The organism is Roseibium litorale (assembly GCF_014842915.1).
GTDB lineage: Bacteria > Pseudomonadota > Alphaproteobacteria > Rhizobiales > Stappiaceae > Roseibium > Roseibium litorale.
Window position 1 is genome coordinate 115049 of record NZ_JACYXI010000010.1, and the last position, 101033, is coordinate 216081.

Sequence of the window (101033 nt, forward strand, 5' to 3'; positions counted from 1 at the left end):
TTCAGTCTTTCGCAAAGTTCCTCCGCATCAGAGTGCGGTCCGGAAGCGAGGATAACAAACTCATCTCCGCCCCAGCGGTAAGCGGTTCCAAGGCCGAAGCACCCTGTCTGCAGTCTCTCACCGGTCTCTTCAAGGCAGGCATCGCCGGCGGAATGGCCAAGCGTATCGTTGATCCGTTTGAAGTTATCTATGTCGATGTGAATGATGAATGCCGGCTTTTCGGAATTACCGGGGGCGAAAGCGGCTTTCGCGTCACGCTGGCAGGCTGCCCTGTTGGGCAGCCTGGTAAGGGCGTCGAAATAGGCGAGGCGTTCGGCCTCTTCCCGCGCCAGCTGGGTTTCCTTCTCGCGCTTGATGCGTTCGGAAATGTCATTGCAGATAGCTATGAGTGACGTCTTGCTGCGGGACTTGTGGGCTTGCAACTGGACTTCCACCGGATAGGTGGTGCCGTCCTTGCGTTTGTGCCGGCTTTCAACCTTGACGGAGGTCAAACGACCCTCGACGACGTCGCTGATTGTCTTTAGCAGGCTTTCCCGATTTGCCTCCTGAGAGATATCCCACAGGTACAGATCAAGAATTTCCCGGTCCGAGTAGCCAAGGTTCTCGCGGGCACACCTGTTTGCGTGCTCGCATTTGAACGTCTCACCGTCGAAAATGTAAATTTCGTTCAAAGACGCTTCGAGGATACCAGCAAGCCATTGGCTGCGGTCCAGCGCGTTGTGCTGTTCAGTGATGTCACGCGTCGTGCCGAACAAACGTGCCGCTTTGCCATCATCACCGGCTTCTATGTTACACCGCACATGGACGTGGCGGACTTCACCATCCTTCCGGATCAGCTGGTGCTCGATTTCGAAGGGAGTGCAAGTCTCCATGTGCGCATTCACAGTTTCTGTGAGCCTGCGCAAATCCTCTTCGGGCACCATGTCGTAATAGGTTTTTACTGCTTCGGGCAATGAGGTTGAGTGTGGAATGCCAGTAATTTGGTAGATCTGGTCGGACCATACAATTTCTCCGGTCCGCAAGTTGCGTTCCCAGCTCCCTACGGCGGCGATGCGTTGAGCTTCTTCCAGCCGGTCTTTTTGACGTTCAAGTGCCTTGGTATTGTGCTGCACAGCACGTTCAAGCTTCCTGCGCGTCCGCAAGACAGCTTTTTGCAATCCATGGGACATGCGGCTGAACAAAGCCCAGGTGATAATTGCGATAAGGCTGAGCAGAAGGAGGACCACCGTCAGGCTCTTGAGAAGAGTGAGGGCATCCTCCGTGATGTCATGGGAGATCAGGAGGGAACTATGGTTTTGGCCGTCTGCATAGGGCAACGCCAGGAGACTGGTCATGAGGAGCTGGCCGTCAGTCCAGACAAGTCTGTCAGGCAGCCAGTTGTCATTGGCCGATGCTCCGATGCGTGAAGATATATCTGACGGAATCACGGACTTCCCGATCGGCCTGTACGCCTGGTTACCCGCGAAAAGCCAGCCCTGCTGGCCTGCTCCGGTAGAACCCGGCTCTCGGCTTATCCGCTGAACCGGCTGAAATTCGATAATGCTGACACCCAGTGTCGAGTGGATAAACTGCAGGGTCTGGCGCATCCCGGCACCGATGCGGACATAACCCGCGATTTCACCATTCTTCCGCCAAGGGGCAATTGCCATAACAGCCGGGCTGCCGTCCGTGCCTGGTTCCAGCCCAGATACGAGGTTTCCGGTTCGCGCGCTCTGCTTTAGCAGGCTGCTTGAGAGCGAAAATGAGGCCTCGGGTAGGGCCTTTTGCGCCGGGAGCAACTGCAGGTTCGTGTCATAAAGGGCCAGTTCCGAAATGTGCCCGTTCCCTGACAGCAACGGGATCGTCTGCTCCAAGAGCCTGCGCACATAACTGGTTTCACCAGATTGAAAAGCTTTTTCCATCTGCGGCATGCGGATCAGAGCTTCCAGTGTCTTTTCAACACCTGCGATCGCTTGGGCGTTCTGGTAGTCAAGAAGCCGCCGTGTAACATCTGCCTTCCGGTCGAGTGTCCTATTGACATGCCTCAGTTCATTGGTGGCGTTGAAAGTCAACAAGGACAGGAACAGGGCGACGAAGAAACAGATAAGCGCGATCTTCAACGGCCGGACAAAATGCCGGCCATTTTTACTCCAGTGCAGAAGGATCATGTCCATGCGTGCTGAGAAACCGCGGGTTTCCTGCATTCTGGGATCTACTGGGTTTTCAGTTTCTGCATTGGCCGACACCCTTACCTTCTCCGTGTTCTTGTGGACGCGTCCAAGCTGGACAACTCAGAAATGGAGTATCAACGGTTTCTACTGGGCCTGATTTGCTGCGGATTTGAATGATCGTATCCATGACCCGCTTTAACGCATAGACCCAAGGCGTTAATTTGAATTGAATCGTTAGGTTATGCGTTAAATCTTCAAGAATGATCACGCTGGGGCGCCTGGTTTTTAAGCGGGCGCAAAGCACATTTGTAGAGTATTTCAAACCTTACAGGTTTAGCGTGTAATCTCACTCAAAGATGGCCAGAGTGTGGATCCTGATTTTTTGAAAAATGGAAGCATTTCGGTCAAAAGGCCACCCGGATTTTCTTCTGCAATGAAATGTCCTCCTGCTATGCTTCTGCCGCTTACTACCTCCGCCCAGCGGGCCCAGACGTCCAGGGGTGTTTCGCTGGCTTGAGCAATGCCTGTCTGGCCCCACAAGGCGAGTGTCGGACACTTGATCTTTTTTTCCGCTGCGGCATCCACCGCATCATGCTCAAAATCGCAGCTGGCTCCGGCACGGTAGTCTTCGCAGGTGGCGGCAATCCGGTCCGCTTGCGCGAAGAAGGCGTGATAGTGGGCAAGGGCGCCTTCGGAGAAACAATCGAGCGACTTGGCCGCGGTCCAGCTTGCGAGCGTGTGGTTGAGGAAACTCTCAGCGGAAGCGGCAATCATTTTTTCCGGAAACGGGGCAGGCTGAGCCAGGAAGGCCCAGTGGTAGACCTTCAAGGCAAAGGCCCGGTCCATTCTGGCCCAGTAGGTATGGGTCGGCAGAATGTCGAGAACCGCCAGCCGCTCAAGCGTATCCGGGTGATCGAGCGCCAGGCGGTAGGAAACCCTTGCGCCGCGGTCATGCCCTGCAAGAGAGAAGCGCGAATAGCCGAGCTGCTCCATGAGCGCGACCATCGTCCGGGCTATTTCCCGTTTGGAATAGGCAGTGTGATCGGAGGAAAGCGGGGGGACCGCGCTTTGGCCATAGCCCGGAAGGTCGGGAATGATCAGGGTGAAGTGCCGGGCAAGCTCCGGTGCCACCTTGTGCCACATGGCTCCGGTCTGGGGATAGCCATGCAGCAGCAGCAGGGGTGGGCCATTGCCGCCGAGGCGCAGATAGATTTCTGTGCCTTCGCAAACAAGGTAGCGGGTCTCGAAACCGGGAAAGAGATCCGGCAATTCTTCGCCGGGTAGGGGCTGGATCACTGTGCATCTCCCGAAGCGCGGTTCGGGGTAACGTCGCACAGTCCGCTCTGCAGGTGCAATTCGACCAGAGTATCGGCTCCGGCGGATGAGTTCGGTCTGCCGGAGCGATTGATTTCAGGCGCGCCGGAAATCAGGCGTCTCGGGCAAGGGCGCGCCAGGCAATGTCCGAGCGGCAGAAGCCTTCGGGCCAGTCGATCTTGGCAATGGCCGCATAGGCCCGGTCGCGGGCTTCGCGAACGGTCTTGCCACGGGCCGTGACGTTGAGAACGCGGCCGCCATTGGCGAGGATCTTACCATCGCTGGCCTTCGTACCTGCGTGGAAGATCTGAACGCCTTCTTCGGCGCCTGCGGCTTCAAGGCCACGGATCTCTGTACCTTTCTGATAGGAGCCCGGATAGCCTTCTGCCGCCATGACGACCGTCAGCGCCACTTCGTCGTGCCAGCGCGCACCGACCTTGTCGAGTGTCCCGTCCGTGGAGGCCATCAGCAGGGTCAGAAGGTCGTCCTTGAGGCGCATCATCAGCACCTGGCATTCCGGATCGCCGAAACGGGTGTTGAACTCGATCAGCTTGGGACCTGCTTCCGAGATCATCAGACCCGCAAAGAGAACGCCTTTGAACGGCGTGCCGCGCTTTGCCATTTCGGCAACGGCAGGCTCGATGATTTCCTTCATCGTGCGGGCGGTCAATTCCTCGGTCATGACCGGAGCCGGGGAATAGGCGCCCATGCCGCCCGTGTTGGGGCCTTCGTCGCCATCAAAGGCGCGCTTGTGGTCCTGGGCCGTTGCGAGCGGCAGGCAGTGCGTGCCGTCGACCAGCACGAAGAAGCTGGCTTCTTCGCCGGTCAGGAACTCTTCTATCACCACTTCCGCGCCCGCAGCGCCGAACTGGCCGTTGAAGCAATCCTCGACGGCGTCCAGGGCTTCCTTCTCGGTCATGGCGACAACGACACCCTTGCCCGCGGCCAGGCCATCGGCCTTGATGACGATCGGGGCGCCCTGTTCCTTTACATAGGCGAGGGCTGCGTCGCGCTCTGAGAAGCGGCTATAGGCAGCAGTCGGGATGTTCGCATCATCGCAAACGCCCTTGGTAAAGGCCTTGGAGCCCTCAAGCTGGGCAGCGGCCTTGCTGGGGCCGAAAGCCTTGATCCCTGATGCGCTGAGATCGTCCACGATCCCCTCGACCAGCGGCACTTCCGGTCCGACCACCACATAGTCGATGGACTTTTCCTTGCAGAAAGCGATCACGGCCGCGTGGTCGGAAACGTCCAAATCGGCGAGCGTCGCGACATCCGCAATGCCCGCATTGCCGGGGGCAGCATAGATGGTTGTGACGAGGGAGGAGTTGGCGAGCGCCCAGCCGAGGGCATGTTCGCGGCCTCCGGAGCCGATCAGGAGGATATTCATGAAGCGCAGTCTCTCTTTCGATGGCAGGTGTTGCCGGGGACCGGATGCCTCCCGGACTGACCGGAGGCTGTTTGAGCGGCGGTCTACCATGGCAGGGGGCAGCGGACAATGCGGGCAGGTGGCCGATGCGCGCCAATTTTGAACTGATCCTGGCGGGGCCCGCCCACGGGCGTATTTTGCGTGCGCTTGCCGATGAGGCGTTGGCAGAAGATGCTGCTTCCTTCGCGAAAGAAGAGGCCGACGCCTTTAACCGGCTGCTGGTCGATGCGGGGGCAGGCCGCATTTACTTGCTGACCGTATCCGGGGAACCTGCCGGCTTCGTTATTGTGCTGTACCGGCATTCCGTCCGTCCGGCGGGACGGGTTGCGGTCATCAGCGACTTTTATCTCCGGCGCGGCCATCGCGGCAGGCCGATTGCCCGCAGGGCTCTCAGGGACGTGCTGCTTGATCTGGATGCCTTCGGGATTGCGGGCGTTGACGCGTTGGCGCATCCCGGCAGCGAGCTGGCCCGTCTGCTTGAAATGGAAGGTTTTCAGGTGGAGGGCGGGTGTCTTTACCGCTGTTGCTTGCAGGATTTCGATCCAATGCCCTAACGCTGGGCAAAGTTGGGTGAAACTCACGCAGTTTACCGCCTTGTCAAAACTATCCGGGCTGCTACAGAGAGGCATGCTCTCTTCGAATGTCTTTTTGCTGGTCGTTCAGGCTACGCTTTACTTCACCGTCATGATGACGCTGCTCCGGGCCCGTAAATCGCTCGGAATAGGCGTTTTCATGTGCGCGCTTGGCGTGATGCATTTTCTTGAGACCTATCTCGCGAGTGTCTTCTACATCCAGCTTCCTTTCGGCATCATCTCGCCCGGTTCGACAGTGATGTTCTCCGGCAAGCTGCTGATGATCCTGCTGCTCTACATTCGCGAAGATGCGGCGGTTGTCCGCCAGCCCATCTACGGCCTGTTGATCGGGAACTTCCTGATCGTCGGGCTGGTGATGATCCTGCGCAACCACAACACCGTATCGGTGGTCCCCGGTCATGTGCCTGACATCGGATTCGTCGATGAAATGGGCTGGCTGATGGTGTGGGGCACCATTCTGCTGTTCCTGGATTCGGTTGGCATCATCGTTCTTTACGAGCGGATGGGTAATCTGTTCGGCCGTCATCTCGGATGGCGTTTTCTCTTTTGTGGTGCTGTGATGCTGAGCTTCGATCAGGCGGGTTTCTATCTGGCTCTGCGCTATATTTCGCAGGCGCCGATTGAGGTTTTCCTGGGCGGCTGGATGGCGAAGATGTTTGCAACCGTGGTCTACACGGGCTTCTTCATCACCTACCTGAAATTCTTCGACGACGAGAAGCGCTGGCTTACCCATCGTCCGTTCCGCGACGTGTTCCAGGTGCTCACGTTCCGCGAGCGCTATCAGGATCTTCTGGAGACAACGAGCCTGGATCATCTGACGGGCGCCTTCCTCCGCCGGCGCTATGATGCTCACGCTCCGGAAATTCTGAAGGAGTGTCTAGAGGCGGGAAAACCGCTGTCCATGCTGATTTTCGACATCGATCACTTCAAGGGTGTGAACGACCGTCTCGGCCATCAGGTAGGCGATCAGGTCCTCAAGGCTGTCGGTAAACTTCTGAAGGAGAATGTCCGGCAGCAAGACAGTCTTTACCGGGTGGGCGGCGAAGAGTTCGTCATGCTGGCCTGCCATTTGTCCGCGGACAAGGCCGTGGGGCTAGCTGAACGGATCCGAAAGCAAATCGAGCAAGTCAGCGACGTCACGCTGCCGGAAAAGGTGACAGTCAGCATCGGTGTTGCTTGTGCGCCGGACGATGGCGCCCGTCTCGACGATCTGTTCCGCGTTGCCGATCAGCGGCTTTATGAAGCCAAGCACCGCGGGCGGAATCGGGTCTCCGGCCCTTCACCTCTGGCCTGACCTTTAGAAGATCTGCCGCTTTAGAAAACACTCGCCAAGCATCGCTTCGGCGCGTTAAACCGTGGTCATGATTTTCGGAACAAAAGACACGGGCCCAGTCGCTGACGCGGTCAAGCGCCACTGGGTTGATACACGGCTTCCAGCCTGGGCACGCCCCTATGCGCGCCTGGCCCGGTGGGAGCGCCCCATTGGCTGGTGGCTGCTGCTTTGGCCCTGCTGGTGGTCCGCAGCGCTTGCTGCCATCAAGGCAGGGCATCTTGGCCCCAATCTCTGGCACCTCGCACTGTTTTTAATCGGCGCGGTAGCTATGCGCGGCGCAGGCTGCACCTACAACGATCTTGTCGACGAAGACATTGATGCTCAGGTCGAACGGACCCGCTCCCGGCCCATTCCAGCCGGTCAGGTTTCCCGGACGCAGGCCAAGTTCTTTCTGGTCCTTCAGGCGGTTGTGGGTCTTGTTGTTCTGCTGCAGTTCAACACCTACACGATCCTTCTCGGGATCGCTTCGCTGCTGCCTGTTGCCGTCTATCCGTTCATGAAGCGGGTGACGAACTGGCCGCAGTTCTTCCTCGGGCTCGCCTTTTCCTGGGGTGCTTTAATGGGCTGGGCTGCTGAATTCGGCCATATTGGCTGGGCGCCTGTCGCGCTTTATATCGGCGGGATCTGTTGGACGATCGGCTACGATACGATCTACGCCCATCAGGACAAAGAGGATGATGCGCTCGTAGGCGTGAAGTCGACGGCCCGTCTGTTCGGCATCTTCACCAAGCCCGCGATGCTGCTGCTCTACGCTGCTGCGACCGTTCTCTTCGCACTGGCGGCAACCCTGGCGGATGCCGGTCCTGCGGCCTTTGCTGGCATTGCCATTGGCGCGCTTCACCTGCTTTGGCAGGCGATCATTCTGGACATTGATGATCCCGACCAGTGCCTGAAACTGTTCAGATCCAACACGGCTTATGGCTGGATCCTCTTCATTGGTCTCGTTCTGGATTCTTTGATCGGGAATTTCTAAGGAACTTCAAACCCGGTCCTGCTCAGGACCGGGCAATGATTTCCCGCTCGTCCCGGTGGACCGGGAGAGTTGCCCCTGCTGCCCCGCGCTGACGGCGGACCAGAAAGCGGGGGCGGCGCCCCGTCAGAAGCGCCAGCTTGCGGCGCTGGGCAGGCTGACCTGCGGGGTTGGCACTATAGGCCTCAATCGGCTTGACCCGGCCACCCAAATCACACACCAGCATCGGCAGTTCGAGAGCAGAGGCCCATGCCGGCCATGCGGCTGCAAGCTGCTCGGCTCTTTCCGTATCCGCCAGAAGAACCGAAAGCTGGGGATCCGTGTGCTTGAGGATCAGCCGTGCCCGGATCGCGCCGGGTGTTGCGCCCGGGGTGATCTGCACCATCACTCCGCAGAAGGACTGAACCGGAAGAACAACCGTCGCGTCTTCTGCACCGGCCATATGACGGGTGATCGAAACACTGGTGCGGTCCAGATGAACTTGCACCTGTTCACCGGTAAAAGCGCCGCTGAATGCATCCGGCATCCTGCTTTGGAAGATGTTGGGCAGTAGAGCCGGATCAGGAAGTGGTTGAACTTCCGATCCATGCTCAAAAGCTCTGTCTTGTAATGCTTGACGTCCCAATTTGCCTCTCCGTCGGACCCTGGTTGTTTTTTAGGTCTCGCGAATGAGTTCACACTAGCGCTGGGCGGTGGCGATCCACTTAACGGATACGGTTAAAAAAGTTTGATTTTAAAGAGGGTTACTTAAATCTAACTCGAACGGTAACCTTTGTGAAACCAAGAGGGCTGGGGTTGGCGGTTCGCCTGCGCTTGCTCCCTTTTGGCCATCGTCCTAAACAGGGTTTCCCATCAGGAGAGACATGCACCATGGCAGACATCATCGACCAGAGTGAACTGGAGCGCCGGGCAGGCCAGCTTGTGGAAGCAGCCCGGAAGGCTGGCGCGGATGCCTGCGATGCGGTCGCGGTAACCGGTGTGTCCCTGGCGGTTGATGTGCGCGATGGCAAGGTCGAGGAAACCGACAGGGCGGAAGGGGACGATGTTACCTTGCGGGTGTTCGTCGGCAAGCGGACGGCTTCCGTTTCCGCCAACCGGATCGACGATCCGGCGGCCCTTGCCGAACGCGCCGTCGCCATGGCCAAGGTTACACCGGAAGACCCCTATGCCGGGCTCGCGGACCCGGATCTGCTGCTCAAGCGCCTTCCTGAGCTAGAGCTGCTGGATCCTTCCGAGATGGACGCCGCCCGTCTTGCCGACCGGGCGCGAGAGGCAGAAGCCGCGGGCCTCTCGGTCTCGGGCGTGTCCAAGTCCGGTGGCGCGTCTGCGTCCTGGCGGCTGGCAGGTGTCGTCCTCGTCACCAGCCACGGGTTCTCCGGTTCCTATCTCAGCTCCCGCAACGGCATTTCCATGACGGCGGTCGCGGGCGAGGGCACGGGCATGGAGCGGGATTATGACTTTGATTCCCAGACCTTCTTTGAGGATATGGAAGATCCGGCGCTGATTGGCCGCAGAGCCGGTGAGCGGGCTGTGCGCCGCCTCAATCCGAAGAAGATTTCCACCCGAACAGCCAATGTCCTTTATGAATCGCGCGCTGCCCGCAGCCTTCTGGGTCATTTTGCCGGTGCGGTGAATGGGGCTTCCATCGCCCGAAAGACCAGTTTCCTGAAGGACCGGATGGGCCAGCAGGTATTTGGAGCAGGCATCCGGATTGTCGATGACCCATTCAAGCCGCGCGGTGGGGCAACCCGTCCCTTCGATGGCGAAGGCACGGGCGCGGAAGTGCTGAACATGGTCGAGGACGGTGTTCTGAAGCACTGGTTCCTGGATGGGGCCACAGCACGCGAACTGGGCCTGCAGCCAAATGGCAGAGCCCATCGCGGTGGAGCCGGTACGTCTCCCGGTTCCACCAACCTGACCTTCATGCCGGGCGAAAAGTCTCCCGAAGAGATGATGAAGGAAATGGGCAGCGGGCTTCTGGTCAGTGATCTGATCGGCCACGGCGTCAATGGGGTGACAGGGGATTACTCCCGCGGGGCCGCCGGTTTCTGGTTCGAAAATGGCGAGGTTGTCCAGGCCGTCAGCGAAATTACCATTGCCGGAAACCTGACGGACATGTTTGCCCGGATGGTTCCGGCCAGCGACCTTGATGCGCGTTATTCGACGGCAACCCCGTCGATCATGATCGAGGGGCTTGCCATTGCCGGAGACTGACATGCGCCGGGCTTCTTCCCTGAACGCCGATGATCTGGAGCTTCTGGAGGCTGCCGCCCGGACAGCGGGAGAGCTTGCCATGAGCTTCTTCGGCCAGGACCCCCGCCGCTGGTTCAAGGACAACAATTCCCCGGTGTCCGAAGCCGACATGGCGGTTGATAGGCATCTGGCGGAAGTGCTGCGCAATGCCCGGCCCGGCTACGGCTGGCTTTCTGAAGAGACGGTGGACAGCCCGGAACGGCTTTCCTGCGAACGCACCTTCATCGTTGATCCGATCGATGGCACCCGTGCATTTCTGCTCGGCGGCGATGAATGGACCGTTTCACTGGCGGTGGCCGAAGCAGGGCGCCCAGTTGCGGCAGCTCTTCTTTGCCCTGTCAGGGGAGAGATGTTCCTGGCAACCACGGGCGGCGGCGCAACGCTGAACGGCGAGGTGATGAAGGTCTCTGGCCATGAGAAACTGGCCGGGTCGCGGCTTGCGGCCCCGCATTCGGTCACTGCGAATGCAGGTGTCCGGGCCATGGGGTTTCAGTCCGGGCCCGGCATCCGGTCGCTGGCCTACCGCATCGCCCTGGTCGCGGCAAACCGGCTGGAAGTTGCCGCGGCGCGGGCCTATGCGAATGACTGGGATCTTGCGGCAGCCGATCTTTTGGTGCAGGAAGCAGGCGGCAGATTAACCGACCTTGATGGGCAGGCTGTTTCCTACAACCGGTCCTCCACCCGCCACCCGGCCTTGATCGCTGCACCTTTGCAGCTGGTTCCCGCCGTTTGTGGTGCCCTTAAGGGCGTGGTCAGCTGACCCTATGAACCGTTTAAACGGCAACGAGCAGGATCAAGAGACATGAGCGAAGCCGAAACTCCGAAGCAGCTTCTCCACCTTGTGTTTGGCGGTGAGCTGGACAATCCGGAAGGCCTGACATTCCGCGATCTCGAAGCGCTGGACATTGTCGGCATCTATCCGAACTACGCTGAAGCCTACAAGGCCTGGAAGGCGAAGGCGCAGGCGACGGTGGACAACGCCCATATGCGTTATTTCATCGTGCATATGCACCGTCTTCTCGACCCGGAAATGGCAGCCTGAGTGCGCCTGCGACACGGACGTTCCATTCCATGATCAAACGCTATGGCCGCCACCCCGCCATCTTGAGGGGTGTCGGCTCGCTATTGGCAGGATATTTGAAACTCGTATGGCGGACCAACCGGTTCGTGAGCGAGCCTGCCGGTTTCTATGATCAGTTGCGGCCTGACCTTCCGGTCATTGTTGCCATGTGGCATGGGCAGCATTTCATGACACCGTTCTGTCTACCCAAGGGATGGAGCGCTAAGGTCATGATTTCCCGCTCTGCGGATGGCGAAGTGAATGCTGTTGCGGCAAGCAAGCTCGGGATCGGTCTGATCCGGGCCTCCGGCAGTCAGAAGGCCCATCAAATCAACAAGCGTGGCGGCATGCGCGGCTTCATTGAAGCACTGCGCGCTCTCAAGGAAGGCCACAACGTTGCGCTGACTGCGGATGTGCCGAAGGGGCCTGCACGTGTTGCGGGGCAGGGCATCGTTCAGCTTGCCAAGCATTCGGGCCGTCCAATTTTGCCGCTCGCGGTGGCGACCAGCCGGAGCATCGAGCTGAATTCCTGGGACAAGGCCAGCATCAACCTGCCGTTCGGCAAGGGGGGCATTGCTTTCGGCGAACTGATCCATGTCGCGGCGGACGCGGACGACAATGCACTGGAGCAGGCCCGTCTTGCAGTGGAAGCGGGGCTCAATGCGACAACCCGCCATGCCTATGAGCTGGTAGGCCGTGATGACGGCTGAGCCGCGCCCTCTTGCGCTCTTTGCCTATCTGACCCTGGCGCGCCTTGGCATGCCCGCCTACCGCCTTACCCATTTTCTGCGTTGCCGCTCAGGCAAGGATGATCCCCTGCGCGGTGGCGAGCGGTTTGGTTTCGCCAAGATTGCCCGTCCGGCGGGGTCTCTGGTCTGGATCCATGCGGCTAGCGTCGGTGAAACCAATTCCGTCCTGCCCTTGATCGGAGAGCTGACCGCAAGAGGCGCAACCGTTCTTCTGACCACGGTGACCCTGACCTCTGCCGAGCTGGCTGCACAACGGCTGCCGGATGGGGCGTTGCATCAGTTCATTCCCTATGACAATCCGGTTTTCCTGCGCAGGTTTCTGGATCACTGGTCGCCGGATCTCGCCTTGACCGTTGAGTCCGAGGTCTGGCCAGCTGCCTTTGATGCTTTGAAACAACGTAGAATTCCCTTTGTTCTGATCAATGGCCGGCTTTCTGCGAAATCTGCCCGCAACTGGTCCTTCATCCGTTCCGCCGGAGCTTATGTCTTCGGCTGTCTTGATCTCTGCCTGGCGCAAAGCGAGGCGGATGGCAAACGGCTCAAGGCGCTTGGTTGCCGCAGGGTCGAGGTTCCCGGTAATCTGAAGTTCGATGCGGAACCGCCTTCTGCACCTGCCGGAGAACAGGCAGAGATCAGCCGGCAGATCGGCGGGCGGCCGCGCTGGCTTGCGGCCCTGACCCATCCGGGTGAGGATGAAGTCGTGCTCACCGCCCATTTGACGCTCCTCGAAGAACGCCCGGATTTGCTCCTTCTGCTCGCCCCGCGCCATCCAGCCCGTGCTGACGATGTGGCCGCCATGGTGAGAGCGAAAGGACTGGGTCTGGCCCGGCGCAGTCTTGGTGAGCCCATCCTGCCGCAGACACAGGTCTATCTGGGCGACACGCTCGGCGAGATGGGGCTGCTCTACGGTGTGAGCGGTGTTGCGTTCCTTGGTGGCTCCTTTGCGGACGTGGGCGGCCACAATCCGGTGGAGGCGGCAGCCCTGGATACGGTGATCGTCAGCGGACCCAAGGTTCCCAATGCCCGGCCCGTGTACAGGTCGCTCTGGGAGGCCGGGGCTTCTCTGCGTCTTGAAGAGCCGGAAGAGCTGGCAGGGGCCATCTCCCAATTGCTGGAAGACCGCGTCCGCCGTCAGGCCATGCGGGCGGCTGCAAAAGAAATCATTGATGGTGGTCGCGGCGCATTGCAACGAACGCTTGACGCGCTGGGGCCCTTTCTGGACAGGATAGGGCTTGGCGGCGGAGGGCAGCGTGCGTGACGAAAGCTCCTGATTTCTGGTTCAAGCCCGGCAGCTCCTGGCAATCTGTCCTGTTGGCGCCGGTTGGCTGGATCTACGGGCGTGTGTCCGGAAAGCGGATGAGAGGCAAGCATCTCGGCCGCGCCCGTATTCCCGTCCTTTGCATCGGGAACTATGTTCTGGGCGGTGCGGGCAAGACGCCGTTTTCACTCAGTCTCTACGACCGTCTTTGCGACGAGGGCTACAAGCCCGGCTTTCTGCTGCGTGGTTATGGCGGCCGGGCGGCAGGCCCGCTCGTCGTCGATCTGGAACGCCACAACGCCGGGGCTGTGGGAGACGAGGCGCTGCTTCTGGCAGAGGCCGGGCCGGTTGTGGTCTCTGCCGACCGTGTGGCGGGCGCAGCCCTGGCTGAAGCGCAGGGCATCGACATCCTGATCATGGACGATGGTTTTCAGAACCCGGCGCTGGCCAAGGACCTGGCGATCGTACTGGTCGATGCGGTGACGGGAATTGGCAATGGCCAGTGCTTTCCGGCAGGCCCCTTGCGCGCGCCGATGAAGGACCAGGTGGTCCGCACGGATGTGCTGGCGGTGGTTGGCGATGGTCCGGGCGCGGATGAGACCATTCACATGGCGGCGCGGCGCGGGCTTCCGATCCTGCATGGCCATTTGAGACCGAGCGTTCCGGACAGCCTGCGCAATGGCCCGCTTCTAGCCTTCGCCGGGATTGGGCGCCCCGGCAAGTTCTTCGCCAGCTTGAAGGATGAAGGTCTTGAAGTTGCGGAGACGCGGTCCTTTCCGGACCATCATCCCTTTACCCAGTCAGAGGCCCAGTCGCTGCTCAAGACCGCCGAGGACAAGGGCTTGCAGCTGGTAACCACCGCCAAGGACATGGCCCGCCTTCGCAGCAACGAGCACCAGATCTTCCGCTGGCTGGCCTCACGCACGGAAGTGCTGCCGGTCGAAATGGTGATCAGCGATGAGGACCGGCTGATGACCTTGATCCGCGAACGGATCCGTCAGCGGGCGTTCAAACCGGCGTGACTGTCCAGCGCGTTCAGGCTTCTCAGGCCTTGCCGTCTTCCTTGAAACGCTTCAGCGCAGCCATTGCGTCCACATAGGCTTCCTGACGGGACACAGACCAGTACTTCAGTTCTTCCAGAGGAATGGCAGTGCCGGTGACCGCGCAACGCACGAACGTTCCCGGGGCTTCGATCTGATAGTCGCCGTCCAGATAGCGGATGCGGGCTTCAGTCGGAACGCGGGGATTTTCGTAGCGGTTCATCATTGGTCTTTTGGTCCGGTGAAATGAGCTGCCCCGCCAGCGCCGGGCAATGAGTGACGCAATCCTACGCATGGCGGCAGGTTCCGGCAAGCCAGACCCGGTTTCTTCCAAGTCTGTGAAAGTGTGTCCTCTCTTTGCGCCTGGGCGCGCATCTGTCAATCGTCCGCGGCCGGGAAACTGCGCGAAAGGCCCGGATATCTGGCGGGAAACGGCCAGATGACCTGCGCACCAGAGGTGGAGAACCCGGTTTAAAGGGTGCAATCGCCTCAGCATCACTTATGTTAGGCATCTACAAACTGGCAGTTTCTGAACGGGACATCCCATGACCGACCACACCACAGACCTCATTGAATCTTTGGGCCTTGGCCTGGAGGCTGCCCGCCGGATTACGGCGGAAGCGCTTGCGGGCGCAGATGATGGCGAGTTGTTTGTGGAGTACCGCCAGAGCGAAGGTCTGGTGTTCGACAATGGCCGCTTGAAGGGCGCAAACTATGACACGGCGCAGGGTTTTGGCCTTAGAGCCGTGGCGGGTGAGGCGGCAGGCTATGCCCATTCCGGTGAAATCTCGGAAGGCGCCTTGAGGCGCGCGGCTGACGCCGTCGCCTCGGTCAAGAGCGGCCATGCGGGCAGCTATGCCGCCGCTCCCTCGCGTACCAATGTGAAACTTTATACGGACGCGAACCCTCTCGGCGCGCCGAGCTTTGAGGACAAGGTCAAGCTTCTGCAGGAAATCGACGCCTATGCCCGCGATCTCGATCCGCGGGTACGGCAGGTGACAGCCTCTCTGGCCGGATCCTGGCAAGTGGTGGAGATCCTGAGAGCAGACGGCCATCTGGTGCGCGACGTGCGGCCCATGGTGCGCCTCAGCATCAGCGTGATTGCGGGGACCGATGCCCGTCAGGAATCGGGCTCCTTCGGCTGCGGCGGCCGCGAGGGGTTCGGGCGGTTCATAACGCCTGAATGCTGGCAAGACGGGGTCCAAGAGGCTTTGCGCCAGGCGCTGGTCAACCTGGAGGCGGTTCCAGCTCCCGCCGGCACCTTTGATGTGGTCATGGGACCGGGCTGGCCCGGTATCCTGCTGCATGAAGCTGTCGGTCACGGCCTTGAGGGTGATTTCAACCGCAAGAAGACTTCCGCCTTCTCCGGTCTCATGGGCCAGCGGGTGGCCGCTCCCGGCGTTACGATTGTCGATGACGGCACGATCCCCGACCGTCGCGGGTCGATCACCGTGGATGATGAGGGCACGCCTGCCAGCCGGACGGTGCTGATCGAGGACGGGATCCTGAAGGGCTACATGCAGGACCGGCAGAATGCCCGGCTGATGGGCATGGACCCCACCGGCAATGGCCGCCGCCAATCCTATGCCCATATCCCCATGCCACGGATGACCAACACCATCATGCTCGGCGGAGACAAGGAGCCGGAAGAAATTCTGGCTTCGGTCAAGGACGGCATCTTCGCCGTCAATTTCGGCGGCGGGCAGGTGGATATCACCTCCGGCAAGTTCGTCTTCTCCTGCACCGAGGCCTACCGCATTCGCGATGGCAAGGTCGGTGAGCCGGTCAAGGGCGCGATGCTGATCGGCAACGGTCCGGATGCCCTGACCCGCGTTGCCATGATCGGCAATGACATGCAGCTGGATCCTGGCATGGGCACCTGCGGCAAGCAGGGCCAGGGTGTTCCGGTCGGCGTCGGCCAGCCCTCCATGCGCATCAACGCCCTGACGGTTGGCGGCACTGCAGTATGACCAGTTTCACCTTTGCCGTCTTCGACATGGACGAGGTGCTCTATGATTATGAACATCCCGTCCGGCTTCAGCTTCTGGAAGATCTGACGGGCCGGACGCAGGCTGAAATCCACGAAGCCGTCTGGGGCGGGCCGCATGAAAACCTGGCGGAAATGGGTCAGCCGGACAGTGCTGAGGGGTGTTTGGCTCAGTTCGCGGACCTGCTTGGGTATCCGATCGATTTCGACACCTGGGCGGACATCCGCCGCCAGATGATGCGGCCGCGCCTGGATGTTCTGGACATGGTGCGCCGGCTGGCGGAGCAGACGGACGTAGCGCTTCTGACCAATAACGGCATGCTGCTTAAGGAAGCGCTGCCGGTCTGCGCGCCAGAGGTTCTGGAGATCTTCGGCGGGAAAAGCCATGTCTCCGCGGAGTTCCAGGCCCGTAAACCTGATCCCGGTGTCTTTCTGCGGATCTGTGCCCGTTATGGCCACGACCCGATGAGAACTCTGTTTGTCGACGACCGGGAGGAAAACATCGAGGGCGCACAAACGGCGGGGCTGACAGCGCATCTCTATAGATCCCCCACCGGACTCGAAACCTTCCTGCGCGAGTGCGGGTTCAGCCCGAAGTAATGCCGGATTGTTCTTGCCGCCCGACGCGTGCTAGGCCGTGACCGTTCCGCCCTCCAAGCTTAAGCATTTGCAGGGAAAACCCAGATAGACTGTTCTTTGTAGCCGATCCCGGACCGTCAGGAGACATCATGGCCGCCGCAGGCGCTCCGCCCTTCATGACAGAAGCCATCCTGCTGATGGCGGCAACCGTGGTTGCCGTTCCGGTCAGCAAACGTCTCGGTCTGGGCTCCGTCATCGGCTACCTGGCAGCCGGGATCGCCGTGGGGCCTTCTGCACTCGGACTGTTCACGTCCGGAGAGCGCGTTCTGGGATTTGCTGAAATCGGAGTTGTCCTGCTGCTGTTCGTGATCGGACTGGAACTTGATCCGAAGAAGCTTTGGCGCATGCGGCGGGACATCTTTCTGCTTGGGCTTGCCCAGGTTGTCCTGACGGGCATAGCCTTGCATCTTTTCGGGCTGGCCATTGGCATCGACCCGAAGGTGTCGCTTGTGGCCGGTCTGGGGCTTGCCCTGTCTTCCACCGCCTTTGCCGTTCAGATCCTGCAGGAGCGTGGCCAGCTGTCAGCACCCTACGGACAGCGTGCCTTTGGCATTCTGCTCTTCCAGGACATTGCGATTGTTCCGCTGCTGGCAATGGTCGCGGTTCTTGCGCCTGATGACGGAACGGGATCCGGTCACGATTTCCTTTATCAGGCAGGGCTGACCGTTGGGGCCGTCGCAACTGTGGTGGTGGCGGGACGGTATTTGGCTTCGCCACTTTTCTCGCTGCTTGCGGCCAGCCGGGCAAGGGAAGTCATGCTGGCTGCAGCACTGCTTGTCGCGCTGGGCAGCGCCGCCTTGATGCATCTTGTAGGCCTGTCCATGGCGCTCGGCGCCTTTCTCGCAGGCGTCCTGCTGGCCGAGTCGAGTTTCCGGCACACTCTGGAAGCAGACATCGAACCCTTCCGGTCTCTTTTGATGGGGCTGTTCTTTGTCGCGGTCGGCATGACTTTCGATCTAGGGGTCCTTGTGAACAACCTCTGGATCGTTGCAGGCGGCGTGGTGCTGGTGATGTGTGTGAAGGGCTTATTCCTTTGGGGGCTGGCCCGGGTGACGGGGTCCTCCAATCAGGATGCCTTGCGCATTGCGGTCACGCTGCCGCAGGGCGGCGAGTTTGCCTTTGTTCTCTTCACGGCGGCGGCCGGCAGCCAGGTTCTGCCTTACGAGATGGCAAATGTCCTCAGTTCCATCGTCATGCTGACCATGGTGATGACGCCGATTGCGTGCCTGACGCTGGACCGGATTGCAGAACGGCTGAAGGCGAGCGGGGTGGAAAATCCGGTCATTGAAACATTCGATGAGGCAACGCCAACCGTTCTGGTGATCGGCTTTGGCCGTTTTGGCATGATGGTCGCCCAGATCCTGACGTCGGAGGGGCTGGAGGTGCGTGCCCTCGATAATCGCCCCGACCGCATCGCCTATGCCCGCAAGCTTGGCTACAAGGTGTACTATGGCGATGCGACCCGCCCTGATGTTCTGGCTGCAGCTGGCGCCGGACAGGCTGCTTTGATTGCGCTCTGCATCGAAAATGACCGCGTCATGCTTCAGTCGATTGACCTGATCCGGGAAGGGTTTCCAGGCGTTCTCCTGTTCTGCCGCGCCACTGACAGGGCGCATGCTCTGGAGCTTACGCGCAAGGGCGTTGACTATCAGATCCGCGAGACTTTCGAGTCGAGCCTCGCCTTTGGCCGGGCGGCGCTTGAGCAGTTGGGCATCCCTCAGGACCGGATCAGCCAGATCGAGGAGGATGTCCGCCGGCGCGACAAGGAGCGGCTGGATATCCAGATGCAGGAAGGGCTCTATGCGGGAACGGACCGTCTCCACGGCATAACCCCCCGCCGCAATGCTGCGGACAAGCCTTAAGGGCCCGCAGCCGTTTGACACCCTGAAAACAAGACAGCCCGGCAAGATCCTCGCCGGGCTGTCTTGTTTTTGAAGTTTGGGCCTTGATCAGGGCAGGGCGTCGAAACCTGCCGAAAAGCCCTTCAGGGAAATCGGAATGCCGATGCCTTCTTCCGGGGTCTGGAAGATGATGAAGGTGGCTTGCGAGCCTGATTTCATCTTGTTGATCAGCTGATCTTCCAGGATGACTTCCGCGATACAGCCGTTGGGCAGGCAGCGGACAAAACCAGCGCGGCCGATATCCGCGTTATCCACACGCAGACCAAGGCCGGAGGGCAGAAGCACGCCAAGCGGCGCCAGAACGCGCAGGATACGGGCCTGCTTGTCTGCGGTTTTCAGAATGATCACGGAGAGCCCGACGTTCTCGCGGTCTTCAGCGGTCACATTCTGGATCAGCGCGCATTGTTCGCTGGCAGCTCCCGGAGGCGTGTCGCAGCGCATCTGCCAGTCGCCATGTGTGGCTTTCACTTCACCCTGTGCCATCGCGGGCAGTGGGGCGATCGGAACCAGAGTGATTCCAGCAATAAGGGCAAGGGCTGTTCCCAGCGATGACAAACGGCTCAGCAAGGGGTCCTCCTGTCACGTCCTGTTCCGGCTGCAGCCTTGCGGCGCGATAACCAGTCCACAGGCGCGAATCGGCTTCAAATCTCAGGGTTAACATTGCCGCAAGCTCTGGCTTCTGACCAGCCCGGCCGTGGAAATGCATATGGGATCTTGGATTTTTCGACTAAAAATCCTTTGTCTTTGATCCTGATCAAGCGGATGAAGCCGGTCTCGTCAGGCGAAAAAATGGCAAGACCATTGCAGGCGCGCGTTTCTTGTGGTTTTTGTGCCCGTTAAGGGCCTCCGGAGTCGGCTGCGTCAGATCGTCGCTAAGACCATGGGCTCCGTCGCGTGGACCACGTGAATGTGAGTATCATACGTCAAAACCGGTCTGCTCTGTGGCAGAACGGGGGCATGGCCTTGTCGGGAAAATCTCCCTACGAGGCTTGAATGGTTCTGGGGCGGCCACGCTCCAAGGATTTGCATGCGTGCGCCGCCAATGTGTGGCGGTTGAGGGAAGGGAGCGCGGACGTGAAGGGCATCTTCAAGCGTCTCATCAATCTGGTCGCGATGGCGGCCGTTATGGCCGGGGTATCCACCGCGGCTCTTGCCGAGGAAGCTGGGATCAAGCCATGGCAGCTTGGTTTCCAGAAGTCTGTTACGGAAGTGATGGACGATATCACCTGGTTCAACCACTTTACCTTCTGGATTATCGCAGTCATCACGCTCTTCGTGCTGGCGCTGCTGATCATCGTGATGGTCAAGTTCAATGAAAAGTCCAATCCGGTTCCGTCGCGCACGTCCCACAACACGATGATCGAAGTTGTCTGGACCATCGCGCCGATCCTCATCCTGGTTGTGATTGCGGTTCCGTCCTTCCGCCTCCTGTTCAAGGAGCTGGACATTCCGAAATACGAGATGACCGTGAAGGCAACCGGGTTCCAGTGGTACTGGGGTTACGAATACACCGACGAGAACATGGGCGGTATCTCCTTTGATTCTCTCATGGTTGCCGATGCGGACCGTGAAACGGTCGCTGCGGATCGCGGTGTGACCTTGAACGAAGTGCCCCGTCTCCTTTCCGTGGACAATGACCTGGTCATTCCGGTCGACACCACCGTCCGCGTACAGGTCACTTCCGAAGACGTGATCCATTCCTTCGCGATGCCGTCCTTCGGCGTGAAGGTCGACGCGATCCCGGGGCGCCTGAATGAAACCTGGTTCCATGCACGTGAGCCGGGCGTCTACTACGGCCAGTGCTCGGAGCTTTGCGGCAAGAACCATGCCTTCATGCCGATCGCCATCCGCGTCGTCTCCAAGGATCAGTTCGAGCAGTGGGCAACTGCTGCCAAGGACGACCTCGATGGCGCGAACAAGCAGCTTATGGCTTCCATTGCAGCGTCCAAGAAGACCGCTGCCCGTGGCATCGAAGAAATCACCGTCGCCGCCAAGTAACGGCGCCGGTTCATGAGATTAGGGGCGCGCGCCGGGGCTGATAACGCCCGGGCGCTGCGCCAGTCGGACGTAACGAGGGAGCACAAAATGGCTGCGACCGATGCACATGCGGGACACGGTCATCCGACAGGATGGCGCCGCTGGGTCTACTCGACCAACCATAAAGACATTGGAATTCTGTACCTGTTCTTTGCGATTTTCGCAGGGATCGTCGGCGGCGCGCTCAGCGTGGGTATCCGTATGGAGCTCATGGAGCCGGGCCTGCAGTATTTCACCAACCCGACCATGTTCAACGTCTTCACGACGTCCCATGGTCTGATCATGATCTTCTTCATGGTCATGCCGGCCATGATCGGCGGTTATGCCAACTACTTCGTGCCGATCATGATCGGTGCGCCGGATATGGCATTCCCGCGTATGAACAACATTTCCTTCTGGCTTCTGCCGCCGGCCTTTATCCTGTTGGTCCTCTCGCTCTTCGTTGAAGGTGAAGCAGGCGGCCACGGTGTTGCAGGCGGCTGGACCATCTACCCGCCGCTGTCCACGTCCGGCCAGCCTGGCCCGGCAATGGATCTGGCGATCCTGTCCCTGCACGTGGCTGGTGCCTCGTCGATCCTGGGCGCGATCAACTTCATCACGACCATCTTCAACATGCGTGCGCCGGGCATGACCCTGCACAAGATGCCTCTGTTCGCCTGGTCCGTGCTGATCACCGCGTTCCTGCTGCTGCTGTCGCTGCCAGTTCTGGCAGGCGCCATCACCATGCTGCTGACCGACCGTAACTTCGGCACCACCTTCTTCAATCCGGCAGGTGGCGGTGACCCGATCCTGTTCCAGCATCTGTTCTGGTTCTTCGGCCACCCGGAAGTGTACATCCTGATCCTCCCAGGCTTCGGGATCATCAGCCACATCATTTCCACCTTCTCCCGCAAGCCGATCTTCGGTTACCTGGGCATGGCTTACGCCATGGTCGCCATTGGTGTTGTCGGCTTCATCGTGTGGGCCCACCACATGTACACTGTCGGCATGTCCTCCGAGACCCAGGCCTACTTCGTGGCCGCCACCATGGTGATTGCGGTTCCGACGGGCGTGAAGATCTTCTCGTGGATCGCAACGATGTGGGGCGGTTCCCTCCAGTTCCGCACTCCGATGGTCTGGGCAATCGGCTTCATCTTCCTGTTCACCGTTGGTGGTGTGACGGGGGTGCAGCTGGCAAACGCTGGTCTCGACCGCGCCTTGCACGACACCTACTATGTGGTTGCCCACTTCCACTACGTGCTGTCTCTGGGTGCTGTGTTCGCGATCTTCGCGGCTTGGTACTACTGGTTCCCGAAAATGTTCGGCTACATGTACAATGAGGCGATCGGCAAGGCGCACTTCTGGATCACCTTCATTGGTGTGAACCTGGTGTTCTTCCCGCAGCACTTCCTTGGCCTGAACGGTATGCCGCGCCGCTATGCGGATTACCCGGATGCCTTTGCTGGCTGGAACTTTGTCTCCTCCATCGGGTCCTATATCTCGGCCTTTGCGGTTCTCGTGTTCCTCTTCGGTATTGTCGAAGCGTTCATGAAGAAGCGGGTCGCAGGAAACAACCCGTGGGGCGAAGGCGCGACGACGCTGGAATGGACCCTGTCCTCCCCGCCGCCGTTCCACCAGTTCGAAACCCTGCCGCGCATCAAGTAAGGCAGGGCAGGCAAGACGCCTGCTGAACAGAAAAGAAAAACGACACCGCGCCATCCCCGGCGCGGTGTCTTCCAGAACGAAGCGGATTGCCGAGCGGCGGATCTGCGCTTCGATAACAAGAACAAGTTTCAAAGGACGCGCCCATGTCGCTCGTCGAGCGCCAGGATTTGATTGATACGGAGAGCCTCGCCTGGTCAGGTGGAATGGGCTCGGTCGGCGACTACATCGCCCTCCTGAAACCGCGTGTCATGTCACTGGTGATCTTTACGGCCTTCGTCGGCATGATGCTGGCTCCGGGAAGCATTCATCCCGTGCTGGGCCTTGTCGCGCTCCTCTGCATTGCCATTGGTGCCGGCGCGTCCGGTGCCCTGAACATGTGGTACGATTCCGATATCGACCGCATCATGTCGCGCACCCAGAAGCGGCCGATCCCGGCCGGCAAGGTGTCGCGCGAGGAAGCCTTTGCCTTCGGCATGACCCTGTCGATCGGATCGGTCGTCACGCTCGGTCTTCTGGTCAACTGGTTCGCCGGTGCCTTTCTGGCCTTCACGATCTTCTTCTATGTGGTCGTCTACACGATGTGGCTGAAGCGCTCGACGCCTCAGAATATCGTGATCGGCGGAGCGGCAGGTGCTTTTCCTCCGATGATTGGCTGGGCAGCTGTCACCGGGAATGTCAGCATCGAAAGCACCGTGCTGTTCCTGATCATTTTTATCTGGACACCGCCGCATTTCTGGGCGCTGGCTCTGTTCAAGTGCGGTGACTACAAGGCTGCGGGAATTCCGATGATGCCGGTCGTGGCAGGCGAAACCTCCACCCGAAATCAGATCCTCGGCTATTCCATTTTGCTGGCACCGCTCGGTGCAGCACCTTGGATGCTCGGCTTTGCCGGAAGCTTCTATGGTGTTGCCTCTGCGGTGCTCGGCCTGGTGTTCCTTGGGCTGGCGTTCCAAGTCTGGCGTTTGCGTGAGGGCGACGCTGCCCGCAAGGCGACGATCCGCCTCTTTGCGTATTCCATCTTTTATCTTTTCATGCTTTTCGCGCTCTTGCTGGCCGAAAACATTGTAATGGGTCTGTGAGTTCCATGACGAGCGAAGAAAAGGGCATCAAGCTGACCGAGGAGCAGGCGAAGCGCCGGCGGGCCCGGTCTGTTGCCATCGCCCTGACGCTTGGTGCGCTTGTGCTGTTGTTCTACGTGGTCACCATCGTGAAGATGGGGCCGCAGATCATGAGCCGGTCACTATAAGGCAGACGAAGAGATGAACGACCTGAACGATCAGACCAGCAGGGCGCAGAGCGGCAAAAGCAACAAGAAGGTTGCGATCGCCTGCACGTGTCTTTTCGTGTCCATGATCGGTGCGGCTTACGCGGCTGTGCCGCTGTATAACCTGTTTTGCCGGGCGACCGGTTTTGGGGGCACGACCCAGGTTGCCGATCAGGCGAGCGACCGGGTGATCGACCGGGTTGTTACCATTCGCTTCGACGGAAACGTCAATCACACGCTTCCCTGGTCCTTCAAGCCGGAACATCGCGAGATCAAGATAAAAATGGGCGAGACGGCTCAGATGAATTATCTGGCTGTCAACAAAGGCTCGAGGAAGACGGTGGGCACGTCCGTTTTCAACGTCACTCCTCTCGAAGCTGGCGCCTATTTCAACAAGCTGCAGTGCTTCTGCTTTACCGAGCAGGCCCTGGAACCCGGACAGACTGTCGAGATGCCCGTCATCTTCTTCGTTGACCCGGAAATGGACAATGATCCAGAGCTGAAAAACGTTCGCGAGATCACGCTGTCCTATACCTTCTTCCCGGTGGATGAGCCGGAAAAACCTGTCGCGGCGCGGGCTGAAGAACCCGCAGCCGAAACGAAACTATGACCCCGATGCCGGTTGCGGCAGAGGATATTCTTGTGTTTGGGGAGCATGCCGATGGCTGAGGCACATACCAAAAATCACGACTACCACCTGGTCGATCCCAGTCCGTGGCCTTTCCTGGCGTCCGTCGGCGCCCTGGTTATGGCGATTGGGGCGGTCGGCTTCATGCGCCTTCATGGCGGCAACGAGTTCACGCTGTTCGGCGCAAACCTTGCCGGTAAGGGCCTGTTCTTCCTCGGCCTCGCCATCGTTCTCTTCGTAATGTTCTCCTGGTGGCGCGATACCATCAAGGAAGCACATGCTGGACACCACACGCGCGTTGTGTCTCTGCACCTTCGCTACGGCATGCTGCTGTTCATCGCGTCGGAAGTGATGTTCTTCGTGGCCTGGTTCTGGGCTTATTTCGACGCTTCGCTCTTCTCTGGTGAAGCCATTCAGTTTGCCCGCGCCGAAGTGACCGGCGGACACTGGCCGCCGGCAGGTATCGAGACGTTTGACCCGTGGCATCTGCCGCTGCTCAACACCCTGATCCTGCTGTGCTCCGGCACCACGGTCACTTGGGCACACCACGCCCTCCTGCATGACGACCGCGACGGTCTCAAGTGGGGCCTCACGCTGACCGTTGTCCTGGGTGTGATCTTCACCATCTGCCAGGGCTATGAATACAGCCATGCTGCCTTCAGCTTTGACGGCAACATCTACGGCGCGACTTTCTTCATGGCGACCGGTTTCCATGGCTTCCACGTGATCGTCGGCACCATTTTCCTGGCCGTCTGCCTGTTCCGTGCCCTTGCTGGCCACTTCACCAAGGAACAGCATTTCGGCTTCGAGGCTGCTGCCTGGTACTGGCACTTCGTGGACGTTGTCTGGCTGTTCCTCTTCGTGTCGATCTACATCTGGGGCGCTGGCACACCGGCCGCTCACTGATCCAGATGCGAGGGTAAAACCTCCTTTGGAACGCCCGATCCGATCACCGGGTCGGGCGTTTCGCTTTCTGGAGCACAGTATTGCTCCTCCCGCATATCCAGGCGCGAGGCGCCGGAAAGGCCCGCATGTCCGACAAGGCTCACTTCGCTCCGGTCAATCCTGTTTCTTCCGGCCTCTCGGGCCATTGTCCGCGCTGCGGGGAGGGACGGCTGTTCAAGGGCTACCTCACCGTCCGTCCGGGTTGTTCCAACTGTGGACTGGACTTCAGCTTCGCGGACAGCGGTGATGGTCCAGCTGCCTTTATCATCATGCTGGTCGGCTTCGTGGTGGTCGGACTGGCGCTTGCCGTCGAGCTGGCCTATCAGCCGCCGATCTGGGTGCATATGGTGCTGTGGCTGCCGCTGACGGTGATCCTGGGCGCAGGCATCATGCGGCCCCTTAAGGGCCTGCTGATCGCGCTTCAGTACCGCCACAGTGCCGAGGAAGGCAAACTGGATACGGACGACACCGGCGCGGATCAGTAAGCGGCTATGCTTGCCTTTTCGTGGCCCGACGAACAATACAGGTATTAAGACGTGACAAAGTCCCAGCCGCGGCAGCAAGGCCTCCTGCGCCAGCTTCTTTTTCCGACGATTGCTGCGGGCACCGGCCTGGTCATTCTGCTCAATCTGGGCATGTGGCAGGTCCACAGGCTGGCCTGGAAGGAGGCGCTGATCGCCCATGTCGCAGCGGATGTGACCAAGCCCGCCGTTGCAGCTCCGGGACCAGATCAGTGGGACAATGCTGCAGGGCTGGATGACGCCGACTACCGCCACGTGGAAGTCACGGGGCACTATATTGGCGGCAGCGCCTATTACTATACGTCCCTGGCAGACGCGAAAGGGCGGCTCGACGGTCCTGGCTATCTTCTCTACAGCCCTTTTGAGACCCGCGAAGGCTGGAGAGTTATGATCAACAGGGGCTTTGTGCCTCAAGGGTTAGCGGCAGCTGACATAGAGCGGCTCGAGACGGTTCCTGAAGGGGACGTGACGCTGACCGGTCTGCTGCGCAAGTCTGAAAAACCCAACTGGACGACACCGGCAGTGGACAAGAGCAAACGCATCTGGTTCGCCCGGGATACGGACGACATGGCCGACGTAATCGGGATCGGGCCGGGGGATCTGGCTCCCTACAGCATAGATCTGGATGCCCAATTCACGGGAGAGGACGGCCTGCCCCAGGCAGGAGAGACGATCGTTCAGTTCAAAAACGACCACCTTGGCTATGCTCTGACCTGGTTCGGTCTGGCGGCAACGCTTGCAGGTGTCTATCTCGCTTATGCCGTCAGTCTCTGGCGAAAGCCGCAGGATTGAAAACGGGGGCCAATGCCCCCGTTCGAATGTCGCTGATGATAGGCCAGCTGCTCAGGCGAGCGCTTCCAGGATGGCAGCAGCGCCGGTGGCGGTTGCCGTGCCCGGGGTCTCTTCCACGCTGACAAAGCTCACGACACCGTCCTTGGCGATCAGCGCGAAACGCTGGGAGCGGGTGTGGCCGAAAATCGGAGCGTCGAGCGCCAGTCCAAGTGCCTTGATGAAATCGGCTGCCGGATCGGACAGGAACTCGATGCCTTTGGCGTTGGTGGACTTTGCCCAGGCGTCCATGACGAACAGGTCGTTGGCAGCAATCACGGCGATGGTGTCGACACCTTTGGACTTGATCGTGTCGCCATGCTCGATGAAACCCGGCAGATGGTTCATGTGGCAGGTCGGGGTGAAGGCTCCGGGGACGCCAAACAGCACGACAGTCTTACCTTTGAAGACATCGTCCGTGCTCAGTTCCGCAGGCCCGTCAGCCGTTTTGATCTTGAAAGTCGCCTCGGGAAGACGATCACCAACCTTGATGGTCATGCCATTGCTCCAAACTACCCGTCACCTGGAAAATCGTGAGGGGTTTCACTTAGGACATAGGATCAAACGGAGCTGCCGTCGAGGGTATTCTAAGAGCCGGGACGGGTAGAGACGCTTAAGAGACGGGAGATCCCGGTTCAGCCACCGTTGTCCAGAAGGGGCCGCGCTATCGGGTGCCAGCTCTCCTCCGTCTTTGATCCGTCTTTCAGAACCAGCATGAGCTGTGATCCATCTTCCTTGCCCTTGAGGCCCCTCAGGCTGAGCGTCCAAGTGGCTATACCGTTTTCCAGGTTCTGAAAGACGGGAACGCCGACATAGGAGCCCTCAGGGCCGTCGGCGAAAAGGTCGAGCCCTGCCGGATCAACTGAGGAGACCTTCGCTGAGACCTCCAGCGTGGCCGGTGTTTCCGTGCCCATGCGCTCCAACGAGACTATACTGGAGCTGCCAGCATCGACGACTTGCGGAACCAAGTTCTTGTCCCGCTCAATCAGGAGCCGGGATGTCCGGTCCGGCGGGCTGCCCGGCTCAAGCGACAGGGATAGGGCAGCTTCGCCCGGCACGCAGATGTCGTTGCAAATGCCGAAGGCAACCTGCAGGTTGAGCTGGACGGGCTGGTCGGTTTGACCCGCCGCCACGTCCAGAGGGAGAACGATTTGATCGTGATAAATGAGCGTGGTGCTGAAGCCGTCGTCATGGCGTTCGGGTATGGGAAAACCCACCTTGAACACAGCAAGGTTCCTGGAGCCATCGGCCGTCATCACCGGAGGAATTCCAGCTTCGCCCGGATTGCGCCAATAGGTGTGCCATCCCGGCTCCATGGAGAATTCGAGCCCGACTGAATAGAGGCCGTTCTGAGTGCCGCCTTCCGAAATCAGGCGTACCGCTCCGCCATGGACTTTGACCCACTCGGTTGATGCTGCATAGGCATTCAGCGAAGAGGTGGCGAGAGGCCAGATCAGGGAGGCGGCGAGCAGGCCACCAAGGGTCAGACAGCGGGTCACAATCTTTTTCATGCCATGATACCTAGCGCATGACGTGGGAAAAATCATGTCACGCCGGATCGCATGCCCTCATATCTGCGTGAGTTCCGGCTGCGCTTCACATATGGGAGGCAATTAACATCGGCCTGATCTCGGGGTAGTGTCTGGAAGCCGGGTCCGTTTGCCCTAAAGTGTTTCAGGCGGCAAGATTTTCAGTTTGTCCGTTAGATTTTTTGCTCAAAAAGGAATCGCCGATGATCCCGACGCTTGAAGGTCAGTTTCTGATCGCCATGCCGAACATGGAGGACAACCGCTTTGAGCACTCGGTCATCTATATCTGTTCTCACACGGAGCAGGGCGCTATGGGTCTCGTGCTCAACCAGATTGCCACCCACCTGAACATTGAGGATCTGTTCCATCAGCTCAACATAATCAACGGTGACAGCGCCATCCGCCTGCCTCCTCAGATCCGGCAGATGAACATTCACAAGGGCGGTCCGGTCGAAATGGAGCGGGGGTTCGTTCTACACACTGATGACTATGTCATCGACCGCTCAACACTAGAGATCCAGAACGGGATTTGCCTCACGGCTACACTCGAAATTCTGAAAGCCATGGCGGAGGGGAGAGGGCCGCAGCAGGCGCTTCTGGCGCTGGGATACTCCGGCTGGGCTCCCGGGCAGCTTGAAGCGGAAATACAGGCCAATGGCTGGCTTACAGGTCCTGCGGATCAGAGCATTGTTTTCGATCCGGATGCAGGCGGGCTCTGGCACAAGGCTCTGCTTTCGATGGGAGTGGACCCCGCCATGCTGTTTGGTGACGCAGGGCACGCCTGAGATCCTGGCCCTTCGAGGGGTAAAACGGTGTCCAACTCCGTTACCCAGACAAATTAAAGGCAGGGTTTTGTTTTAAATCCGGAGAAGTTTGAGCTAGGGTGCGGCAAAGACGGCTCCATGAGTATCTGGAGCAAAAGACGCAAAATTGGAGGAAATGGGCGCGGTGAAATACTTCAGTACGCGTGGCGAAGCCCCGGTTCTCGGTTTTTCCGATGTTCTTCTGCAAGGGCTGGCACGCGATGGCGGGCTTTATCTTCCCGAGACCTGGCCCCAGTTCGACGCAGCCAAGATCGCATCCTTTGCCGGAAAACCCTATGAGGACGTCGCCTTTGAGGTGATCCAGCCGTTCGTGGGCGGAGAGATCAGCGACGCTGACCTTCAGGGTATGATTCGCGACGCCTATGCCAGCTTCCGCCATAAGGCGGTGACGCCCCTGGTGCAGATTGCGCCGAACCAGTTTGTGCTTGAGCTTTTCCACGGCCCGACACTGGCTTTCAAGGACGTCGCCATGCAGTTGCTTGGCCGTCTGATGGACCATGTTCTCACCAAACGCGGCCTGCGTGCGACCATCGTTGGCGCAACGTCGGGCGACACGGGCGGCGCAGCCATCGAGGCCTTCCGGGGGCGCGAGCGCACGGACATCTTCATCCTGTTCCCGGATGGCCGTGTATCTCCGGTGCAGCGCCGCCAGATGACCACGCCGTCCGAGGCGAACGTCCACGCGCTGGCGCTGGAAGGCAATTTCGACGATTGCCAGACCATCGTGAAAGGGATGTTCAACAACTTCCCCTTCCGCGACCGGGTTGCCCTGTCCGGCGTCAACTCGATCAACTGGGCGCGTATTCTCGCGCAGATCGTCTATTACTTTGTCTCCGGCGTCGCGCTTGGGGCGCCGAACCGCAAGGTCTCCTTCACGGTGCCGACGGGCAACTTCGGCGATATCTTCGCAGGCTATGCGGCCATGCAGATGGGCCTGCCGGTAGACCAGCTCATCGTTGCGACCAACGTCAACGACATTCTGGCGCGGACCCTGGCGACGGGGCGTTACGAGATGAAGGGCGTCACCGCAACGACGGCCCCCTCGATGGATATTCAGATTTCGTCGAATTTCGAACGCCTGCTCAGCGAAGCAAGCGGCCGCGACGGGGATGCTGTACGCCGCATGATGAGTCAGCTTGGCCAGTCAGGCAGTTTCACTATCGATGATGAAGCCATGGCGAAGATCCGTGCGGCCTTCGCTGCGGGCCGCTGCGGCATTGAGGAAACGGCGGCAACCATTGCCGGAACGCTGGAAGAAAGCGGTTATCTGCTCGATCCGCACACGGCCATCGGCGTGCATGTGGCCAAGGCCCATGACAAGCCCGGCGTGCCGATGATTGTTCTCGGCACGGCCCATCCGGCCAAGTTCCCGGATGCTGTGGAGGCTGCTTGCGGAATCCGTCCGGAGCTGCCGCCGCAGTTGCAGCCCATGATGAGCGCACAGGAGCGGCAGACTGTTCTCGCCGCAGATCAGAAATCGGTGGAGCGTCATATCGAAGACCACGCCCGCGCCGTTCATAACGAGGTCTGAGGCATGCAGGTTCGTACCACCACTCTCGCAAATGGCATGACGGTGGTCACTGACCAGATGCCGCATCTCAAGACAGTAGCTCTCGGGGTTTGGGTCCGGACCGGGTCCCGGGCAGAGACCCCGGAGCAGAATGGCATCACGCACCTGCTCGAACACATGGCGTTCAAGGGAACGCTGTCACGGACGGCGCGTGAGATTGCAGAGCAGATCGAAGCGGTGGGGGGCGAACTGAATGCTTCCACCAGCATAGAGCACACCAACTACTACGCCCGTATCCTTTCTGAAGACCTGCCGCTGGCGGTAGAGCTTCTGGCGGATATTCTTCAGAACTCGACGTTCGACGCTGAAGAGCTGCGGCGGGAGCAGCATGTGATCCTGCAGGAGATCGGCGCGGCGCTGGATTCCCCGGAAGATCAGGCTTTCGATCTCTTCCAGTCAACGGCCTGGCCCGATCAGGCGCTTGGCCGCCCGATCCTGGGCACGCCGGAAACGGTACAGGGCTTCACCCGTGAAGCGCTGGATGCCTATCTGTCAGACCGTTACCGTGGCCCCGACATGGTGCTGGCTGCTGCCGGCGCTGTCGACCATGATGAGCTTGTCCGGCTCGCGGAAGAAAAGTTCACCAGCATTTCCTCCGAGCCCGCAGCGAGCGAGACGCCTGCGTCCTATCGCGGCGGCGAGCAGCGGCTCGTCAAGGACCTGATGGAAGCGCAGATCCTGATGGGCTTCGAGGGGCGACCCTACAAGTCCAAGGACTATTACGCCATCCAGATCCTGGCATCGGTCCTGGGGGGTGGTATGTCGTCCCGTCTGTTCCAGGAGATCCGGGAAAAGCGCGGCCTCTGCTACGCCATCTACTCCTTCCACTGGGCGTTTTCCGACACAGGGCTCTTCGGCCTTCATGCGGCGACCAGCGAGGATGACATCGCTGCCCTGATGCCGGTTATTCTCGATGAGCTGGCTGCTGCCAGCGAGACGATCACCGACGAAGAGGTGGCACGCGCCCGCGCCCAGATCCGTGCCGGTCTGATGATGGCGCTGGAAAGCCCGGCTGCCCGCGCCGGTCAGATTGCCCGTCAGATGCTCATCCACAACCGGGTGATCTCGATCGAGGAGGTGACCAGGAAGATCGAAGCCGTGACGACGGAAGACATCCGCCGCGTTGCGCGCGAGACCTTCGTGGGAACACAGCCGACGCTCACGACCGTTGGCCCGGTGGGGAATGTGATGGGTCTTGCGGAGATGACGGAGCGCCTGGCTGGCCCGGCACTCCAGGCCGCATCCCTGTAACACCGGGGAGGGGCGGGTATGTCGTTCCTGCGTCCGGCCCTATCGCTGGAAGTTGCGATCCGGATCGAGGGGCCGGCGCATTACTTGCGTCCGCCGATCATGTCCGACTTCTCCGAGTGGGCCGCGTTACGGGAGTCAAGCAGGGCGTTTTTGACGCCTTGGGAGCCTTTGTGGCCGGAAGACGATCTGACCCGTGCAGCGTTCCGGCGCCGGCTCCGACGTTATGCCCAGGAACGCAAGGATGGGCGCAGTCAGTCCTTTTTGCTCTTCAGCGCGCAAACAGATGAAATTCTTGGTGGGCTGACGGTCTCCAATATCCGCCGCGGTGTGGCGCAAATGGCGACCATCGGCTACTGGATGGGCGCCCGGCATGCTGGCAAGGGACACATGTCCCGGGCAGTTTCCATGGTCCTGCCCTATTGTTTCAGGGAACTCCGGCTGCACCGGGTCGAGGCTGCCTGCCTGCCGACCAACGCTGCCTCCATCCGCCTTCTTGAAAATGCCGGATTTAACCGGGAAGGGTATGCCCGCAATTATCTCCTGATCAACGGCGCATGGCAGGACCACATTCTGTTTGCCTGTCTGGCGGAAGATCGTGCTTTGGCGACAAGCAGCACCGGGTTTCGGCCGGGGAGCAATTTGAAAGAATTCTTGTGACATGCAACGCAACCCGGTAGTGCTTCGGTCCATGTCGAAAAGAATACCGGAACAGGTCAACTGTGCCGTGAAGTTTATTGCCGCGCTCTTTCTGGTGGCGATTTGCTTGCTTGGCAGTGGACCGGCAAGAGCTCTGGAGCCCATTCCCGTCCCCCTGGACGCGGATGCGCTTGATCTGACGCAGGCGATCGAGATCCGCGCCGGCGCTGGCCCGCGCATGCAGGTGTCCACGGCGCCGGGCGCCGACGGCATCGTCCGCCGTATCGAAGTGTCCTCCCGCGACGGGGTGAATTCGGACTGGGCCGTGTTTGCCCTGGCCAACACCTCGGACGAGCAGGTCGACCGTCTGCTGGTTGCGCCCTATTTCCGTCTGGTCGGATCGCGCATGTTCTGGCCGGACCTCGGCTCCTCGCGCATCGCCTCCATCACGCCGAGCCAGGGCATTGCCCCGGAGCGCCAGAAAAGTCTTGAAGCGGATGTCTATCTGATCACGCTGGACCCGGGCGCTGTGGTGACCTTCGTGGCCGAGATGACGACCCCGGATCTGCCGGAGTTCCGTCTCTGGGAGCCGGATGCCTATGAGGAGGCGATCAACGCCTACACGCTCTATCGCGGCATCATCCTAGGCATTTCAGGCCTTCTCGCCCTGTTCCTGACGATCCTTTTCGTGGTCAAGGGGACGGTCATGTTCCCGGCGACCGCCGCGCTTGCCTGGTCGGTTCTGACTTATCTGTGCATCGACTTCGGCTTCTGGGCGCGGGTGTTCAATCTGGATCTGGGCGAGGATCAGCTGTTCAGGGCCTGCGCGGAGGTGATGCTGGCGGCCAGTCTGATCATCTTCCTCTACGCCTATTTGAACCTCAACCGCTGGAACATTCATTATTCCCATCTGGCACTGACCACACTGGTTCTGCTGCTCGGGCTTTTAGGCGTTGCTGTCTGGGATCCATCCATCGCGGCTGGCATCGCGCGGCTTTCGCTTGGAATCATTGGCGTTCTCGGCTTCGCCACCATTCTCGTTCTGGCCTTCCAGGGCTACGACCGGGCGATCATGCTTATTCCCACCTGGTTCCTCTTGCTCGCCTGGGAAATCGGGGCGGCCATGACCGTGACCGGGATGCTGGCGAATGACATCGTCCAGCCGGCTTTGGGGGGCGGTCTCGTTCTGATCGTTCTGTTGATCGGCTTCACCGTCATGCAGCACGCCTTTGCGGGCGGCGCGATTGCGCAGGGGCTGATTTCTGACGTTGAGCGCCGGGCTCTTGCACTTACGGGTTCAGGGGACATTATCTGGGACTGGGATGTGGACCGCGACCGGATTTACACCGGCAACGAAGTCGAAGACCTTCTTGGCCTGCGGCATGGCGCGCTCGATGGTCCCGCGCGCGACTGGCTGGAGGTTCTGCACCCGCAGGACCGCGACAGGTTCCGCTCCACGCTGGATGCGGTCATCGACCAGCGGCGCGGCAAGATCCAGCAGAATTTCCGTTTGAGATCGGAAGACGGCCATTTCCGCTGGTTCCGTCTTCGGGCCCGTCCGATCGTCGGATCTGACGGAGAAGTGATCCGCTGCGTTGGAACGCTGCTGGATGTCACGGAAGAGCGGACCGCTGAAGAGCGTCTGCTGCATGACGCAGTTCACGACAACCTGACCGGCCTGCCGAACCGCGAATTGTTCATGGACCGGCTGAAAGCGGCTCTTGCCAGGGCGAAAGCCGAGAACAACAACCGCCCGACTGTTCTGGTCATCAATCTGGACCGCTTCAAGCAGGTCAACGACAGCATTGGCTTGTCGGCAGGTGACAGCATTCTGCTGACGGTCGCCCGCCGCCTGAGCCGCTTGGTCGGGCCGCAGGATTCCCTGTCCCGTCTCAGCGCGGATCAGTACGGGCTGGTGCTCCTCTCCGAACTGGAGCCCGACCGGATCGTGACTGTGGCCGACGCGCTGCGCAAGGCCGTGCGCGCGCCCATCACCTTCGGCGACCGGGAGATCTTCCTGACCTGCTCCGTCGGGATCGCGCTGTATGAAGGCGAGAAGCAGTCTATTGAGGATCTGGTCACCAACGCGGAGATTGCGCTGAACCACGCCAAGCGTCTTGGCGGCGACCGCCAGGAAGTGTTCCGCCCGATCCTGCGTCCTCTGGGCAAGAACCTGGTGGATCTGGAGACGGACCTGCGGGAGGCCATCAAGAAGGAAACGCTGGGCGTCTATTTCCAGCCGATTGTCCGTCTGGAAGACAAGTCCATTGCCGGGTTTGAAGTCCTCGCCCGCTGGAACCACCCCAAGCGGGGCCGTGTGGCGCCTTCAGAGTTTATTCCGGTTGCCGAGCAGTCAGGCCTGATCAATGAGCTTGGCACCTACATGCTGGAGAAGGGCGCGCAACAGCTCGCGCAGTGGCAGCGGTCCATCCAGAGCGAGCATCCGCTGTTCGTCAGCATCAATATTTCTTCGCGCCAGCTGCTCAAGCATGACCTGATCAACGAAGTAAAGGCGGTGCTCTCAAGGCAATCGCTTGCGCCGGGAACGCTGAAACTGGAGCTGACCGAGTCCCTCGTGATGGCCAATCCGGAATATTCCGCGAAGGTGCTCGAGCGGCTTCGTGCGCTTGGTGCGGGCCTGTCTCTGGATGATTTCGGAACGGGACATTCCTCGCTGGCCTATCTGCAGCGGTTTCCTTTTGACACAATCAAGATCGACCAGTCTTTCGTGAAAGCAAACGGCCACTCCGCGCGCCCGGTTCTGCTGCGCTCCATCGTGGCCATGGGCCGGGATCTGGGCATGTCTGTCGTGGCTGAAGGCGCTGAGAGCGAAGCCGACGCGCTGGAGCTCTATCAGCTCGGTTGCGAATATGCGCAGGGCTTCTTCTTCGGGCAAGCGGTTACCGCGGAGGAGGCGACACGTCTCTTGCGGGACGCACCGAAGCAGGCCGTCAGCGCCGGATAGGCCTTTCGATCGCCAAGGATTAAAGCGCGAAAACCCCGGTAGTGTCACGCTCCGGGGTTTTTTGATTTGGAAATTAGGTTGCCAGCCCGTCAGGGAACGATGATCGAGAGATTTGCTTCAGAGGCGCAAAGGTCAATCGGTGTGGTGCCGAACGGATCGCCATCGACCTGGGCTGCGACCGGCCGCAACGAGGTGACTGTTGCGCGCTTGAAGGGGCAGACAACAACACCAGCGGCCTTGTAAACCCGGCCCATCAGCAACGCCACGCCAAAGCGGATTGTCGACAGGGGGTCGTCCCGCTTGAGCAGCAAAAGGTAAAGCCCGGGGCGTGTGACAGACGCGTCCGGGTGGACTGTGAAAGGCCCGCCATAGCAGCGGCCATTGGTGGCAACAACCAGTTTGCCCTGCTCCCGCCGTCCATCGAACTCCACCTGAAGATCGGAACTCTTGCGGACAAAACCGAGCCGCAAGGCGGTGATCACATAGGCCAGCTTGCCGAGCCTTCGTTTGAGGGAGAGCGGAACGCCATGAACCACCTCCGCGTCAAATCCCATGGAGGCCATCAGGACGAAGGGGCGTCCATTGGCGAGCCCTGCGTGCAGCGGTGCGCGTTTCCCGTTCAGGATGGCGCGCGCGATCTCCGCAGGCTTCTGAGGCAGCCCGAGCTCATGGGCAAGGACATTCGCGGTGCCGCAAGGAATGACGGCAAGGTCCGGTGGATTGGGATTGGACTGAAACCCGGTGACGGCCTCGTTGACGGAGCCATCACCGCCAGCAACAGCCAGAACGGAAGCCATCAGGTTGGGGCTTGCCGCAATCTCGCCGATCTCACCGGCGCGTGTGGTCAGGTGCAGGGTGACCCTGACACCGTTCGCCTCCAGAATGGAGCGGATTTCTTCAAGAGCTTCTGGCCGGTATCCGCCACTTGTGGGGTTCGCAAGAATGAGAACCCGGCGGGCCTTGTCCTCCCGGGCAGACACATCACCCGGTGTGGAGGCTGTGTCCGTGGTGGTCATAGGCTACTCTCGCCCTTGTTGCTTTTCTTGAAGGGCGCCATGCCTTCGCGGGCGAGGGCATCTGCGCGCTCGTTCTCCGGGTGGCCGGCGTGGCCCTTCACCCAGTGCCAGGAAATGTCATGCCGCTTGCAGGCCGCATCCAGCGCCTGCCACAGTTCGGCATTCTTCACCGGTTTCTTGTCGGCGGTGCGCCAGTCGTTGCGCTTCCAGTTGAACAGCCACTTGGTGATGCCGTCGCGCACATAGACCGAGTCCGTGTAGAGATCGATCGGGCAGGCCCGCTTGAGGCTGTTCAGCGCTTCGATGGCTGCTGTCAGCTCCATGCGGTTGTTCGTGGTCTGAGCTTCACCGCCGTTCAGCTCTTTCTCGTGCTCACCATAGCGCAGGATGGCGCCCCAGCCGCCGGGGCCGGGATTACCGGAACAGGCGCCATCGGTGTAGATCGTCACGCGCTGCGAATCGCTCATAGGCTCAGGCCATAACTGCTGGCGGTTTCGACCCGCTGGTGGAAGCGGAGCTTCTTCAGATACTCCACCGGGTCTTTCGGGGTCACCAGCGCGCCCTCCGGAACAGACAGCCAGTCATAGAGACGGGTCAGCAGGAAACGCAGGGCAGAGCCGCGTGCCAGAACCGGCAGGGCGTCATATTCTGCCTGGGACAGTGGCCGCACCTGACGGTAGCCGTTCATCAACGCCCTGGCCTTGGTAACGTTAAACGAGCCATCGGGCTCGAAACACCAGGCGTTCAGGCAGATGGCTATGTCATAGGCAAAGGCGTCGGTGCAGGCGAAATAGAAGTCGATCAGCCCGGAGAGCTTGTTGGACAAAAAGAAGACGTTGTCCGGAAAGAGGTCTGCATGGATCACGCCTGCCGGAAGGTTTTGAGGCCAATTGTTTTCAAGAAAATCCAGCTCGCGGGTTATCTCTTCTGCGAGGCCCGGAACGACTGAATTTGACCGCTCGCCGCTCTGGTTGAACAGCGGGCGCCAGCCGTCAACGTCAAGGGCATTCCGGCGCACCATGTTGAAGTCGGACCCTGCCAGATGCAGGGCGGCCATGCCACGGCCCAACTCTTCGCAATGCTCTGGCCGTGGACGTTTGACCCACATGCCGTTGAGGAAAGTCACAATGGCTGCAGGGCGGCCCGCGAGAATGCCAAGAAGATCACCGGACCTTGCCGCCACTGGAAGCGGGCACGAAAGCCCCCGTTTGGCCAGGTGCTGCATAAGGTTCAGGAAGAACGGCAGGTCGTTTGGGTCGACGCGCTTTTCATAGAGCGTGAGGATATAATGACCCGTCTCCGTATGGATCAGGAAGTTGCTGTTCTCGACACCTTCTGCGATGCCCTTGTAGGAAAGCAGTTTGCCAATGTCGTATGTGTCAATGAAGGCGGACAGCTCTTCATCGGCCACTTCGGTATAAACGGCCATGATATTTTACTCTGCTGGCGTTGCGGCCGCTGGGGCCGGTTCGCGCAACTCGCGCGGCAGATTGAAGGAAATGGTCTCATCCGCGGTGCGGACGGTTTCCACCGTCACCTCGAACCGCTGGCTGAAGGCATCGATGATTTCCTCGACCAGGGTTTCCGGAGCTGAAGCTCCAGCAGAAAGGCCCAGAGAGGTGACGCCTTCAAAGGCGGCCCAGTCGATTTCGCTCGCCCGCTGAACCAGATGGGAAATCCGGCATCCGGCCCGCTCGGCCACTTCGCGCAGGCGCTGAGAGTTGGAGGAGTTCGGTGCGCCGACGACAATCATCGCTTCCACCAGCGGAGCAACAGCCTTCACGGCCTCCTGCCGGTTGGTGGTCGCGTAGCAGATGTCTTCCTTGTGAGGGGCAACGATTTCCGGGAAACGCTCTTTCAACACGGCCACGATGCCTGCGGTGTCATCGACCGACAGAGTGGTCTGGGTCAGGAAGGCGAGGGGGCGGCCGGTCTTCGGCTCGAAGCTGCGGGCGTCTTCCTCAGTTTCGATCAAGGAAACGGTGCCTTCGGGCAGCTGGCCCATGGTGCCGATCACTTCCGGGTGGCCATTGTGGCCGATCAGGACGATCTCCCGCTCCCGTTTGTGATGGATCTCTGCTTCCTTGTGAACCTTGGACACAAGCGGGCAGGTGGCGTCCAGATAGAACATCTGCCGGGTCTGGGCATCGGCCGGAACAGATTTCGGCACGCCATGGGCAGAAAAGATCACCGGCCTGTCGTGATGATCCGCAGGGATTTCGGACAGTTCTTCCACGAAGACAGCACCCTTGGCCTTAAGTCCATCAACCACATAGCGGTTATGGACGATCTCGTGGCGGACATAGACCGGCCGGCCGAATTTCTCTAGGGCCAGTTCCACGATCTGGATAGCCCGGTCGACGCCTGCGCAGAAACCGCGCGGGGCGCACAGGCGAACCGTAAGAGGTGGCTTGGTTGAGATGGCGGCAGTCATGTCTGTCCCTAGGCTTGGTCTGTCGGCAATAAGGGGGGCAGGGCCTGTCATGTCAAGGTGCAACTGCCTGATACGTCTGGTGTCTCGCCAAGTGTGAATGGACCTGTTATGAAGCTCGACCGTAGGTGATGAGTTAACACGCAGGTGAGTATATGTTGAAGGCCGTCCAAACTGTGGGGCTCCGCTGGATCAAGGCAGCCACTGCAGGGGCGCTATGCGCCGGTCTCCTGGCGGGTTGCATGAGCAGTTCAGACGAAACGGTTTCCGGCGGCAATGCTGCTGGCGGCGCGGGCAGCAGCGGATCAAGCGGCGGCATCGTCAGTTCCATCCTGACCAGCGGCAAAGGGCCGATTGAGGTCAATCCTGATGCTTTTGCCTCAGAGATCTATTGCCCGCCCATCAAGCCGCAATTGAACACTTATCTCATCATGAAATACGAGCGGGGCCACGAGGACGAGCCCAAGCACCTGCTGTATCAGGCTACTCTTGATCAATGGGCGCGTGAATGCAGCCGTGAAGGTGCGGATCAGACCCGGATCAAGCTCGGCCTGTCCGGCAATGTCACGCCAGGCCCAGCATGGAAGGGCGGGGAAATCGTTCTGCCGATCCGTGTTGCCATTCTTCCGTCCGGCGAGAGCAACAAACCGCTGCAGTCCGATCTCGTCTCTGTTCCTGTGACTGTCGGTCAGGGCGCACCAGCCGAAGGCTGGACCATGGTCGAGAACAAGTATGTCGTTCAGCGCAACACGGAAGTGATGGTTGTCTTCGGGTTCGATGAAGGCCCGCAGAAGAAGCGCCGCTAATCACGTTTCGGACGATTCTCTTGTCCGGCTTATTGACAAGCGGAAACGGCCAAGGGAAATATGCCCGCTACCGGCCCGGGTCGTTCCCGAGTCGGGGAAAGTTGTGTGGCGAGGGCTTTGTTGACCACGTTGTACGGCTTTGAACGTCAAGCGGGAGAGGCCGGGTGAAATGATACCGGCGCCGAAGGAGCAACCGCCCCGGAAACTCTCAGGCAAAAGGACCGCTTGCCGATAACGCTCTGGAAAGCAGCTATCCGGACCGCCGAAGGTGGGAAGGGCCGCTCACCGAAGGAGTAACCGCGACGGGCCAGAGTAGGGTCCCGCGGGAAATCTCTCAGGTACTCGGACAGAGGGGGTGCGGACGGATCTTCAGGGATTCGTGATCCGCGCAACCCTGATTCCGAGGACGATTGATGGCCGACGCACCCGGCGCACTTCAAAAGACACCGCTCTACGACCTCCATATCGAGCTTGGCGCCCGCATGGTGCCATTTGCTGGTTACGAAATGCCGGTGCAATATCCGGCCGGCATCATGACCGAACACCTCCAGACCCGCGAAAGCGCCGGTTTGTTTGACGTGTCCCACATGGGGCAGGCCGTTCTGATCGGCCCGGATCACGAAACCACTGCCCGCGCGCTGGAGGCCATGGTGCCATCCAACATGGTTGAACTTGGACGCGGCAAGCAGCGCTATACGGTTCTGCTCAATGCCGAAGGCGGCGTTGTCGATGACCTGATGGTGACGCGCCCGGTTGCTGACGATCAGCAGGGACGCCTGTATCTGGTGGTCAACGCGTCGCGCAAGGACGTGGACTATCCGCTGATCGCAGCCGGTCTGCCGGACACTGTCCGTCTGGAAATCTTCACCGACAAGGCGCTGATCGCCGTTCAGGGGCCCAAGGCCGTTGAAGCTGTTGCAGCTCACGCTCCGGCTGCTGCCGATCTGGCCTTCATGTCCGGCGACTTCATGGAATTCGACGGCATTGCCTGCCACATCTCCCGCGCCGGTTACACAGGCGAAGACGGGGTGGAAATGTCTGTTCCCGCTGGCGCTGCCGAAGCGATTGCACGCGCGCTGCTGGCTGATGAGCGGGTGAAGCCGATTGGCCTCGGCGCGCGTGACAGCCTGCGCTTGGAAGCCGGTCTATGCCTTTACGGCCATGATCTCGACGAGACGATTTCTCCGGTCGAGGGCAACATCACGTTCTGCATGCAGAAGCGCCGCCGCGAGGAAGGCGGCTTTCCGGGGGCTGATCGCATCCAGGCAGAGCTCAAGGATGGCCCTGGCCGTCTGCGCGTTGGCCTGAAGCTTGAAGGCCGCGCACCGGCCCGCGAGGGCGCCGCAATCCATTTGCCGGGCGGCGCTGCCGTCGGCACCGTCACCTCTGGCGGCTTTGCCCCCACCGTTGGTGGCCCCATTGCCATGGGCTATGTGGCCACCGAACATGCCAAGACAGGCATGAAGCTCAGCCTTCTTGTGCGCGGCAAGGAGCTGCCGGCGGAAGTGGTCGATATGCCCTTCGTGCCAAACCGCTATTACCGCAAACCGAAATCCTGACCTGAACCTATTCCTTCCAGAAAACCGGGACGCATCATGACCACCTATTATTCCAAGGACCACGAGTGGATCACCGTCGAAGGCGGCACCGCCACCGTCGGCATCACCTCCTACGCCCAGCAGCAGCTCGGCGACGTCGTCTATGTCGAGACGCCGGAAGCCGGCAAAAGCCTCTCCCAGGGCGACGAAGCCGCGGTGGTTGAATCCGTGAAGGCCGCTTCCGAAGTCTATGCGCCGATCGACGGTGAAGTGACCGAAGGCAACGCAGCGCTCGGCGATGAGCCGGCCAAGGTCAACGAAGATCCGGAAGGCGCTGCCTGGTTCTGGAAGATGACCGTAGCCGATGAAGGCCAGCTCGCCGGTCTGATGGATGAAGCGGCCTACAAGGCCTACGTGGACGCGCTCTGATCATGAGCGGGCACCTCTACACAGCGGAAGTCCTCTGGACATGCGAAGGCGAAAGCTTCCCGAAAGGGCGGTATTCACGCGCGCATGTCTGGCGGTTCGACGGCGGTGTCGAGGTGCCGGCCTCTGCCTCGCCTCTTGTCGTACCGCTGCCGCTTTCCTCCGAAGCCGCCGTGGATCCGGAAGAGGCCTTTGCCGCTGCCGTCTCCTCCTGCCACATGATGACGTTTCTGGATCTCGCCCGCCGGGCCGGTTTCGTCATTTCGGCTTATGAGGGCAAGGCCGAAGCGCTGATGGAGGTGATTTCAGCGCCAGGCGAACCAAAGCGCATGGGCATCACCAGGGTGACGCTCCGTCCGGTCATCACCTTCCGGGCCGACGCCGAACCGGATGCCGACCAGCTGGAGGCGCTTCATCACGAGGCGCATGAGGTCTGCTTCATCGCGAACTCCGTAAAATGCGGGATAATCGTGAAGCCGCAACCGGCGAAGCTGATTTCGCAATAGAGCGAAAGCCTCTCCATCGTCCTCCCGGGCGCAGGCGCAGCCGAAAAACCGGGACCCAATCGCGGTGAGGCTTGCAGATGCGATGCCGATGAGATGAAGACGCGCTTTGCGCGGCTCTGGAAATGATTAGGCCCCGGCTCGGCGCTTCGCTTGGCCGGGGTGAATGGAGGAACGGACCTGTTCTTCCTCGATATGAGTTTAAACCAAACTGGGAGCCGCGAGATGCGCTACCTGCCTTTAAGCGATACCGACCGGGCCGACATGCTGGCCCGCGTGGGCGTCGACAGCATTGACGAGCTGTTCGCGGACATTCCCGCAAAGGCCCGTCTGAACGATCTGGTGGATCTGCCGCGCCGCGCTGGCGAGCTGCAGGTGGAGCGCCAGCTGTCCGCTTTGGCCGCCAAGAACGTTCCGGCTTCGTCCGTGCCGTTCTTCGTAGGGGCGGGTGCCTACAAGCACCATGTCCCCTCCACCGTCGATCATCTGATCCAGCGGTCCGAGTTCCTGACGAGCTACACGCCGTATCAGCCGGAAATCACCCAAGGGACCTTGCAGTATCTGTTTGAGTTCCAGACCCAGGTTGCCCGCTTGACCGCTATGGATGTGGCCAACGCCTCTATGTATGACGGCTCCACCGGCACTGGCGAAGCTGTGCTGATGGCGCACCGGGTCACCAAGCGCAAGAAGGCGGTCCTCTCCGGCGGTCTGCATCCCCAGTACCGTGAAGTGGTCGAGGGCCTCTCCGGTCAGGCCGGTGACGCGGTTGTGGCGCTGCCAGCCGACCCGACCGGCACGGAAGACATCCTGTCGCAGATCGACAAGGAAACCTCCTGCGTCGTCGTTCAGTCGCCGAATTTCTATGGCCAGATCATCGATCTGAAGCCGATTGCCGAAAAGGCTCATGAGTGCGGCGCGCTTCTGGTCGCGGTCTTCACCGAAGTGGTGTCCCTCGGCCTGATCGAGCCGCCGGGAACCCAGGGCGCGGATATCGTTGTTGGCGAGGGCCAGTCTATCGGCAACGGCCTGAACTTTGGCGGCCCCTATGTCGGTCTCTTTGCAACGCGCCAGAAATACGTCCGTCAGATGCCGGGCCGTCTGTGCGGTGAAACCACTGACGTGGATGGCAAGCGCGGCTTCGTGCTGACGCTGTCGACCCGCGAGCAGCACATCCGCCGCGACAAGGCGACGTCCAACATCTGCACCAACTCGGGCCTCTGCTGCCTGGCCTTCACCATTCACATGTCGCTTCTGGGCGGCACGGGGCTGAAGAAGCTGGCGCGGATCAATCACGCCAATGCGGTGAAGCTGAAGGCGCAGCTCGCAGCTGTTCCGGGCGTCGAGGTTCTGAACACCGCCTATTTCAACGAATTCACCGTCAAGCTGCCGAAGGCCGCTCATAGCGTCGTTGAAGCGCTGGCCGAAAAGGGCATCCTGGCCGGTGTCCCTGTCTCCCGCCTGATTCCGGGCAAGCCGGAGCTTGAAAACCTGCTGGTGGTAGCCTCAACGGAAGTGAACACCGATGAAGACCGCGCAGACTTTGCCGCCGCTCTGAAGGAGGTGCTGGCATGAGCATGAACACTCAGGGACGCCCGACCTCTGCGGGCGACGCGGGCGAGGCTTTCCGTCCGAAGACCTTTACCGGCAACCGTGCGCTCGACATGGAAGAGCCGTTGATCTTCGAATTCGGCCGCCTGGATGTGACCGGCGTCGATCTCGATGAACCGGAAGATTTCGTTCCCGAACTTGGCGGCCATGAGCGCAAGGACGCGCTGGAGCTGCCGGGTCTGGCAGAGCCGGAAGCCATGCGCCATTACGTGCGCCTGTCGCGGAACAACTACGCCATCGACAGCGGCCTCTATCCGCTGGGCTCCTGCACCATGAAGCACAATCCGCGCCTCAACGAGAAGATGGCGCGGCTGCCGGGCTTCGGGGATATCCATCCGCTTCAGCCCCTGTCCACTGTCAAGGGCGCGGTCGAGCTGATTGACCAGCTGAGCCATTGGCTGATGACCCTGACCGGCACGTCTGCGGTTGCCATGAGCCCGAAGGCCGGCGCCCATGGCGAGCTTTGCGGCATGATGGCGATCAAGGCGGCCCATACGGCGGCGGGCCGTGATCCGAAGATCGTTCTGGTTCCCGAAAGTGCCCATGGCACCAACCCGGCAACAGCGGCGCTCCTCGGCTACAAGGTCGTCAACATTGATGCCCGGGATGAAGACGGCACCGTCGATCTGGATGCCCTGAAGCGCACAATTGCCGAGCATCAAGGCAACATTGCCGCGATCATGCTGACCAACCCGAACACCTGCGGCTTGTTCGAGCGGGATATCATCGAGATCGCAGCGGCCATTCATGCAGCCGATGCCTATTTCTACTGCGACGGCGCCAACTTCAATGCCATCGTCGGCAAGGCCCGCCCGGGGGATCTGGGCGTCGATGCCATGCACATCAACCTGCACAAGACCTTCTCCACGCCCCATGGCGGCGGCGGTCCGGGTTCCGGTCCGGTGGTCCTGTCTGACCGTCTCGCGCCTTTCGCGCCGCTGCCCTTCATCCGCAAGGGTGAGAACGGCCCGGTTCTGGTGGAAACCGCGGCTGGTACGGTTGAAGGCGAAAAGCCTTTCGGCCGCATGACCGCCTTCCACGGCCAGATGGGCATGTATGTCCGTGCCCTCAGCTACATGCTGAGCCACGGGTCAGACGGCCTGCGCCAGGCGTCCGAGGATGCGGTGCTGAATGCGAACTATGTCCGCGTCGGCCTGCAGGATCTCATGAGCCTGCCTTTCGGCGAGCGTCCCTGCATGCACGAAGTGCTGTTCGACGACACCTTCCTGAAGGACACGGGCGTGACCACGCTCGACTTCGCCAAGGCGATGATCGACGAGGGCTATCACCCGATGACCATGTATTTCCCGCTGGTCGTCCATGGGGCCATGCTGATCGAGCCGACGGAAAGCGAAAGCCGCGCCGCCCTCGATCTCTTCATCGCCACCATGCGGGATCTGGTCATGAGCGCCAAGCGGGGCGAGACCGCCCGCTTCTCCGGCGCGCCTTACTATTCACCGCGCCGCCGCCTGGATGAAACCAAGGCGGCCCGGAGCCCGATCCTGAAATGGACCGAGCCGGAGCCGGCAGAGGTGACGCCGGTCGCGGCAGAGTAAGAGCGGATCAAGCCAAGAGATGCTGCCCCGGAGGTTTTTCCTCTGGGGCACACGCCTTTCGCTGCATGGCGATGCTTTCCGTCCAAACCAGAGCGTTCTGAGCCAAAAGACGCATGCTGGCATGATTTGAGACCGGAAATTTCCCTATCCAGGACGATTTTGTGTTTTGCTTGGCCGGGACTATCACGGGCGGACAGATCTGGACTGGGGGACGTTATGATTGCCTATCTGTGGAAGAGAGAAGGCGGTTTTGGAGTATTGAAGCGGCAGCTTTGGTCGTTTCAAAAAGCCATGATCGCTGTGCTTGCGGTTTGCAGTGGTGTTCCCATAGCCCATGCCGATCTTCAAAGGACGTCTTTTGGTGACTGGTCTCTGCGCTGCCGCGATAGCAATTATTGCATCGCCGAGGCTCATGGGACGGCATCTAACGGCGAAGCATTCCGCCTGAAAGTGGAACGTGGGGGAAAGCCGGAGGCTGAGGTCTATGTAACGCTTCGGCCCCAAACGCCCCTGAGTGAGGGTGTGATGGCCCGGATTGAAGTGTCCGGAACCGGCGAGAATTACGGCTTTTTCGGCAAGGCCAGACAAATCTACGAGGGCAATGAAATGACTTTCGGGGGCGTCGCTGACCGGCCGCTCATCGAAAACTTGCGCCTTGGTCTCTCAGCCCGTGTTCAGATTGAGTTTGGCGGCAAGGACGGCACGCTCAGCTACGACGTGCCGCTGACCGGACTGACCCACGCCCTCCTGCGTATGGACCAGGAGCAAGGACGGATTGGCAAACAGGACGCGATCGTGGCTTGGGGAGGGGTTCCCGCGGACGCAAGTCTGGAGCTTGACCGTTTGGCATCCTCCACGCAGGGCGCAAAGGAAAAGGCCGCTCCAGCGTCAACCCAAAGTGCCAGTGCGGGCACTGCTCTTGCTGCCCCGCAGGCCCCCGCCAATGACCTTCCTCCGCCGGTGATGCCCTCACAAGACGCCGCGAGCGCGATGCTGATTTATGATGTCAATGAGATCCCCGAAAGGGTCCGGTTTCTCGGCTATAGCGGATTGAATTGCCAACTGGACGAAGCGGTGCCAGGGTTCGGCGCTCAGGTCTTTGTCGCTGGAGATGAGGAAACATGGATCGTGCCTTGCGGAATGGCCGATGCCAATGTGCCTTACTACATGGCGCGGTATGTTGCCTCCAATCCGGACGTCACAACCTGGCTTGAGTTTGAAACGCCTCCTGGCCTGAACGAGCCGAACCATGCGCTCGTCAACAACCTGACCTATGACCCGCAAACCCGTCAGGTGACGGGGACGACCTATTCCTCTCCGAACTATGATTGCGGTGTTTTCGAACGCCACGAGGAAATGGCTGAAAGCGGTGAATATGAGTTGATCACGTATCTGGAAAAGACCCAGTGCGACGGCGTGACAGGACCGCCGGAAGGCTGGCCGCTCTCCTGGAGCATTGACGAGATGGGCAACTGACCACCTGGCAGGCGCGATGGCGTGGGTCGGTGGAGACGCGGGCCCCCCGGTCTTGAAACGGATCCCCTGAAACCGGCAGAGTAAGAGCCTGAGACCGAGAAAAGAAAACCCCGGAGCGGAAACGCTTCGGGTTTTTTCCTCTATGCCGCGAGAAACGACAGGCGGTCGTCCACGCGGGAAGGCTGAATTTCGTGGATTTCGGCGATCACGACTTTTTCCACGACGAAGGGATCCTGGGAAACCCGGGCTTCCAACTCTTCCCGGGTGAGGTTATGCGCCAGAACCATGCCGCCCTTGCCAGGAACGAGGCTTCCGGTCACAAGGAACACGCCGTCCTCGAAGCCTTTCCGGATCCAGTCGTTGTGGCCGCTCATATGCGTGGGGGCTTCGCTGCGATTGGGGCCGAAGGTCAAAAACACTGCAAACATCTTCCGGGTCCTTTGCTGAAGTTTAGTGGCTTGGGCGGGGTGAGGCCTTGGACGGGTCAAGCTGGCTTTGAAGCCATCCGGTCATGTCCGCGGCTTCCCTGCGGATGAAGGCTTCGTCCTTGTAGGCGGCGGCCAAGGTCGCGATGCCCTGGCTGCGCATCAATAGATGCATGGCGAGATCGTCGGAGCGCCCGCCGCAGCCAAGCTCTTCAAATTGCAGACGAAGCCAGTCGCGGAACACGCTGAAAATCTGGTTGGCATCCGGCTGGGCCGGGTGTGCGAGCTTGGACAGCTCCGTGGCAAGGGTTCCAACCGGACAGCCGAAGGTCATGATCTTGCTCTGGTTGGTGATCAGGATCTCAATGAAGCGCAAGATCCGATCCCGGGGCGCCAAGGCCTCCCCCCATTTGGCCAGCATCGCCCTGCGGTCCTCGATCCGCTTGGCAATCACCGCGCTAAGGATCTCGTCCTTGGTCTTGAAGTGGTAATAGAAATTGCCGCGCGAAATTTCGACCGCCGCAGCGATATCCGCAAAGGAGGTGGCTTCGAAGCCGCGCTCGTAGAAGAGCGTGTCGGCAGCCGAGACAATCGCCTCACGGGTTTTACGGTTTTTCACGGAGTGAGCTTCCTGATTAGGACATTTGACCTAATTAATAGGTCAAATGTCCTAATGCGTCAACCGGGGAAGACAACGGCAGCTTCCGGACAGTTGAGCCGCCTGCAGCTGGCTGTATTGAACCGGCCCGCTGCAGGCGGCTCAATATCGATCAGGCCCGCCGCAAGCGGCGGCAGGGGGTCAGCTCAGCGGGAAGGTGTAGCTGACATATTGGAACGCCGCCCCGCTCTCGATGCTGGTGATCCAGCCCTGGAAGAACAGCGCCGGAACGCCGTTATCCTCGCCCAGATAGGCCATGGCATAGGCGCCATACTGGCCGCCGAGTGACCAGCCATTGAAGAAGGCTGCCGGGTTGTATCCGGAAACGATCAGCTGAGGTGAGTTGATCGTCGCGGGCGGTCCAGCGGTGAAACCGAAGAGCGAGACGGCATAGTTTCCTTCGGCCAGCTTCGAATAGCTGAAGGTCATGTTGCAGGGCAGGGACTGCTCTGCGGAAGTCTGTACCGGTGCGGATAGAAACGGCTTTGGGTCAGAAGACATGGACACCCCTTTCTCAATTCAATGTGTGCGGAAAGAAGTTTAGCACTCATAAATTGCACTATGGAAATCGGGCAACCGTATGCCTTCAGTTTGGGCAATGCCTTGGGGGCGATGGAGGCGGGCGGAGCGCAGACCTGCGCAGGGCAAGAGGCTCTTGACAGGGCGGCTGGCATGCCGCACAAATTCGCCCATGACCAAGATCGCAGCCACCTCCTTCGCGTATTTTTATTACGTCTCCGACATACCGGCGGCTGCGTAGGATCTTGCTCATAAACTAGAACCCGAAAAAGCCGCCGCGTCAGGCGGCTTTTTGGTTTTCAAAGGCTCTCCTGGCGGCGGAACTCCAGGAAAAGCCGAAATGACACAGCATATGATCGAGGCCGGAAAACCGGCCACAAAACTCAAATCCGAAGCCCTGCAAGTGCTGTTCGAGCGCGGGCTCGTGCATCAATGCACGGACCTGGAAGCGCTTGATGCGCGCCTGGCGAACGGGCCGGTCACTCTCTACTCCGGGTTTGATGCGACGGCTGCGAGCCTCCACGCCGGGCACCTTTTGCCGCTGATGGCGATGCGCTGGCTGCAGAACCTCGGACATTGGCCGATTGTCGTTCTGGGCGGAGGCACCAGCCTTGTTGGCGATCCGAGCTTCAAGAGCGAAGGCCGTCCGCTGCTCGACCAGATGGAGATCGACCGGAATCTGACCGGCATTTTCCGCACGGTTTCCCGTCTGTTCGACCTCTCGCCGGAAGCCGGCGGGCGCATCCTCAACAATGCTGCCTGGTTGACAGAGGTCCGTTTCCTGGAGTTCCTCCGTCTCTATGGCCAGCACTTCACCGTCAACCGCATGGTGACCTTCGACGCGGTGCGCTCGCGGCTTGAAGCGCAGTCGCCGATGACGGTGCTGGAATTCTGCTACATGATGCTGCAAGCCGTCGATTTCCTGGAACTCTCGAAACGTACGGATTGCGAGCTGCAGATTGGCGGCTCCGATCAGTGGGGAAATATCGTCAACGGTGTGGAGCTTGGCCGCAAGGTGGACGGGCGTCAGCTCTTCGGTCTGACAGTGCCGTTGCTGACGACTGCTGCCGGGCACAAGATGGGCAAGACGGCCGCAGGCGCGATCTGGCTAGATCCGGACCGCATGTCCCCCTTCGCCTTCTGGCAGTTCTGGCGCAACACGGCGGACGCTGATTTGCCAAGGTTCCTTCGCCTCTTCACGGAACTGCCGATCCGGGAGGTAGAGCGCCTCTCCGCGCTGGAAGGTGAGGAGCGCAATGAAGCCAAGAAGGTTCTGGCGACCCAGGTAACAACCATTGTGCACGGGGCGGAAGCCGCTCGTCATGCCCTTGAGCAAGGGGATGCCCTGTTCTCGGGCAGCTGGGAGCAGGCAGAGCCGACTCACCGCCTTGAGAGCCGCCGTCTGGCGGACGGGCTCGGTCTTCTGGAGCTGATCTCAGAGCTTGGCTTCGCTGCCTCGAACAGCGAGGCCCGGCGGCTGGTGGAGGGTGGCGGGGTCCGTCTCAACGGCTCTGTCATTCAGGATCCGCGCAGAACTCTGGCCATTGGCGATTTGGCTGCGGGAGAGCGCCTGTCCCTGGCGATCGGCCGCCGCAAGAAGGCGCTTGTTGCCTTTCAATGACCGTGTTCAGGCCGGAAGGACTACTCCCTCCGGCCTTTCAGATGACGTAGAGGCGTGTAATTAAAATTGGAATTAAAATTACATAGTTTCATGAAATATACTCCAAAGTAACGCACTTTTTAAGCTGAAGTTCAGGGATCTTTAGACCTTCGCGGCATAATTGGCTCTTCCAATTGCCGAGGTAAAAATGCCGTCAAAGTTTGGTAGAGGACTCAACAGTATCCGGATCCGTTTCGCGCTGATGTCGTTTTTCTTCGGCAGTGCTGCTGCTTACGCTGGGTTCTGGAGTTCTGGCAGCCTGCAGGGACCGGGCGAGGGATATCTCGTGACAGGTCTTGTCGTGCTTGGAGCTGCTCTCGGCACTTATCTTATGGCCGGTAACCTGACGCGCCCAATCGAGAATCTGAAGGCAAGCACGGAAGCTATCGCCAACGGAGACTATGAAACCCCTGTGAATGTGGAGTGTCAGTGCGAAGTAGGCGGTCTCGCTGACAGCTTTGGTAAGATGGTGAGACGATTGAATGCCAATGTCGCACGCATCCGTACGCTTGCCTATGAGGATGCCATCACAGGTTTGCCAAACCGTGCTGCACTGGAGGAAGCACTGAATGGAGAGACCGGTCTCACAGGTGCTTTGCTATTTATCGATCTCGACCATTTTAAGCAGGTGAACGACGCCTATGGTCACGCAGCAGGAGACATGGTGCTGCGCGAGGCCTCCAAACGGCTTTGGAATCAGGGTTTGCTGATTAAGCGCAAAAACTATGGGAGGAAAACTGACGAACCTCAGATTGCTTGGGAGTCTCGCGAGCGGTGTTTGTTCCGATTTGCCGGTGATGAGTTTGTCGCTGTTCTTCCTGGAGCTGACCGGAGTGAAGCCGCTCTGGTTGCCAATCGCATCGTAGAGGTCATGAGCGAGCCTTTTGTTTTTGGCGGGCAAATAATCCAGATCGGAGCGTCTGTCGGCGCAGCAATTCTGAATGAAGAGGCTTGCACCTTAGAGGATCTTATCAAGTTTGCCGATCTGGCAATGTACGAAGCCAAAACGCAGGGCCGCAGCCGTTTGGTGATTTTCGATCAGACCATGAGGGACAAGGCCGTAAAGCGGGCCAGGATGACCGCCGACCTGGTCGCAGGTCTTGATAGGGGCGAACTTGAGGTTCATTTTCAACCCAAGATCCGTTTGAGTGATGGGAGCATCTCAAGTGTCGAGGCTCTGGTCCGGTGGCGGCATCCGGAACTGGGTTTGCTAACTCCGGGCGAGTTCCTGGAAATAGCGGCGGAGAGCGGCCTTCTGCCGAAGTTGGGTCAAGAGGTGGTTCGTCAATCTGCCGAATGCCTGAAGACGTGGAAAAAGATCGGCTTGCCTCTTGTCGTGGCAATCAACATCTGTCCCGGGCAGTTTGCGAACGAAAAATTTGCGGACAGCTTTATTCTGTTTTGCCTCAGCCAGGAGATCTCACCGGCAGACTTTGAGATCGAGCTGACCGAAACCGTTGCCATGGCCAATTTTGTCAAGGTACGCCGGCAGCTTGAGCGGCTGAAAGCCGCTGGCTTCGGAATCGCAATCGATGACTACGGTATCGGTTACTCCAACCTGTCCCAGCTTTACCACTTGCCGTTTGACCACCTCAAAATCGACAAGTCGATAATTGATTCCATCGGCAATGATCCAAACGCAGAGGTACTTATCAGTTCCGTCATTGATGTTGCTCACCGGCTTGGCCACTTTGTCACGGCGGAGGGCGTCGAAACAGAGCGTCAGCTTGACGTCTTGCGCCGTCTGGGGTGCGACAGTGTTCAGGGATATCTAACCGGACGGCCTGTGCCTGCAGCTGAAATCAGCCGCTTGCTGGAAGCGCAGATGGCGAGTAGAGCGCAACACTCCATGTCTCTCGAAAGGCAGGCCGCCTGCTGAACAAAATGTCTTCTGTTAAGTGGTTCTGTGAAAGCGGTCATGATTTTACAATAAAAAATCCCCGGCCTTCAGATGAAGACCGGGGATTCAAGCGTCGCGGGGAATCGCGAGGTCGTTCCTGCTTATGCCTGCAGGCGGGATCGGATTTGCTGGCGCAACTCGTCAATCGGAGAACGGGAGCGCCCCTTACTCGTGTGCCAGAAGGTCCAGCCGTTACAGGACACGGCGCCTTGAACCAAAGCACCGACCTTGTGGATCGACCCCACGTAGTCGCCGCACTTCAGCGAGCCATCCGCCCGGACCACCGCCAGATGGCGGCCCTTGGCGCAGGAGAGTTCCGTACCCGGTTCAAGCAGTCCGGCCTCCAGCAGGTTGCCGAATGGAATGCGCGGTTCAGCACGCTTGCCCTTTTGCATTTCCAGGGAAACACCAGCGCCCGCCTCAATGGCTTCGATCCGGGCCGTTGCCGCATCGATATAGGATTGTTCCCGCTCGACACCAACGAAGTGGCGGCCCAGCTTCTTGGCAACCGCACCTGTGGTGCCTGTGCCAAAGAAAGGATCCAGAACCACGTCGCCCGGCTTGGAGGAAGCCGTCAGCACCCGGTAGAGCAGGCTTTCGGGCTTCTGGGTCGGATGAACCTTCTGACCGTCATCGTCCTTCAGACGCTCGCCGCCTGTGCAAAGCGGCAGGTGCCAGTCGGAACGCATCTGCAGGTCGTCGTTGAAGGTCTTCAGCGCATCGTAATTGAACGTTGGCTTTGCCGTCTTCGACTTGGTCGCCCAGATCATGGTCTCATGAGCATTGGTGAACCGTTTGCCGCGGAAGTTTGGCATGGGGTTCGACTTCACCCAGATGATGTCGTTCATGATCCAGAAGCCGAGATCCTGAAGGATCGCGCCAACGCGGAAGATGTTGTGATAAGAGCCGATCACATAAATCGAGCCGTCGTCCTTCATCACGCGGCGCACGGCCAGCAGCCAGGCGCGGGTGAAGGCATCATAGGCCTCGAAGCTCTCGAACTGATCCCAGTGGTCGTCGCAAGCGTCGACCTTTGAGTCGTCGGGCCTGTGCAGATCCCCGCCCAATTGAAGATTGTACGGCGGATCGGCAAACACCAGATCGACTGACTTGGACGGCAGCCGGTTGAGGGCGGCTACACAGTCGCCCTTGATGATCGTGTCGAGCCATGCCGCATCAGCGGCGGACCCGGAGGGGGAAAGGGGTGCCACGGTGGACACCCCGGTACGCAGTACACTCATTGCGACGCAAAACCTCACGCAATTTCGAGTGTCATGGTTACCGGTTTTGGTAAATCAGGCGTTAAGTTGCGAAAGAGAAATTTCCTAATGAATCAATGCTTTGTTTACATTGGTAAAAGTCTTAATGGAAGTTAACGGTGCTGGCCTGACAGAAAGGCCGGAAATCTGCAGTTTCCATCGGACAGCCTGTCCCGAACAGGGACGCCAAGGTTAAAATGACCCGGGCGTGCGGCCCCTCATTTTTTATCAAAAAGCCGAAACGGCATGCATTCCGGCTTTCTATTTTTAACCACGTGGGGACGAATGACGGCGGCCCGAAGCCTCAGTGCCCCTTGTATTGCTTGCCTGCTTCGAAGCGGCGCAGCGCAAGGGAAAGCGTCACCGTCATCAGCAGATAGAGCAGGGCCACCACATTGTAGGTCTCGAAGAAGCGGAACGACCCTGCAGCGTACACCTTTCCAAGCTGCGTGATATCCGCGACGCCCAGAACGGAAACGAGGGAACTGTCCTTGATCAGGGCGATGAAGTCATTGCCGAGCGGCGGGAGAATCGTGCGCAGGGCCTGCGGGAAGATGATCAGCCGGAAACGGAGCCACGGCCCCATGCCGAGGGCCTCGGCTGCCTCGATCTGCCCCTTGTCGACCGCCTGGATGCCCGCCCGGAACACTTCCGCGATAAAGGCCGAGTAGCCGATCGAGAGGGCCAGAATAGCCCGCCAGAGGAGAGAAAAGTCCCGCGAACGGATCGAAAAGTCCGTGCCCATGGCCTCAAGGCCCCAGTTGACGGCTGCGACAAGGGCGGGGGAGGCGACAAAGGCCACATAAAGCAGAAGGACCATGACCGGCACGCCGCGCACGATCTCAATGTAGAACCGCGAGAGCTGCCGGAGAACAAGAAAGCGTGAAAGAGAGCCGACCGCCAGGGCCAGACCGCCAAGCGAGGCCAGGGTGAAGGCCGTCAGGGTCACGAATATGGTGACGCCCACGCCCTTTGCCGTGATGATCAGGATTTCTCGATAGACGTCGTCTGCAGCGATCTGGAACAGAAGATAGGCAGCAATCCCGCCAGCTGCGACGAGCCAGTAGGGGAAATCGGCTGTTGATGGGGTGCGGGGTGACTGTGCCATGAACGCGGACGGCTCCGGCAAGCGCCGGAGCCTTGGCCTCACTCGCCCATCTTGTAGTCGACGAACCACTTCTGGTTCAGCTTGTCGAAGGTGCCGTCCGCCTTCATGTCCGCAATGGCCGCGTTGATCGGAGCGACAAGGTCCGAGCCCTTCTTGAAGATGAAGCCGAAGTCTTCAGCTCCGAGCGGCTCGCCAACCAGTTTGTAGGTGTCCGGATAGGCGGCAACATAGCCGTTGCCGCCGGTGCTGTCGGTCAGGACGAGATCCACGTCGCCCGCCCGCAGGGCCTGCACGGCGGCGCCGATGGTCTCGAATAGTTTGATCCGGGGATTGGCTTCATCGCCATCTAGCACGTCATAGACAGACACATAGAAAGGGGTCGTTCCGGGCTGGGCGCCAACCAGCAAGTCATTGTCCGCCGCAAAGGACTTGGCATCGCTGAACCGGTCTTCTTTGGCAGAGACCAGCATGCGCATTTCTGAATGCATGTAAGGGTCGGAGAAATCGACCTTTTCCTTGCGGTCATCGCGGATCGTGATGCCCGTCATACCGAGATCGAACTGTCCATTGGACACTGCCGGGATCATCGCATCCCAGCTGACGTTTTCGTAAGTAACCTTGAAATTCAGCCGCTTGGCCATTTCGTTAATGGCATCATATTCCCAGCCGACGGCCTTGCCGGTCTTGTCGACAAACTGCAGCGGCGGATAGGCGTTTTCCGTTACGACGACGATTTCACGTCCCTTCAGATCCGGAAGCTCAGCCGCCGTTGCAGGAAGAACGGTAGCGAGGGCAAGGCCTGCGAGGCCGGCAGCAAGGGCGATCGGGCGAAGGGAAAACAAGGAACGCATGGACTCTCCAAGGGAATGGTGCGGGATCGTCAGCCTTTGAAGGCCGGAGGTTTAGGGTGTGGATCCATAAATTTGAAGGCAATGGTTTGAGCGAATTTGTTTGGATACAAGGTGCAAGACTGCAGGAAGTCCTATGGCTTGCAAAGTCTTGCAACGCTGTAGCCGGACGAATTCGCCAAATCCTTATCGCACGCGCAACTGGCTGTGAAATGCGGCGTTGAACGTCTCAACCGGGCATAAAGCCCGCTTTTCGCCGCTCGTCTTGCATTTCGGTGCCAGTTGACGCGCCATTACCTTCAAATTTATGGGTCCACGCCCTGGGCTCACAATAACGCCTAACCGGCAAACCTGTGAAGCAGGAGGGGAGGTGAAAACGCCCAAACTTCGGGCTGCCCTTGCAGAGTTTTGCAGTTTCTTTCAGCTTGTGAAAAATGTTTCGCATTTGGCGGCTATGAGTCTTGACGCTCGCAGCCCGGAGGCAGATCTTGGACGGTTAAAAACAACAATAAGGAGACACGCATTGACCATCCCTCCTAGTGGATTGCTCGGTATCCGGGCGCGGCCCATTCTCAGCGCCCCTGACTGGCCCATGGAATCGTTCACCGATGCGAAGGAGGCGGTGAAGCGCCTCGTTGAAATTTTCGAAGCCAACACGGCCTTCATCCGCAAAGGCTTCCACGATCTGATCGAGGGAAATGAACCGGATGGGCGCATCCGGGCTTGTTATCCGCAGGTTCAAATTGTTACCGAAAGCCATTTCCGTCTCGACAGTCGACTGGCCTATGGCTTCGTTTCCGGGCCAGGCACGCATTCGACCACGATCACCCGGCCGGATCTCTTCCGTGCCTATCTGGAAACGCAGATTTCCCTTTTGATCCGGAACCATCAGGTGCCGGTGATGGTGGGAACCTCGGACACGCCGATACCGCTGCATTTCGCCTTTTATGATGGCACCCATGTCGAGGGTGGGGCGGCGGCCGCCAAGATCGCCCGTCCGCTAGCGGACATGTTCGATCTGCCGGATCTGACGGTCATGGACGATTCCATTGCGAACGGCACTTATGAGGCGGCTGGCGGGGTGATGCCGCTTGCCTCCTTCACTGCGCCCCGGGTGGACTATTCCCTGCACCGCTTGCAGCATTACACGGCAACGGCGGCAGAGCATTTCCAGAACTATGTGCTCTTCACCAACTACCAGTTCTACATCGACGAATTCTGCCGCATGTCCCGTGAGTTGCTCGCCGATCCGGACAGCGGTTACGAGGCCTTCGTTGAGCCTGGGAATCTGATGACCCTCTCCGGTGAGACATCTCCCTCAAGCGGTGTCGAGCCTGCCAAGCTGCCCCAGATGCCGGCATATCACCTGAAGCGGAAGGGGCATGCGGGCATTACGATGGTCAACATCGGGGTCGGCCCGTCGAACGCCAAGACCATTACCGACCATATCGCGGTGCTGCGCCCCTATGCCTGGCTGATGCTCGGCCACTGCGCGGGTCTGCGCAACAGCCAGACCCTGGGCGATTATGTTCTGGCCCATGGTTATGTGCGCGATGACAATGTGCTCAATCAGGATCTCCCGGTCTGGGTGCCGATCCCGCCGCTGGCCGAAGTGCAGATTGCCCTTGAAAACGCGGTGGCTGAAGTGACCGGCTACGACGGCTATGAGCTGAAGCGCGTGATGCGCACCGGAACGGTTGCCTCCATCGACAACCGGAACTGGGAACTCTGGGACCAGCGCGGCCTTGTTCAGCGGTTCTCCCAATCCCGAGCCATCGCGCTTGATATGGAGTCGGCTACCATTGCCGCAAACGGGTTCCGCTTCCGTGTGCCTTACGGAACGCTGCTCTGCGTCTCCGACAAGCCGCTCCATGGCGAACTGAAGCTGCCGGGCATGGCGACGGATTTCTACAAGCGCCAGGTCGCCCAGCATCTGGAGATCGGTATCCGCGCGCTCGAAAAGCTCCGCGACATGCCCCGGGACCGGCTGCATTCCCGCAAACTCAGAAGCTTCTCGGAAACGGCCTTCCAGTAAGGGGCGACGGATAAGCATCAGCAAATTGACGGCCGGGGCATCCCGGCCGTTTCTGTTTTGCCCTGACAATGATCTGCAGGGCCTCCGCAGAAATAACGGAGGTCAGCGAACCTTCTGCCCTGCTTCAGGCACTCAGAATGAGTGTTTTCTTTGCCTTTAGCAGGAGTAGTTGCCGTGGCGACAGAGCAACAGATTGAGGATGTCGTTCGTATTCTCATGCGTCTCTGGAATATCCAGGACGAGAGGGATATTACTCGGGAGTTGAGGAAGCTCGTTACCGCGTTGGCGACGGGGAACGAATACAATGCAGGTCAGGCCGCCAACAATCTTGCCTATCTTCTGCGGGCCAACACCGCGGCCTCGCTGAATCTTACCCAGCCAATCAGCCAGATCCGGCAAACGATCCTTGATCGGGCTCGCCGCGAGGTGACCCGGCAGCTTGGGAACAATGGTGGCGGAGCTCCGGGGGGAGATGACGGCGGTGATGATGATGTGCCGCCGCCACCGCCTCCGAGTGACGATCCGCTGGATTTTCTGCGCGACAGTTGGCAGCCCGACGATCAGGCTGGCACGCCTCCCCCCCCGCCGCCGCTCAGCGAAATTGATGAGGGGGATGACGATGCCACGATCCCGCCACCGCCTCCGCCGCCTTCGCAGGAGGAGCTTCTCAAGGATATTGCAGCGGCCCTCATGGCCAAAGACTATGATGAAGTCCGGCGTCTGCTGAGGCTGGCTGTCAACTTTGCCCGTGCCGCCGCCCAACCCGGCGAAGCCATCACGGCAGGCCGCCTGCTGCAACTGGCGGGTGAGGAATTTGACGTCGATATCAGCGGGTTCCTTCGGAACGAGGCGGCTGCCCGGCGAGAATCTGCCGCAAGGCGCGAAGCTGGCGCAAACAGCCGGAACAATGACGTGGATGAGGAGGGAGAAGACCTCGATCCCTGGCAGAATGCGGAGTTCCAGCAGCTGATAAGGCGGCTTGAAGAGGCGCGGGAAAAAAACGACCCTCTTGCAGAAGCCGCCGCTCTTGGTTCTGCCTTGGAACTGGCCCGTCAGGTTACCGGCAATCCTGCTCTGACCATGGACGCGCTGGAAGCGTCCATTGCTGCGGAGATTGATCTTGGCGGCGACGCTGTTTTTGACGATCAGTTGTCTGACGACAACGAACAAGACGGCGACGAGAAAAAGGACGACTTCGAGTACGACGGTGCTGGAGATGGCGGGCAATCACCCGATAAACTGTGGACCAATCCGGCGTTCGTGAGACTGGCGACCCGGATCGTCGAGGCTCATGCCACCTCCAACATTGCTGAGCGGGACGATTTGCTGAGGCAAGCCCTTTCGGTGACCTTGCAGTTTACATCAGTGGGAGACTTAAGTTCGGAGCAGCTCCTGAACTACATTCTGAACCGTTGGAAGAAAAAGCCCCGGAAGGAAGCCAGTGCCGGAAGCCGGTTTAAAGGTCCCCGAGGCGGACCTGGTGGTCCGGGCGGCCCGGCAGGTCCAGGTGGCTCCGGAGGACCCGGCGGTGGCGGTGGTCCAGGTAACGGTGGCCCAAGTGATGGTGGCCCAGGTGACGGTAGCAGCGGGCCTGCACGCGGTGGCGAGCCGGTGGACATCAGGAAGGAGCTGGGCAAGCTGGCCGCTTTGCAGGATAGCCGCAACGGCAAACTCATTGTTCAGGCCGCAACCTTGCTGCACGCGCGTCTGCAGAGAGAAGGTGGAAAGAACGCCAAGTATAGCGTTGGGGATCTGGTGAAACTGTCGGTTCAGCTTCATTTCGCTCAGTCACAAGGGCTCAAGAAGCGGGGCGAAACCGGCCAAAGTGGAAACGCTGACTTGTCACCCGGCCTAGTCAACAAGGTGGACTGGGAGCACTTCTGCGGCTTGTACGATGTTGATGTGGAAGAGATTCCGGAGCTCAAGCGCATGTCGATGAAGCTCGTCAAAAGCGGAGAAAAGGCCGCCCAGACGATGGCAGCCGGGTTGCTGAAACGGCGGAAGGAAGCGAACAAGAAACCGCGGTTCAACCTGAAAAATGCCGCTCATCTCGTAAGCGGGCTATTCGATGCTTTGGACCGCAAGGCGAAAAAGAAGAAGGTTATCAAGCCGGTCAGGTCATCTACCGAGACCGAAGAGACGGATGAGAACGCCTGAGTAAACAAAAAACGCGGGCCAGTTGGCCCGCGTTTGAACTGGTATTGAGTGAAGTATCCGCCGCTTACTCGGCTTCGTCAGCCGGAGCGGATTGGAGCAGGCCGTAGCGCTCGACACCGATCTTGTCGAGCAGCTCAAGCTGGGTTTCCAGGAAGTCGATGTGGCCTTCCTCGTCGGACAGAAGCTGTTCGAACAGCTGCATGGAGACGTAATCGCCTTCCTCGCGGCAGATCTCCCGGGACTTGGAATAAGAGGCGCGGGCGTCATATTCGCCAGCCAGATCCGATTCCAGAACTTCCTTGATGTCTTGACCGATGCGCAGCGGTGCAACCTTCTGCATGTTCGGGTGGCCTTCGAGGAAGATGATGCGCGACGTGATCTTGTCCGCGTGTTCCATTTCCTCAATGGACTCAGCACGTTCCTTCTTGGCGAGGCGTGTGTAGCCCCAATCGTCCAGCAGACGGTAATGCAGCCAGTACTGGTTGATTGCGCCGAGTTCGAGGAAGAGGGCCTCGTTCAGACGTTCGATGACTTTCGGGTTGCCCTTCATGGCGGATGCCTCCGGTTTGGGTCTGGTGAGCGTAATTTAGAATTATTCCAAATCTCAGTCCAGTACCTGACCGCAATTTTTACGATTGTTGTCCACGGGCTGAACGGCAGGCATTCAGGCCGCTGCGTCAACTTAGCGGAATTTGGGACCGTGGCACCAGCAGGTCAGCGAATACCGCTGGCCTTTTTGAACTGGCACGACCCGGTGGAGCATGAAACTCGCGAAAAGCGTTGCCGAGCCAAGCTCTTTGGGAGCGCTGTAGCTGGCGCTGCCGAGGTTAATTTCCAGTTCGCCACCTTCATATTCCTCAGCTTCCGAAAGCTGTGTGACAATGGTCAGCTTGCGTTGGCGGGCAATTGGGCCGTCTCCGATATCAGAGTGCCAGTCATAGTGGCCTTCATCTGCTTCGTCATAGGCTGCAACCTGGAGGCGCTCCTTGAAATCGGTGATGTCGAACTGGAAGGCATCGCGGTTGGAGCGTGCGACAGCGTCGACAATGCGATCCATGACCCAGCTGGCGCTGCCTTGGTCATCAAGCCAGGAAATCTCGGCCCGGCGGATGTTGTCGTGGCGGATACCACCAACGAGACCGCCACGCTTCTGGCGACCCTCTTCGCTGAGACGGATGATTTCCTGGGTTTCGGTTTTCGAGAAGAGTTTCGGGAGAGAATGCGTGAACATTCAGGGAGCCTTTATCGACGATCAGGCATCGCAAGAACGCTCAAAATAGAAAGTTGGCAAATTGAAAATGCGGTTTGACTTTATCCGCCGGAGAGAAAGCGAAGGGAGGATTTGATCACTCCAAGATCAAATCCTCAAAAGGCTGCATCAATGGCCTTGCGCATGACTGTTGGCAGCGCCTCATCCGGAAGGTCTTGGGGGGGCGACCACCAGCAATTTTCCGGCAAACCCGCGTTGTCGGGAACCATTGCACGGAAGATCGTGAGCTCCAGATGGAAATGGGTGAACGTATGCCGGACTACCCCTGTGACGGGCCGCCAGTCGAGCGTTGCCCCAATGTCTTGAAGCGGCGCGCTGTGAACAAAAGTGGCTTCATCCGCCTCAACGGTCCACTCTGTTCCGGGGACTTCACTCATGCCGCCCAAAAGCCCCTTAGGCGGCCGGCGGCGCAGCATCACGGCCTTGTCACTGGCGCGCAGGGCGACAAAAGCCGCGCCTGTCCGCGTGGGCTTGGTTTTCTTCGGAGCCTTCCGGGGCAGCGTTTCGGCAAGACCGCTTGCCCGCGCAGCACATCCCGCCATCCAGGGGCACAAGCTGCAGGCTGGACGCTTGGGTGTACACAGCGTTGCGCCGAGATCCATGACCGCCTGCGCAAAATCCCCCGGCCTTGCCTCCGGCGTGAGGGCGGCCATGACGGCCTTAATCTCGGGTTTGGCTTCCGGCAGGGGCGTGGTGATTTCATAAAGACGGGTCATGACCCTCTCCACATTTCCATCAACCACGGCAGCGGGCTGGTCGAAGGCAATGGCCGCGATGGCCGCCGCCGTGTACGGGCCGATGCCCGGCAGGGCCTGGAGACCGCTGACCGTCTCTGGAAACCGTCCTTCATGCAGGTCGGCTACCGTTTCGGCGCAGCGCTTGAGATTTCTGGCGCGGGAGTAATAGCCAAGACCCGCCCAGGCCTTCATGACGTCTTCCTCAGGGGCAGCTGCCAGATCCTCGACTCTCGGCCAGAGCGATAAGAACTTGATGTAATAGTCCTTTACGGCGGCAACGGTGGTCTGCTGCAGCATGATTTCGGACAGCCACACATGATAGGGATCCGGCACAACGCCAAGCCGCCGGTCCTCCGGCGAGACCCGCCAGGGCAGGTCGCGCGCATGCCGGTCGTACCACTCAAGAAGTTCGTTTGCTGAGGGACTAGTCTTCATGATCGGGCGGGAGGATTCGTCTTTGAGAACTGTGGCTGACGGAAAGGACAGCTTGGGGATAACGTCCGTCTGTGCTGTCCCGGCTGGCGGGTTTCTTCGGTTTGTCTTTTTTTTGACGCAAATTCTGCGGCACCCTCTACGTTGACGGCTGCGAATCGGTTTCGATTTGCAGTCATTCGGCTTTGTCCGCCAACGTTTGTCCGTGAGGAGTAGCGCTATTTCCGGTGCGCGTGCAAGCAAGGGTGCCATGCAGCTTTCTGACCTGGTCAGCAAGGCAATGACACCTGCATGCCGCAAGCGCGGTTTTGCTTCGGTCGACATACTTGCCGCCTGGCCGGATATTGTGGGCGAGCGCTACGGAGAACGGGTCCAGCCGCAACGGCTCATCTGGCCGAGGCAGACCGGACACGAGAGCGATCTCAACGCTGAACCGGCAACGCTGGTCGTGCATACGGATGGCGCAACGGCTCTGCTTCTGACCCATGAGATGCCGCAGATCATTCAGCGCATCAACACGTTTTACGGCTGGGCGGCGGTCGGGCGTATCAAGATCGTGCAGAAGCCTGTGGAAGTGCGGCACCGCCAGCAGCGCCCAGCACTGCGACGTCTGAGCAGTGATGAGATGAGCCGCATCGACGAGACTGTCTCGGGCGTTGCCAACGACCGTCTGCGAGAGGCGCTCAAGAAACTCGGCGCGCAAGTTGTTGCCCGCAACGGCGGTACAACGTCCTGATTTCAGAGAGCTGGTCCGGTCTGTGATAAAGCGTTCGTGATCCACCAGCGAGTTTCCTTTCTTCCAGCTGGAAGGCAGCATGTGGCCCGCAAGGGAAATCCGGACGCTTTCGTGTCCGGCCGGTTGAAGGCGGATTGCATGACCTCAAAACAGAAACGCAGGTGGATTGCCTTGTTGGCTACGGCATGGCTGGCAGGGCCTCTTCCCGGTGAGGCGGACTTCGCAGCAGCGCAAGCTGCCGACTCCAGCTGTGGGGAGGAAATTCCCTGCAAGGTCTCCGATGGGCAGTACTATGTCCATTTGCCCAAGGGGGATAACCTCGCAAACTCTGCCAAAGGGGCAATTTTCTTTCTGCATGGGCACGGTGGCAACGCTCTCAACGAAATCCGCAACAAGTCCTTCCTTCAGATGGCGGACGACCTTGGCGTGGCTTTCATTGCTGTTGACGGGCTGGATGGCACCTGGTCCTTCCCAACGGCTCCGCAACACAAGCGCGACGAGTTTGCCTTCTTTGATCACGTGCTTGCGGATGCTGAGAAGCACTTCGGCATCAACCGGGAGCGAACGCTCCTCAGCGGCTTTTCTTCTGGTGCGTTCATGACCTGGTATCTCGCCTGCGACAACGCCGGGCGTTTTTCCGGCTATGCGCCGATCGCTGGCGCGTTCTGGGAACCTTTGCCCGAGAGCTGCACCAGCGAGACGATTCCTTACCTGTTTCATACCCATGGGACGTCTGATCAGATGGTGCCGATGGAGGGACGCTGGATCGGCGAGCGCTGGAAGCAGGGTGATGTGATGAAGAGCTTCGATGTCTGGCTGCGGCAGGCAGACATTGAAGATCAGGTTCCGGAAACCTATCAGGACGGGGATCTGGCCTGCCGCCGCTGGACACCGCGAGAGGGGGTGCTCGAACTTTGCCTTCATCCGGGTGGGCACGGTGTCAAGGCCGGATGGATCCGCAGGGCGTGGAACAAGCTGGCTGAGGCCCGCCACTGGGATCTGATCAAATCCCAGTGAACTGGGGCGCCAGTCATGAATTTGGCGCTTTTTGACAGTGTGTTCAACACAGCTGAGTTGACGCCGGTCTCTCCGGCAGGCACAGACATACTGACCCGGCCTCTCTTTGGCCGCCTTGAAAAACGTGATGAACACAGGACAGGATTTGCCCGTGAACCTTACCCGCAGACATCTTCTTCAGGCCGCTTCCGGTCTTGCTCTCGCCGGTGCCGCCGTGACCCTGCCTGCCGCAGCTATGGCTGAAACCGTGAACATGGAAGAGCTGTTGAAGCCCGGCCCGCTTGGCGATCACATTCTGGGCGCTGAAGATGCTCCGGTGACCATCGTTGAATATGCTTCCATGACCTGCGGTCACTGTGCGCATTTCCACAAGACAACCTACCCGGCGCTGAAGGCCGACTATATCGATACGGGCAAGGTCCGGTTTATCTTCCGCGAATTCCCGCTGGATGCCGTCGCCGCGGCGGCCTTCATGCTTGCCCGCAGCGTGCCCGCAGACAAATATTTCGAAATCGTCGACATCATGTTCGAGCAGCAGAAGGCTTGGGCCTTCACGGACAATCCGTATAATTCTCTGCTGAATTTCTCCAAGCAGATCGGATTTACACAGGAGTCCTTTGAGAAAGCCTTGACAAACCAGGGCCTGCTTGACGCAGTGAATGCTGTACGCGATCGCGGTGCGAACGAGTTTGGCGTAAACGCGACGCCGACTTTCTTCATCAACGGCGAGAAGCAGTCCGGGGCACTCAGCATTGAAGAAATGGGCAAGATCATCGAGGCAAAACTCTGATCTTCCGGCATATGGAGCCGGGGGCATTCTGTGCCATGCCCGGAACGCCTTTTTCGCAGGCGGCCTGAACCAAGGCCGCCTGTTTGCATTGATGCCATCCGATGCCTTTCCTTCCGCGAACTGGGGAGGGACAAACGGATGAAGTTCTCCCGCCTCCGGGTTGTCGGGTTCAAATCCTTCGTGGAGCCGATGGAATTTGTCATCGGCAAGGGGCTGACCGGCGTGGTCGGGCCAAATGGCTGCGGCAAGTCGAACCTGGTCGAGGCCCTGCGCTGGGTGATGGGGGAGAATTCCTACAAGAACATGCGCGCGTCCGGCATGGACGACGTGATTTTCTCCGGCTCCCTCAACCGTCCGGCCCGCAACACCGCGGAAGTGACGCTGTTCCTGGAGAACCCCGACAGAACGGCTCCTGCTGCCTTCAATGATGCGGATCTGCTTGAGGTCAGCCGCCGGATCGAGCGGGAATCCGGCTCCAATTACAAGATCAATGGCAAGGACGTGCGTGCCCGCGATGTGCAACTGCTCTTTGCTGATGCGTCGACCGGGGCAAGGTCTCCGGCGATGGTGCGGCAGGGGATGATCGGCGAGCTGATTTCCGCTAAGCCCACCTCCCGCCGCCAGATCCTGGAAGAAGCTGCCGGGATCTCCGGTCTGCACAGCCGCCGCAAGGAAGCGGAAATGCGGTTGCGGGCGGCAGAGCAGAACCTGGAGCGCCTGGAAGACGTTCTGGTTCAGATTGATGCGCAGGTGGAAAGCCTTCGCCGTCAGTCCCGACAGGCCTCCCGCTACCGCAATCTGTCTTCCGAGATCCGTGCGGCAGAAGCGACCATTCACTATTTGCGCTGGACCGAGGCAGGGAAGGTGCTTAGCGAGGCAGAAAGCCAGTTCAACGCGGCCCAGCAGCAGGTGGCCGAAGCGGCGAGCCTTCAGGCGGACAGCGCCAAGGTTCAGGCCATTGCCGCGCACAAGCTGCCGGAGTTGCGCGATGCGTCTGCCCGGGCGGGTGCTGTGCTACAGCGGTTGATCATCGCCCGCAACGAGCTTGATTCCGAAGAGCGCCGGATCAAGGAACGGCTGCAGGACCTTGAACGCCGTCTGGTTCAACTCGTCGAAGACGTGAACCGCGAACAGCGGATGGTTTCTGAAAATGACGAAGTTCTCGAGCGGCTCAGTGAAGAGCGCGCCGAGCTTCTGGAGGAAAACGAGACGGTGCTGGAGCGGGCGGAGCTTGCCCGCGAGAAGGTGGTGGAAGCCGAAGAGCAGGTAAGCGAACTTGAGACCTCTCTGTCCGAACTGACCACCGCGCAGGCGCGGGCTGTGGCCGAGCGTCAGGCTCTCGAGCGCCGTGCTTCTGATAGCCGGCAGCGCTGCGAGCGGTTGTCTGCCCAGGTGTCGGAGGCCCGTCAGGCTCTGGATCAGCTTCTGGCGGAGCTCTCCGCCATCGACGGTATGAGCGAGCGCCAGGAAGAAGTCGAAATGGCGGGCGAGGCGCTGGCTGAAGCCGAAGCTGGCGTTGAGGAGGCGGAAGAGTGCACGCGTCTTGCCCGCGAGGGCGAGCAGTTGGCCCGTCAGCCGCTGGCCGAAGCGGAAAAGGCCCTGTCTGCCCTGGAAACCGAAGCGCGCACGCTCGAAAAAGTGCTGAATGTGTCCTTTGGCGGCGAGTGGCCGCCGGTGGTGGATCAGCTCAAGGTCGAACCGGGTTTCGAGACGGCTCTGGGCGCGGCGCTTGGTGAAGACCTGGATGCTCCGCTGGATGCAGCGTCGCCTGTCCGCTGGGGGCGCGAGCTTGATGCATCCGGCGATCCAGCACTGCCTGCAGGCGTGAAGTCTCTTGCAAGTGTTGTCGAGGCTCCGGGTGTTCTCGCCCGCCGGCTCGCGCAAATCGGAATTGTGGAGACAGCACAAGGTCCGGATCTCCAGCGGCAGCTGAAGCCGGGGCAACGGATCGTCACCAAAGAAGGGGACCTGTGGCGCTGGGATGGCTTTGTCGTTGGCGCAGAGGCGCCGACCCCTGCCGCCCAGAGACTTGCCCAGACGAACCGGTTGGCCGAGCTGGTCGATCAGATCGAGACGGCAAGACTTCAGGCTGAAAGCCGGCGGGAGGCGCTTCAGGCGGCGGCCGATCTTGTCCGTCAGGCCCAGGAAAACGAGCAGGCTGCCCGCCAGCGCACCCGTGAATGCCAGAAAGATCTGGCTGAGGCGCGCGAAGCCTTGGCGCGGGCTGAGCGTGCCATGTCACAGCTTGCCGCCCGCAAAAGCGCGGCGGAAGAACGGTCCCAGAGGCTCAGCGAAGAGGCTACAGAAGCCCGCGAGATCCTGACTGAAGTGGAAGAGGCCTTGGCCGAAGCTCCGGAAGTTCAAGGATTCGCGGATCAGATCAGCAAACTTCAGGGCGAGGTCTCCATGGCCCGCAGCGCGCTTGCTGAGGCAAGGGCCGTCTCTGAAGGCCTTGCCCGCGAACAGCTCATGCGCGACCGCCGGCTGGAAGCGATTGCCCGTGAATTTGACAGCTGGAAGACCCGTGCCGCCAATGCGGCTCAGCAGATTGCGGTTCTGAAAGAGCGCCAGCAGGAGGCCGAGGACGAGAAGATCGAGCTGATCGAAGCGCCGGAAGAAATTGAGCTGAAACGCCGGGATCTGTTCTCTGAAATCGCCAAGGCGGAAGAGGCCAAGAAAGAAGCGGATGACCAGCTGCAGCGGGCCGAAGCTGACCAGTCGGATGTCGACCGTGTCGCCCGGACCGCTCTTGAAGCCTTGTCGGCTGCCCGTGAGCAGAAGGTGCGCGCGGAAGAACGGCTTCAGGCGGCACGTGAACGCAAGGCCGCAATTGAGGCGCGTGTGGATGAGGATCTGGATGTGCCCATGTCGGCCTTGCCGGAACTGGCAGGCCTCCGGGATGGAGCTCCTCTACCGGACGCGGATGCGACGGAGCGCAAGCTGGACCGTCTGCGCCAGGAACGCGAGCGGCTTGGCGGGGTGAACCTGCGCGCGGAAGAGGAATTGCAGGAAATCGACCAGCAGCGGACCACGCTGACCAGCGAGCGGGATGACCTGATCGAGGCGATTCGCCGGCTTCGCACCGGGATCTCGAATCTCAACCGGGAAGCCCGCGAGCGGCTTCTGGCCTCCTTCGAAATCGTCAACGATCACTTCCAGCGGCTCTTTACCCATCTTTTTGGCGGGGGAACGGCAGAATTGCAGCTTGTTGATTCCGATGACCCGCTGGATGCGGGCCTTGAAATCATCGCCCGCCCTCCGGGCAAAAAGCCGCAGACCATGACGCTGCTGTCGGGTGGTGAACAGGCGCTGACAGCCATGGCGCTGATCTTCGCCGTGTTCCTGACCAACCCGGCGCCCATCTGCGTTCTGGACGAGGTGGACGCCCCGCTGGATGACGCCAATGTTGAGCGTTACTGCGACCTTCTGGATGAAATGTCGCGCCGGACGGAGACCCGTTTCGTGGTCATCACCCACAACCCGATTACCATGGCCCGGATGAACCGGCTATTCGGGGTAACCATGGCCGAGCGTGGCGTTTCGCAGCTTGTTTCGGTCGATCTGGAGACTGCCGAGCGATTCCGGGAAGCGGTTTGATAGGCCCTTCCAAGGGGTACATTGGCTCCAGCTATTCGACTTAAGGCTGGAGAAAAGCCGTCGTCTGCATTTTTATCATTTAAAATCAATAACTTAAATAACTATAGCCTGTTCTTGACAGGGCAGGGGGTGCCGACTATGGTGCGCCCGGCTTAAGGGGGCTTTTGGGCTGCCGGATTGAAAGTTGGGCGGGTGCGGAAAAGACATGGTTGGCTCTGCACAAGACGATCCGAATTCTGATCCGAAAGACGAAGCTTCACAGGCGGAACTGTCTGAAAGGCGGGACCGGCTGAACCGGATGCTGGATGGCCGGCGCGAGGCTGAAGAAGCTGTCGCTGCTAAGGCTAAATCCAGTTCCACCGGTTACGGGAAAGCGATGAAACTGTCCTCGGACTTCATCGCCGGTATTGTGGTTGGGGGCGGTATCGGCTGGGCCATTGACCAGTGGTTTGGGACACTTCCCTTCGGGTTGGTGATCTTTTTATTACTGGGCTTTGCCGCAGGGGTCTTGAATGTTCTAAGGTCAGTAGGCTATGTCGCTGATCCGGAAGCAAGGCTAGGCGGCAAAAAGCCGGACGGCGACAGTTCCAAGTAATTCCTGCGTCATGTGGCGCGCCCTGAGACGAACGAGCGAAGAAGGCTGACCGGTGGCGAACGATCCGATCCATCAGTTCCAGATCCACAAACTGTTTCCGATTGAAGTCGGCGGTATGGATTTCTCTTTTACCAATTCCTCGCTGTTCATGGCGCTGACCGTGGCGGCGGCTTCCGCGTTCCTGATCTTCTCGACCAGTGGTCGTGGTCTGGTCCCGAGCCGCATGCAGTCCGTGTCGGAAATGGCCTATGAGTTCGTGGCGGGAATGCTGCGAAGTTCGGCGGGGACGGAAGGCATGCGCTTCTTCCCGTTGGTCTTCTCCCTGTTCATGTTCGTCCTGGTGGCAAACCTGTTCGGCATGTTCCCCTATTTCTTCACGATCACGAGCCACATCATCGTGACCTTCGCCCTGGCGATGCTGGTGATCCTGACAGTGACGATCTATGGCCTGATGCGCCACGGTCTGCACTTCTTCTCGCTGTTCGTCCCTTCGGGCGTTCCGGCCGCCCTCATTCCGATTGTGGCGCCGATCGAGATCATTTCGTTCCTTTCCCGTCCGGTCAGTCTCTCTGTTCGTCTTTTTGCGAACATGCTTGCCGGTCACATCACTCTGAAGGTGTTCGCAGGCTTCGTCGTGAGCCTGAGCGCAATGGGCGCAGTCGGCATCTTCGGTGCGGTTCTTCCGCTGGGAATGACGGTGGCGCTTACCGCGCTTGAATTCCTCGTCGCCTTCCTGCAGGCCTACGTCTTCACGGTCCTGACCTGCATGTATCTGAACGACGCCCTTCACCCGTCACACTAAGCATCACAAGTTCACGCGGCGCCTGACCGGCGTCGCCTGGTGAAATCTGCGAAAACACAATCTAGGAGCACGTGTCATGGAAGCAGAAGCAGCAAAGTACATCGGCGCCGGTATCGCATGCCTCGGCATGGGTGGTGCAGCAATCGCACTCGGCACCATCTTCGGCAACTACCTGGCAGGCGCACTGCGCAACCCGACCGCTGCTGATGGCCAGTTCGGCCGTCTGGTTTTCGGCTTCGCCGTTACCGAAGCTCTGGGCATCTTCTCTCTGCTGATCGCCCTTCTTCTCCTTTTCGCGTAAGCAACCGCTAGACCCTAGCGAGTTTGACGCGACTCCGGTGGCGGCGCCTTAACAGCGCCGCCTAACCGGAATTTGGAGACAGGAAATGGCAAGCCAAACCCATTCTAACACCGAAGGCACGCACGAAGCGATCGATGTGCCTGCGGGTGAGCACGGTGCGGGTTTCCCGCCGTTCGACAGCAATACGTTTGCGTCGCAGATCCTGTGGCTGGCCATCTTCTTTGGCCTGTTCTACTGGATCATGAAGAACGTGGCCGTCCCTCGGCTGGCTGGCATCCTTGAAGACCGCAAGGATCGCATTGCTGGTGATCTTGCTGAAGCAAACCGCCTCAAGCAGGAGACCGATGCAGCCATTGCAGCTTACGAGCAGGCTCTTGCCGAAGCCCGTAACAAGGCCCACGGCATTGCAGCTGACACGCGCGCAAAGCTGAAGGCCGAAAACGAAGCCCGCCGCGAAAAGGCAGAAGCAGACCTGGCTGTGAAGCTGGCCGCTGCCGAAAGCAACATCGCGGACATCAAGGCGAAAGCTTTGTCTCAGGTTGGCGAGATTGCCGGTGAAACCACCTCGGCTCTTGTCGAAGCTCTGGTTGGGAAGGCTCCCAAGGAAGCCGATCTGTCCAAGGCCGTCAAAGCTGCGATGAACTGAGGAGACGACCATGGATGCAACATTCTGGGCCTTTGTAGGCCTCGTCATCTTCCTCGCAGCGATGGTCTGGATCAAGATTCCGTCGAAGATCGGTGGAGCTCTGGACAATCGTGCGGACGCCATCCGCGCTGAACTGGACGAAGCCCGCAAGCTTCGCGAAGAAGCTCAGGCGCTTCTGTCCGACTATCAGCGCAAGCGCCACGAAGCCGAAGCCGAAGCGGAAGCCATCGTTGCGGAAGCGAACGCGGAAGCCGAGCGTCTGACCCTTGAGACCAATCAGGCTCTTGAAGAACTGATCGCACGCCGGACCAAGGCTGCGGAAGAGAAGATTTCCCAGGCTGAAACCCAGGCAATCTCCGAAGTTCGTGCCCGTGCAGCAGATATCGCTGTTGCCGCTGCCGAGCAGATCCTGTCTGCAACGGTGAAGGACAAGGTTGCTGACGATATTCTGTCCAAGAGCATCGATCAGGTTAAGGCAAAGCTGAACTGATCCTTCGAGATCAAGCTTTTTGAAAAGCGGCCTCCGGGCCGCTTTTTTTATGTTTGGTGGCGGGCGGGGAGCCGGTACCGTGACTGCATCCGCATGGTGCGCTCCAGTTGACTTTTCAGCTGGTCAGCTCAGCAGATCGCGAATGGGCTTGAACGAGCGCCGGTGCAAAGCGCAGGGACCAAGCTCCAGAAGCGCAGCTTGATGGCGGGGCACCCCGTAGCCCTTGTGAACGGCAAAGCCGTAGCCCGGAAACGCCGCATCTGCCTGAACCATCATCCGGTCGCGCAGAACCTTGGCGATGATGGAGGCAGCTGCAATGGCAAGGCAACGTCCGTCCCCTTTGATGAGGCTCTGGCCGTCGATGCCGAGGCCGGGGGGAACATCCTTGCCATCCACCATGACCATGCGGGGCGCATCGGGCAGTGCCTTGACCGCCCGCACCATGGCCGACAGGGTTGCTGCCCGGATGTTGCGCTGATCGATCGTGGCGGCGGAAGCACTGGCAATGCCGACCCGGGCACTCGTCATGATCTGGCCGAACAACATCTCGCGCTTGGCTTCCGTCAGTTTTTTGGAGTCGTTCAGCCCCTCAGGCACCCGCTTGTAGTCGAGAATAACGGCCGCAGTAACAACTGGCCCGGCCCAGGGGCCGCGCCCCGCCTCGTCGACGCCGGCCATAAGCCCGTCAAATTGAGCCGCATGCATGCGCTCAAGTTTCAGATTTGGGGCATCGTCGAAACGAAGATCGAAGAGGGAAGGGGCGGAAAATCGGCTCATGGCCAGACACTGCCAATCTGCATCCGCCACGGCAAGCCTCAGCTGCCGAAGAGATCCAGTTGCACCCCGCCTTTTTGCGGCGAGATGAATTGTTCGCTGTCGAGCTTGCGCCGCCGCGTGTTGAGGCCCAGGCGTTTAGCGGCAAGCTGAAAGCGGCGGGCGATCTGATCCGCATAGGGGCCTTTGCCGCGCATGCGCTCGCCCCATTTGGCATCATAGTCCTTGCCGTCGCGCATGGAGCGGATGAGGCTCATGACATGACGGTACTTGTCCGGCCGCTCGCGCACCAGCCAATCGCGGAACAGTTCCGAGACTTCCAGCGGCAGCCTGAGCAGGATAAAGCCAGCCTCAGCCGCTCCGTGCTCATGAGCGGCCTCCAGAATGCTCTCCAGCTCGCTGTCGGTAAGGGCGGGGATCACCGGGGCGATCATGACGGAAGTTGGAATGCCTGCGTCCGACAGGGCCTTCACGGCTTCCAGCCGCTTTGACGGGGTTGAGGCCCGTGGCTCCATCGCCCGGCAAAGCTTGCGGTCCAGCGTTGTGATGGAGAGGGCGACCTTGGCGAGATTGCGCTCCGCCATGCGCGACAGGATATCCGCATCCCGCGCGACCAGGGCAGACTTGGTGACGATGGCGACAGGATGATTGCACCGGTCCAGCACTTCAAGCACTTCGCGCATGATCTTGTAGCGCCGCTCAATGGGTTGATAGGGATCGGTGTTGGTGCCGATGGCAATCGGGCGCACCGTATAGCCGGGGCGGGACAGCTCGCGTTCAAGAAGCTCAGCTGCATTGGGTTTGGCAAAGAGACGGGTTTCGAAATCCAGTCCGGGAGACAGGCCCATGAAGGCGTGGCTGGGGCGGGCAAAGCAATAGATGCAGCCATGCTCGCAGCCCCGGTAGGGGTTCACGGAGCGGTCGAATGACAAATCGGGCGAAGCGTTCCGGGTTATGATGGTCCGGGCCCGCTCTTCCTGGACACTGGTCTTGAAGGCGGGCAGATCCTCAAGTCCGTCCCAGCCGTCGTCAAAGGCTTCGGTGGCGAGGCGCTCGAACCGTCCCGACATGTTGAGGCCCGCTCCGCGGCCTCTGCGGCGAGGTTCTGCAACTGTGGCCTGAGGCGCAGGTTGCTGTTCCAAATCCGGGTAAGTCTTTGAATCGTTTAGAGTGGGACGTGGCATGTGAGCGGGACTCGTTCCGTTCGCCTAGAACATAACGGGAACATTAATCCAAAGGTGCGATAATTCAAGGCGATCTTCTCGCAATCCAGCGAAAAAGCCGTTACAACATTGTCATGATTACCGTGATCATCCCGACTTTGAACTCCGAGAAAGACCTAGCCCACACGCTGGCGGCCCTGGTTCCGGCGGCTGCTGAAGGCGTGGTCAAGGAAGTTGTCATTGTTGATGGAGGCTCTGCGGATCACACAGATCAGGTTGCAGATGCTGCTGGTTGCGAATGGCTGGCCATCCCGGCGAGCCGCGGCGAAAGAATGACGGCAGGTGTCAATCAGTCCCGGCGCGGGGAATGGCTCTTGTTTCTATCTGCTGATTCCGTTCTGGAAAGCGGCTGGCATCATGAGGCCCAGTCCTTCATCGAGCGTGCCGAGCGCTCGGGCAGCGGTGACCGGTCGGCGGCGGCTTTCATGCTGAGATATGATGCCTTCGGTCTCGGACCGAGGGTATCTGAAGCGTTTGCGATGATCCGCTCCCGCCTTCTGGGCATGCCCTATGGCAATCAGGGGCTTCTGATCTCAAGGCGGTTCTACAGCCGTATCGGTGGCCACCGGCCTTTGCCGGAGATGGAAGATCTGGATCTCGTCAAACGGATTGGTGCAAGACGGCTGCATTCACTGCGCTCGGCAGCCATCTCCTCCGGCCGTCAGGAGCGCGACCAGGGCATGGTCACAAATGCCCGCCGTGCCCTGGCCCGGTTTGTCGCCGGCACCTTCCGTCTGCCCACCAAGCTCGTTTTGAAGCTGCACGGATAGATTTGCCGTGATGGCTTCCCCGTTCGTGCCACGGGAGGGGCTGGCTATTGCGGTGTCACTTGAATCGCGCTGACCCTCGCTGGCTTCCGGTTGCAGCCCCAAAGGTAGTTGTATACCTCTTCCGCCGTATATTCCCGCGTCTGATTGCCGACCTTGTAGCTCGGCATCTCGAGATCCCAAGGGCCCGCGGCGTCACCAGGATCGCCGCCATAGGTTCGGGCTCCCGCTGGAAGGCAGGCAAGAATATAGCCGGTGCGGAACGCCTCCGGGTTTGGATGGCGTCCAGCCCCCTGGAACGTGAAATTCAGCTCAAAGTCGGCCGTGGCATAGGCGGGTACGGCCGCCAGAAGCAGGAAGGTCAGACAGCCCGCTGCTGTCTGCATCAGCGGTTTGCTACGTCGTCTCGTCATATTCGTCTCCTTCAAACGAGCGGGCAGATACCCTTTTTGAAGGACGTCTTCTGACGGTATGTGTGAGAAGGATTTATTCAGACCATGCTGCTTGGGCAAAGGCCGCAGGCGGAACCTGCGGCCTTTGCAGTTCAGCGCCGTTCCAGATTGGGCAGGAACACGGTCAGAATCCCGGCAACAGGCAGGAACGAGCAGATCCGGTAGACGAACTCTATGCCCATCGAGTCCGCCACTTCGCCAAGAACCGCAGCGCCAATCCCCGCAATGCCGAAGGCAAAGCCAAAGAACAGTCCGGCGATCAGGCCGATCCGGCTAGGCACCAGCTCCTGAGCAAAGACGATGATCGCCGAAAAGGCCGATGCGATCACAAGGCCGATGATGACGGAAAGCACCGCCGTCCAGAACAGGTTGGCGTAAGGCAGGATCAGGGTGAAGGGCAGGACGCCGAGGATCGAGATCCAGATGACCACCTTGCGTCCGATCCGGTCGCCGACCGGTCCGCCGATCACTGTGCCCGCCGCGACCGCTCCAAGGAAGACGAACAGCATAAGCTGTGAGCCCCGGATGTCGACGCCGAATTTCTCCATCAGATAGAAGGTGTAGTAGTTCGTCAGGCTGGCGAGATAGATGTATTTCGAGAAGACCAGCAGTCCCAGCACGGCGAGTGACAGCAGCACTTTCTTGCGCGGCAGGGTAAGGCCTGCCGATGGAGAGTGGTGAGCGGGCGACTTGCGGCGGCCCGAATACCAGCTTCCGACCTGCCACAGAACCAGCATGGCCAGCAGGGCAGCGGCGCAGAACCAGGCCACGCTTTTCTGCCCGTTCGGCAGCACGATGAAGGCGGCAAGCAATGGCCCGAGCGCCGTTCCGAAATTGCCGCCTACCTGAAACAGCGATTGGGCCAGGCCATGGCGTCCGCCCGAGGCCATGCGGGCAATGCGCGAGGCTTCCGGATGGAACACGGCCGAGCCAAGTCCAATCAGAGCACAGGCCGCCAGCATCATGGCGTATTGCGTGGAATAGGCGAGCAGGATCAGCCCTGCGAGCGTCGACCCCATGGCAACAGCCAGCGAATAGGGCTGGGGATGTTTGTCCGTATAGATGCCGACAAGCGGCTGAAGCAGGGACGCAGTGACCTGGAACGTCAGCGTCATTAGGCCGATCTGGCCAAAGTCGAGCGCGTAGCTGCTTTTCAGGATCGGATAGATCCCGGCAAGAAGCGACTGCATCATGTCGTTCAGCATGTGGCAGAAGCTCAGGGCCGCGATCACCGTGAAGGCGGTCGTGGAGGCAGCCTGAGAGGGGGCGGCAGCCGGGGAAGGGGCTGCAGCCGTTTGGGCATTGCTCAAGGTAGTACTCCGTCCAGTTGCCCTTGAGGGCGATTGCCGGAAAAAGCATAGACAGCTTTCCGCGGCCCGCTTTCGTGTTATGGTCCACTTCTTTTTCACGTGGGCCAAAGCCGGTCAGGGTAAGCAGGAGAACGCGATGGACGACGACCGGATCAGGCCGGGGAGGTTTTGGTCTGAGACAAAGGAGCAGGGGCCAGGTCAGGCCTTCCCGGTTCCGGAGAGTCACGAGCAGATCGTGGCAAGGCTAGACCGGCTGGAAGGGCCTGTCATCGCCAAGGCCAGCGACTATCCTGACGGCCATGTGGTGCCGCCTCACAGCCATAGCCGGGCCCAGCTTCTCTATGCGCATGCGGGCGTGGTCACCGTTTCGACGGAGCTTGGCCGCTGGATGGTGCCCCCTGGCCATGCGCTCTGGGTTCCGGCGGGCGTGGTGCATTCGGTCACGGCAATTGGACCGATGCGCATGCGGTCCATCTATGTCATGCCGGGAGCCGTTGCGGATCTGCCGGCCGTATGCAGGGCTGTGGGCCTGACGGACCTGATGCGCAGCCTGATCCTTGAAGCGGTGAAGCTGCCTCTGGGCGGAGCGCTGTCAGACCGGGCAACGCTGATCCTGGCGCTCATCCAGGAGGAGATCCTCAATCTGCCGGAGCGGGCGTTGGGGCTGCCGATCCCAGCGTCTGCACGTCTTGCAGCCCTGTGCCGGAGTTTTGTCGAGGACCCGTCTTCCGGGGCATCTATCGATGATTGGGCGGATAAGGCGGGCATGAGCCGGAGGAGCTTTACCCGCCAGTTCCGTGCTTAGACCGGTCTCAGCCTATCCGCCTGGCGCCAGCAGGCCTGCATCTTTGCGGCCCTGCCGCGGCTCGCAGGCGGGGAGGCGGTAACCAATGTGGCCCTGGATCTGGGCTACGAGAGCGCGGCGGCCTTCTCGACCATGTTCAAGCGGATGACCGGACTGGTGCCGAGCCGCTATCTGGGCCGTTACCTGGACTGAGCGGCAAGCTTACGCCTCGCGCAGCTTGCCGCGTTTCAGGTGCTCATCCAGACGCGGCATGATTTCCACGAAATTGCAGGGCATGTGCCGGTAGTCGAGCTGCCCTTTCAAGATGCCGTCCCAGGCGTCCTTGCAAGCGCCGGTGGAGCCGGGTAGGGCGAAGATATAGGTCGCGCCCGCAACCCCGCCTGTCGCGCGGGACTGAATGGTCGATGTGCCGATCTTGTCATAGGAAATGCGGTGAAAGACCTCCGAGAAGCCGTCCATGCGCTTTTCGAACAGCGGCTCTAGTGCCTCGGGGGTCACATCCCGGCCGGTGAACCCGGTGCCGCCAGTGGTGATCACCACATCAACGCCCTTGTCCGCAATCCAGCCCTGCACCACGGCGCGGATTGCTGGGATGTCATCCTTGACGATCTTCCGGTCCGCCAGATGGTGCCCGGCCGTTGTGATGCGCTCCGCGAGGGTCGCGCCGGATTTGTCTTCCTCAAGGCTGCGTGTATCGGACACGGTCAGAACCGCAATGTTGAGCGGAATAAACGGGCGGCTTTCGTCAATGCGGTTCATGGCAGGCATCCTCGGCAGCAGAAGTGAGTGACTGACATAGTGGACCGGGGGCGATGGCGCCAGTGGGCACGTTGGCGCGGCTGATGCCGGCTTTCCGGACAGGCTGCCCAGGACTTCTCTCACCGCCGAAGACCCGCTTGCTGGCAACGCCGGGAAGCGAGTGGTCTTTCCAAATATTGCGCAGATTCGTAATTTTTAGACTTTTTCAAAAATTATAGGTCAGCATTATTGACCTTTAATTACACCTATGGTTTTGTCTGGCAAAATCAGAAAGGTGGAAATGCCATGTTGGACTGGCCGCATATCTACGCCTCGCGCTCTTCGCGCATGGGGGCTTCGGAAATTCGTGAACTGCTCAAGCTCCTCGATCAGCCGGACATGATTTCTTTCGCAGGCGGCATTCCTGATCCGGCCCTTTTCCCGACCGATGTGTTTGAAAAAGCCTATCGTGATCTCTTCACCAGTCCTGCCGGACATGCGGCGCTGCAATATTCCGTTTCCGAGGGCTATGCGCCCCTGCGCGAATGGATCGCAGGGCAGATGGCGGAGATCGGTATCACCTGCGGTATCGAGAACATCATGATCACCTCCGGCTCTCAGCAGGCGCTGGACTATCTGGGCAAGCTGTTCATCTCTCCAGGCGATACGATCCTGGCGGGCTGGCCGACCTATCTCGGCGCCTTGCAGGCCTATAATGCCTATGAGCCGGTCTATGACCGTCTGGAGCCCTATTCCAACCGCAGTGCCGATGATTACCGGGATGCGGCGAAGGCGTCTGGCGGCGCTGTGAAATTCGCTTATGCCCTGCCGGATTTTGCCAATCCGACCGGCGAGACCATGGATCTCACCGCCCGTGAGCGGGTGCTGGCGCTGGCTGAAGAACTGGATGTCGCGGTCATCGAAGATGCGGCCTATCAGTCCCTGCGTTATGACGGTGAAGCCATTCCGCCGATCCTTGCGCTTGACATCGAGCGCTCCGGCGGCATCGAGAACAGCCGGACGATCTATTGCGGCAGCTTTTCCAAGACCTTGTCCCCGGGACTGCGCCTTGGCTGGGTCGTGGCGGCGTCTCCGGTCATCTCCCGGCTGGTCCTGATCAAGCAGGCCTCGGACCTGAATTCCTCGACTGTCAACCAGATGATCATGAACTCTGTCGCCCGCAGTGCCTTTGCCGGTCAGGTTGCCAAGATCAAGACCGCCTATCAGGCGCGCCGCGACGCCATGCTTGCCGCTCTTGAAAAGCACATGCCCGCAGGTGTCACATGGAGCCGGCCGGAAGGTGGTATGTTCATCTGGCTACGTCTGCCGGAAGGTCTGGATGGGGGCGCGCTCCTCACGCGGGCCGTCGCGGAAGAGAAGGTCGCTTTCGTTCCGGGCAAAGCCTTCTTTGCAGATGGCTCGGGCGCCAATACCTTGCGCCTCAGCTTTTCCTGCTCCAGTCCGGAGAAGATCGAGACCGGCATCAGCCGTCTCGGCAAGCTCTTCGCCTCAGAGTTGCAGCCTGCCTGAGGCGGGCTGACTTTGACACGGGAAGGCAGGGCAAAGGCTCATGGACCTGACGGAAGCCCTTGATCACTATTGCGAAAGGCTCGGCCCGGATTTCTGGGCAGAGCCGGTCAATGCCCTCAGCAATCTGGCCTTCATCCTTGCGGCCTTTGCGGGTTTCGTGCTTTGGCGGCGCCTGCCACAGCGCGATTGGCCGATCTTCGGCCTGATCCTGGTGGTGCTGGTAACGGGTATCGGCTCGTTCCTGTTTCACACCTTTGCCACCCGGTGGACGATGCTCGCGGATGTGATCCCGATCGCAATCTTCATCCATGCCTATCTGCTGGCGGCTTTGATCCGCATCCTGGGTCTGCGCTGGTGGCTGGCCCTCGCGGCAACGGTGCTCTTCCTTTTGGTCTCACCCTATATCGGTGGCGCTGTGCAAGGTGTTGCCGGATCGTCCTCCGGTTACGTTCCAGCCTTGATCGCGCTCTTCGTGGTGGGGCTGATGGCGCTTCAACGCCACAGACGGGCCGGCCTGTCACTTTGTGCCATCGGTGTGCTCTTTGCCCTGTCGGTCACTCTTCGTACGCTGGATGCACCGCTTTGTGCGTCCTTGCCACTGGGAACACATTTCCTGTGGCATATTTTCAACGGAGCCGTTCTCTTTGCCCTTCTTTGGGTTCTCATTTCCCTGCGGCAGGGGTACACCGGGAAAAGCTAGGCTGTTTTTGGTTCTTGCAAAGCCAGCTTCGGCAAGGGTTCCGCGCGGACCGGATGGTTTGGGCGCGGAGAGGGGTGGTTCATAAAAAGGCCTTTGAGCTCATGAGCGAAAATAAGAACCAGGGTAGCGATCTCACGGAAGCGGCACTCTATTATCATCAGCACCCGAGACCGGGAAAGCTGGAGATCCAGGCTATCAAGCCGCTGGGCAACCAGCGCGACCTTGCACTGGCCTATTCTCCCGGGGTCGCAGCTCCTTGCGAGGAAATCGCCCGGGATCCCTCCAAGGCAGCGGATTACACGGCGCGCGGCAATCTTGTTGGCGTGATTTCCAACGGCACCGCCGTTCTGGGGCTTGGTGCCATTGGCCCGCTGGCGTCCAAGCCGGTGATGGAAGGAAAGGCGGTCCTTTTCAAGAAATTCGCCGGCATCGACGTCTTCGACATTGAAGTTGACGAGTTGGATGTCGACCGTTTCGTGGATGCGGTTGCCGTGCTCGAGCCGACCTTCGGCGGTATCAACCTTGAGGACATCAAGGCGCCGGAGTGCTTCCAGATCGAAGCCAAGCTTCGTCAGCGGATGAACATCCCAGTCTTCCATGACGACCAGCACGGCACCGCGATCATCGTGGGCGCGGCTGTGCGCAACGGCTTGGAGCTTGCTGGCAAGGATATTTCGGAAGCCAAGATCGTCGCCTCCGGTGCTGGCGCTGCCGCGCTGGCCTGCCTCAACATGCTGGTGTCCCTCGGCGCGAAGGTTGAGAACATCTGGATCTCGGACATCGAGGGCGTGGTCTATGAAGGCCGCGAGACCCTGATGGACGAGTGGAAGGCGAAATTCGCCCAGAAGACCGACAAGCGCACGCTTGCTGAAATCATTGATGGTGCGGACGTTTTCCTCGGCCTGTCAGCAGCCGGTGTTTTGAAGCCGGACATGGTCGCCCGCATGGGTGATGGCCCTCTCATTCTGGCGCTTGCCAATCCGCGCCCGGAAATCATGCCGGAAGACGCGCTGGCGGTTCGTCCGGATGTTGTCATGTGCACGGGCCGTTCGGACTATCCGAACCAGGTCAACAATGTGCTCTGCTTCCCCTATATCTTCCGCGGCGCGCTGGATGTCGGCGCGACGACGATCAACGAAGAGATGAAGCACGCGGCCGTGAGGGCTATTGCGGAACTCGCCAAGGAAGAGCCGTCTGACGTTGCTGCCCGCGCCTATGGCGGCGTTACGGAAACCTTCGGCCCCAAGTATCTCATTCCGTCGCCCTTTGATCAGCGCCTGATCCTGCGCATTGCGCCAGCTGTTGCGAAGGCTGCGATGGAGACGGGGGTCGCAACCCGGCCCATCGAGGACTTCGACGCCTATCTGGACCGGCTGAACCGCTTCGTGTTCCGCTCCGGTCTGGTGATGAAGCCCATCATCCAGGCAGCCAGCCAGGATCCGAAGCGTGTGATCTACGCCGAAGGGGAAGACGAGCGCGTGCTGCGCGCTGCCCAGGTCATGATCGAAGATAAGGTGGCGGTTCCGATCCTCGTCGGCCGTCCCGATGTTCTGAAGACCCGCTGCGAGCGCTTCGGCCTGAAGATCCGTCCGGGCGCCGATTTCGAGTTCATCAACCCGCAGGATGACCCGCGCTACCGCGACTATGTCGATGAGTATTTCGCCTGCGTTGGTCGCAAGGGGCTACCGCCGGATGCAGCGCGTACGATTGTGCGCACAAACTCCACGGTGATTTCGGCGCTCGCCGTGCGCCGGGGCGATGCGGATGCCGTGATTTGTGGTCTGGAAGGCCGCTATATCCGGCACCTGCGCGATATTCGTCAGATCATCGGCCCGCGTCCGGGTGTCCGGGATCTCTCGGCCCTGTCATTGCTGATCAATAGCCGGGGCGCGGTGTTCCTCAGCGATACGTTTGTGACCGAGGAGCCGGATGCGGAAGAGCTGGCGGAAATGGCGCTTCTGGCGGCTGAGGAAATCCAGCGCTTCGGCATCGAGCCGAAGGTTGCGCTGCTGTCCCTGTCCAACTTTGGTTCGCGGGACACGGCGTCTTCGCGCAAGATGCGCGACGCATTGCAGATCCTTTGGGAAAAGTGCCCTGAGCTGGAAGTCGACGGCGAAATGCATGGCGATTCCGCCTTGAGCGAAGTTCTCCGTCAGCGGGTTATGCCGGACAGCAAGCTGAAGGGCGAAGCCAATCTGCTGCTGTTCCCGAACCTGGATGCGGCGAACATTGCGCTCAACCTGCTGAAGGTGGCAACCCAGGCCTTGCATGTGGGGCCGATCCTGCTTGGCACCTCCAAGCCGGCCCATATTCTGACGCCATCTGTCACGTCTCGCGGGGTCGTGAACATGTCGGCGCTGGCCTGCGTGGAAGCCCAGAAGAAGGGCGCCGCCACCTTGAGCTGATACTCACGGGGCTGGGTTCGCATGAGTTGGAACGGCGGCTTCGGCCGCCGTTCAGACTGCTGACAAAGCCACTTCATTCCAAAAGATCTATGATCATAGGAAAAACGGGTGTCATCCCCGCGAAGGCGGGGATCCAGTAACCAATTGAGATAGCTTCTCTTTCCTGCGAACTTGCTCGCGGGATACTGGATCCCGGTCTTGGTGCTCACGCACCAAACCGGGATGACAGGCAAACTTGGCGGGTTTGTCATCAACCTCAACGGCGGCTTCGGCCGCCGTTTTTTGTTTCTTGATCTTCACATTGAGTTTATCGGCTGGGATCGGGCTCCTGCGGCACTATCTGTTTCGATAGATACGCGTTTGCGTCACAGGAGAAATCAAATGCGCTTGACCCTTCCCCTTGGACCGAGCCTGACGGCAGGTTGCATTTTGCCTGTCCTGGTAACTGCATGGTTGCCCGCACCGGTTCAGGCCGAAACCCGTGTTGCTCCTGTGACTGTTGCCTCAGGGCTCGCCTCCCCATGGGGACTAGCCTTCCTGCCCGGCGGCGGCTATCTCGTGACAGAGCGGGACGGTGTGCTCAAATTCGTAGCGGAAAACGGGTCTCAATCCGTTGTTTCCGGTGGACCGAAGGTGGCTGCGGCTGGGCAGGGCGGTCTTTTGGACATCGCACTTGCGCCTGATTTCCAGGACACTCGTGAACTCTACATGACCTTCTCTGAGTCGTCTCCGGTGGGCGCTGGAACGTCTCTCTTTCGCGCAAGGCTGGAAGGGGAGGCCGGATCGTTCCGGCTGACCGAAGGCAAGACAGTCTTCTCCGGAAACAACCGCACGTCCGGCGGCAGGCATTTTGGTTCCCGGATCGCCTTTGCCAGGGACGGCACGATCTTCATCACCGCTGGCGAGCGGGGCGAAGGAGAAAGGGCGCAAAACCCGGATAACCACGGCGGCTCGGTCTTGAGGCTGACCCGTGATGGCGGAGTGCCGGAAGACAATCCCTTTGCTGGCAAGCCAGGCTACCAGCCCGAGATCTGGTCCATGGGCCACCGAAACCCGCAGGGGGCTGCCATTCATCCGGAAACCGGACAGCTTTGGACTGTTGAACACGGGGCGCGCGGAGGAGACGAGATCAATCTCCCGCAAGCCGGGAAGAATTACGGCTGGCCGGTGATCTCCTACGGGCGCCATTACACCTTCCTGCCGATTGGCGAGGGAACCCACAAGGAAGGTATGGAGCAGCCTCTTTATTCCTGGGACCCCTCGATTGCGCCATCCGGAATGGCATTCGTCACAAGCACTGTCTATCCGGGCTGGGAAGGCAGCCTGCTTATCGGTGCGCTGGCCGGACAGCATCTCAGCCGTCTCAGCCTCAAGGGGGACGAGATTACCGGTGAGGAGACGCTTCTGGAGGATTTTGGAGAGCGGATCCGTGATGTGCGCCAGGGGCCAGACGGAAAAATCTATCTGCTTACGGATAGCGATGATGGCCGCCTGATCCGCCTGGATGTGATGTAGGTCCCGGTTTGGAAGGGCTCAGGCCTCCTTGGATTTCCGATTTTCCTCTGACCGGATGAAGGCCAGGGCTTCGTCTGCCGGAACGGCCTTGCCGAAAAGAAACCCTTGCCCGAAGCTGCAACCAAGGTCTTTGAGCGCATCAAGCTGTTCGGGGTTTTCTATCCCCTCGGCGGTGGTCGCGATGCCAAGTCCCTTGCCGAGAGCGACCATCGTCCGCACGATGTTCATTTTCTTCTCGTCGGTCTCAAGCTCACCGATGAAGCTGCGGTCGATCTTGATCTTGTCGAAGGCAAATTTTGAGAGTTGAGACAGACTTGAATAGCCTGTGCCAAAGTCGTCCAAAGCCACTTTGATACCGGCAATGCGCAGGTCCCCGATCACCTTTGCCGCCAGATCGATGTCGCGTACAAGCGCCGTTTCCGTTATCTCGATTTCCAGACGGTGTGGATTCAGGCCGGTTTCTCCCAGCACCTTCACAATCCGCATGCCCAGGAGATGGTCAACCATCATCGTCGGGGAAATGTTGAAGGCCAGTGTGATGTCTGTGGGCCAGGTCATGGCATCCAGGCAGGCCTGACGCAGCAACTGCTCCGACAACTCAACAATAAGCCCGATGTCTTCCGCCATCGGAATGAAATCTTCTGGCGAGATGAAACGGTTCTCGTCAATCTGCCAGCGGGCGAGAGCCTCGAACCCGCGCAAATGCCCTGTCTTCAGGTCGATCAGCGGTTGATAGTAGGGGTTGATCGTTTTTTCCCGGACGGCCCGCCGCAACTTGCCTTCAACTTCGGCGCGCTGGGCGAGGGTTTCGCTCATGCTGGGCAGATAGGCTGCGACCGAATTGCGTCCCCGGTGCTTTGCTGCATAAAGCGCGACGTCAGCGCACATCGCCAGATCCTTCAGAGAGAGCGCATCCTCAGGATAGGTCGCATATCCGATACAGGCGCCCACTTCAGCGTGGATCCCGGCGACATCTATTGGCCTCGATAGTTCCTTGACCACCGAGACACAAAGAGATCTCAGTTCTTCTGGCTCGGGGCTGCGGGTGATGGCCAGGAACTCGTCTCCGCCCAGACGAATGACAATCGCATCAGCAAATGCCTTTGAAAGGCGGTTGGCGATCGTGATCAGCAGGCTGTCGCCGCCGTCGTGACCAATCAGGTCATTCACCTTCTTGAAACCGTCGAGATCGATCGCGCAAACCGCATAGCCGTCCGGGAAGTTGTCCCTGACAATGACAGCAGCCTGTTCATCAAGGAAGCGCCGGTTGGGCAGCTTGGTCAGGAAATCATGGAACGAGATCCACGTCGCATTGGTTTCAGCAATCGTGCGGGCTTTTGTTTCCCGCTTGAGTTCCTGCAGCCGTCTAAGAGCATAGATGTAACCTGCCGCTCCCGCACACATTACGGTAAGGAGGAGTTCATCCAGCTGATATTTCTCGTGACTTCTTATGTACTCATCAAATTTTTCATGTGCGTCGAGGGCCGACATGATCAGCAGGACTGCTATCGTAAAAATTGTTATGATCACAGCGTCAGTCGCCGATGAGCTGATCTTAAGTCTTTTGGCCAGTCTTTTCATTTGCGGTTTTGGTCCCTGATTTAACTCAGCGTAAGTAAAAGTATTTTGAATTTCGTTAATGTCTTCTCGCTTTTGAGCGAACATCGGATAGCTTTGACCTTGACTTTGAGGCTTGAACCAACGATATCCGTGTAGTTGGATCCGGCTGCCGCGTGAGCAGCCAGCATTTGCCGCTTCCCCGTCACAGAGACGGGATGAGAGAGACGCACTGCGAAAGATTCAACGTCATGTCTCCACTTCCGGAGACAGATTCCCTGGTTCCCAATTCACGCGGGGTTCTGACGGCTGAGGCCGCAACCGCCATGTCCGGCTGTCTCGTGAGGAGCTGCCGGTTACGGGTCCATGCATGTGGATCTGCCAGGGCGCCACTACAAAGGTTTAAACTTGACTGATTTCAAATCGCTTGGCCTTTCCGATCTGCTTCTGAAGGCCATTGAGGCGAACGGCTATGATGTGCCGACGCCTATCCAGCGTGACGCAATTCCCTATATTTTGAAGGGCGACGATCTGATGGGTCTCGCTCAGACCGGAACCGGGAAGACCGCCGCCTTCGGGCTGCCGCTGGTCGACCGGCTTTTGGCAACTCCCCAGGCTTCCCAGCCGCGCGGCACCCGCGCGCTGATCCTGGCTCCTACCCGCGAACTGGTGAACCAGATCGCGAAGAACCTTGTTTCCTTCGTCAAGGGCACACCGCTGCGCGTGTCCTCCATCGTTGGCGGCGTGTCCATCAACGGCCAGATCAAGCGCCTTGAGCGCGGTACGGACATTCTGGTGGCAACACCGGGACGTCTTCTGGATCTGGTTGAGCGGCGTGCTGTGCGTCTCGACACGGCCAGCTTCCTGGTGCTGGACGAAGCCGACCAGATGCTGGATCTTGGCTTTATCCATGCCCTGCGCAAGATCGCGTCTCTGGTCGCCAAGAAGCGTCAGACGCTTCTGTTCTCCGCCACGATGCCGAAGCAGATCAACGAACTTGCCCAGTCTTATCTGACTGATCCGGTTCGCGTAGAAGTCGCTCCTGCCGGCAAGACAGCCGACAAGGTCACCCAGAAGGTCCATTTCATGGACTCAAAGGCGAAGACCGATTTCCTGATCAACTTGCTGTGCGAAGGTCCGGACGACATGTCCCTGGTCTTCTGCCGCACCAAGCATGGCGCAGAACGGTTGATGAAGAAGCTGGTGTCCTGCGGAATTTCTGCCGGATCCATCCATGGCAACAAGAGCCAGAACCAGCGTGACCGGGCCATCAAGGGCCTGCGAGAAGGTGAAATCAAGGTTCTGGTCGCAACCGACGTGGCAGCTCGCGGCATCGACATTCCCGGCGTCAGCCACGTCTATAATTTCGAGCTGCCGGAAGTTCCCGAAGCCTATGTGCACCGGATTGGCCGTACCGCCCGTGCGGGTGCCAACGGCGACGCAATCGCTCTTTGTGCTCCCGAGGAAATCGGCCTGTTCCGTCAGATCGAGAAGCTGACCGGCAACCGCATCGAAGTTGCAAGCGGTGATGTGCCGTCTGATCGTGCAGCCGTCTCTCCCCGTCGTGGCAAGGGCGGCGGACAACGTCAGCGCTCTAGCGGCAACGGTGGATATGGTGGGCGTGAAAGCAACGGCAAGTCCAAGAATGCGGGCAAGGCAGATGCTGACCGCCGTCCGCGCCGTCCGCGCCGCCGTCCGCAGGGCGAACGGTCAGCCGCCGCGTAATATGCTGAGCTCATTGCAGGCCTGCAATGACAGATAGAAGCCTCTTTGGGGGAAAGAGAGCCGGCTGATTTCAGCCGGCTCTTCTGTTCTTAGCCATGCAATTTTAGCAATGCAGTTGATCGGTTGGCGGATTTTAGCGGGATTTCTATCTAGTGTATTGAAAATTATATGAAAAATGGATTTGAAGATTTTTTCATGCAATGAAAAAAATACATTGATCATTCCGTTAACGTAATCTATAAGCATCATCGTTGGCTGCACGGAATGGTTGAGGCCGGTCGAAGCAGTGGAAACGGACCAGCCGCTGGATTGCGGCGAAACGTCCGGTGAAAGTTCAAAAATTTAAACGACGAAGGTTTAACCCTCACCGGGCAAGGCATTTGCTTGCTAGCGGTAATGGCTATCCATAGGAACGGAAAACTGGGCAGCAACGCAATTTTTGATTTGCGGGGCCGGTCCGCAGGACTGTCCGTGCTGCAGGGTCTTGGAGGCTGTTTGCCTGTTTGATCCGTCATTGGCGTGCTGCGTAAATAACGAATCATCTTGTGGTCGCGGGCGGCAACTGGCCTGCAACGGAACAGACCGTCCCCTAGGCGGCGTGTTGCAGGGAAGTGTTGTGCGTTCGCAGCCGGGAGCTCTCTTGAGAAAGGGCGTTTCCGGTCTTCCCCATCGTCCACAAGGCAGCGGCGTCAGAGTTTTCATACTCTGGCGCCGCATGTGCATTCAGGCTTCGTCTGAGCTCTATTCTCACATATTCGGATAGTTTGGGCCACCTGACCCTTCGGGGACCGTCCAGGTGATGTTGCCGTTCGGGTCCTTGATGTCGCAGGTCTTGCAGTGGACGCAGTTCTGCGCGTTGATCTGGAAGCGCGGGGCGTCTTCCCCTTCCTCAATCCACTCATAGACGCCCGCAGGGCAATAGCGGTTCGAGGGACCGGCGAAGACATCGTGTTCTGACAGCTTCTGAAGGGTTTCGTCCTTCACCTTGAGATGGATCGGCTGATCTTCCTCGTGGTTGGTATTGGACAGGAACACGGACGACAGCTTGTCGAATGAGATCACGCCATCTGGTTTCGGATAGTCGATCTTCTTGCAGTCTTTTGCCGGCTTGAGGCTGGCAGCATCCGTCTTGCCATGCTTGAGCGTGCCGAAGAAGGAAAAGCCGAAGAGCTGATTGGTCCACATGTCTAGACCGCCGAGGGCGATACCCAGAACCGTGCCATACTTGGACCAAAGCGGCTTGACGTTGCGCACCCGCTTCAGATCTGCGCCGATCTCGCTTTCGCGCCAGGCGGTGTCATAGCTGGTGAGTTCCGCACTTTCTTCGCCGCGCCCGAGCGCGGCCATGACTTCCTCGGCTGCCAGCATGCCGGACAGCATAGCGTTGTGAGATCCCTTGATCCGGGGAACATTTACGAAGCCTGCAGAGCAGCCCATGATCAGGCCGCCCGGGAAGGAGAGTTTCGGGACCGACTGATAGCCACCCTCTGTTATGGCACGTGCGCCATAAGAAATGCGCTTGCCGCCCTCGAACGTCTCGCGGATGGCCGGGTGGGTCTTGAAGCGCTGGAACTCGTCGAAGGGGGAGAGCCACGGGTTCTGGTAGTTCAGGTGCACCACGAAGCCGACGGCGACCTGGTTGTCTTCAAGGTGATAGAGGAATGCGCCGCCGCCAGTCTTGCCGTCCAGCGGCCAGCCGAAGGAGTGCTGGACGAGACCCGGACGGTGCTTCGCCGGATCGATCTGCCACAGTTCCTTGATGCCAATGCCGAATTTCGGCACGTCGCTGTCCTTGGCAAGATCGAATTTCTCGATCAGCTGCTTTGCCAGAGATCCGCGGGCACCTTCCCCGATCAGCACGTATTTGCCGCGCAGTTCCATGCCACGGGTGAACATGGCATTCGGCTTTCCGTCCCGGCCAATGCCCATGTCACCGGTGGCAACGCCGACAACGCGGCCGACATCGTCATAGAGCAGTTCCGCCGCAGCAAAACCCGGATAGATCTCGACGCCCAGTTCCTCTGCCTTTGCAGCAAGCCAGCGGCAGACATTGCCCAGGGAGACAATGTAATTGCCGTGATTGTTCATGAGCTTGGGCAACAAGGTATTCGGCAGGCGCATGGACCCTGCGGGGCCAAGCACCAGAAACTGATCGGCGGTCACCGGGGTCTTCAGCGGAGCGTCTGCGTCATCGCGCCACTCGGGCAGAAGCTTGTCCAGGGCAATCGGATCAATAACGGCACCAGACAGAATATGGGCACCCACTTCCGAACCCTTTTCCAGAACAACGATGCTGATCTCTTCGCTCTTTTCGGCGGCGATCTGCTTCAGTCGAATCGCTGCCGCCAGTCCCGCTGGGCCTGCGCCGACAATAACAACGTCGACCTCCATGCTTTCGCGTTCGCCCAGTGCGTCCTGTTCCGACATGATTTTCTCCCTCATTCCGTCTGGGTGGTCCAGCTGAGTCTCTTTTTGCACTTTTTTTGGATCATAACACTGGTTTTCTGGATGTTTTCCGGCTCTGTGTGGCCCGTTTTCCTGCATCAAACGAATGTTAGATCCAGCGTTCACACCGTCTGCAAGCTGCATCGAACCTGCCGATTACGTAAACGTAACTTGTCATACTCGGGTTCACGCGGCAAGCGGGGTACGGATAGCGGGGACAATTTGCGTCAAGAGCTGTGGAGGAGCGGAAATGTGAGCATTCTCTTTGTCATGTTCCGCCGCAGCCGCTAGATTGCCCGGCGGAGGCACTGGATTTGCAAAACACTGAGCGTGCACAGCGCGAACTTGAATCGCTCCTGGACTTTTTTGTCGCATCTGGCCTGGACTGTTTTCTTGAAGAGGAAGCAGTCGACAGCTTTGCCCTGTCCGAAGCGGCGCCAGCCCGTTTTGCGGCTTCCCCGCCTGTGAGCACCGCACCTGCCAGTCCCACTAATAACAGTCCCTCAACTGCAAGAGCTCCCACGGTTCTGCAAAGACCGCATGATGGCCCGCTAAAGGATTTTTCCAAACCGCTGCAAGCGCCCGCTGAAACTGCCGCTCCTTCTGCAATGAGCGATGCCGTCGTGCCCGACCGCGCTGCCATCGATATGGCGCGGGAAGCCGCGCGGACAGCGGGGAGCCTCGACGATCTGAAGGCCTGTCTCGAGGCATTCTCGGGCTGCAATCTCAAGCTCACAGCCAAGTCTCTGGTCTTTGCCGATGGCAGGCCGGGGTCGCGGGTGATGCTTATCGGGGAGGCCCCGGGGCGGGACGAGGATGCGTCTGGGGTCCCGTTTATCGGGCGGTCAGGCCAGTTGCTGAACAAGATGCTGGCAGCCATCGGACTGGAACGCGGGGATGTCTATATCGCCAATGTCGTGCCATGGCGTCCACCGGGCGACCGGACCCCGACACCCCAGGAAACGGAAATCTGCAAGCCCTTCATTGCCCGCCAGATCGAACTGGTTGCGCCTGATTTCCTCGTTTTTCTTGGGGCAGCCTCGGCCAAAAGTCTTCTCGGGGTACAGGATGGCATCCGGCGTATGCGGGGGCGCTGGATGACCTATGAGGCTGGCGGCAGGCAGATCCCGTGTCTTGCGACCTATCATCCCGCTTATCTGTTACGCAGCCCTTTGGAAAAAAGGCTTTCCTGGCGTGATTTCCTCTCGCTGAAGACAAAGCTGGGAGAGTAGACGGCTGACCTCCTGTTCATCCTCCCATTTTCTGGAAAACCAAAAAATAGAAACCAGTGCCACGGAAACACCAGGTATCGTTATTTTGATCATTGTATTTTAACATTACATTACAGTTTCTTGCGTAGTTTACCCCATGCAATCTCATGGGGGTGAACTTGCAAGCTTCCGAAGCGCCGCAGGGTCCGGGCGAGAAGGTGCCTGTTCTGGTCGTCGACCTGGAGGGGCTCTTGTGCGTTGAGGGAGCCGCTACGGAGTTTACCCGCAGCGGATGCCGTTTTCATTCCGAACGCATCGGCGAGCTGAGTGAGACGGTCGGCCTCCGGCTGAATGGGCTGGACAAGATGATCCGCGGGCGGATCGTTTCGAGTGCCAATTGCGAGGCTGTGATTACCTTTGAGTTCGAAAGCGCTAGTGTCCGGGAAAAGAGGAAGGAAAGCCGCCGTACCGTGCGTATTCCTGCCAGAATTTCCGACCGGCGCGGCGGACTTGTCATTCCTTCGATCATCGTCGATGCAAGCAAGTCCGGCTGCCGCGTGGAAGCGCGGGACCTGGATATGATCCCCGCTGAAGTCCGTCTCCACATCCCCGGATTGGACATGCCGGTGAATGGGGAAATCAAGTGGCGGGGTCCGGGCTGCGCGGGGGTGCAACTGCTCTGGCAATTTTCCAAAGAAAGCGATCTGAAAGTCAAACCGGTTGACGCCGCAGACAAGAACGCTCTTGGCCCTGAGGCCGGAGCCGGCAGGCAGCGCAAACGGCGTGCGGATGCTTTTGGCACGCGCGGACCCAAGAAAGTTCAATAGGCCTGCGGGGACTTGCTTTCCGGCAATGTAGAAAACCCGGGCTTGCTCCAACGCGCCAGTGCGTCCCTTTTATCCGTCTGAATAAGCCCCTATATCCTGAGCAAGAGTTGGCTTTGTTCAGGAAGGTGAGACGTGATCGACACGCTGCGCGGCTTGTTGCCGAAGAAGTTCCGGTCCCAAGGGCCGGTTATCCCGGTGGTCCGGTTGCAGGGGGCTATCGGTATGGCAACTCCCTTGCGCCCCGGTCTGTCTCTGGCGACGGTCGCCCAGCCTCTGGAGAAAGCCTTCTCGTTCAAAAAGGCACCAGCGGTCGCACTCGTCGTGAACTCGCCGGGCGGCTCGCCTGTGCAGTCAAGGCTGATTTATCAGCGTATTCGCGAGCTGGCCAAAGAGAAGGAAAAGGAAGTCCTTGTCTTTGTTGAGGATGTCGCCGCCAGTGGCGGCTACATGATCGCCTTGGCAGGGGACGAGATCATTGCCGACCCATGCGCAATTGTCGGTTCCATCGGTGTCGTCTCCGCCGGGTTCGGCTTTACCGATCTCATCAAGAAGGTCGGTGTGGAGCGGCGTGTTTATACGGCGGGGGAGAAGAAGGTCATCCTTGACCCGTTCCAGCCCGAAAATCCCGATGACATCAGCTATCTCAAGGGCCTTCAACAGGAGATCCATGACATCTTCATCGAGATGGTAAAGTCGCGGCGTGGCGATGTGCTGAGTGGCGGCGAGGACGTGTTTTCGGGCAAGTTCTGGACTGGCAGCTCAGCCCGCGGCCTTGGGCTGATCGACGGGCTCGGGCATCTGCGCGGCACTTTGAAAGAGCGCTATGGAAGCAAGGCCGAACCTAAGCTGATCTCTGCCCCAAGAGGGCTATTTGGCCGCCGCAGTTCTGTAGGCGGCGGTGTCGCGGCGCTCGCGTCCTTTTCAGGCGGCGTGCAGGGACTCGGCAACGACATTATCTCAAGCCTGGAAGAACGGGGCTTGTGGGCGCGGTATGGGCTTTGACTGGTCCGAATCTGGGGAAGGAAAACCATGACCGAACTGATCGGCTTTGCCGCTTTGGCGGCTGGAGGCTACTGGGTCTATTCGCGGATGAAGCGGAAGATGGCCGAGGTTGAAAAGCATCTCGCCGGCATTTCTGCTCGCGCAACCGGCGCGCCGCGCCATGCCGGAAATCTCGTCAGGGATCCGAAGACGGGCAGGTACCGGCCGGAACAGGGGTGATACCACCCGCGGTATTCTTAATTGCCAAAACAAATGGGCCGCACCCGCAGTCAGCGGAGGCGGCCTATTTGTTTGATCCGGAAAGTCTGCTGACCAGAGGCAGCCTTAGAGGGAAGCCAGGTAGGTCGGCAGTTTATTCATGTCCGGCACAACGATGAGCTTTTTCACCTTGCCTGCCTTGAAGGCAGAGAGGAATTTCTCGTAGTTGGTGAAGGCAACACAACCGTGAGAACCGATGCGGCCTCTGAGCAGGTTGGTATGGGTCAGCATCCCGTCACGGCCATGCATGGCAGAGGGATCCGCCGGCAGCATGCGGATGGCCTCGACACCATAGAAACGCTTCTCGCGCATGCGCAGATGGTACACATTCGGCGGCGTCGGCCCGTTGTTGCGCACATTCACATATTTCGGATTGTCCCGCATCTTGCCGATGCCGGAATGCGCTTCCAGCTTGGTGCCGTCCGGCATGTGGACGGTTGCGGAGCTGATGTCGTAAACGGCGATGCCGCTGCCCCGGCCCGGAAGCTCGATGTTCTTGGCCGTGGAGCTGAAAATTTTCGACAGACCGCTGAACGGGCTCTTTTCGTCCGTGGCCGGATCTTCTGCAGAGGCATAGGCCATTGCCACCGGTGCGCTGGGCTTTGAGGCCTGGGCAATGACGGGCTTGGCGGCTTCCGGCTTGGGTGTATGCTCTGGCCGCTTGTAGGGCACCGGAATGGTTTCCGGTTCCGGAGCTGCAGGCTCGGCCATTGCCACCTGGGCTTCTGCCTCTTTCGCCGCCTGTTCGAGAGCTGCAACTTTCGCTTTCGCCTCAGCCTCTGCCGCAATCTTTGCGGCCCGCACTTTGGCTGCTTCAGTTGCCTCCTGAAGGGCAATCACAGCCTTGTAACGGCTTTCCAGCTTCTCCCGGAGATCGGCCTTGGCGGCATTAATGTCGGTTTCCAGCTTCTGGACCCTGAGTGTGGCTTCTGCATTTGCCTCAAGTTTTCCGACCCTTGACGCGATGGAACGGGCAAAGGCTGAAGCCCGTTCGGCGGGGCTGAGGCGCTCAGGGGCGGTGATGCCATGCGCCGGGCTCAAGGACGAAACCTTGGCGGGAGCACCTTGCTCCAATGCAGCAGGGGAAACACGATCCGGGTCCTGCTTGTGAGAATAGGCTATTGCGGCACCCGCGCCGCAAAGGATTGTCAAAAGGCAGAAGACTACCTTGCGAGGGCTCGCCAAACCACACGTGTCCGCGGCCCGTCCGCTCCTCGCGGATGGCTGTTTACTCAGATACATAAGGGTCCAAACTACGCGTCCCCGTACGGCATGTGCCGCCGTGCAATGATACTGTCACTCTGCTGGGAAAGGCCTCCCCACAGGGGCCGTTCCAACGACTTCGAATAATGAAGTTTCTTGGTAACCAAGTCGTTTACGTCTTGCAGAATTCGCGTCAGACCATCAGAAAACGGCAGATTTTGGGCGTTTCCTGGATAGTGAATAGATTCTAGGACTTGGTGGGAGCGTGTTTGGGTGCGTATTTTTTACAGGACTAGGAGCGCCTGAAATTGGCCCGGAAAGGGACGGCAGGGAAGGAGGCCCGCCAGGTGCAGGGGGGCGCGGTGCCGGGGAAAAGTCCCCCGGCGCCGTTGACCGCTCAGCGGTAGTGGACCGGCCGGATCGGGCGTTCGCATTCGCGGATCTCGCGGACCATGCCGTTGCTCAGGCGGATGTAGCGCCATTCCAGCGAACAGCCTTCCTTGCTTTCTATCACTAAAGGTGGGTGCTTCGGCGGATAGTTCGGAGAGGACGCCGCCTGTTGCAGCATGCAGCTCTTCGAGGCGCAAAGGATCACCCCTCCGGTCGGATCGGAGCCGTTGGAGCTTCCGGTGCTGGAAGACGACCGGTTGGATGATTGGTTGTTCGAAGCCTGCTGTGCATTTGCCGGCACAAGCGCGGCGGAAAGGCTCAGGCTCAGGCCAAGGATCAGGCCTATTGTCGTTGTTGTATGCGTTTTCATGACAGTCTCCATGGTGCGAATTCCTCATTCGCTTTTGTCCGGCTCCCTCTGGAGGCGGTAAGGAGATCATGTCAGAGCTTACCCTTCGGAACTGTGATGTAAGGCACGGTTTGTCACTTGCTTTCGCGGCCCCCGCCGGACCATCCGCTTGACCTTCGTGTTCCTCCGTGGCACCAGTCGCGGCACGCGCGGGGAGAGCCCGCCACTCCTTTACCTTTTGCACGGAACGGTTCCATGTCGAGCGACGCCCTGCCGGCGCATATGCGCCCCGAGAATTCCTTTCAAGGCCTGATCCTGACCTTGCAGCGGTTCTGGGCGGACCAGGGCTGCGTGGTGCTTCAGCCCTACGACATGGAAGTGGGAGCGGGCACGTTCCATCCGGCAACCACCTTGCGCTCTCTCGGCCCGCGTCCCTGGAAGGCCGCTTACGTGCAGCCTTCGCGCCGCCCGACCGATGGCCGCTATGGCGAGAACCCGAACCGCCTGCAGCATTATTATCAGTTTCAGGTCATTCTGAAGCCGTCGCCGGACAATCTTCAGCAGCTCTATCTGAACTCGCTCTATGCGATCGGTCTCGACCCGAAGGTTCATGATATCCGCTTCGTTGAGGATGACTGGGAAAGCCCGACGCTGGGGGCCTGGGGCCTTGGCTGGGAATGCTGGTGTGATGGCATGGAAGTCTCGCAGTTCACTTATTTCCAGCAGGTGGCAGGCTTTGAATGTTCGCCGGTGTCCGGCGAGCTGACCTATGGCCTGGAGCGCCTGGCCATGTATATTCAGGGCGTCGATAACGTTTACGACCTGAACTACAACGGCCGTGAAGGCGCAGAGAAGGTCACCTATGGCGACGTCTTCCTGCAGGCCGAACAGGAGTATTCCCGGCACAATTTCGAGCATGCCGATACGGAAATGCTGTTCCGTCATTTCAAGGATGCGGAAGGCGAATGCAAGGCGCTGCTGGCTGCCGGCGCCAAGGCCCGTGACGAAGCAGGTGCGGATGTGCATCAGGTGGTTCTGCCGGCCTATGATCAGTGCATCAAGGCGTCCCATGCCTTCAACCTGCTGGATGCCCGCGGCGTGATCTCGGTGACCGAGCGCCAGAGCTACATTCTGCGCGTGCGCGAACTGGCCAAGGCCTGCGGCGCGGCCTTCCTGGAAACGAAAGCTGGTGGCGTGGGGTACGAAAGCTGAGTGCTCAAGCCTTTAGCGTGACAAGCTGCTTCTTCACAGTTAGCCTCCGCGTCAATTCTACGCGGAGGCTTTTTCATGTCCTGGTTTCTTCTGGCGCTGACCGGTGCGCTCGGTCTCTACCTCATATCGCTCTACAACGGTCTCGTCACCAAGCGTCAGATGGTCAATGAAGGCTGGAGCGGCATCGACGTTCAACTGAAGCGCCGGACCGATCTCATTCCAAATCTGGTGGAGGTGGTCAAAGGATACGCTTCTCACGAGCGGGAGGCGCTGGAAGCCGTGACCCGCATGCGGACCCAGGCAGAAGCCGTTGCCGGGGATGATATTGAAGGCCGGGCTAAGGCCGAGGGGATGCTTTCCCAGGCGCTGGGCCGTCTGATGGCGGTGGCTGAAAATTATCCGGACCTCAAGGCGAGCCAGAATTTTGCCGATCTGCAAGCCTCCCTGGACAAGGTGGAGCATGAACTCCAGATGTCCCGGCGGTATTACAATGGCGCTGTTCGGGGATTGAACGTCGCCGTCGAGAGTTTTCCTTCCAATCTCGTGGCCCGGAATTTCGGGTTTGAGAAGGCGGACTATTTCGAGATCGAGGATGCCTCCGACCGGACCGTCCCGAGTGTTTCCTTCTGATCCGGAGTGACAATGATCAGATCCAGCCTGCCGGCTTTCCTGTTTCGCGTGATCTTTCTTCCCTTGCTGCTCGGATGCTTCCTTCAGGCCGCAGGTGCGCAAGAGCGCATCGTGGACTTCAAGTCGCTGATCGATATCGAAAAGAGCGGCGTGGTCCGGGTGGAGGAGACCATCACGGTCGATGCCGAAGGACAGCGTATCGAACGGGGCATCTTCCGGGACATTCCCACCCGCTTCCGGGATGGGGAGGGCCGTCTTCATCAGACTGGAATTGAGGTTCTTGCTGTCAAACGCGATGGCAAGGACGAGAATTTCCGGATCAACCGGTCGACCGGCGGCGTCCGGATCTATATCGGTTCCCCCTCAGTCTATCTCCAGCCGGGCCGCTACACCTATTCCATCGTCTATGAAACCACGCGTCAGATCCGGTTCTTTGACAGTCACGATGAGTTCTACTGGAATGTTACGGGCAATGAATGGGCCTTCAGCATAGGCCATGTCACCGCCGAAGTGCGGGCGCCTGAGGGGGCGGCCTTCGTTAAATGGGCCGCCTACACTGGAGCTTATGGCGCAACGGGGAGCGATTTCACGGTCCGGCAGGAAGATATTGGAAACGGGCTATTGTTCCGCACCACCCGTTTGCTTGGCCCCACCGAAGGTCTTACCATCGTTGCGGCTCTGCCTGCCGGAACGGTTGAGAAACCGGGTCTTAGCGAGAGCGCGGGCTATTTTCTGGCCGACTACACCGTCCAGCTGGCCGCGCTCGGCGGTCTGCTGGCTGCCTTTCTTTATTACGTCTTCGCCTGGATGAAGGTGGGGCGCGACCCCAAGGCCGGGGTGATCTTTCCGCGCTTTGAGCCGCCCGCAGGCGTGTCTCCGGCTCTGGCACATTTTATCTATCATCGGGGCTTTTCAGCGGGCGGATGGATTGCCGTTGCGGCTGCCAGTCTGTCTCTCGCAATCAAGGGCGTCATCAAGCTTCAGGATCTCAATGGGGATCTGAAATTGACCAAAACCGGCAAGAAGGTTGCGAACCTTCTTCCCAAGGGCGAAGCCGTCATCGATCAGTGGCTGACGGATCAGGGCGGTGAGGCGCTTATCTGTGACAGCAACAGTCAGGCGGTCTCCTCCCTTGGATCGGAGTTTTGCTCTGCTATCTCGACGGAAAACAAGGACCGCTATTTCCTGAGCAACTGGCGCTGGATCCTGCCGGGCGTCGGGATCTCCTTCGTCACGCTGATCGCTCTGGCCTTCTCCGGGGCCCTGGCAGAGTATCACTTCGTCTTCATTTTCGTGATCAGCATCTTCACCGCAGTGATCTCCGTAATTGCCAGAAGCCTGCCGGATAAGACACAGGTCTGGGTCATTCTGGGCTTCAGTTTCGTCCTGATCTTCAGCCTTCTGGCGGTTCTTTCGTCCTTCAGCAGTGATAGTGCGCCTCTTGTCTTCGCTGTGCTGGTTGCTCTGGCCAGTCTGACGCTGATCTTTGCTGTTCTGCTGGCAACGCCGACCGCGCATGGCCGGCAGGTTCTGGATGAGATCGAAGGCTTGGAAATGTATCTCTCCGTCGCAGAAGCAGAGCGGATGAACATGCAAGGGGCATCACTTATGAACCAGGCCCACTTTGAGGCGCTGTTGCCCTATGCCGTGGCTCTTGGCGTCGAAAAACCTTGGTCGAAAGCCTTCGAAGCCTGGATGAAGACGGCTGCAGGCGCCAATGATCCCAGCTATGATCCCTACTGGTACTCCGGCCAGCATTTCTCGGGCAGCGGCTTTGCCTCATCCCTCAGTTCCACTGTGTCTTCCCTGTCGGGCACTTTCTCGTCCTCGCTGCCGGAAACGGATTCCTCCAGCTCCGGTTTTTCGAGCGGTGGCGGCTCATCCGGCGGCGGCGGAGGCGGCGGCGGCGGCGGGGGCTGGTGAGGCCAGCCCGTACTTGATTGCAGTTTCTGGAAAATTGACGCTAGGTTATTGTTTTCATTGGTCTGCGACTCACTGACGCCTTTCTCAGAAACCTGCCTGATTCTTGATCTATCTCAATGTCCGCCCGCGGGCTTGCTCCTAGTCCGGTTACAGCGCTGTTCCGCGCAAGGACTTAGGAGATAGAAATGAATAGGAAAAGGGCTGGGCTGCTGGGGCTTCTTGTTTCAGCGGGAATGGGGGCGCTCGTATGTCAGGCTGCCGCAGCAGATATGCCGTCCGCACAGGATACCTCTGATGTGACGGTCTTCAAGCAGTTGAGCCCCTGGCAGATCCGTGTGCGCGCTCTTGGCGTGATCACTCAGGACAGTGGCTCCGTGAACGGTGTGGCCGGCTCCGACCTTTCCTTTTCCGACACGGTGATCCCTGAACTCGACATCACCTACTTCTTCACCGACAATATCGCCGCGGAACTGATCCTGGGCACCACCTACGCCAAGGTTTATGGCGAAGGCACCATCTCGGGTCTGAACCAGATCGGCAAGACCTGGGTGCTGCCGCCCACCTTGACCCTGCAGTATCACTTCACCAACTTCGGTGCCTTCAAGCCCTATGTCGGTGCCGGTGTGAACTACACGATCTTCTACAGCCAGTCCGCCGATAGTGCCGACAAGCTGCATGTGAAGAACGCCTTTGGTGCCGCCGTTCAGGCCGGTTTCGATTACATGATCGACGACCACTGGGGCGTGAACCTGGACGTAAAGAAGATCTTCATGGAGCCGGACTTCGACGTGACCGTTGGCGGCACAAAGCTGTCCGGCAAGGCTGAACTCAATCCCTGGCTGGTTGGTGCAGGTATCACCTACCGCTTCTAAATCCGTCCCCCGGAAGGGTGGTCAGATCTTTTGGAAAGCCGGAGCAGGACCTGCTCCGGCTTTTCTGTTTCTTGAGAGGGCTGATACCGGTCCGTTGGATCTTCCGGGGGTGACAAGTTGGCTCTGACTTGGTAACGGACGAGCCGAGTAATCTGCTGGCGGATTTTCATGCCGCCTCAACCCAAGGCTTGTGTTCCCGATGCCCGATCTCCTGCTTGAGCTGTTCAGCGAGGAAATCCCCGCGCGCATGCAGCGCCGCGCCGCTGAAGACCTGAAATCCCTGGTCACCAATGCCTTGGTCGATGCCGGTCTTCCCTATGAAGGCGCAAAGGCTTTTGCGACCCCGCGCCGTCTGGCCCTGCATGTGGCGGGTGTGCCTGCCGCCTCTTCCGCGACCCGTGAAGAGCGCAAGGGTCCGCGCGTCGGCTCTCCGGAAAAGGCCATCGAAGGCTTTCTGCGTGGCGCAGGCCTGTCGTCCCTCGACGAGGCGACCATTCAGGCCGACCCGAAGAAGGGTGAGTTCTATGTGGCGGTGATCGAAAAGCCGGGCCGTCCGGCGATCGACATCATTGCCGATTTCATGCCGGGCATCATCCGCAACTTCCCCTGGCCGAAGTCCATGAAGTGGGGTTCGGGCCAGATGCGCTGGGTGCGTCCGCTGCATTCCATCGTCGCAACCTTCGGGCCGGAAACCGAAGAGCCGGATGTCGTGCCGTTTGAAGTGGATGGCATCAAAGTTGGCAAGAGTACCCATGGCCACCGCTTCCTGGCGGATGAGGCCTTCGAGGTGCGCCGTTTCGATGACTACGCGCCGAAGCTGGAAAAGCACAAGGTCGTGCTCGATGCCGACCGCCGTAAGGACATGATCCTGCATGACGCCAAGGACCGGGCTCTGGCGCTTGGACTGGAACTGGTTGAGGATGAGGGCCTTCTTGAAGAGGTTGCCGGCCTGGTCGAGTGGCCAGTGGTGCTGACCGGAACATTCGAGGATGCGTTCCTGGAAATTCCGGATGAGTGCATTCGCCTGACGATCCGTGCGAACCAGAAGTGTTTCGTGCTGAAGGACCCCAAGACGGGCCGCCTGGCCAACCGCTTCGTGCTGACCTCCAACATCGAAGCGCCTGATGGCGGCAAGACCATCGTGGCAGGCAATGAGAAGGTGATCCGCGCCCGTCTGTCCGACGCCCGTTTCTTCTGGGAAACGGACCTAAAGACGAAGCTCGCGGACAACCTGCCCAAGCTTGACAGCATCGTCTTCCACGAGAAGCTCGGCACGCAGGGCGAGCGGGTTCAGCGTCTGACGGCTCTGGCCGCAGAGATCGCGCCGCTGGTTGGCGCCGATGTCGAAAAGGCCAAGCGCGGCGCAACGCTTGCCAAGGCCGATCTGGTCTCTGCCATGGTCTATGAGTTCCCGGAACTTCAGGGCCAGATGGGCCGGACCTATGCGGCCAAGCAGGGCGAGGACGAGTCCGTTGCGATTGCCATTGAAGACCATTACCGGCCCCAGGGCCCGAGCGACAAGGTTCCGGCAGATCCGGTTGCCATCGCGGTCGCGCTTGCCGACAAGCTGGATCTGCTGACCGGATTCTGGGCCATCGATGAAAAACCGACCGGCTCCAAGGATCCCTTCGCCCTCCGCCGTGCCGCCCTTGGTGTGATCCGCATCGTGCTGGAAAACGGCCTGCGCCTGCCGCTGCAAAAGAGCCTGTTGTCCGCGCTCAAGACCCACAGGGCAAGCGTCGCCAATGCGGATGCGCTTGTTGAGGATCTGCTTTCCTTCTTCGCAGACCGCCTGAAGAACCACCTCAAGGATCAGGGCGCACGCCATGATCTGATCGATGCGGTCTTCGCGCTGGGCGGTCAGGATGACCTTTTGATGGTGGTCAAGCGGGTGGAAGCTCTGGGCTCGTTCCTCGACACCGAGGACGGCAAGAACCTCGCCGCCGGCTACAAGCGTGCCGTGAACATCCTGAAGGCAGAAGAAAAGAAGGACGGCGCTGCCGTTTCCGGCAAGCCGCATGCGGACCACCTGCGCGAACAGGCGGAAATCGATCTGGCCGCGGCCATCGACAGCGCCCGCGCTGAAGCTGCTGATGCGGTGAAGGCGGAAGACTTCGAAGCCGCCATGACGGCCCTGTCCAAGCTCCGCGCGCCTGTTGATGCCTTCTTCGAGGCCATTCTGGTGAATGCGGATGACGCGGACCTCCGCCTCAACCGCCTGCGCCTCCTCGCCGAAATCCGCGACGCCGCCCACGTGGTCGCCGACTTCTCCAAGGTTGCCGGCTAAGTCTTCCCGGCTTTAGAAACTCAAAGCCCCGCCCGGAGAGATCCTGGCGGGGCTTGTTGTTTGTGACGTAAGGATACTCGGGGCGCTTCTAGCGTCAGAGCCGTGTTATCTTCATTCACTCCAGCTCCTTTGCCCCCTCCGTCATCAACTCTGTTTTGCGATGTCCTCTCTGATTCTGGCATTGAGGATGACGATGATCTTGCGCATGAGAGCCGAGATGGCAACGATTGGCTTTTTGCCGTTCTGTATAAGCCGTTGATAGAACG

General features: G+C 59.6%; 91 protein-coding genes, 2 pseudogenes and 2 riboswitches (1 of these 95 cut by a window edge). Of the genes and pseudogenes, 61 read left to right on the forward strand and 32 right to left on the reverse strand.

The window, feature by feature from the left end:
* The 3 genes from IG616_RS15660 to purD all read right to left on the reverse strand — a co-directional run.
* Positions 1-2183, reverse strand: the 5' portion of a protein-coding gene (locus tag IG616_RS15660) for a bifunctional diguanylate cyclase/phosphodiesterase (RefSeq protein ID WP_192149101.1). It extends 994 nt beyond the left edge of the window; only the first 2183 of its 3177 coding nucleotides appear in the window; the start codon lies at positions 2181-2183; its stop codon lies off the left edge, out of view.
* Between the two features lie 300 nt (positions 2184-2483).
* The gene (locus tag IG616_RS15665; RefSeq protein ID WP_343072382.1) at positions 2484-3446 is read right to left on the reverse strand and encodes an alpha/beta fold hydrolase; all 963 of its coding nucleotides are present in this window, start codon (positions 3444-3446) and stop codon (positions 2484-2486) included.
* A 130-nt stretch (positions 3447-3576) separates the two neighbouring features.
* Positions 3577-4851 carry a phosphoribosylamine--glycine ligase gene (purD, locus tag IG616_RS15670; protein ID WP_192149102.1) on the reverse strand — a complete coding sequence of 425 codons (1275 nt, stop codon included), beginning with the start codon at positions 4849-4851 and terminating at the stop codon, positions 3577-3579.
* Between the two features lie 125 nt (positions 4852-4976).
* On the opposite strand from purD, the gene IG616_RS15675 reads away from it, so the two are divergent.
* The 3 genes from IG616_RS15675 (at position 4977) to ubiA (ending at position 7789) form a co-directional block, all read left to right on the forward strand.
* Positions 4977-5444: a GNAT family N-acetyltransferase gene (locus IG616_RS15675; protein ID WP_192149103.1), complete on the forward strand. Its 468-nt coding sequence runs from the start codon at positions 4977-4979 to the stop codon at positions 5442-5444.
* Between the two features lie 73 nt (positions 5445-5517).
* A complete protein-coding gene (locus IG616_RS15680; RefSeq protein ID WP_192149104.1) occupies positions 5518-6777 on the forward strand; it encodes a GGDEF domain-containing protein in 1260 nt (419 codons plus the stop codon).
* A 67-nt stretch (positions 6778-6844) separates the two neighbouring features.
* Positions 6845-7789: a 4-hydroxybenzoate octaprenyltransferase gene (gene ubiA / locus IG616_RS15685; RefSeq protein ID WP_192149105.1), complete on the forward strand. Its 945-nt coding sequence runs from the start codon at positions 6845-6847 to the stop codon at positions 7787-7789.
* A 22-nt stretch (positions 7790-7811) separates the two neighbouring features.
* Here the strand turns inward: ubiA and IG616_RS15690 are convergent, their stop codons facing one another.
* Entirely contained in the window at positions 7812-8312 is a 501-nt protein-coding gene (locus IG616_RS15690; protein WP_209007589.1) for a DUF6101 family protein, read from the reverse strand.
* Between the two features lie 344 nt (positions 8313-8656).
* On the opposite strand from IG616_RS15690, the gene IG616_RS15695 reads away from it, so the two are divergent.
* Genes IG616_RS15695 through lpxK form a run of 6 tightly spaced genes read left to right on the forward strand, consistent with a single transcriptional unit; the run spans position 8657 to position 14128 of the window.
* Positions 8657-10000: a TldD/PmbA family protein gene (locus IG616_RS15695; protein WP_192149107.1), complete on the forward strand. Its 1344-nt coding sequence runs from the start codon at positions 8657-8659 to the stop codon at positions 9998-10000.
* Between the two features lies 1 nt (position 10001).
* Positions 10002-10799 carry a 3'(2'),5'-bisphosphate nucleotidase CysQ gene (locus IG616_RS15700; RefSeq protein WP_192149108.1) on the forward strand — a complete coding sequence of 266 codons (798 nt, stop codon included), beginning with the start codon at positions 10002-10004 and terminating at the stop codon, positions 10797-10799.
* Between the two features lie 42 nt (positions 10800-10841).
* On the forward strand, positions 10842-11081 hold the full coding sequence (locus IG616_RS15705; RefSeq protein WP_192149109.1) for a DUF4170 domain-containing protein: 240 nt from the start codon (positions 10842-10844) through the stop codon (positions 11079-11081).
* A 29-nt stretch (positions 11082-11110) separates the two neighbouring features.
* Complete coding sequence (locus IG616_RS15710) at positions 11111-11809, forward strand: lysophospholipid acyltransferase family protein (RefSeq protein ID WP_192149110.1); 699 nt, start codon at positions 11111-11113, stop codon at positions 11807-11809.
* On the forward strand, positions 11799-13106 hold the full coding sequence (locus IG616_RS15715) for a 3-deoxy-D-manno-octulosonic acid transferase (protein ID WP_192149111.1): 1308 nt from the start codon (positions 11799-11801) through the stop codon (positions 13104-13106). Before IG616_RS15710 ends, IG616_RS15715 begins: the two co-directional genes overlap by 11 nt.
* Positions 13103-14128, forward strand: a complete 1026-nt coding sequence (gene lpxK, locus IG616_RS15720; RefSeq protein ID WP_192149112.1) for a tetraacyldisaccharide 4'-kinase — start codon at positions 13103-13105, stop codon at positions 14126-14128. Before IG616_RS15715 ends, lpxK begins: the two co-directional genes overlap by 4 nt.
* 22 nt (positions 14129-14150) lie before the next feature.
* Here lpxK and IG616_RS15725 read toward each other — a convergent pair whose 3' ends face one another.
* Positions 14151-14372, reverse strand: coding sequence for a DUF2093 domain-containing protein (locus IG616_RS15725; RefSeq protein WP_192149113.1), 222 nt, complete (start codon positions 14370-14372; stop codon positions 14151-14153).
* 319 nt (positions 14373-14691) lie between these two features.
* Between IG616_RS15725 and tldD the strand changes: the two genes are divergently transcribed.
* The 3 genes from tldD to IG616_RS15740 all read left to right on the forward strand — a co-directional run bounded on the left by tldD (position 14692) and on the right by IG616_RS15740 (position 18634).
* Positions 14692-16116 (forward strand): metalloprotease TldD, encoded by a 1425-nt coding sequence (tldD, locus tag IG616_RS15730; RefSeq protein ID WP_192149114.1) that lies wholly within the window; start codon positions 14692-14694, stop codon positions 16114-16116.
* A complete protein-coding gene (locus IG616_RS15735; RefSeq protein WP_192149115.1) occupies positions 16113-16733 on the forward strand; it encodes an HAD-IA family hydrolase in 621 nt (206 codons plus the stop codon). Before tldD ends, IG616_RS15735 begins: the two co-directional genes overlap by 4 nt.
* 128 nt (positions 16734-16861) lie before the next feature.
* Positions 16862-18634, forward strand: coding sequence for a monovalent cation:proton antiporter-2 (CPA2) family protein (locus IG616_RS15740; protein ID WP_192149116.1), 1773 nt, complete (start codon positions 16862-16864; stop codon positions 18632-18634).
* Between the two features lie 87 nt (positions 18635-18721).
* Here IG616_RS15740 and IG616_RS15745 read toward each other — a convergent pair whose 3' ends face one another.
* Complete coding sequence (locus IG616_RS15745; protein ID WP_246476268.1) at positions 18722-19219, reverse strand: invasion associated locus B family protein; 498 nt, start codon at positions 19217-19219, stop codon at positions 18722-18724.
* 567 nt (positions 19220-19786) lie between these two features.
* Here IG616_RS15745 and coxB point away from each other — a divergent pair.
* The 8 genes from coxB (at position 19787) to IG616_RS15785 (ending at position 26504) form a co-directional block, all read left to right on the forward strand.
* On the forward strand, positions 19787-20671 hold the full coding sequence (coxB, locus tag IG616_RS15750) for a cytochrome c oxidase subunit II (RefSeq protein WP_209007628.1): 885 nt from the start codon (positions 19787-19789) through the stop codon (positions 20669-20671).
* Between the two features lie 87 nt (positions 20672-20758).
* Complete coding sequence (gene ctaD / locus IG616_RS15755) at positions 20759-22354, forward strand: cytochrome c oxidase subunit I (protein WP_192149118.1); 1596 nt, start codon at positions 20759-20761, stop codon at positions 22352-22354.
* A gap of 143 nt (positions 22355-22497) precedes the next feature.
* Complete coding sequence (locus tag IG616_RS15760) at positions 22498-23433, forward strand: heme o synthase (protein WP_192149119.1); 936 nt, start codon at positions 22498-22500, stop codon at positions 23431-23433.
* 5 nt (positions 23434-23438) lie between these two features.
* The gene (locus IG616_RS15765) at positions 23439-23600 is read left to right on the forward strand and encodes a hypothetical protein (protein WP_192149120.1); all 162 of its coding nucleotides are present in this window, start codon (positions 23439-23441) and stop codon (positions 23598-23600) included.
* A 22-nt stretch (positions 23601-23622) separates the two neighbouring features.
* Positions 23623-24228, forward strand: coding sequence for a cytochrome c oxidase assembly protein (locus IG616_RS15770; protein WP_425504195.1), 606 nt, complete (start codon positions 23623-23625; stop codon positions 24226-24228).
* A gap of 51 nt (positions 24229-24279) precedes the next feature.
* Complete coding sequence (locus IG616_RS15775; protein WP_192149122.1) at positions 24280-25152, forward strand: cytochrome c oxidase subunit 3; 873 nt, start codon at positions 24280-24282, stop codon at positions 25150-25152.
* Positions 25153-25277: 125 nt separating this feature from the next.
* Positions 25278-25676, forward strand: a complete 399-nt coding sequence (locus IG616_RS15780) for a DUF983 domain-containing protein (RefSeq protein ID WP_192149123.1) — start codon at positions 25278-25280, stop codon at positions 25674-25676.
* A gap of 51 nt (positions 25677-25727) precedes the next feature.
* Positions 25728-26504 (forward strand): SURF1 family protein, encoded by a 777-nt coding sequence (locus IG616_RS15785; protein ID WP_209007591.1) that lies wholly within the window; start codon positions 25728-25730, stop codon positions 26502-26504.
* A gap of 51 nt (positions 26505-26555) precedes the next feature.
* Here IG616_RS15785 and IG616_RS15790 read toward each other — a convergent pair whose 3' ends face one another.
* Both IG616_RS15790 and IG616_RS15795 read right to left on the reverse strand, forming a co-directional pair.
* Complete coding sequence (locus IG616_RS15790; protein ID WP_192149124.1) at positions 26556-27038, reverse strand: peroxiredoxin; 483 nt, start codon at positions 27036-27038, stop codon at positions 26556-26558.
* Between the two features lie 137 nt (positions 27039-27175).
* On the reverse strand, positions 27176-28051 hold the full coding sequence (locus IG616_RS15795; RefSeq protein ID WP_192149125.1) for a protein-disulfide reductase DsbD domain-containing protein: 876 nt from the start codon (positions 28049-28051) through the stop codon (positions 27176-27178).
* Positions 28052-28272: 221 nt separating this feature from the next.
* Here IG616_RS15795 and IG616_RS15800 point away from each other — a divergent pair, with 221 nt between their 5' ends.
* From IG616_RS15800 to IG616_RS15820, 5 genes are all read left to right on the forward strand, one after another.
* Entirely contained in the window at positions 28273-28854 is a 582-nt protein-coding gene (locus IG616_RS15800) for a YqgE/AlgH family protein (RefSeq protein ID WP_192149126.1), read from the forward strand.
* Positions 28855-29017: 163 nt separating this feature from the next.
* Positions 29018-30424, forward strand: coding sequence for a threonine synthase (gene thrC / locus IG616_RS15805; RefSeq protein WP_192149127.1), 1407 nt, complete (start codon positions 29018-29020; stop codon positions 30422-30424).
* Between the two features lie 3 nt (positions 30425-30427).
* Complete coding sequence (locus tag IG616_RS15810) at positions 30428-31714, forward strand: M16 family metallopeptidase (protein WP_192149128.1); 1287 nt, start codon at positions 30428-30430, stop codon at positions 31712-31714.
* 18 nt (positions 31715-31732) lie between these two features.
* Positions 31733-32371, forward strand: a complete 639-nt coding sequence (locus tag IG616_RS15815; RefSeq protein ID WP_192149129.1) for a GNAT family N-acetyltransferase — start codon at positions 31733-31735, stop codon at positions 32369-32371.
* A 31-nt stretch (positions 32372-32402) separates the two neighbouring features.
* A complete protein-coding gene (locus IG616_RS15820; RefSeq protein WP_192149130.1) occupies positions 32403-35315 on the forward strand; it encodes an EAL domain-containing protein in 2913 nt (970 codons plus the stop codon).
* A gap of 89 nt (positions 35316-35404) precedes the next feature.
* On the opposite strand, the gene IG616_RS15825 is transcribed toward IG616_RS15820, so the two are convergent.
* Genes IG616_RS15825 through ispH form a run of 4 tightly spaced genes read right to left on the reverse strand, consistent with a single transcriptional unit; the run spans position 35405 to position 38765 of the window.
* On the reverse strand, positions 35405-36331 hold the full coding sequence (locus tag IG616_RS15825; RefSeq protein ID WP_192149131.1) for a diacylglycerol/lipid kinase family protein: 927 nt from the start codon (positions 36329-36331) through the stop codon (positions 35405-35407).
* Positions 36328-36798, reverse strand: coding sequence for a ribonuclease HI (rnhA, locus tag IG616_RS15830; protein WP_192149132.1), 471 nt, complete (start codon positions 36796-36798; stop codon positions 36328-36330). The genes IG616_RS15825 and rnhA overlap by 4 nt, the downstream gene beginning before the upstream one ends.
* Positions 36795-37760, reverse strand: a complete 966-nt coding sequence (thrB, locus tag IG616_RS15835; protein WP_192149133.1) for a homoserine kinase — start codon at positions 37758-37760, stop codon at positions 36795-36797. The genes rnhA and thrB overlap by 4 nt, the downstream gene beginning before the upstream one ends.
* Positions 37761-37766: 6 nt before the next feature.
* The gene (gene ispH, locus IG616_RS15840; protein ID WP_192149134.1) at positions 37767-38765 is read right to left on the reverse strand and encodes a 4-hydroxy-3-methylbut-2-enyl diphosphate reductase; all 999 of its coding nucleotides are present in this window, start codon (positions 38763-38765) and stop codon (positions 37767-37769) included.
* Between the two features lie 239 nt (positions 38766-39004).
* Between ispH and IG616_RS15845 the strand changes: the two genes are divergently transcribed.
* The 7 genes from IG616_RS15845 to IG616_RS15875 all read left to right on the forward strand — a co-directional run bounded on the left by IG616_RS15845 (position 39005) and on the right by IG616_RS15875 (position 46675).
* Positions 39005-39568 (forward strand): hypothetical protein, encoded by a 564-nt coding sequence (locus tag IG616_RS15845; RefSeq protein WP_209007601.1) that lies wholly within the window; start codon positions 39005-39007, stop codon positions 39566-39568.
* 141 nt (positions 39569-39709) lie between these two features.
* Positions 39710-39802, forward strand: a riboswitch (glycine riboswitch).
* A gap of 3 nt (positions 39803-39805) precedes the next feature.
* Positions 39806-39920, forward strand: a riboswitch (glycine riboswitch).
* A 61-nt stretch (positions 39921-39981) separates the two neighbouring features.
* Entirely contained in the window at positions 39982-41127 is a 1146-nt protein-coding gene (gene gcvT, locus IG616_RS15850) for a glycine cleavage system aminomethyltransferase GcvT (protein ID WP_192149136.1), read from the forward strand.
* Positions 41128-41163: 36 nt separating this feature from the next.
* The gene (gcvH, locus tag IG616_RS15855; RefSeq protein WP_192149137.1) at positions 41164-41535 is read left to right on the forward strand and encodes a glycine cleavage system protein GcvH; all 372 of its coding nucleotides are present in this window, start codon (positions 41164-41166) and stop codon (positions 41533-41535) included.
* A gap of 2 nt (positions 41536-41537) precedes the next feature.
* Complete coding sequence (locus IG616_RS15860; protein ID WP_192149138.1) at positions 41538-42038, forward strand: OsmC family protein; 501 nt, start codon at positions 41538-41540, stop codon at positions 42036-42038.
* 222 nt (positions 42039-42260) lie between these two features.
* Complete coding sequence (gene gcvPA, locus IG616_RS15865; RefSeq protein WP_192149139.1) at positions 42261-43607, forward strand: aminomethyl-transferring glycine dehydrogenase subunit GcvPA; 1347 nt, start codon at positions 42261-42263, stop codon at positions 43605-43607.
* Positions 43604-45199, forward strand: coding sequence for an aminomethyl-transferring glycine dehydrogenase subunit GcvPB (gene gcvPB / locus IG616_RS15870; RefSeq protein ID WP_192149140.1), 1596 nt, complete (start codon positions 43604-43606; stop codon positions 45197-45199). The genes gcvPA and gcvPB overlap by 4 nt, the downstream gene beginning before the upstream one ends.
* A gap of 216 nt (positions 45200-45415) precedes the next feature.
* A complete protein-coding gene (locus IG616_RS15875) occupies positions 45416-46675 on the forward strand; it encodes a DUF1176 domain-containing protein (RefSeq protein WP_192149141.1) in 1260 nt (419 codons plus the stop codon).
* 140 nt (positions 46676-46815) lie between these two features.
* Here the strand turns inward: IG616_RS15875 and IG616_RS15880 are convergent, their stop codons facing one another.
* From IG616_RS15880 to IG616_RS15890, 3 genes are all read right to left on the reverse strand, one after another.
* A complete protein-coding gene (locus IG616_RS15880; RefSeq protein ID WP_192149142.1) occupies positions 46816-47103 on the reverse strand; it encodes a YciI family protein in 288 nt (95 codons plus the stop codon).
* Positions 47104-47125: 22 nt separating this feature from the next.
* Entirely contained in the window at positions 47126-47719 is a 594-nt protein-coding gene (locus tag IG616_RS15885; RefSeq protein ID WP_192149143.1) for a TetR family transcriptional regulator, read from the reverse strand.
* A 180-nt stretch (positions 47720-47899) separates the two neighbouring features.
* On the reverse strand, positions 47900-48259 hold the full coding sequence (locus tag IG616_RS15890) for a hypothetical protein (RefSeq protein ID WP_192149144.1): 360 nt from the start codon (positions 48257-48259) through the stop codon (positions 47900-47902).
* A 358-nt stretch (positions 48260-48617) separates the two neighbouring features.
* Here IG616_RS15890 and tyrS point away from each other — a divergent pair, with 358 nt between their 5' ends.
* Positions 48618-49898, forward strand: a complete 1281-nt coding sequence (gene tyrS / locus IG616_RS15895; protein WP_192149145.1) for a tyrosine--tRNA ligase — start codon at positions 48618-48620, stop codon at positions 49896-49898.
* Positions 49899-50085: 187 nt separating this feature from the next.
* Positions 50086-51816, forward strand: a complete 1731-nt coding sequence (locus IG616_RS15900; RefSeq protein WP_192149146.1) for a putative bifunctional diguanylate cyclase/phosphodiesterase — start codon at positions 50086-50088, stop codon at positions 51814-51816.
* A gap of 122 nt (positions 51817-51938) precedes the next feature.
* Here IG616_RS15900 and IG616_RS15905 read toward each other — a convergent pair whose 3' ends face one another.
* The 3 genes from IG616_RS15905 to IG616_RS15915 all read right to left on the reverse strand — a co-directional run bounded on the left by IG616_RS15905 (position 51939) and on the right by IG616_RS15915 (position 55055).
* Complete coding sequence (locus IG616_RS15905; protein WP_192149147.1) at positions 51939-53078, reverse strand: site-specific DNA-methyltransferase; 1140 nt, start codon at positions 53076-53078, stop codon at positions 51939-51941.
* A 322-nt stretch (positions 53079-53400) separates the two neighbouring features.
* A complete protein-coding gene (locus IG616_RS15910; RefSeq protein ID WP_192149148.1) occupies positions 53401-54204 on the reverse strand; it encodes an amino acid ABC transporter permease in 804 nt (267 codons plus the stop codon).
* Between the two features lie 38 nt (positions 54205-54242).
* Positions 54243-55055: a transporter substrate-binding domain-containing protein gene (locus tag IG616_RS15915; protein WP_192149149.1), complete on the reverse strand. Its 813-nt coding sequence runs from the start codon at positions 55053-55055 to the stop codon at positions 54243-54245.
* Positions 55056-55644: 589 nt separating this feature from the next.
* Here IG616_RS15915 and IG616_RS15920 point away from each other — a divergent pair.
* Both IG616_RS15920 and IG616_RS15925 read left to right on the forward strand, forming a co-directional pair.
* Positions 55645-57087, forward strand: a complete 1443-nt coding sequence (locus tag IG616_RS15920; protein WP_192149198.1) for an AMP nucleosidase — start codon at positions 55645-55647, stop codon at positions 57085-57087.
* 174 nt (positions 57088-57261) lie between these two features.
* On the forward strand, positions 57262-59244 hold the full coding sequence (locus IG616_RS15925; RefSeq protein ID WP_192149150.1) for a hypothetical protein: 1983 nt from the start codon (positions 57262-57264) through the stop codon (positions 59242-59244).
* A 64-nt stretch (positions 59245-59308) separates the two neighbouring features.
* Here IG616_RS15925 and bfr read toward each other — a convergent pair whose 3' ends face one another.
* The 3 genes from bfr to mutY all read right to left on the reverse strand — a co-directional run bounded on the left by bfr (position 59309) and on the right by mutY (position 61686).
* Positions 59309-59794 (reverse strand): bacterioferritin, encoded by a 486-nt coding sequence (gene bfr / locus IG616_RS15930; RefSeq protein ID WP_192149151.1) that lies wholly within the window; start codon positions 59792-59794, stop codon positions 59309-59311.
* Positions 59795-59926: 132 nt separating this feature from the next.
* On the reverse strand, positions 59927-60475 hold the full coding sequence (locus tag IG616_RS15935) for a 2OG-Fe(II) oxygenase (RefSeq protein ID WP_192149152.1): 549 nt from the start codon (positions 60473-60475) through the stop codon (positions 59927-59929).
* Positions 60476-60609: 134 nt separating this feature from the next.
* Positions 60610-61686, reverse strand: a complete 1077-nt coding sequence (gene mutY / locus IG616_RS15940; RefSeq protein WP_192149153.1) for an A/G-specific adenine glycosylase — start codon at positions 61684-61686, stop codon at positions 60610-60612.
* Positions 61687-61933: 247 nt separating this feature from the next.
* Here mutY and IG616_RS15945 point away from each other — a divergent pair, with 247 nt between their 5' ends.
* From IG616_RS15945 to IG616_RS15985, 9 genes are all read left to right on the forward strand, one after another.
* Positions 61934-62419: a DUF721 domain-containing protein gene (locus tag IG616_RS15945; RefSeq protein ID WP_192149154.1), complete on the forward strand. Its 486-nt coding sequence runs from the start codon at positions 61934-61936 to the stop codon at positions 62417-62419.
* A 174-nt stretch (positions 62420-62593) separates the two neighbouring features.
* A complete protein-coding gene (locus tag IG616_RS15950) occupies positions 62594-63436 on the forward strand; it encodes a CE1 family esterase (protein ID WP_209007603.1) in 843 nt (280 codons plus the stop codon).
* A gap of 151 nt (positions 63437-63587) precedes the next feature.
* On the forward strand, positions 63588-64226 hold the full coding sequence (locus IG616_RS15955) for a DsbA family protein (RefSeq protein ID WP_343072383.1): 639 nt from the start codon (positions 63588-63590) through the stop codon (positions 64224-64226).
* 138 nt (positions 64227-64364) lie between these two features.
* Positions 64365-67823, forward strand: coding sequence for a chromosome segregation protein SMC (smc, locus tag IG616_RS15960; RefSeq protein ID WP_192149157.1), 3459 nt, complete (start codon positions 64365-64367; stop codon positions 67821-67823).
* A gap of 205 nt (positions 67824-68028) precedes the next feature.
* Complete coding sequence (locus IG616_RS15965; RefSeq protein ID WP_192149158.1) at positions 68029-68418, forward strand: AtpZ/AtpI family protein; 390 nt, start codon at positions 68029-68031, stop codon at positions 68416-68418.
* A gap of 52 nt (positions 68419-68470) precedes the next feature.
* Positions 68471-69220: a F0F1 ATP synthase subunit A gene (locus IG616_RS15970; RefSeq protein WP_192149159.1), complete on the forward strand. Its 750-nt coding sequence runs from the start codon at positions 68471-68473 to the stop codon at positions 69218-69220.
* Between the two features lie 76 nt (positions 69221-69296).
* Positions 69297-69521 (forward strand): F0F1 ATP synthase subunit C, encoded by a 225-nt coding sequence (locus tag IG616_RS15975; protein WP_073008805.1) that lies wholly within the window; start codon positions 69297-69299, stop codon positions 69519-69521.
* 85 nt (positions 69522-69606) lie between these two features.
* Positions 69607-70167 carry a F0F1 ATP synthase subunit B gene (locus tag IG616_RS15980; protein WP_192149160.1) on the forward strand — a complete coding sequence of 187 codons (561 nt, stop codon included), beginning with the start codon at positions 69607-69609 and terminating at the stop codon, positions 70165-70167.
* 10 nt (positions 70168-70177) lie between these two features.
* Positions 70178-70657 carry a F0F1 ATP synthase subunit B family protein gene (locus IG616_RS15985; protein ID WP_192149161.1) on the forward strand — a complete coding sequence of 160 codons (480 nt, stop codon included), beginning with the start codon at positions 70178-70180 and terminating at the stop codon, positions 70655-70657.
* Between the two features lie 123 nt (positions 70658-70780).
* Here IG616_RS15985 and IG616_RS15990 read toward each other — a convergent pair whose 3' ends face one another.
* Both IG616_RS15990 and IG616_RS15995 read right to left on the reverse strand, forming a co-directional pair.
* Positions 70781-71434, reverse strand: a complete 654-nt coding sequence (locus IG616_RS15990; RefSeq protein WP_192149162.1) for a ribonuclease HII — start codon at positions 71432-71434, stop codon at positions 70781-70783.
* A gap of 38 nt (positions 71435-71472) precedes the next feature.
* Positions 71473-72615, reverse strand: coding sequence for a PA0069 family radical SAM protein (locus tag IG616_RS15995; RefSeq protein ID WP_192149163.1), 1143 nt, complete (start codon positions 72613-72615; stop codon positions 71473-71475).
* A 113-nt stretch (positions 72616-72728) separates the two neighbouring features.
* Here IG616_RS15995 and IG616_RS16000 point away from each other — a divergent pair, with 113 nt between their 5' ends.
* Entirely contained in the window at positions 72729-73424 is a 696-nt protein-coding gene (locus IG616_RS16000) for a glycosyltransferase (protein ID WP_192149164.1), read from the forward strand.
* Between the two features lie 44 nt (positions 73425-73468).
* On the opposite strand, the gene IG616_RS16005 is transcribed toward IG616_RS16000, so the two are convergent.
* Together IG616_RS16005 and IG616_RS16010 are read right to left on the reverse strand one after the other, a co-directional pair.
* Positions 73469-73834: a hypothetical protein gene (locus tag IG616_RS16005; protein WP_192149165.1), complete on the reverse strand. Its 366-nt coding sequence runs from the start codon at positions 73832-73834 to the stop codon at positions 73469-73471.
* A 131-nt stretch (positions 73835-73965) separates the two neighbouring features.
* Entirely contained in the window at positions 73966-75183 is a 1218-nt protein-coding gene (locus tag IG616_RS16010) for an MFS transporter (RefSeq protein WP_246476264.1), read from the reverse strand.
* Between the two features lie 136 nt (positions 75184-75319).
* Between IG616_RS16010 and IG616_RS16015 the strand changes: the two are divergent.
* Positions 75320-76180: pseudogene (locus IG616_RS16015) on the forward strand (AraC family transcriptional regulator).
* Between the two features lie 9 nt (positions 76181-76189).
* On the opposite strand, the gene moaB reads toward IG616_RS16015, so the two are convergent.
* Positions 76190-76747 (reverse strand): molybdenum cofactor biosynthesis protein B, encoded by a 558-nt coding sequence (moaB, locus tag IG616_RS16020; RefSeq protein WP_192149166.1) that lies wholly within the window; start codon positions 76745-76747, stop codon positions 76190-76192.
* Positions 76748-77032: 285 nt separating this feature from the next.
* Between moaB and IG616_RS16025 the strand changes: the two genes are divergently transcribed.
* The 4 genes from IG616_RS16025 to IG616_RS16040 all read left to right on the forward strand — a co-directional run bounded on the left by IG616_RS16025 (position 77033) and on the right by IG616_RS16040 (position 82876).
* A complete protein-coding gene (locus IG616_RS16025; protein ID WP_192149167.1) occupies positions 77033-78256 on the forward strand; it encodes an aminotransferase-like domain-containing protein in 1224 nt (407 codons plus the stop codon).
* A gap of 40 nt (positions 78257-78296) precedes the next feature.
* Entirely contained in the window at positions 78297-78956 is a 660-nt protein-coding gene (locus IG616_RS16030) for a ceramidase domain-containing protein (RefSeq protein WP_192149168.1), read from the forward strand.
* A gap of 101 nt (positions 78957-79057) precedes the next feature.
* Entirely contained in the window at positions 79058-81361 is a 2304-nt protein-coding gene (locus IG616_RS16035) for an NADP-dependent malic enzyme (RefSeq protein WP_192149169.1), read from the forward strand.
* A 381-nt stretch (positions 81362-81742) separates the two neighbouring features.
* The gene (locus IG616_RS16040) at positions 81743-82876 is read left to right on the forward strand and encodes a PQQ-dependent sugar dehydrogenase (protein ID WP_192149170.1); all 1134 of its coding nucleotides are present in this window, start codon (positions 81743-81745) and stop codon (positions 82874-82876) included.
* Between the two features lie 18 nt (positions 82877-82894).
* On the opposite strand, the gene IG616_RS16045 is transcribed toward IG616_RS16040, so the two are convergent.
* Positions 82895-84541, reverse strand: a complete 1647-nt coding sequence (locus IG616_RS16045; RefSeq protein WP_192149171.1) for a putative bifunctional diguanylate cyclase/phosphodiesterase — start codon at positions 84539-84541, stop codon at positions 82895-82897.
* Positions 84542-84841: 300 nt separating this feature from the next.
* Here IG616_RS16045 and IG616_RS16050 point away from each other — a divergent pair, with 300 nt between their 5' ends.
* Complete coding sequence (locus IG616_RS16050) at positions 84842-86158, forward strand: DEAD/DEAH box helicase (protein ID WP_192149172.1); 1317 nt, start codon at positions 84842-84844, stop codon at positions 86156-86158.
* On the opposite strand, the gene IG616_RS16055 is transcribed toward IG616_RS16050, so the two are convergent.
* Complete coding sequence (locus tag IG616_RS16055) at positions 86144-86407, reverse strand: hypothetical protein (RefSeq protein ID WP_192149173.1); 264 nt, start codon at positions 86405-86407, stop codon at positions 86144-86146. The two genes, IG616_RS16050 and IG616_RS16055, sit on opposite strands and share 15 nt — an antisense overlap.
* A 498-nt stretch (positions 86408-86905) precedes the next feature.
* Positions 86906-88585: an electron transfer flavoprotein-ubiquinone oxidoreductase gene (locus tag IG616_RS16060; protein WP_192149174.1), complete on the reverse strand. Its 1680-nt coding sequence runs from the start codon at positions 88583-88585 to the stop codon at positions 86906-86908.
* Positions 88586-89211: 626 nt separating this feature from the next.
* Between IG616_RS16060 and IG616_RS16065 the strand changes: the two genes are divergently transcribed.
* From IG616_RS16065 to IG616_RS16080, 4 genes are all read left to right on the forward strand, one after another.
* Positions 89212-89835, forward strand: coding sequence for a uracil-DNA glycosylase (locus tag IG616_RS16065; RefSeq protein ID WP_343072384.1), 624 nt, complete (start codon positions 89212-89214; stop codon positions 89833-89835).
* Between the two features lie 158 nt (positions 89836-89993).
* The gene (locus IG616_RS16070; RefSeq protein ID WP_192149176.1) at positions 89994-90641 is read left to right on the forward strand and encodes a PilZ domain-containing protein; all 648 of its coding nucleotides are present in this window, start codon (positions 89994-89996) and stop codon (positions 90639-90641) included.
* Positions 90642-90773: 132 nt separating this feature from the next.
* Complete coding sequence (locus IG616_RS16075) at positions 90774-91643, forward strand: S49 family peptidase (RefSeq protein WP_192149177.1); 870 nt, start codon at positions 90774-90776, stop codon at positions 91641-91643.
* Between the two features lie 27 nt (positions 91644-91670).
* Complete coding sequence (locus IG616_RS16080; protein WP_192149178.1) at positions 91671-91862, forward strand: hypothetical protein; 192 nt, start codon at positions 91671-91673, stop codon at positions 91860-91862.
* Positions 91863-91967: 105 nt separating this feature from the next.
* Here IG616_RS16080 and IG616_RS16085 read toward each other — a convergent pair whose 3' ends face one another.
* Entirely contained in the window at positions 91968-93086 is a 1119-nt protein-coding gene (locus IG616_RS16085; protein ID WP_246476265.1) for a DUF2778 domain-containing protein, read from the reverse strand.
* Positions 93087-93501: 415 nt separating this feature from the next.
* Positions 93502-93864, reverse strand: a complete 363-nt coding sequence (locus IG616_RS16090; protein ID WP_192149180.1) for a hypothetical protein — start codon at positions 93862-93864, stop codon at positions 93502-93504.
* Between the two features lie 234 nt (positions 93865-94098).
* Here IG616_RS16090 and IG616_RS16095 point away from each other — a divergent pair, with 234 nt between their 5' ends.
* The 5 genes from IG616_RS16095 (at position 94099) to glyS (ending at position 100767) form a co-directional block, all read left to right on the forward strand.
* Positions 94099-95055, forward strand: a complete 957-nt coding sequence (locus IG616_RS16095) for a glycine--tRNA ligase subunit alpha (RefSeq protein ID WP_192149181.1) — start codon at positions 94099-94101, stop codon at positions 95053-95055.
* 75 nt (positions 95056-95130) lie between these two features.
* On the forward strand, positions 95131-95685 hold the full coding sequence (locus IG616_RS16100; protein ID WP_192149182.1) for a LemA family protein: 555 nt from the start codon (positions 95131-95133) through the stop codon (positions 95683-95685).
* 12 nt (positions 95686-95697) lie between these two features.
* Positions 95698-97608: a DUF2207 domain-containing protein gene (locus tag IG616_RS16105; protein ID WP_192149183.1), complete on the forward strand. Its 1911-nt coding sequence runs from the start codon at positions 95698-95700 to the stop codon at positions 97606-97608.
* Between the two features lie 185 nt (positions 97609-97793).
* Positions 97794-98480, forward strand: coding sequence for an OmpW/AlkL family protein (locus tag IG616_RS16110; RefSeq protein WP_192149184.1), 687 nt, complete (start codon positions 97794-97796; stop codon positions 98478-98480).
* 199 nt (positions 98481-98679) lie between these two features.
* Complete coding sequence (gene glyS / locus IG616_RS16115) at positions 98680-100767, forward strand: glycine--tRNA ligase subunit beta (RefSeq protein WP_192149185.1); 2088 nt, start codon at positions 98680-98682, stop codon at positions 100765-100767.
* Positions 100768-100911: 144 nt separating this feature from the next.
* Here glyS and IG616_RS23185 read toward each other — a convergent pair.
* A pseudogene (locus tag IG616_RS23185) lies at positions 100912-101033 on the reverse strand (IS110 family transposase); the annotation flags it as partial.

Excerpts from the sequence above, each read along its gene's own strand:
- IG616_RS15760 (WP_192149119.1), top strand. The coding sequence starts at position 22,498 with ATGTCGCTCGTCGAGCGCCAGGATTTGATTGATACGGAGAGCCTCGCC.
- IG616_RS16005 (WP_192149165.1), bottom strand. The coding sequence starts at position 73,834 with ATGACGAGACGACGTAGCAAACCGCTGATGCAGACAGCAGCGGGCTGT.
- IG616_RS15935 (WP_192149152.1), bottom strand. The coding sequence starts at position 60,475 with ATGTTCACGCATTCTCTCCCGAAACTCTTCTCGAAAACCGAAACCCAG.
- rnhA (WP_192149132.1), bottom strand. The coding sequence starts at position 36,798 with ATGAGCGATTCGCAGCGCGTGACGATCTACACCGATGGCGCCTGTTCC.
- IG616_RS15780 (WP_192149123.1), top strand. The coding sequence starts at position 25,278 with ATGTCCGACAAGGCTCACTTCGCTCCGGTCAATCCTGTTTCTTCCGGC.
- IG616_RS15825 (WP_192149131.1), bottom strand. The coding sequence starts at position 36,331 with ATGACCACCACGGACACAGCCTCCACACCGGGTGATGTGTCTGCCCGG.
- IG616_RS15875 (WP_192149141.1), top strand. The coding sequence starts at position 45,416 with ATGATTGCCTATCTGTGGAAGAGAGAAGGCGGTTTTGGAGTATTGAAG.
- IG616_RS15775 (WP_192149122.1), top strand. The coding sequence starts at position 24,280 with ATGGCTGAGGCACATACCAAAAATCACGACTACCACCTGGTCGATCCC.
- IG616_RS15715 (WP_192149111.1), top strand. The coding sequence starts at position 11,799 with ATGACGGCTGAGCCGCGCCCTCTTGCGCTCTTTGCCTATCTGACCCTG.
- IG616_RS15740 (WP_192149116.1), top strand. The coding sequence starts at position 16,862 with ATGGCCGCCGCAGGCGCTCCGCCCTTCATGACAGAAGCCATCCTGCTG.
- IG616_RS15800 (WP_192149126.1), top strand. The coding sequence starts at position 28,273 with ATGATCCCGACGCTTGAAGGTCAGTTTCTGATCGCCATGCCGAACATG.
- IG616_RS15945 (WP_192149154.1), top strand. The coding sequence starts at position 61,934 with ATGCAGCTTTCTGACCTGGTCAGCAAGGCAATGACACCTGCATGCCGC.
- IG616_RS16105 (WP_192149183.1), top strand. The coding sequence starts at position 95,698 with ATGATCAGATCCAGCCTGCCGGCTTTCCTGTTTCGCGTGATCTTTCTT.
- IG616_RS16080 (WP_192149178.1), top strand. The coding sequence starts at position 91,671 with ATGACCGAACTGATCGGCTTTGCCGCTTTGGCGGCTGGAGGCTACTGG.
- IG616_RS16100 (WP_192149182.1), top strand. The coding sequence starts at position 95,131 with ATGTCCTGGTTTCTTCTGGCGCTGACCGGTGCGCTCGGTCTCTACCTC.
- glyS (WP_192149185.1), top strand. The coding sequence starts at position 98,680 with ATGCCCGATCTCCTGCTTGAGCTGTTCAGCGAGGAAATCCCCGCGCGC.
- purD (WP_192149102.1), bottom strand. The coding sequence starts at position 4,851 with ATGAATATCCTCCTGATCGGCTCCGGAGGCCGCGAACATGCCCTCGGC.
- IG616_RS15705 (WP_192149109.1), top strand. The coding sequence starts at position 10,842 with ATGAGCGAAGCCGAAACTCCGAAGCAGCTTCTCCACCTTGTGTTTGGC.
- ubiA (WP_192149105.1), top strand. The coding sequence starts at position 6,845 with ATGATTTTCGGAACAAAAGACACGGGCCCAGTCGCTGACGCGGTCAAG.
- IG616_RS15680 (WP_192149104.1), top strand. The coding sequence starts at position 5,518 with ATGCTCTCTTCGAATGTCTTTTTGCTGGTCGTTCAGGCTACGCTTTAC.
- moaB (WP_192149166.1), bottom strand. The coding sequence starts at position 76,747 with ATGAACCGCATTGACGAAAGCCGCCCGTTTATTCCGCTCAACATTGCG.
- IG616_RS15765 (WP_192149120.1), top strand. The coding sequence starts at position 23,439 with ATGACGAGCGAAGAAAAGGGCATCAAGCTGACCGAGGAGCAGGCGAAG.
- IG616_RS15795 (WP_192149125.1), bottom strand. The coding sequence starts at position 28,051 with ATGAAAAAGATTGTGACCCGCTGTCTGACCCTTGGTGGCCTGCTCGCC.
- IG616_RS15995 (WP_192149163.1), bottom strand. The coding sequence starts at position 72,615 with ATGCCACGTCCCACTCTAAACGATTCAAAGACTTACCCGGATTTGGAA.
- IG616_RS15845 (WP_209007601.1), top strand. The coding sequence starts at position 39,005 with ATGAGCAGTTCAGACGAAACGGTTTCCGGCGGCAATGCTGCTGGCGGC.
- IG616_RS16095 (WP_192149181.1), top strand. The coding sequence starts at position 94,099 with ATGTCGAGCGACGCCCTGCCGGCGCATATGCGCCCCGAGAATTCCTTT.
- IG616_RS16040 (WP_192149170.1), top strand. The coding sequence starts at position 81,743 with ATGCGCTTGACCCTTCCCCTTGGACCGAGCCTGACGGCAGGTTGCATT.
- smc (WP_192149157.1), top strand. The coding sequence starts at position 64,365 with ATGAAGTTCTCCCGCCTCCGGGTTGTCGGGTTCAAATCCTTCGTGGAG.
- mutY (WP_192149153.1), bottom strand. The coding sequence starts at position 61,686 with ATGAAGACTAGTCCCTCAGCAAACGAACTTCTTGAGTGGTACGACCGG.
- IG616_RS15980 (WP_192149160.1), top strand. The coding sequence starts at position 69,607 with ATGGCAAGCCAAACCCATTCTAACACCGAAGGCACGCACGAAGCGATC.
- IG616_RS15735 (WP_192149115.1), top strand. The coding sequence starts at position 16,113 with ATGACCAGTTTCACCTTTGCCGTCTTCGACATGGACGAGGTGCTCTAT.
- gcvPB (WP_192149140.1), top strand. The coding sequence starts at position 43,604 with ATGAGCATGAACACTCAGGGACGCCCGACCTCTGCGGGCGACGCGGGC.
- coxB (WP_209007628.1), top strand. The coding sequence starts at position 19,787 with ATGGCGGCCGTTATGGCCGGGGTATCCACCGCGGCTCTTGCCGAGGAA.
- IG616_RS15965 (WP_192149158.1), top strand. The coding sequence starts at position 68,029 with ATGGTTGGCTCTGCACAAGACGATCCGAATTCTGATCCGAAAGACGAA.
- IG616_RS15915 (WP_192149149.1), bottom strand. The coding sequence starts at position 55,055 with ATGCGTTCCTTGTTTTCCCTTCGCCCGATCGCCCTTGCTGCCGGCCTC.
- gcvPA (WP_192149139.1), top strand. The coding sequence starts at position 42,261 with ATGCGCTACCTGCCTTTAAGCGATACCGACCGGGCCGACATGCTGGCC.
- IG616_RS15790 (WP_192149124.1), bottom strand. The coding sequence starts at position 27,038 with ATGACCATCAAGGTTGGTGATCGTCTTCCCGAGGCGACTTTCAAGATC.
- bfr (WP_192149151.1), bottom strand. The coding sequence starts at position 59,794 with ATGAAGGGCAACCCGAAAGTCATCGAACGTCTGAACGAGGCCCTCTTC.
- IG616_RS15700 (WP_192149108.1), top strand. The coding sequence starts at position 10,002 with ATGCGCCGGGCTTCTTCCCTGAACGCCGATGATCTGGAGCTTCTGGAG.
- IG616_RS15900 (WP_192149146.1), top strand. The coding sequence starts at position 50,086 with ATGCCGTCAAAGTTTGGTAGAGGACTCAACAGTATCCGGATCCGTTTC.
- IG616_RS15710 (WP_192149110.1), top strand. The coding sequence starts at position 11,111 with ATGATCAAACGCTATGGCCGCCACCCCGCCATCTTGAGGGGTGTCGGC.
- gcvH (WP_192149137.1), top strand. The coding sequence starts at position 41,164 with ATGACCACCTATTATTCCAAGGACCACGAGTGGATCACCGTCGAAGGC.
- IG616_RS15985 (WP_192149161.1), top strand. The coding sequence starts at position 70,178 with ATGGATGCAACATTCTGGGCCTTTGTAGGCCTCGTCATCTTCCTCGCA.
- IG616_RS16000 (WP_192149164.1), top strand. The coding sequence starts at position 72,729 with ATGATTACCGTGATCATCCCGACTTTGAACTCCGAGAAAGACCTAGCC.
- thrB (WP_192149133.1), bottom strand. The coding sequence starts at position 37,760 with ATGGCCGTTTATACCGAAGTGGCCGATGAAGAGCTGTCCGCCTTCATT.
- IG616_RS15910 (WP_192149148.1), bottom strand. The coding sequence starts at position 54,204 with ATGGCACAGTCACCCCGCACCCCATCAACAGCCGATTTCCCCTACTGG.
- IG616_RS15675 (WP_192149103.1), top strand. The coding sequence starts at position 4,977 with ATGCGCGCCAATTTTGAACTGATCCTGGCGGGGCCCGCCCACGGGCGT.
- IG616_RS15880 (WP_192149142.1), bottom strand. The coding sequence starts at position 47,103 with ATGTTTGCAGTGTTTTTGACCTTCGGCCCCAATCGCAGCGAAGCCCCC.
- ctaD (WP_192149118.1), top strand. The coding sequence starts at position 20,759 with ATGGCTGCGACCGATGCACATGCGGGACACGGTCATCCGACAGGATGG.
- IG616_RS15905 (WP_192149147.1), bottom strand. The coding sequence starts at position 53,078 with ATGAGTGTACTGCGTACCGGGGTGTCCACCGTGGCACCCCTTTCCCCC.
- IG616_RS15815 (WP_192149129.1), top strand. The coding sequence starts at position 31,733 with ATGTCGTTCCTGCGTCCGGCCCTATCGCTGGAAGTTGCGATCCGGATC.
- IG616_RS16090 (WP_192149180.1), bottom strand. The coding sequence starts at position 93,864 with ATGAAAACGCATACAACAACGACAATAGGCCTGATCCTTGGCCTGAGC.
- IG616_RS16030 (WP_192149168.1), top strand. The coding sequence starts at position 78,297 with ATGGACCTGACGGAAGCCCTTGATCACTATTGCGAAAGGCTCGGCCCG.
- IG616_RS16045 (WP_192149171.1), bottom strand. The coding sequence starts at position 84,541 with ATGTTCGCTCAAAAGCGAGAAGACATTAACGAAATTCAAAATACTTTT.
- IG616_RS15990 (WP_192149162.1), bottom strand. The coding sequence starts at position 71,434 with ATGAGCCGATTTTCCGCCCCTTCCCTCTTCGATCTTCGTTTCGACGAT.
- tldD (WP_192149114.1), top strand. The coding sequence starts at position 14,692 with ATGACCGACCACACCACAGACCTCATTGAATCTTTGGGCCTTGGCCTG.
- IG616_RS15860 (WP_192149138.1), top strand. The coding sequence starts at position 41,538 with ATGAGCGGGCACCTCTACACAGCGGAAGTCCTCTGGACATGCGAAGGC.
- ispH (WP_192149134.1), bottom strand. The coding sequence starts at position 38,765 with ATGACTGCCGCCATCTCAACCAAGCCACCTCTTACGGTTCGCCTGTGC.
- IG616_RS16060 (WP_192149174.1), bottom strand. The coding sequence starts at position 88,585 with ATGTCGGAACAGGACGCACTGGGCGAACGCGAAAGCATGGAGGTCGAC.
- IG616_RS15695 (WP_192149107.1), top strand. The coding sequence starts at position 8,657 with ATGGCAGACATCATCGACCAGAGTGAACTGGAGCGCCGGGCAGGCCAG.
- gcvT (WP_192149136.1), top strand. The coding sequence starts at position 39,982 with ATGGCCGACGCACCCGGCGCACTTCAAAAGACACCGCTCTACGACCTC.
- IG616_RS15810 (WP_192149128.1), top strand. The coding sequence starts at position 30,428 with ATGCAGGTTCGTACCACCACTCTCGCAAATGGCATGACGGTGGTCACT.
- IG616_RS15975 (WP_073008805.1), top strand. The coding sequence starts at position 69,297 with ATGGAAGCAGAAGCAGCAAAGTACATCGGCGCCGGTATCGCATGCCTC.
- IG616_RS16025 (WP_192149167.1), top strand. The coding sequence starts at position 77,033 with ATGTTGGACTGGCCGCATATCTACGCCTCGCGCTCTTCGCGCATGGGG.
- IG616_RS15920 (WP_192149198.1), top strand. The coding sequence starts at position 55,645 with ATGGAATCGTTCACCGATGCGAAGGAGGCGGTGAAGCGCCTCGTTGAA.
- IG616_RS16110 (WP_192149184.1), top strand. The coding sequence starts at position 97,794 with ATGAATAGGAAAAGGGCTGGGCTGCTGGGGCTTCTTGTTTCAGCGGGA.
- tyrS (WP_192149145.1), top strand. The coding sequence starts at position 48,618 with ATGACACAGCATATGATCGAGGCCGGAAAACCGGCCACAAAACTCAAA.
- IG616_RS16035 (WP_192149169.1), top strand. The coding sequence starts at position 79,058 with ATGAGCGAAAATAAGAACCAGGGTAGCGATCTCACGGAAGCGGCACTC.
- IG616_RS15690 (WP_209007589.1), bottom strand. The coding sequence starts at position 8,312 with ATGCCGGATGCATTCAGCGGCGCTTTTACCGGTGAACAGGTGCAAGTT.
- IG616_RS15890 (WP_192149144.1), bottom strand. The coding sequence starts at position 48,259 with ATGTCTTCTGACCCAAAGCCGTTTCTATCCGCACCGGTACAGACTTCC.
- IG616_RS16055 (WP_192149173.1), bottom strand. The coding sequence starts at position 86,407 with ATGATGCTTATAGATTACGTTAACGGAATGATCAATGTATTTTTTTCA.
- IG616_RS15820 (WP_192149130.1), top strand. The coding sequence starts at position 32,403 with ATGTCGAAAAGAATACCGGAACAGGTCAACTGTGCCGTGAAGTTTATT.
- IG616_RS15725 (WP_192149113.1), bottom strand. The coding sequence starts at position 14,372 with ATGATGAACCGCTACGAAAATCCCCGCGTTCCGACTGAAGCCCGCATC.
- IG616_RS16065 (WP_343072384.1), top strand. The coding sequence starts at position 89,212 with ATGAGCGATGCCGTCGTGCCCGACCGCGCTGCCATCGATATGGCGCGG.